At 70.2% G+C, this 111,412-nt stretch carries 94 protein-coding genes, 1 pseudogene and 1 riboswitch (1 of these 96 running past the window's edge); of the genes and pseudogenes, 49 read left to right on the forward strand and 46 right to left on the reverse strand.

Annotated elements, in window-relative coordinates:
- Positions 1 to 274, reverse strand: the start of a protein-coding gene (locus ACZ5IK_RS26815; RefSeq protein ID WP_465490192.1) for a carotenoid oxygenase family protein. It extends 1,193 nt beyond the left edge of the window; 274 of the gene's 1,467 nt are visible here — the first part of the coding sequence; it begins with the start codon at positions 272 to 274; its stop codon lies off the left edge, out of view.
- Positions 275 to 358: 84 nt separating this feature from the next.
- Here ACZ5IK_RS26815 and ACZ5IK_RS26820 point away from each other — a divergent pair, with 84 nt between their 5' ends.
- The gene (locus ACZ5IK_RS26820) at positions 359 to 1,078 is read left to right on the forward strand and encodes a TetR/AcrR family transcriptional regulator (RefSeq protein ID WP_465490193.1); all 720 of its coding nucleotides are present in this window, start codon (positions 359 to 361) and stop codon (positions 1,076 to 1,078) included.
- On the opposite strand, the gene ACZ5IK_RS26825 is transcribed toward ACZ5IK_RS26820, so the two are convergent.
- The gene (locus ACZ5IK_RS26825; RefSeq protein WP_465490194.1) at positions 1,068 to 1,667 is read right to left on the reverse strand and encodes a TetR/AcrR family transcriptional regulator; all 600 of its coding nucleotides are present in this window, start codon (positions 1,665 to 1,667) and stop codon (positions 1,068 to 1,070) included. The two genes, ACZ5IK_RS26820 and ACZ5IK_RS26825, sit on opposite strands and share 11 nt — an antisense overlap.
- 90 nt (positions 1,668 to 1,757) lie before the next feature.
- Here ACZ5IK_RS26825 and ACZ5IK_RS26830 point away from each other — a divergent pair, with 90 nt between their 5' ends.
- The gene (locus tag ACZ5IK_RS26830) at positions 1,758 to 2,630 is read left to right on the forward strand and encodes an alpha/beta fold hydrolase (RefSeq protein WP_465490195.1); all 873 of its coding nucleotides are present in this window, start codon (positions 1,758 to 1,760) and stop codon (positions 2,628 to 2,630) included.
- Here the strand turns inward: ACZ5IK_RS26830 and ACZ5IK_RS26835 are convergent.
- The gene (locus tag ACZ5IK_RS26835; RefSeq protein ID WP_465490196.1) at positions 2,614 to 3,222 is read right to left on the reverse strand and encodes a TIGR03086 family metal-binding protein; all 609 of its coding nucleotides are present in this window, start codon (positions 3,220 to 3,222) and stop codon (positions 2,614 to 2,616) included. The genes ACZ5IK_RS26830 and ACZ5IK_RS26835 overlap by 17 nt on opposite strands.
- A gap of 70 nt (positions 3,223 to 3,292) precedes the next feature.
- Here ACZ5IK_RS26835 and ACZ5IK_RS26840 point away from each other — a divergent pair, with 70 nt between their 5' ends.
- A complete protein-coding gene (locus ACZ5IK_RS26840; protein ID WP_465490197.1) occupies positions 3,293 to 3,721 on the forward strand; it encodes a MarR family winged helix-turn-helix transcriptional regulator in 429 nt (142 codons plus the stop codon).
- 9 nt (positions 3,722 to 3,730) lie between these two features.
- On the opposite strand, the gene ACZ5IK_RS26845 is transcribed toward ACZ5IK_RS26840, so the two are convergent.
- Together ACZ5IK_RS26845 and ACZ5IK_RS26850 are read right to left on the reverse strand one after the other, a co-directional pair.
- Positions 3,731 to 4,351, reverse strand: a complete 621-nt coding sequence (locus ACZ5IK_RS26845; protein ID WP_465490198.1) for a YaaA family protein — start codon at positions 4,349 to 4,351, stop codon at positions 3,731 to 3,733.
- A gap of 13 nt (positions 4,352 to 4,364) precedes the next feature.
- Positions 4,365 to 5,480: a DICT sensory domain-containing protein gene (locus ACZ5IK_RS26850; RefSeq protein ID WP_465490199.1), complete on the reverse strand. Its 1,116-nt coding sequence runs from the start codon at positions 5,478 to 5,480 to the stop codon at positions 4,365 to 4,367.
- 148 nt (positions 5,481 to 5,628) lie between these two features.
- Between ACZ5IK_RS26850 and ACZ5IK_RS26855 the strand changes: the two genes are divergently transcribed.
- Both ACZ5IK_RS26855 and ACZ5IK_RS26860 read left to right on the forward strand, forming a co-directional pair.
- Positions 5,629 to 8,640, forward strand: coding sequence for a DEAD/DEAH box helicase (locus ACZ5IK_RS26855; RefSeq protein ID WP_465490200.1), 3,012 nt, complete (start codon positions 5,629 to 5,631; stop codon positions 8,638 to 8,640).
- Positions 8,633 to 9,334, forward strand: coding sequence for an SWIM zinc finger family protein (locus ACZ5IK_RS26860; RefSeq protein WP_465490201.1), 702 nt, complete (start codon positions 8,633 to 8,635; stop codon positions 9,332 to 9,334). The genes ACZ5IK_RS26855 and ACZ5IK_RS26860 overlap by 8 nt, the downstream gene beginning before the upstream one ends.
- On the opposite strand, the gene ACZ5IK_RS26865 is transcribed toward ACZ5IK_RS26860, so the two are convergent.
- The 6 genes from ACZ5IK_RS26865 to ACZ5IK_RS26890 all read right to left on the reverse strand — a co-directional run bounded on the left by ACZ5IK_RS26865 (position 9,325) and on the right by ACZ5IK_RS26890 (position 16,496).
- On the reverse strand, positions 9,325 to 10,104 hold the full coding sequence (locus ACZ5IK_RS26865) for an enoyl-CoA hydratase (RefSeq protein ID WP_465490202.1): 780 nt from the start codon (positions 10,102 to 10,104) through the stop codon (positions 9,325 to 9,327). The genes ACZ5IK_RS26860 and ACZ5IK_RS26865 overlap by 10 nt on opposite strands.
- A complete protein-coding gene (mmsB, locus tag ACZ5IK_RS26870; protein WP_465490203.1) occupies positions 10,101 to 10,988 on the reverse strand; it encodes a 3-hydroxyisobutyrate dehydrogenase in 888 nt (295 codons plus the stop codon). The genes ACZ5IK_RS26865 and mmsB overlap by 4 nt, the downstream gene beginning before the upstream one ends.
- A complete protein-coding gene (locus tag ACZ5IK_RS26875; protein ID WP_465490204.1) occupies positions 10,985 to 12,019 on the reverse strand; it encodes an enoyl-CoA hydratase/isomerase family protein in 1,035 nt (344 codons plus the stop codon). The genes mmsB and ACZ5IK_RS26875 overlap by 4 nt, the downstream gene beginning before the upstream one ends.
- A complete protein-coding gene (locus ACZ5IK_RS26880) occupies positions 12,016 to 13,155 on the reverse strand; it encodes an acyl-CoA dehydrogenase family protein (RefSeq protein ID WP_465490205.1) in 1,140 nt (379 codons plus the stop codon). The genes ACZ5IK_RS26875 and ACZ5IK_RS26880 overlap by 4 nt, the downstream gene beginning before the upstream one ends.
- Positions 13,156 to 13,162: 7 nt before the next feature.
- On the reverse strand, positions 13,163 to 14,662 hold the full coding sequence (locus ACZ5IK_RS26885; protein WP_101608331.1) for a CoA-acylating methylmalonate-semialdehyde dehydrogenase: 1,500 nt from the start codon (positions 14,660 to 14,662) through the stop codon (positions 13,163 to 13,165).
- A gap of 160 nt (positions 14,663 to 14,822) precedes the next feature.
- Positions 14,823 to 15,008, reverse strand: a riboswitch (cobalamin riboswitch).
- 87 nt (positions 15,009 to 15,095) lie between these two features.
- Positions 15,096 to 16,496, reverse strand: a complete 1,401-nt coding sequence (locus ACZ5IK_RS26890) for a short-chain fatty acyl-CoA regulator family protein (protein WP_465490206.1) — start codon at positions 16,494 to 16,496, stop codon at positions 15,096 to 15,098.
- Between the two features lie 133 nt (positions 16,497 to 16,629).
- Between ACZ5IK_RS26890 and ACZ5IK_RS26895 the strand changes: the two genes are divergently transcribed.
- The 5 genes from ACZ5IK_RS26895 to ACZ5IK_RS26915 all read left to right on the forward strand — a co-directional run bounded on the left by ACZ5IK_RS26895 (position 16,630) and on the right by ACZ5IK_RS26915 (position 22,712).
- Entirely contained in the window at positions 16,630 to 17,499 is an 870-nt protein-coding gene (locus ACZ5IK_RS26895) for a 3-hydroxybutyryl-CoA dehydrogenase (protein WP_465490207.1), read from the forward strand.
- Positions 17,499 to 18,980, forward strand: coding sequence for an MmgE/PrpD family protein (locus tag ACZ5IK_RS26900; protein WP_465490208.1), 1,482 nt, complete (start codon positions 17,499 to 17,501; stop codon positions 18,978 to 18,980). The genes ACZ5IK_RS26895 and ACZ5IK_RS26900 overlap by 1 nt, the downstream gene beginning before the upstream one ends.
- On the forward strand, positions 18,980 to 19,873 hold the full coding sequence (gene prpB, locus ACZ5IK_RS26905) for a methylisocitrate lyase (RefSeq protein ID WP_465490209.1): 894 nt from the start codon (positions 18,980 to 18,982) through the stop codon (positions 19,871 to 19,873). Before ACZ5IK_RS26900 ends, prpB begins: the two co-directional genes overlap by 1 nt.
- Before the next feature lie 10 nt (positions 19,874 to 19,883).
- On the forward strand, positions 19,884 to 21,005 hold the full coding sequence (locus ACZ5IK_RS26910; protein ID WP_465490210.1) for a bifunctional 2-methylcitrate synthase/citrate synthase: 1,122 nt from the start codon (positions 19,884 to 19,886) through the stop codon (positions 21,003 to 21,005).
- 69 nt (positions 21,006 to 21,074) lie between these two features.
- Positions 21,075 to 22,712 (forward strand): DUF885 domain-containing protein, encoded by a 1,638-nt coding sequence (locus ACZ5IK_RS26915; protein WP_465490211.1) that lies wholly within the window; start codon positions 21,075 to 21,077, stop codon positions 22,710 to 22,712.
- 45 nt (positions 22,713 to 22,757) lie between these two features.
- Here ACZ5IK_RS26915 and ACZ5IK_RS26920 read toward each other — a convergent pair whose 3' ends face one another.
- Positions 22,758 to 25,211, reverse strand: a complete 2,454-nt coding sequence (locus tag ACZ5IK_RS26920) for a LamG-like jellyroll fold domain-containing protein (RefSeq protein ID WP_465490212.1) — start codon at positions 25,209 to 25,211, stop codon at positions 22,758 to 22,760.
- Positions 25,212 to 25,633: 422 nt separating this feature from the next.
- On the opposite strand from ACZ5IK_RS26920, the gene ACZ5IK_RS26925 reads away from it, so the two are divergent.
- On the forward strand, positions 25,634 to 27,217 hold the full coding sequence (locus ACZ5IK_RS26925; protein ID WP_465490213.1) for an FAD-binding oxidoreductase: 1,584 nt from the start codon (positions 25,634 to 25,636) through the stop codon (positions 27,215 to 27,217).
- Here the strand turns inward: ACZ5IK_RS26925 and ACZ5IK_RS26930 are convergent.
- Complete coding sequence (locus ACZ5IK_RS26930) at positions 27,192 to 28,115, reverse strand: LysR family transcriptional regulator (RefSeq protein WP_465490214.1); 924 nt, start codon at positions 28,113 to 28,115, stop codon at positions 27,192 to 27,194. The genes ACZ5IK_RS26925 and ACZ5IK_RS26930 overlap by 26 nt on opposite strands.
- 112 nt (positions 28,116 to 28,227) lie before the next feature.
- On the opposite strand from ACZ5IK_RS26930, the gene ACZ5IK_RS26935 reads away from it, so the two are divergent.
- The gene (locus tag ACZ5IK_RS26935) at positions 28,228 to 29,661 is read left to right on the forward strand and encodes a M20 family metallopeptidase (RefSeq protein ID WP_465490215.1); all 1,434 of its coding nucleotides are present in this window, start codon (positions 28,228 to 28,230) and stop codon (positions 29,659 to 29,661) included.
- On the opposite strand, the gene ACZ5IK_RS26940 is transcribed toward ACZ5IK_RS26935, so the two are convergent.
- Together ACZ5IK_RS26940 and ACZ5IK_RS26945 are read right to left on the reverse strand one after the other, a co-directional pair.
- Positions 29,597 to 31,180, reverse strand: a complete 1,584-nt coding sequence (locus ACZ5IK_RS26940; protein ID WP_465490216.1) for an AMP-binding protein — start codon at positions 31,178 to 31,180, stop codon at positions 29,597 to 29,599. The two genes, ACZ5IK_RS26935 and ACZ5IK_RS26940, sit on opposite strands and share 65 nt — an antisense overlap.
- A gap of 193 nt (positions 31,181 to 31,373) precedes the next feature.
- The gene (locus ACZ5IK_RS26945; RefSeq protein ID WP_465490217.1) at positions 31,374 to 31,934 is read right to left on the reverse strand and encodes a TetR/AcrR family transcriptional regulator; all 561 of its coding nucleotides are present in this window, start codon (positions 31,932 to 31,934) and stop codon (positions 31,374 to 31,376) included.
- A 126-nt stretch (positions 31,935 to 32,060) separates the two neighbouring features.
- Here ACZ5IK_RS26945 and ACZ5IK_RS26950 point away from each other — a divergent pair, with 126 nt between their 5' ends.
- From ACZ5IK_RS26950 to ACZ5IK_RS26960, 3 genes are all read left to right on the forward strand, one after another.
- Positions 32,061 to 32,765: an alpha/beta fold hydrolase gene (locus tag ACZ5IK_RS26950; RefSeq protein ID WP_465490218.1), complete on the forward strand. Its 705-nt coding sequence runs from the start codon at positions 32,061 to 32,063 to the stop codon at positions 32,763 to 32,765.
- A 77-nt stretch (positions 32,766 to 32,842) separates the two neighbouring features.
- Positions 32,843 to 33,487, forward strand: coding sequence for a flavodoxin family protein (locus ACZ5IK_RS26955; protein WP_465490219.1), 645 nt, complete (start codon positions 32,843 to 32,845; stop codon positions 33,485 to 33,487).
- Positions 33,488 to 34,510, forward strand: a complete 1,023-nt coding sequence (locus ACZ5IK_RS26960; protein WP_465490220.1) for a LacI family DNA-binding transcriptional regulator — start codon at positions 33,488 to 33,490, stop codon at positions 34,508 to 34,510.
- Between the two features lie 75 nt (positions 34,511 to 34,585).
- On the opposite strand, the gene ACZ5IK_RS26965 is transcribed toward ACZ5IK_RS26960, so the two are convergent.
- The 9 genes from ACZ5IK_RS26965 to ACZ5IK_RS27005 form a co-directional block, all read right to left on the reverse strand.
- Entirely contained in the window at positions 34,586 to 35,893 is a 1,308-nt protein-coding gene (locus ACZ5IK_RS26965) for a protein kinase domain-containing protein (RefSeq protein ID WP_465490221.1), read from the reverse strand.
- A gap of 140 nt (positions 35,894 to 36,033) precedes the next feature.
- A complete protein-coding gene (locus tag ACZ5IK_RS26970; RefSeq protein WP_465490222.1) occupies positions 36,034 to 36,666 on the reverse strand; it encodes an SGNH/GDSL hydrolase family protein in 633 nt (210 codons plus the stop codon).
- Positions 36,663 to 37,424, reverse strand: a complete 762-nt coding sequence (locus ACZ5IK_RS26975) for a sugar phosphate isomerase/epimerase family protein (RefSeq protein WP_465490223.1) — start codon at positions 37,422 to 37,424, stop codon at positions 36,663 to 36,665. The genes ACZ5IK_RS26970 and ACZ5IK_RS26975 overlap by 4 nt, the downstream gene beginning before the upstream one ends.
- Complete coding sequence (locus ACZ5IK_RS26980; protein ID WP_410662238.1) at positions 37,421 to 38,458, reverse strand: LacI family DNA-binding transcriptional regulator; 1,038 nt, start codon at positions 38,456 to 38,458, stop codon at positions 37,421 to 37,423. The genes ACZ5IK_RS26975 and ACZ5IK_RS26980 overlap by 4 nt, the downstream gene beginning before the upstream one ends.
- Before the next feature lie 64 nt (positions 38,459 to 38,522).
- Positions 38,523 to 39,965 carry a chondroitinase-B domain-containing protein gene (locus ACZ5IK_RS26985; protein WP_465490224.1) on the reverse strand — a complete coding sequence of 481 codons (1,443 nt, stop codon included), beginning with the start codon at positions 39,963 to 39,965 and terminating at the stop codon, positions 38,523 to 38,525.
- Between the two features lie 13 nt (positions 39,966 to 39,978).
- A complete protein-coding gene (locus ACZ5IK_RS26990) occupies positions 39,979 to 41,280 on the reverse strand; it encodes an alpha-L-fucosidase (RefSeq protein ID WP_465490225.1) in 1,302 nt (433 codons plus the stop codon).
- A 25-nt stretch (positions 41,281 to 41,305) separates the two neighbouring features.
- A complete protein-coding gene (locus ACZ5IK_RS26995; RefSeq protein ID WP_465490226.1) occupies positions 41,306 to 42,172 on the reverse strand; it encodes a carbohydrate ABC transporter permease in 867 nt (288 codons plus the stop codon).
- Positions 42,169 to 43,125, reverse strand: coding sequence for a carbohydrate ABC transporter permease (locus tag ACZ5IK_RS27000; protein ID WP_465490227.1), 957 nt, complete (start codon positions 43,123 to 43,125; stop codon positions 42,169 to 42,171). Before ACZ5IK_RS27000 ends, ACZ5IK_RS26995 begins: the two co-directional genes overlap by 4 nt.
- On the reverse strand, positions 43,122 to 44,450 hold the full coding sequence (locus ACZ5IK_RS27005; RefSeq protein ID WP_465490228.1) for a sugar ABC transporter substrate-binding protein: 1,329 nt from the start codon (positions 44,448 to 44,450) through the stop codon (positions 43,122 to 43,124). The genes ACZ5IK_RS27000 and ACZ5IK_RS27005 overlap by 4 nt, the downstream gene beginning before the upstream one ends.
- A gap of 182 nt (positions 44,451 to 44,632) precedes the next feature.
- Between ACZ5IK_RS27005 and ACZ5IK_RS27010 the strand changes: the two genes are divergently transcribed.
- The 4 genes from ACZ5IK_RS27010 (at position 44,633) to ACZ5IK_RS27025 (ending at position 48,142) form a co-directional block, all read left to right on the forward strand.
- The gene (locus tag ACZ5IK_RS27010) at positions 44,633 to 45,640 is read left to right on the forward strand and encodes a hydroxyacid dehydrogenase (RefSeq protein WP_465490229.1); all 1,008 of its coding nucleotides are present in this window, start codon (positions 44,633 to 44,635) and stop codon (positions 45,638 to 45,640) included.
- A gap of 9 nt (positions 45,641 to 45,649) precedes the next feature.
- Positions 45,650 to 46,300: an alpha/beta fold hydrolase gene (locus ACZ5IK_RS27015; protein WP_465490230.1), complete on the forward strand. Its 651-nt coding sequence runs from the start codon at positions 45,650 to 45,652 to the stop codon at positions 46,298 to 46,300.
- Positions 46,297 to 47,319, forward strand: coding sequence for a hypothetical protein (locus ACZ5IK_RS27020; protein WP_465490231.1), 1,023 nt, complete (start codon positions 46,297 to 46,299; stop codon positions 47,317 to 47,319). Before ACZ5IK_RS27015 ends, ACZ5IK_RS27020 begins: the two co-directional genes overlap by 4 nt.
- Positions 47,320 to 47,893: 574 nt before the next feature.
- Positions 47,894 to 48,142: a hypothetical protein gene (locus ACZ5IK_RS27025; RefSeq protein ID WP_465490232.1), complete on the forward strand. Its 249-nt coding sequence runs from the start codon at positions 47,894 to 47,896 to the stop codon at positions 48,140 to 48,142.
- A 160-nt stretch (positions 48,143 to 48,302) separates the two neighbouring features.
- Here ACZ5IK_RS27025 and ACZ5IK_RS27030 read toward each other — a convergent pair whose 3' ends face one another.
- The 4 genes from ACZ5IK_RS27030 to ACZ5IK_RS27045 form a co-directional block, all read right to left on the reverse strand.
- On the reverse strand, positions 48,303 to 49,304 hold the full coding sequence (locus ACZ5IK_RS27030) for a LysR family transcriptional regulator (protein ID WP_465490233.1): 1,002 nt from the start codon (positions 49,302 to 49,304) through the stop codon (positions 48,303 to 48,305).
- A complete protein-coding gene (locus tag ACZ5IK_RS27035; protein ID WP_465490234.1) occupies positions 49,301 to 49,942 on the reverse strand; it encodes a sigma-70 family RNA polymerase sigma factor in 642 nt (213 codons plus the stop codon). The genes ACZ5IK_RS27030 and ACZ5IK_RS27035 overlap by 4 nt, the downstream gene beginning before the upstream one ends.
- On the reverse strand, positions 49,927 to 51,270 hold the full coding sequence (locus ACZ5IK_RS27040; RefSeq protein WP_465490235.1) for an alpha-lytic protease prodomain-containing protein: 1,344 nt from the start codon (positions 51,268 to 51,270) through the stop codon (positions 49,927 to 49,929). Before ACZ5IK_RS27040 ends, ACZ5IK_RS27035 begins: the two co-directional genes overlap by 16 nt.
- A gap of 352 nt (positions 51,271 to 51,622) precedes the next feature.
- The gene (locus ACZ5IK_RS27045; RefSeq protein WP_465490277.1) at positions 51,623 to 53,158 is read right to left on the reverse strand and encodes a tannase/feruloyl esterase family alpha/beta hydrolase; all 1,536 of its coding nucleotides are present in this window, start codon (positions 53,156 to 53,158) and stop codon (positions 51,623 to 51,625) included.
- 135 nt (positions 53,159 to 53,293) lie between these two features.
- Between ACZ5IK_RS27045 and ACZ5IK_RS27050 the strand changes: the two genes are divergently transcribed.
- The gene (locus ACZ5IK_RS27050; protein ID WP_465490236.1) at positions 53,294 to 56,005 is read left to right on the forward strand and encodes a helix-turn-helix transcriptional regulator; all 2,712 of its coding nucleotides are present in this window, start codon (positions 53,294 to 53,296) and stop codon (positions 56,003 to 56,005) included.
- Positions 56,006 to 56,058: 53 nt separating this feature from the next.
- On the opposite strand, the gene ACZ5IK_RS27055 is transcribed toward ACZ5IK_RS27050, so the two are convergent.
- On the reverse strand, positions 56,059 to 56,490 hold the full coding sequence (locus ACZ5IK_RS27055) for an organic hydroperoxide resistance protein (RefSeq protein WP_465490237.1): 432 nt from the start codon (positions 56,488 to 56,490) through the stop codon (positions 56,059 to 56,061).
- A 139-nt stretch (positions 56,491 to 56,629) separates the two neighbouring features.
- Here ACZ5IK_RS27055 and ACZ5IK_RS27060 point away from each other — a divergent pair, with 139 nt between their 5' ends.
- Positions 56,630 to 58,204 (forward strand): AfsR/SARP family transcriptional regulator, encoded by a 1,575-nt coding sequence (locus tag ACZ5IK_RS27060; RefSeq protein ID WP_465490238.1) that lies wholly within the window; start codon positions 56,630 to 56,632, stop codon positions 58,202 to 58,204.
- Here the strand turns inward: ACZ5IK_RS27060 and ACZ5IK_RS27065 are convergent, their stop codons facing one another.
- The 6 genes from ACZ5IK_RS27065 to ACZ5IK_RS27090 form a co-directional block, all read right to left on the reverse strand.
- A complete protein-coding gene (locus ACZ5IK_RS27065) occupies positions 58,205 to 59,803 on the reverse strand; it encodes a glycoside hydrolase family 13 protein (protein ID WP_465490239.1) in 1,599 nt (532 codons plus the stop codon).
- Between the two features lie 48 nt (positions 59,804 to 59,851).
- A complete protein-coding gene (locus ACZ5IK_RS27070) occupies positions 59,852 to 60,721 on the reverse strand; it encodes a carbohydrate ABC transporter permease (RefSeq protein WP_465490240.1) in 870 nt (289 codons plus the stop codon).
- Positions 60,718 to 61,611 carry a carbohydrate ABC transporter permease gene (locus ACZ5IK_RS27075; RefSeq protein WP_465490241.1) on the reverse strand — a complete coding sequence of 298 codons (894 nt, stop codon included), beginning with the start codon at positions 61,609 to 61,611 and terminating at the stop codon, positions 60,718 to 60,720. Before ACZ5IK_RS27075 ends, ACZ5IK_RS27070 begins: the two co-directional genes overlap by 4 nt.
- The gene (locus ACZ5IK_RS27080; RefSeq protein WP_465490242.1) at positions 61,589 to 62,968 is read right to left on the reverse strand and encodes an ABC transporter substrate-binding protein; all 1,380 of its coding nucleotides are present in this window, start codon (positions 62,966 to 62,968) and stop codon (positions 61,589 to 61,591) included. Before ACZ5IK_RS27080 ends, ACZ5IK_RS27075 begins: the two co-directional genes overlap by 23 nt.
- Positions 62,969 to 63,168: 200 nt before the next feature.
- Complete coding sequence (locus ACZ5IK_RS27085; RefSeq protein ID WP_465490243.1) at positions 63,169 to 64,170, reverse strand: LacI family DNA-binding transcriptional regulator; 1,002 nt, start codon at positions 64,168 to 64,170, stop codon at positions 63,169 to 63,171.
- A gap of 32 nt (positions 64,171 to 64,202) precedes the next feature.
- On the reverse strand, positions 64,203 to 65,411 hold the full coding sequence (locus ACZ5IK_RS27090) for an MFS transporter (protein ID WP_465490278.1): 1,209 nt from the start codon (positions 65,409 to 65,411) through the stop codon (positions 64,203 to 64,205).
- A gap of 114 nt (positions 65,412 to 65,525) precedes the next feature.
- Between ACZ5IK_RS27090 and ACZ5IK_RS27095 the strand changes: the two genes are divergently transcribed.
- The 5 genes from ACZ5IK_RS27095 to ACZ5IK_RS27115 all read left to right on the forward strand — a co-directional run bounded on the left by ACZ5IK_RS27095 (position 65,526) and on the right by ACZ5IK_RS27115 (position 70,529).
- Complete coding sequence (locus ACZ5IK_RS27095; RefSeq protein ID WP_465490244.1) at positions 65,526 to 66,518, forward strand: ABC transporter substrate-binding protein; 993 nt, start codon at positions 65,526 to 65,528, stop codon at positions 66,516 to 66,518.
- On the forward strand, positions 66,511 to 67,593 hold the full coding sequence (locus ACZ5IK_RS27100; RefSeq protein WP_465490245.1) for a FecCD family ABC transporter permease: 1,083 nt from the start codon (positions 66,511 to 66,513) through the stop codon (positions 67,591 to 67,593). Before ACZ5IK_RS27095 ends, ACZ5IK_RS27100 begins: the two co-directional genes overlap by 8 nt.
- Positions 67,590 to 68,381: an ABC transporter ATP-binding protein gene (locus ACZ5IK_RS27105; RefSeq protein ID WP_465490246.1), complete on the forward strand. Its 792-nt coding sequence runs from the start codon at positions 67,590 to 67,592 to the stop codon at positions 68,379 to 68,381. The genes ACZ5IK_RS27100 and ACZ5IK_RS27105 overlap by 4 nt, the downstream gene beginning before the upstream one ends.
- A 97-nt stretch (positions 68,382 to 68,478) precedes the next feature.
- Complete coding sequence (locus tag ACZ5IK_RS27110; RefSeq protein ID WP_465490279.1) at positions 68,479 to 69,018, forward strand: hypothetical protein; 540 nt, start codon at positions 68,479 to 68,481, stop codon at positions 69,016 to 69,018.
- A gap of 113 nt (positions 69,019 to 69,131) precedes the next feature.
- Complete coding sequence (locus tag ACZ5IK_RS27115; RefSeq protein WP_465490247.1) at positions 69,132 to 70,529, forward strand: PepSY-associated TM helix domain-containing protein; 1,398 nt, start codon at positions 69,132 to 69,134, stop codon at positions 70,527 to 70,529.
- Here ACZ5IK_RS27115 and ACZ5IK_RS27120 read toward each other — a convergent pair.
- The gene (locus ACZ5IK_RS27120) at positions 70,519 to 71,430 is read right to left on the reverse strand and encodes an SDR family NAD(P)-dependent oxidoreductase (protein ID WP_465490248.1); all 912 of its coding nucleotides are present in this window, start codon (positions 71,428 to 71,430) and stop codon (positions 70,519 to 70,521) included. The two genes, ACZ5IK_RS27115 and ACZ5IK_RS27120, sit on opposite strands and share 11 nt — an antisense overlap.
- An 82-nt stretch (positions 71,431 to 71,512) precedes the next feature.
- On the opposite strand from ACZ5IK_RS27120, the gene ACZ5IK_RS27125 reads away from it, so the two are divergent.
- Positions 71,513 to 72,088, forward strand: coding sequence for a TetR/AcrR family transcriptional regulator (locus tag ACZ5IK_RS27125; protein WP_465490249.1), 576 nt, complete (start codon positions 71,513 to 71,515; stop codon positions 72,086 to 72,088).
- Here ACZ5IK_RS27125 and ACZ5IK_RS27130 read toward each other — a convergent pair.
- The gene (locus ACZ5IK_RS27130) at positions 71,986 to 73,344 is read right to left on the reverse strand and encodes an MFS transporter (RefSeq protein WP_465490280.1); all 1,359 of its coding nucleotides are present in this window, start codon (positions 73,342 to 73,344) and stop codon (positions 71,986 to 71,988) included. The genes ACZ5IK_RS27125 and ACZ5IK_RS27130 overlap by 103 nt on opposite strands.
- 112 nt (positions 73,345 to 73,456) lie before the next feature.
- Positions 73,457 to 74,098, reverse strand: a complete 642-nt coding sequence (locus tag ACZ5IK_RS27135; protein ID WP_101608279.1) for a TetR/AcrR family transcriptional regulator — start codon at positions 74,096 to 74,098, stop codon at positions 73,457 to 73,459.
- A 111-nt stretch (positions 74,099 to 74,209) separates the two neighbouring features.
- On the opposite strand from ACZ5IK_RS27135, the gene ACZ5IK_RS27140 reads away from it, so the two are divergent.
- The 3 genes from ACZ5IK_RS27140 to ACZ5IK_RS27150 all read left to right on the forward strand — a co-directional run bounded on the left by ACZ5IK_RS27140 (position 74,210) and on the right by ACZ5IK_RS27150 (position 78,054).
- A complete protein-coding gene (locus tag ACZ5IK_RS27140) occupies positions 74,210 to 75,058 on the forward strand; it encodes a shikimate dehydrogenase (RefSeq protein WP_465490250.1) in 849 nt (282 codons plus the stop codon).
- Complete coding sequence (locus ACZ5IK_RS27145) at positions 75,048 to 76,784, forward strand: bifunctional sugar phosphate isomerase/epimerase/4-hydroxyphenylpyruvate dioxygenase family protein (RefSeq protein WP_465490251.1); 1,737 nt, start codon at positions 75,048 to 75,050, stop codon at positions 76,782 to 76,784. Before ACZ5IK_RS27140 ends, ACZ5IK_RS27145 begins: the two co-directional genes overlap by 11 nt.
- A 73-nt stretch (positions 76,785 to 76,857) precedes the next feature.
- Complete coding sequence (locus tag ACZ5IK_RS27150; protein ID WP_465490281.1) at positions 76,858 to 78,054, forward strand: HNH endonuclease signature motif containing protein; 1,197 nt, start codon at positions 76,858 to 76,860, stop codon at positions 78,052 to 78,054.
- A 254-nt stretch (positions 78,055 to 78,308) separates the two neighbouring features.
- Here ACZ5IK_RS27150 and ACZ5IK_RS27155 read toward each other — a convergent pair whose 3' ends face one another.
- From ACZ5IK_RS27155 to ACZ5IK_RS27165, 3 genes are read right to left on the reverse strand one after another with little or no spacing between them, the layout of a single operon-like run.
- The gene (locus ACZ5IK_RS27155) at positions 78,309 to 79,484 is read right to left on the reverse strand and encodes a 4-hydroxybenzoate 3-monooxygenase (protein ID WP_465490252.1); all 1,176 of its coding nucleotides are present in this window, start codon (positions 79,482 to 79,484) and stop codon (positions 78,309 to 78,311) included.
- 32 nt (positions 79,485 to 79,516) lie between these two features.
- Positions 79,517 to 80,290, reverse strand: coding sequence for an IclR family transcriptional regulator (locus ACZ5IK_RS27160; protein WP_465490253.1), 774 nt, complete (start codon positions 80,288 to 80,290; stop codon positions 79,517 to 79,519).
- Between the two features lie 25 nt (positions 80,291 to 80,315).
- Entirely contained in the window at positions 80,316 to 81,548 is a 1,233-nt protein-coding gene (locus tag ACZ5IK_RS27165) for an SLC13 family permease (protein WP_101608273.1), read from the reverse strand.
- 71 nt (positions 81,549 to 81,619) lie between these two features.
- Between ACZ5IK_RS27165 and ACZ5IK_RS27170 the strand changes: the two genes are divergently transcribed.
- Positions 81,620 to 82,843, forward strand: coding sequence for an FAD-binding protein (locus ACZ5IK_RS27170; protein ID WP_465490254.1), 1,224 nt, complete (start codon positions 81,620 to 81,622; stop codon positions 82,841 to 82,843).
- Here the strand turns inward: ACZ5IK_RS27170 and ACZ5IK_RS27175 are convergent.
- Complete coding sequence (locus ACZ5IK_RS27175) at positions 82,840 to 83,190, reverse strand: hypothetical protein (protein ID WP_465490255.1); 351 nt, start codon at positions 83,188 to 83,190, stop codon at positions 82,840 to 82,842. The two genes, ACZ5IK_RS27170 and ACZ5IK_RS27175, sit on opposite strands and share 4 nt — an antisense overlap.
- A 19-nt stretch (positions 83,191 to 83,209) precedes the next feature.
- Positions 83,210 to 83,323 (reverse strand): annotated as a pseudogene (locus ACZ5IK_RS27180) (GntR family transcriptional regulator); the annotation flags it as partial.
- A gap of 20 nt (positions 83,324 to 83,343) precedes the next feature.
- Here ACZ5IK_RS27180 and ACZ5IK_RS27185 point away from each other — a divergent pair.
- Entirely contained in the window at positions 83,344 to 83,523 is a 180-nt protein-coding gene (locus tag ACZ5IK_RS27185) for a hypothetical protein (RefSeq protein WP_465490256.1), read from the forward strand.
- Here the strand turns inward: ACZ5IK_RS27185 and ACZ5IK_RS27190 are convergent.
- A complete protein-coding gene (locus ACZ5IK_RS27190; protein ID WP_465490257.1) occupies positions 83,504 to 84,463 on the reverse strand; it encodes a helix-turn-helix domain-containing protein in 960 nt (319 codons plus the stop codon). The two genes, ACZ5IK_RS27185 and ACZ5IK_RS27190, sit on opposite strands and share 20 nt — an antisense overlap.
- Positions 84,464 to 84,563: 100 nt before the next feature.
- Between ACZ5IK_RS27190 and ACZ5IK_RS27195 the strand changes: the two genes are divergently transcribed.
- Entirely contained in the window at positions 84,564 to 85,568 is a 1,005-nt protein-coding gene (locus ACZ5IK_RS27195) for a saccharopine dehydrogenase family protein (RefSeq protein ID WP_465490258.1), read from the forward strand.
- Here ACZ5IK_RS27195 and ACZ5IK_RS27200 read toward each other — a convergent pair.
- A complete protein-coding gene (locus ACZ5IK_RS27200; protein WP_465490259.1) occupies positions 85,558 to 86,064 on the reverse strand; it encodes a M15 family metallopeptidase domain-containing protein in 507 nt (168 codons plus the stop codon). The genes ACZ5IK_RS27195 and ACZ5IK_RS27200 overlap by 11 nt on opposite strands.
- Positions 86,065 to 86,218: 154 nt before the next feature.
- Here ACZ5IK_RS27200 and ACZ5IK_RS27205 point away from each other — a divergent pair, with 154 nt between their 5' ends.
- The 16 genes from ACZ5IK_RS27205 to ACZ5IK_RS27280 all read left to right on the forward strand — a co-directional run bounded on the left by ACZ5IK_RS27205 (position 86,219) and on the right by ACZ5IK_RS27280 (position 110,561).
- A complete protein-coding gene (locus ACZ5IK_RS27205) occupies positions 86,219 to 86,953 on the forward strand; it encodes a response regulator (RefSeq protein ID WP_465490260.1) in 735 nt (244 codons plus the stop codon).
- Positions 86,950 to 88,356 carry an ATP-binding protein gene (locus tag ACZ5IK_RS27210; protein ID WP_465490261.1) on the forward strand — a complete coding sequence of 469 codons (1,407 nt, stop codon included), beginning with the start codon at positions 86,950 to 86,952 and terminating at the stop codon, positions 88,354 to 88,356. The genes ACZ5IK_RS27205 and ACZ5IK_RS27210 overlap by 4 nt, the downstream gene beginning before the upstream one ends.
- Positions 88,353 to 88,814: a GerMN domain-containing protein gene (locus tag ACZ5IK_RS27215; protein ID WP_465490262.1), complete on the forward strand. Its 462-nt coding sequence runs from the start codon at positions 88,353 to 88,355 to the stop codon at positions 88,812 to 88,814. The genes ACZ5IK_RS27210 and ACZ5IK_RS27215 overlap by 4 nt, the downstream gene beginning before the upstream one ends.
- 96 nt (positions 88,815 to 88,910) lie before the next feature.
- Positions 88,911 to 89,660, forward strand: a complete 750-nt coding sequence (gene dhbA, locus ACZ5IK_RS27220) for a 2,3-dihydro-2,3-dihydroxybenzoate dehydrogenase (RefSeq protein ID WP_465490263.1) — start codon at positions 88,911 to 88,913, stop codon at positions 89,658 to 89,660.
- Positions 89,661 to 89,760: 100 nt separating this feature from the next.
- Positions 89,761 to 90,957, forward strand: coding sequence for an isochorismate synthase (locus ACZ5IK_RS27225; protein WP_465490264.1), 1,197 nt, complete (start codon positions 89,761 to 89,763; stop codon positions 90,955 to 90,957).
- Positions 90,954 to 92,576 (forward strand): (2,3-dihydroxybenzoyl)adenylate synthase, encoded by a 1,623-nt coding sequence (locus ACZ5IK_RS27230; RefSeq protein ID WP_465490265.1) that lies wholly within the window; start codon positions 90,954 to 90,956, stop codon positions 92,574 to 92,576. The genes ACZ5IK_RS27225 and ACZ5IK_RS27230 overlap by 4 nt, the downstream gene beginning before the upstream one ends.
- The gene (locus ACZ5IK_RS27235; RefSeq protein WP_465490266.1) at positions 92,573 to 93,247 is read left to right on the forward strand and encodes an isochorismatase family protein; all 675 of its coding nucleotides are present in this window, start codon (positions 92,573 to 92,575) and stop codon (positions 93,245 to 93,247) included. Before ACZ5IK_RS27230 ends, ACZ5IK_RS27235 begins: the two co-directional genes overlap by 4 nt.
- A complete protein-coding gene (locus ACZ5IK_RS27240; RefSeq protein WP_465490267.1) occupies positions 93,244 to 93,477 on the forward strand; it encodes a phosphopantetheine-binding protein in 234 nt (77 codons plus the stop codon). Before ACZ5IK_RS27235 ends, ACZ5IK_RS27240 begins: the two co-directional genes overlap by 4 nt.
- A complete protein-coding gene (locus tag ACZ5IK_RS27245; RefSeq protein WP_465490268.1) occupies positions 93,474 to 94,328 on the forward strand; it encodes a siderophore-interacting protein in 855 nt (284 codons plus the stop codon). The genes ACZ5IK_RS27240 and ACZ5IK_RS27245 overlap by 4 nt, the downstream gene beginning before the upstream one ends.
- A 28-nt stretch (positions 94,329 to 94,356) precedes the next feature.
- A complete protein-coding gene (locus ACZ5IK_RS27250; RefSeq protein ID WP_465490269.1) occupies positions 94,357 to 95,361 on the forward strand; it encodes an ABC transporter substrate-binding protein in 1,005 nt (334 codons plus the stop codon).
- Complete coding sequence (locus tag ACZ5IK_RS27255) at positions 95,358 to 96,341, forward strand: FecCD family ABC transporter permease (RefSeq protein ID WP_410598652.1); 984 nt, start codon at positions 95,358 to 95,360, stop codon at positions 96,339 to 96,341. Before ACZ5IK_RS27250 ends, ACZ5IK_RS27255 begins: the two co-directional genes overlap by 4 nt.
- Before the next feature lie 56 nt (positions 96,342 to 96,397).
- Positions 96,398 to 97,378, forward strand: coding sequence for a FecCD family ABC transporter permease (locus tag ACZ5IK_RS27260; RefSeq protein ID WP_465490282.1), 981 nt, complete (start codon positions 96,398 to 96,400; stop codon positions 97,376 to 97,378).
- Positions 97,375 to 98,151, forward strand: coding sequence for an ABC transporter ATP-binding protein (locus ACZ5IK_RS27265; RefSeq protein WP_101608253.1), 777 nt, complete (start codon positions 97,375 to 97,377; stop codon positions 98,149 to 98,151). The genes ACZ5IK_RS27260 and ACZ5IK_RS27265 overlap by 4 nt, the downstream gene beginning before the upstream one ends.
- The gene (locus ACZ5IK_RS27270) at positions 98,145 to 108,116 is read left to right on the forward strand and encodes an amino acid adenylation domain-containing protein (RefSeq protein WP_465490270.1); all 9,972 of its coding nucleotides are present in this window, start codon (positions 98,145 to 98,147) and stop codon (positions 108,114 to 108,116) included. Before ACZ5IK_RS27265 ends, ACZ5IK_RS27270 begins: the two co-directional genes overlap by 7 nt.
- On the forward strand, positions 108,113 to 109,519 hold the full coding sequence (locus ACZ5IK_RS27275; RefSeq protein WP_465490271.1) for a DHA2 family efflux MFS transporter permease subunit: 1,407 nt from the start codon (positions 108,113 to 108,115) through the stop codon (positions 109,517 to 109,519). The genes ACZ5IK_RS27270 and ACZ5IK_RS27275 overlap by 4 nt, the downstream gene beginning before the upstream one ends.
- Positions 109,512 to 110,561, forward strand: coding sequence for a 3-deoxy-7-phosphoheptulonate synthase (locus ACZ5IK_RS27280; RefSeq protein WP_465490272.1), 1,050 nt, complete (start codon positions 109,512 to 109,514; stop codon positions 110,559 to 110,561). The genes ACZ5IK_RS27275 and ACZ5IK_RS27280 overlap by 8 nt, the downstream gene beginning before the upstream one ends.
- A gap of 89 nt (positions 110,562 to 110,650) precedes the next feature.
- Here ACZ5IK_RS27280 and ACZ5IK_RS27285 read toward each other — a convergent pair whose 3' ends face one another.
- Positions 110,651 to 111,082: an SRPBCC family protein gene (locus tag ACZ5IK_RS27285; RefSeq protein WP_465490273.1), complete on the reverse strand. Its 432-nt coding sequence runs from the start codon at positions 111,080 to 111,082 to the stop codon at positions 110,651 to 110,653.
- Between the last annotated feature and the right edge of the window lie 330 nt (positions 111,083 to 111,412).

The raw sequence follows: 111,412 nt of genomic DNA on the forward strand, positions 1-111,412 counted from the left end.
GGTGAGCGCGCGGATCTTCGAGCCCGAGGACGTTCGGACCGGTGCGCAGGTACCGCCCGCAAAGGTCCTTCGGGACGCGCCCGGTGACTGGCAGGCCGAACGCGGTCACCTCCTCTTTGACCGGTGCGAAGGCCCCCTCGACGAACGGGTAGCTAGCCTTCGCCGGACTTTGCGCGGCGAAGGCGGATCCGCTGCTCCCGTAGGTCGCGGCCATCCCGCCGATCGCCAGTGCCGCCGCTCCCCGGAGCACGTTCCGCCTGTTCGGTTCGTTCATGGTCGATCCCCCACAATCGGAAGTTAACTGTGTATGCCATGAACAGTGTATGCCTTTACCGGTTGTGGGTGCAACAATGCCCCGATGGACGACGACAAGATCGAGTTGCTGCCGCCGGGTACCGCGCCGGCGTGGGGGTGCACCCCGGCGCCCCGGCGCGGGCCGAAACCGGGCTACAGCCTCGAACAGATCGTCGACGCGGCCATCGCGCAGGCCGACGCGGAGGGCTACGCGGCCCTGTCCATGCCGTCGATCGCCAAGCGCCTCGGCATCACCGCGAACGCGCTCTACCGGTACCTGAGCTCCAAGGAAGAGCTGCTCGTCCTCGTCGCCGAATCGGCGTGGGGGCCGCCGCCGGAGTCGTCGGACGACGACTGGCGGGGCGCGGTCACCGCCTGGGCCCGCGCGCTCCTCGAACGCTGCCGTCGTCACCCGTGGCTGATCGACCTCCCGGTGCGCAACGCGCCGACCACGCCGAACCTGCTGGGCTGGCTGGAGAACTTCCTGGAAGCGATGGCGGACACGGGCCTGAGCACCCGTGACGTGATGGGCTGCGTGGTGCTCGTCGACGGCTGGGTGCGCAGCACCGCGGCGCTGGTGCGTGACGTCAACGCGAGCGCGCCCGAGCGGACCTCGGCGCTGACCGAGTTCCTCGCGCCGCGCCTGCGGGAGCGGGGCTACCCGCGCGTCGCCGCGGTGATCTCCGGTGAGGCCTACGGCGAAGACGGCATCGACGACGGCGACGTCGAATTCGGCCTCGGCCGCATCTTGGACGGCATCGAGGCACTGATCGTCAGCCGGTGAACAACCGGTCGAGCCGGTAGTCGACGAGTTCCGCGGCCTGTGCCGTGTCGTAGGCGCCGACCAGGATGCCGGTGACGAGCCCGGCGGACATCGTCGCGAGGGTGGAGGCCTCCAGGCGGGGGTCGGCGTCGGCCGGGATGGCACCCTTCGCCTGCGCCTTCCCGAGCAGATCCGCGAGCGCGCGGATCAAGTGGGGCAGCAGCGGTTCCTGGTCGGGATCCTGACTTCCGCGGGTGACGTCGACGGCGAAGTAGGCGATCTGCACGGCGGCCAGCATGCGGCCGCGTTCGCCTTCGGGGAGGACTCCGGTCAGGTAGGCGCGCACGATGGCGCGTTCGTCGCCGGTCTCCATGGCCTTGCCGATCGTCTTCCCGGCGATCTCGCCGGTCAGTTCGACGATCCGCCGCCAGGCGAACGACAGCATCTCCTCCTTGGTCGGGAAGTAGTACTGGACCAGGTTCATCGAGATGCCCGCCTCCGCGGCGACCGCACGCAACGTGACCGCCTGCAGGCCTTGGGCGGCGGCGATCCGGAAGAGCGCCTCCGCGATCTCACGCCTGCGCTCTTGGTGGTCGACACGTTTCGGCACGCGGTCACTCTGCCATGTCGTCGGGAGGTGGCCGGAGCGGCCACGGAATGTTATGGTGCAAGTGCACCATGAAAACTTCGAGGAGGCACGATGCTGGGGGAGTTCACCGACAAGAAGGCCGAAGAGCGCTTCTTCGCCACCTATGACGCGATCCTGCGGAAGTGGCCGGTTCCCGCCGAGGAACTGGACGTCAAGACGAGATTCGGCCCGACCCGCGTCCGGTCTTGCGGTCCTGAAGACGGCCCGCCGGTCGTGCTGCTTCCCGGCGGGATGGGAACGTCGTTGTCCTGGTATCCGCATATCGCGGAGCTCGCCGTGCGGCACCGGATCCACGCCGTCGACACGATGGGCGAGCCGGGGCGGTCGATCCAGACCGCGCCCATCGAGTCCACACAGGACTGCGCGGACTGGCTCGCCGAGGTGGTCGACGGGGTGCTCGCGGGAACCGGCCACGAAAAGGTCTATCTCGCCGGAGTATCGCGAGGTGGCTGGCTCGCCTTGAACCTCGTTTCCCGGACGGCCGAGCGGATCGCCGGTGTCGTCACCTTCGAAGCCTCGGGGTTCGGGGTGATCGGCCGGAGCTTCATCTGGTGGAGTTTGCGTGAGATCTTCCGCTGGTTCCTGCCGAAATGGCTGCTCCGGCTGGTGTCGTCCGGGGATCCGGACGTGCGGCACACTGTCCGGCCCTTGCTTTTCGGTGCCCTCAAGTACAAGCAGCGCCTCCCCGAGATGCACCTGTTCAACGACGACGAGCTGTACGCCATCGACGTACCCACCCGGATCGTCGTCGCCGAACGCAGTGTCATCCACAACGCCCGTGAGGTGGAGGCCCGGCTCGAATCACTGAGCCCGCACCTGCGCGTCGAGGTCGTGCCGAAGACCACTCACGGGCTTTCCCTGGAGAAACCGGACCTGGTCACGGCCCGGATCCTCGAGGCCGTACCGGTCAGGCCCCGGGCTTAGCGTCCGGCCAGGAGGGGGAGCGGCCGAGCAGGGCGACGATCGTGTCCAAATCGGACGGTCCCTTCTCGTCGACGGCCGGGCCGAACGCGGCGCCCGGTGCCTTGCGGTTCTGCCCGTTCGGGATCGACTCGGCGAATTTCAGTCCGGCGTCGAGCACCTCCTGCTGGAACTCGATCGGGAGGCCGAGGGTCTTGGCCACGTCCCAGGAGTGCACCAGGTAGTCCACGAAATGGAAGCCCAGTGCCTGCTCCGCGGTGAAGGTGATTTCGGTGGAGAACTCGGGGAGCGCGAACTTGCGGGCGTCGAGGTCGTGGGGCACGAAGGCGTTCAGGACTCGCTTGACCGAGTCGCGGTAGGTGGCGATGGGGTCTTCGCCCAGCGGGACCAGGCGCCAGTGGTCGAGGTGGCTCTCGCCGTCGGCCGAGGCGGCGAAGCCGTAGTGCTGGGTGGCCATGTGCGCGAGGAGGCCGTGCAGGGTCCAGGCGGTGCAGGGGGTCGGTCTTTCCAGGTCGCTGGGGGTGATCTGGGAGACGAGGCCGAGGCTCGCCCGGACCACGATGGCGTCGAGGATGCGGAGTTCATCGATAGGCATACGCACATCATCTACATGTGCGTACGAGTTCGTCAACCGGTTTCGAGAGTCCGGTCGGTATGGTCTGCGCATGGCGGAGCAGAGGAGGCCGGATCTCGCGGCGATGCTCGGCGGGCTGATGCGACGGCTGATGACCGCCGAGTCGCCGGTGCTGGCCGAGCACGGGTTGACGATGTGGGGCTACGTGGTGCTCAGCGCCCTCGACGACGGGCCCGTCCGCACGCAGGCCGCGCTCGCCAAGGCGATCGGCGCGGACAAGACCCGGATCATCGGCACCCTCGACACCCTCCAGGAAGGCGGCCTGATCACCCGCGAGCCCGACCCGAAGGATCGCCGGGTCCGGCTGCTGGGGATCACCGAAGACGGCCGCGCCGCGCGAAGGTCGGCCCAGTCGCGGATCCAGGAGCAGGAGGAGCGGCTCCTCGACCAGCTCCCCGCCGCCGACCGCAAGGCGTTCCTCCGCGCCGCGCTCGCGCTTTCCGAAGTGCGATGGCCGTGACCCCGGGGCCTACGCCAGGACCTCGGTGACCATCCCCGCCGGGTAACCGGACGGCGTCCGGTGCCACCACGCACCGAAAGCCTGGGCGAGGCGCCGCGGCACCTCGATCTGCGCCCCGCCGTCGTGGAAGTCGATCGTCACCAGCACGGCTCCGATTTCCGTGTCACCCCAGGGGATTCGCCGGATCAGCTTGGCGTAGTCGGCGCTGGCGGAGACGAACGTGACCACCTTGGTCGCCCCGATCCGGCGCGCTTCCCTGATGACGGCGTCTTCGAGCACACCGGACGGCCAGTCGCCGAGCTTCAGCTTCCGGTCGTAGTAGGAGATCGGCTCGTCGGCGCGCAGGATTCCGTAGCCGCCGCTGAGGATCAGCGTCCGCCCGTGTTCGACGGCCTCGCCCAGCGCGCCGCCGACGTTCCGGTAGAAGTGCCCGTTGTAGCGGAGCCACGCGGGCCGCAGTCCGCCACTGTCGACCTTGGACTTCGCCAGGACCCCAGCTCGCGCGCGAAGCATCTCTTCCGGCCAGACGGTGCCGGTCTCGGGCGTAGTACCCCCGCGGGTCTTGCCCTTCGAGCAGCCGAGGATCGTCAATGCTTCGCGCGGATCAATCGTGTCCAGGACGGTTTTCACCGGGGAGACGGTATCAGCGGAACCAGGTCGAACCGCCGCCGTTCGGCGACGGGAGCATGCCTTGACTGGGCGGCCACAAGGCCGCCGTCGGCACCTGTTTCAGCTGCGCGCGCAGGGAATGCACCGGCAGCGGCCGTTTCCTCGTGAGCATGGTCGTCGTCCGCGGGTGCAGATCCACGAACGGGTACGTGGCGTGGAGCGCGCCGAGCCGCCGTTCGAGGCGCAGGCTGCGTTCGGTGAGGTCGGCCGACCCCAGCGCGGGCTGGACGAGCAGGAACTCGCCGGTGCCGAGCCGGACGGCCTGGTCGAGCGGGCGCAGGTCCTCGCGGATCAGATCCGCGATGTTCTGCTCGGTGTGCATCCTGACCCGGTCGCCGTGGCGCCGCCCGACCTCGGTGAGGTCGTCGACGGTGATGAGGATCAGGCCGAGCGGGACGGTGTCGGTCGACGCGCCCAGCCAGCCGGCGATCCCGGCCATGGTCGCCAGGCCGGTGTCGGGATCGATCGCGAGGGCCGGTTCGTCGGGTTTCGGCGACGGCCGTCGCTCCAGCCGGGCGGCGAGGTGACGCAGAGCCGCTTCCGCGCGGTTTTCCACCGGCGCCGCCGCCGGGGTCGTCACGCTGTTCAGGACCTCGTCGATCTTGATCCGCGCGGTGGGCGGCAGCCGATCGCCGAGCGCGTCGCGCAGCCGGACGACTTCGGCGTAGGCCTCGTCGCGGCGGAAACCCCAGCGGCCTTGGAAACGGCGGGCCGCTTCGACGGACGTCGCCGAGGGGTCGACGTCGTCGAGATCCTGGGCGACGACCGAGCCGCCGAAGGTCGGCGTGAGCACCGCGACCGACCATTCACGGGCGAGGTTCTCGTCGGCGCGCAGCAGTACCGGCGTCACGCCGTGCGGCAGGTCCGGGCGGCCGGAATCGACCATGCCGACAACGGTCACCGCCGCGCGACGGGCGATCCTGGCGTAGACCTCGCGTTCCCGCTCGAAGTACGGCAAGCGCTGGAAAAGCGCGAGAACGACCATGTTCTCGTCGGTGCCTTCGGCGAGCGCGGCCCGTTCGACGGCGTGGGAGGCGATCACCAGCGCGCGTTTCGACAGCACGCCCGCGCGCGCCTCTCCGTCGGTCATCGAATGCATCGCTTCCGTGTGGGGACGAGCACATCAGGCTAGAAGAGCGGGCGACGTCCGCCTAGCTACACGATGGTGTGACCCTCGCTGACCGGACGCTGATCGGCCCCGGGCATGCTGGAGGGAACCAGACCGCGGAAGGGAGACCATGTCGCCACTCGTCGTGCACGGCCTGTGGTCCCGTGGCCGCGGAATCGTGCTGTGGGGTGAACACGGAGACCGTCCGGCGACGACGTCGATGCGGCCGTCGAGCGTCGCCCGGCCGCATCCCTTCGCCGCGTCGGTCGCGGATCTGACCGAGCTGCACCCCGGGAAACCGGCGTCGGCCGTCCTGCTGCTGCCGTCAAGGCGTGGCGGCCCGGTCGCCTCGCCCGAGCTGGGCACCCGCGGCCGTCCGCCGCAAGAACTGTCGCTCGAGCCGTGGTCGGTCCCGGCGCTCCTGATCGACCCCTCCGAGCTGGGAGACCTGGCGGACACGGTCAGCTATGGCACCTCGGTCCGCCACCTGCGCGCCGTCGTCCGGCTGGCCGACGACCTGGTGCGCCGCGGCCGCGTGCTGCCCACGCTCGAGCGGAACGAGATCGTGGCGCGAGCCCGGTGGCGGCCGGTGGCCCGGGGCGGCGACGCCGTCACACTCCGGTCGTTGATCGCGGCCACCCCGCCGGTCGGCCGGGCCGAACACACCCGGCCCGGTCCGGCGGCGCTGGTCACCGACGCGCTCCACACCCTGGTCGACGCCGCCGTCCGCGATCGCCTGGCCGCCGCGGGCCACGCTTCGGAGAGCGACGGACGCGAAGGACCGTTCGGGTCGTGGCTGCACGCGCTGAAGAGCGCCGACGACCGGATCAGCCAGGCGCCGGGACGGATGGGGATCGTCGCCGAGGGCATCGCGGCCTGGGACGCCGTCGGTGACACCGATCTCACCGAGGGCACTGTCTGTCTCCGGCTCGACGAGGTCCCCACGCTGCATGGTCCGGCGGACGATCCGGACGACCAGACCGGTGACGGAACCAAGTGGCAGTTGCATTTCCTCCTGCGCTCCGCCGCCGATCCCAGCCTCCTGCTCCCGGCCGAGGACGTCTGGTCCGGCAGCGCGGGCGCGAAGTTCACCGACCCCGAAGGTCTTTTCGCCGCCGAACTGGAACGAGCGGCGGGAGTGCTGCCGCTGCTCGATCCGGCTGTCCGGGTGGAGAAGCCGGGCATCTACGACCTCACCGTCGCCGAAACCGTGGAGTTCCTCGACGGTGGCGCGGAACAGCTGGTCGCGGCCGGTTTCGACGTCCAGCTCCCGGCGAGCTGGGGCGGCAGGCGAAAGCTCGCGCTCAAACTGTCCGTTCGCGGGGCGCCCGTCGATCAGGCCGCCGTGCACCGGCTCGGCCGCCACCAGCTCGCCTCCTACCGCTGGGCGCTCGCCGTCGGGGAAGACGCGCTGACCGACGAGGAACTGGCCGGGCTCGCTGCGGCGAAGTCGTCACTGGTGCGGCTGCGCGGCCGCTGGGTGAGCGTGGACCCCGAACTGCTGCGCGACGGTCTCGAGTACCTGCGCCGCGACCCGGACCGCGAGAAACCGCCGCTGCCCACCCCGGCGGACCTGCTGGCCCTGCTCCGAGGAGGCTTCGAAGCACCGCTGCCGGTCACCGAGGTCACGACCGACGGCTGGATCGACGACTTCCTCAGCGGGCGTGTCCAGCGCACCATCGAGCCGGTCGAGCCGCCGCCGACGTTCCTGGCGACCCTGCGGCCGTACCAGAGCCGGGGCGTCGCCTGGCTTTCGTTCATGACGTCGATCGGGCTCGGTGCCTGCCTCGCCGACGACATGGGGCTCGGCAAGACGGTCCAGCTCCTCGCGCTCGAAGCGATCGAGCGGGCACAGGACGACCGGAGGCCGACGCTGCTCGTCTGCCCGATGTCGTTGCTCGGGACATGGCAACGCGAAGCGGCCAGATTCGCGCCGGAACTGCGCGTCCACCTTCATCATGGCGCCGATCGTGAGCACGGGGCGCGGCTGGCCGCGCGGACCGAGGGCGCGGACCTCGTCGTCACCACCTACTCGACCGCCGCCCGTGACGCCGACGAACTCGCGGGCATCCGGTGGCACCGGCTCGTCCTCGACGAGGCGCAGGCGGTCAAGAACCAGAACACCGGCCCGGCTCAGGCCTTGCGCCGGATCCCCGCCGGCCACCGGATCGCGCTGACCGGGACGCCGGTCGAGAACCGGCTCGCCGATCTGTGGTCGCTCTCGGACCTGCTCAACCCCGGCGTCCTCGGTGGCAGGCAAGAGTTCCGCGAGCGGTTCGAAGTGGCGATCGAGCGCCGGGGCGATCTCGCCGCGGCCACCGAGCTGCGCCGCCTGACCCGGCCGTTCCTGTTGCGGCGCCTCAAAACCGACCCCACCGTGCTCGCCGACCTGCCCGAGAAGATCGAGATCCTCCAGGAGTACCGCCTCACCCGCGAACAGGTGACGCTGTATCGCGCGACCGTGGACGAGATGATGACCAAGATCGCCGACAGCGCCGGGGTCAAACGGCGTGGCAACATCCTCGCGGCGATCACGAAACTCAAGCAGATCTGCAACCACCCCGCGCATCTGCTGCACGACGGTTCACCGATCGGAAGCCGGTCCGGCAAGGTCAACCGGCTCGAAGAACTCCTCGCGGAGATCCTGGAGTCGGGTGACCGCGCGCTGTGCTTCACGCAGTTCGCCGAGTTCGGTCACCTGCTCGTGCCGCATCTTTCGCACCGGCTGAACGCGAAGATCGCCTTTCTGCACGGCGGGTTGTCGCAGCGCCGCCGTGACTCGATCGTCGAGCATTTCCAGTCGGGCGAAGGACCGCCGATCCTGCTCGCGTCGCTGAAGACCGGGGGAGCGGGGCTGACGCTCACCGCCGCCACCCACGTCCTGCATCTCGACCGGTGGTGGAATCCGGCGGTCGAGGAACAGGCCACCGACCGGGCCTTCCGCATCGGCCAGCGGCGGAGCGTCCAGGTCCGGAAGTTCGTCTGCCCCGGCACCATCGAGGAACGGATCGACGCCGTCATCACGAAGAAGGAAGCGCTGGCGGGTCTCGTCGTCACCGACGGAGAGGACTGGCTCACGGAGCTGTCCACCGCTTCGCTGCGCGAGGTCTTCGCGCTGGGACGGGAGGCGGCCGATGACTGAAGGATTCCGCCGGGCGCTCGGCGAACTCGGCGTCCACAAAGGACTCGTGCCGCCTTGCCGGGTCGACACGCTGACGATCGGCCCCGGCGCTGCCGTCGCCCAGGTCCGGGTGACACGGCAACGGTTCTACGAGGTCCGCGTCGGCCTGCCGACGTTCGGCAAGCAGGTGTGGACGGCGGTCGTCGCCGCCGTGGTCGCGGACGAGGCCACGACCACGGCCCTGCTCGACGGGCGGGTCCCGGACGACATCGACCGCTTCTTCGCCGCGGAGCAGGTACCGCTGTTCCCTGAGGCGGCGTGGGAACTTTCGCTGGACTGCACGTGCCCTGGCACCCGCGTCCCGTGCGACCACCTCGTCGCCGGACTGATCGCGCTCGCGGACGAAGCGGACCCGTTCGCGATCTTCGCGCTCCGCGGACGGGACCGCACGGCGCTGCTCGAAGAGATCGGACGGCAGGCGGGCGCCCGGGTCACGGCGCCGTCGGCGGAAACCGAGACGCCCGCCCTCGACGAGGTGATGGACGACTTCTTCGGCTGGGGCCCGGCCGGGGACGTCACGAACACGCGACGACCCCAGGCCGGGGACCCGTTGGGGCTGCTCGACGAGGTCCCACCGCTCAAGGCCACGGTGGACGGAACCTCGGTCACCGCCCTGCTGCGACCGCTCTACCGGGTGCTCACCGGTCAGGAGTGAAGGAACTTCGGCTCGCGCTTCTCGGTGAACGCGGCCATGCCCTCCTTCTGGTCCTGGGTGGCGAAGGTGCCGTGGAACAGGCGCCGTTCGAACCGGAGCCCGTCGGCGAGACCGGTCTCGAAGGCCTGGTTGACGGCCTCCTTGACCATCATGGCCGCGGGACGGGACATGCTCGCGATCTTCGCCGCGACCGCGAGGGCCTCGTCGCGCAGGTTCTCCGCCGGGACGACTCGGGAGACGAGCCCCGACCGCTCCGCTTCGGCCGCGTCGATCATGCGGCCGGTGAGGCACAGGTCCATCGCCTTGGCCTTGCCGATCGCCCGGGTGAGCCGCTGCGAGCCGCCCATGCCGGGGATGACGCCGAGGGTGATCTCCGGCTGGCCGAACTTGGCGTTGTCGGCGGCGATCAGGACGTCGCACATCATGGCGAGTTCGCAACCGCCGCCGAGCGCGTAGCCGGAGACCGCGGCGATCAGCGGGACGCGCACGCGGGACAGCGCGTCCCAGCCGGCGAACCAGTCGGCCGCGTAGACGTCGCTGAACGACTGCGGCTGCATCTCCTTGATGTCCGCGCCCGCCGCGAAGGCCTTGGCGGAACCGGTGAGGACGATGGCGCCGACGTCGGGATCCTGGCCGAGCTCGCCCGCCGCCCCGGTGATCTCCCGCATCGCTTGCAGGTTCAGCGCGTTGAGGGCCTTGGGACGGTTGAGGGTGATCAGGGCGACGCGGTCGCCCGCCCGCTCGACGGTGATGGTCTCGTACTCGCTCATGCGGTGGTTTCCTTGCCGAGAAGGCCGTCGCGGACGGCGGTGATGATGGCGGAGAAGTCCCGGCCGGGACCGTCCCGCTCGACGAACGCCGCGTAGAGTTCCGCGGCCCTCGTGCCGAGCAGGGTGGCGACGTCGTTGTCCCGGGCGGCGGATTCGGCCAGCCGCAGGTCTTTCAGCATCAGGCCGCTGGCGAATCCGCCGGTGTAGTCGCGATTGGCGGGGCTGGCCGGGACCGGGCCGGGCACCGGGCAGTTGGTGGTCAGCGCCCAGCACTGGCCGGACGCGGTCGAGGCGACGTCGAACAGCGCCTGGTGGGTGAGGCCGAGTTCCTCGCCGAGCGCGAACGCCTCGGAGACGGCGATCATCGAGACGCCGAGGATCATGTTGTTGCAGATCTTCGCCGCCTGACCGGCGCCCGACGGTCCACAGTGGATCGCCCTGGCGCCCATGACACCGAGCAGGGGCCCGGCCGCGGCGAACGCCTCCGGATCGCCGCCGACCATGAACGTCAGCGTCCCGGCTTCGGCGCCGACCACGCCGCCCGAAACGGGCGCGTCGACCGCCCGGTGACCGGCCGCGGTGACCAGCTCGGCCGCTTGGCGGGCGTCGGCGACGTCGATGGTGGAGCAGTCGACGAACAGCGTGCCGGGGCGCGCGGACGGCAGGATCTCCCGATAGCAGTCGAGGACGTGCTTGCCACTCGGCAACATCGTGAGGACGACGTCGGCCCGCGCGACGGCCGCGCTCGCGGTGTCGAACCTGGCCACGCCCTCGGAGCGGGCGGCGGGAGCTGGGTCGTAGCCGTGGACGGTCTCACCGGACTTGACCAGGTTGGCGGCCATCGGGCCGCCCATGTTGCCGAGGCCGAGGAAGGCGATCGTCATCGGGCCACCCCGTTCCACTCCGCGTCACCGAGATCGGCGAAGTAGGCATCGACGAGCTTGTCCTCCACCTCGGGCAGGGTGGCGGGCGACCACTTCGGCGAGCGGTCCTTGTCGATGATCTGCGCCCGGATGCCCTCGACGAACTCGGCGGAGGAGAGCGCGTGGGTCGAGATCCGGAACTCCTGCGCCAGCACGGTTTCCAGATCGGGCAGCGTCGCGGCCGTGCGGAGCGCCCGCAGCGTCACCTTCAACGCGGTGGGGGACTTCGCCTCGATCTCCTTGGCGGCGGTGGCCGCCGCGTCACCTCCGGAGTGAAGCCGGGTGAGGATCTCTTCGACGGTGTCGGCCGCGTAGCACTGGTCGATCCAGTCCGCGTCCTTGGCCAGCACACTCGGCGGCGCGGGCTCGGCGAACAGTTCCAGCGCGTTGTCCGGAGTGCGCGACGCGAGCGCGTCGAGCAGGTCCGGAACCCGTTCGCTCGGCAGGAAGTGGTCGGCGAGTCCACAGTGGATCGCGTCGGGGCCGGAGATCGACCCGGCGGTGAGCGCGACGTGCGTGCCGAGTTCACCGGGGGCGCGGGACAGCAGGTACGTGCCACCGACGTCCGGGACGAAGCCGATGCCGGTTTCGGGCATGCCGATCCGGGATCGTTCGGTGACGATCCGGTGGCTGCCGTGCGCGGAGACCCCGACCCCGCCGCCCATGACGAGACCGTCCATGAGCGCCAGATACGGCTTCGGGTACCGCGAGATGAGGGCGTTGAGCCGGTACTCGTCGGCCCAGAAGCGCAGGGACGCGGTGCCGCCGGTGCGGGCGTCGTCGTAGATCGCGCGGATGTCGCCGCCCGCGCAGAGCCCGCGGTCACCGGCGCCGTCGATCAGCACCGCGCGGACCGCCGGATCCGAACGCCACGCTTCGAGGCGTTCGAGCATGGCGAGGACCATGTCGTGGTTCAGCGAGTTCAGCGCACGCGGCCGGTTCAGCGTGATCCGGCCGATTCCACTGTGGACGAGAAAGTGGACGTCGTTCACGAAGCCTCCTGCAGCATCCGGCGCGAGATGATCACGCGCATGATTTCGTTGGTCCCTTCGAGGATCTGGTGCACCCGCAGGTCGCGGACGATCTTCTCCAGCCCGTACTCGGCGAGGTAGCCGTAGCCGCCGTGCAGCTGCAGCGCCTGGTTGGCCACCTCGAACCCGGTGTCGGTGCAGAACCGCTTGGCCATCGCCGAAAGCTGGGTGGCGGTGTCCTCGCCCTGGTCGAGTGCGTCCGCGGCCCGCCACAGCAAGGTCCTCGCGGCCTCGAGATCGGTGCGCATGTCGGCCAGCCGGAACTGCAACGCCTGCTTCTCGGACAGCTTCTCGCCGAACGCCGAGCGCTCCGACAGATGCCGGACGGCCATGCCGAGCGCGGCTTCGGCGCCGCCGAGGGAACAGGCCGAGATGTTGAGCCTGCCACCGTCCAAAGCGGACATGGCGACCCGGAACCCGTTGCCCTCGCCGCCGAGCAGCGCGGACGCCGGGACGCGGGCGTCCTCGAAGACGACCTGCCTGGTGGGCTGGGCGTTCCAGCCCATCTTGATCTCGTTGGGGCCGAAGGAGACCCCGGGCGTGTCCCGGTCGACGATGAACGCCGAGATGCCCCGGGCGCCGGGACCGCCGGTGCGGGCGAGCACGACGTAGACGTCCGAAGTGCCCGCGCCGGAGATGAACTGCTTGACGCCGTCGAGCACGTAGTGGTCGCCGTCGCGGCGGGCGCGGGTGGAGAGTGCCGCCGCGTCGGAACCCGCGTCCGGTTCGGTGAGGCAGTAGCTGCCGAACGCGTCCATCGTGGACATCCGGGGCAGGTACCGGTGCCGCTGGGCGTCGTCGCCGAACTTGTCGATCATGGTCGCGACCATGTTGTGGATCGAGATGTAGGCGGCCAGCGACGGGCAGCCGCCGGCGAGCGCCTCGAACACGAGGACGCCGTCGAGCCGTCCGAGCGCGGAGCCGCCGAGGTCCTCGGGCAGGTAGATGCCGCCCATGCCCAGCTGGGCGGCCTTGCGGAGGACGTCGACCGGGAAATGCTTGGCCTGGTCCCATTCGATCGCGTGCGGGGCGAGGTGTTCCGCCGCGAACTCCGCGGCGGTCTCACGCAGGGCCCGCTGTTCGTCGGTCAGTCTCATCGCGGCCTCAGCTCATCGTCGGGATGACGAAGCTGGCGCCTTCCTTGGTGCCCGAAGGCCAGCGCGAGGTGACCGTCTTGGTCTTGGTGTAGAACCGGATCGAGTCCGGTCCGTGCTGGTTGAGGTCGCCGAAACCGGAGCGCTTCCAGCCGCCGAAGGTGTGGTAGGCGATCGGGACCGGGATGGGCACGTTGACCCCGACCATGCCGGTGTTCACCCGCGAGGTGAAGTCGCGGGCGGTGTCGCCGTCGCGGGTGAAGATCGCGACGCCGTTGCCGTACTCGTGTTCGCTGGGCAGCCGCAGCGCTTCCTCGTAGTCGGCCGCGCGCACGATCGACAGCACCGGGCCGAAGATCTCCTCGCGGTAGATCCGCATGTCGCTGGTGACGTGGTCGAACAGGCAGCCGCCGAGGAAGAAGCCGTTCTCGTGACCGTCCACAGTGGTCTCACGGCCGTCGACCAGCAGTTTCGCGCCCTCGGCGAGGCCGACGTCGATGTAGTCGCGGACGCGCTGGACGGCCTCGGCGGTGACCAGCGGCCCGAAGTCGGCCGTCTCGTCCAGGGAAGCACCGATCTTCAGCGTCTTGACGCGTTCGGTCAGCCGGGCGGCCAGCGCGTCGGCGGTGGCTTCACCGACCGGGACGGCCACGGAGATCGCCATGCAGCGTTCACCCGCGGAGCCGTACCCGGCGCCGATCAGCGCGTCGACGACCTGGTCGAGGTCGGCGTCCGGCATCACGATCATGTGGTTCTTGGCGCCGCCGAAGCACTGCGCGCGCTTCCCGTGCGCGGCGGCGGTCGTGTAGATGTACTCGGCGATCGACGACGAGCCGACGAAGCCGACGGCCTCGACGCGGGGGTCGGTGAGCAGCGCGTCGACGGCTTCCTTGTCGCCGTTGACCACGTTGAACACGCCCGGCGGCAGACCTGCTTCGAGGAAGAGTTCGGCCAGCCGCAGCGGCACCGACGGGTCGCGTTCGGACGGCTTGAGCACGAAGGAGTTGCCGCAGGCGATCGCCGGGGCGGCCTTCCACAACGGGATCATCGCGGGGAAGTTGAACGGCGTGATGCCGGCGACCACGCCGAGCGGCTGCCGCATCGAGTAGACGTCGATGCCGGTGCCCGCGCTGTCGCTGTACTCGCCCTTGAGCAGGTGCGGGATACCGATGGCGAACTCGACCACTTCGAGGCCACGCTGGATGTCGCCGCGCGCGTCGGGAACGGTCTTGCCGTGTTCGGACGAGAGCAGGCGGGCGAGGGAGTCCTCTTCCGCGCGGACGAGGTCGACGAACTTCATCAGCACGCGGGCCCGCTTCTGCGGGTTCCAGCGGGCCCATTCGAGCTGGGCCTGCGCCGCGTCGGCGACGACGGCGGCGACCTCGGTGGCCGAGGCGAGCGGGACGCGGGCCTGGACGGCGCCGGTGCTGGGGTCGAAGACGTCGGCGAACCGGCCGGATGTCCCCGACACCGGCTTGCCGCCGACGAAGTGGCTGAGTTCGGTGCTCATGGATGCCCTTTCCGAAAGTACGCAGGACGAAGCCGCCCGAAGACCACGATCGGTGGCCGGGCAGGGGAGTACGGACGACTTACCGCCGGGGTGGTGGCGGGTCGGCGACTTTCGCGCAGGCAGGAAGAATCCGCATGCGTTCAGCTCCATCCTCGTGGACGAACACGACACGTCTGCGGCCGGTATCCTGGCTCCCGGATCCGCGGCGGCTCCGGCCTTCCCGGCTCGCGCCAGTGGCCTTCTCTGCGGGAGCGCCGCTCCCCGGTCACAGTGGCGGGACCGCACCGGATTTTCACCGGCTTCCCTGCACCGCAGACCTGTGGACACCATAAAGTAGGAAGTCCGACTATGTCGAGGACAAGGGTGTGGCGTACGCCTCAGGTACGTGCTGGGTCTCGTGAGTGGTAAGGGCGGTTAGAACCGTCCTTACCACTCACGAGAGTGGCGGGTAGGGCAGCAGGCTGGACGAATGCTCGTCGACCCGCATCGGTTTCCCGATCGCGGGGAAGGCGCGCTGCGGGCACGCGGGCCGTTCGCAGACCTTGCACCCCATCCCGATCGGGGTGACGGCCGCGCCGGTGCCGAGGGCCAGCCCGTCGGAGTACACGAGCCGCCGCGCGTGCCGGAGTTCGCAGCCGAGCCCGATCGCGAACGTCTTGCCGGGATCGCCGTGCCCGCCCGCCGCGCGGGAAACGGTGCGGGCCAGCCAGAAGTACTTCTTGCCGTCCGGGAGTTCGGCGACCTGGGTGAGGATCCGGCCCGGCGAGCTGAACGCCTCGTAGACGATCCACAGTGGACACGAGCCGCCGACGCGGGAGAAGTGGAACCCGGTGGCGGACTGACGTTTCGAGATGTTGCCCGCGCGGTCGACCCGCACGAAGGAGAACGGCACGCCGCGGGTGCCCGGTCGCTGCAAAGTGGACAGTCGATGGCAGATCGTCTCGAAGCCGACGCCGAAGTGGTCGGAAAGGCGCGTGATGTCGTAGCGGTAGCGTTCCGCCGCGCCGAGGAAAACGCGATACGGCAGTACAAGTGCGCCCGCGTAGTAGTTGGCCAGGCCGATCCGCGCGAGCCGCCGGGCGGTGTCGCCGCTGAACTTCCCGTCGTCGACGAGCCGGTCGATCACGTCGCCTGCCTCCAGCAGCGCCAGCTCGGACGCTAGCCGGAACGCGGCCTGACCGGGGCGCAGCGCGGGGGAGAGGCGCAGCGTCTTCCCGCGCGTGTCGAAGTGGTGCTGATCGGCGCCGAGGGATTCGGAGACCACCTTGACGCCGTGACGGTCCAGCAACCCGGCGGCCAGTCCACTGCGGACTTCGCCGGGGTGGAGGCGTAACTCTGCGGCCAGCTTCTCCGCGGGGGCGTCCAGTTCCGCGACATGGTTGCGGCGCAGATAGAACCAGTCCCGGATCTCCTCGTGCGGCTGGTGCGCGGTCGACCGGTCGAGTCCCTGCTCGGTCACCAGCGTGGCGATGTTCTCCACGGCTTCGCGGTAGCGACGGTGCAGCGCGACGAGCGTCCGCGCCACCTCGGGCAGCGTGGTGGTCAGCGCGTCGACCTCGCCCGCGGAGATCTCGCCGCTGACAGTGTTGTCGCCGAACACCTCGCGGACGTCGGCGACCAGCCGGGCGGTGTCGCGGGCCGCGAAAAACTCCGTGTCCACGCCGAAGGTCTCGGTGAGCTTCAGCAGGACCGGCATGGTCAGTGGCCTGCCGTTGTGTTCGAGCTGGTTGACGTAACTCGGCGAGATCTCCAGCAGTCTGGCCAGTTCGGACTGCGTCATGGACCGGCCTTCGCGCAGCTGGCGGAGCCGGGCACCCGCGTACATCTTCTCCACAAGCCGACTGTAACAACTTTTACAAGCGGTTCGCGAACGTTCACAACTCTTCACAGCGCTGCGGGCTAGCGACGATCCCGAGGTCGGTGCCACGCTCGTGACAGAGCACCACAAGGTTCACAAGGGAGTGCGGATGAGCGCGGAGATCGCCCGAGCAGGCGTCGTCGGGGCCGGTCAGATGGGTGCCGGAATCGCCGAGGTGTGCGCCCGGTCCGGCCTGGACGTCGTTGTGTGCGAACAGGACGCGCCGTCCGCCGACGCGGGCCGCGCGCGGATTCTGGCCTCGCTCGATCGGGCGGTCCGGGCGGGCAAGCTCGGCCGCGCGGAGGCCGAACGCGCCGCCTGGCGGCTGCGGTTCACCACCGACGTCGGCGAACTGGCCGACCGCCAGCTGGTGATCGAAGCCGTCGCCGAGGACGAGCAGGTCAAACTGGAGCTGTTCGCGACACTCGACAAGGTCGTGACCGATCCCGACGCGATCCTCGCGTCGAACACCTCCTCCCTCCCGATCATGCGGCTGGCGATGGCCACCGGGCGGGCCGAGCAGGTCGTCGGCCTGCACTTCTTCAATCCGGTCCCGGTGCTGCCGCTGGTCGAGGTGGTCGGCTCGCTGCTGACCAGCGCGTCCACAGTGGACCGCGCCGAACGGTTCGCCCGCGACGTCCTCGGCAAGCAGACCGTACGGGCACGCGACCGGGCCGGGTTCGTGGTCAACGCGCTGCTCGTGCCGTATCTCCTGTCGGCGATCCGGATGGTGGAGTCGGGCTTCGCCGCCGCGTCCGATGTGGACCGAGGGATGGAACTCGGTACCGCGCATCCGATGGGACCCCTGCGCCTGACCGACCTGATCGGCCTCGACACCGTGGCCGCGATCGCGGACTCGCTCTACGCCGAGTTCAAGGAAGCGCTCTACGCGCCACCGCCCCTGCTGCTGCGCATGGTCGACGCCGGGCTGCTCGGCAAGAAGACCGGCCGCGGATTCCACGTCTACGAGGGAAAGTGATGATCGACCACACCGTCCGCACCTACCGCTCCGCCGAATCGCTGCCCCGCGAGGAGCAGCTCGCGTGGAAGCTCGCCTCGGTCGCCACCGACGACGTCCCGGTCACCCCCGAGGTCGCGGCCATGGTGATCAACCGCGTGATCGACAACGCCGCCGTGGCGGCCGCGTCGCTGGCGAGGCGCCCCGTCCGCTCGGCCCGCGACCAGGCCCTGGCGCATCCGGGAAAGCCGGGCGCGGCGGTCTTCGGCGTCGAAGGCCGGTACTCCCCGGAATGGGCCGCCTGGGCCAACGGCGTCGCCGTGCGTGAACTCGACTACCACGACACCTTCCTCGCCGCGGACTACTCGCACCCCGGCGACAACATCCCGCCGATCCTCGCCGTCGCCCAGCACACCGGGCGCACCGGCGCGGACCTGCTCCGCGGGATCGCCGCCGGATACGAACTGCAGGTGAACCTCGTGCGCGGGATCTGCCTGCACGAACACAAGATCGACCACATCGCCCACCTCGGCCCGTCGGTCGCGGGTGGTCTCGGCGCGTTGCTGGGCCTGGAGACCGAGACCGTCTACCAGGCGATCGGGCAGGCGTTGCACACCACGACGACGACCCGCCAGTCCCGCAAAGGCGAGATCTCCTCGTGGAAGGCTTACGCGCCCGCGTTCGCCGGGAAGACCGCGATCGAGGCCGTCGACCGGGTGATGCGCGGCGAAGGCGCGCCGAGCCCGATCTACGAGGGCGAGGACGGTTTCATCGCGTGGCTGCTGAGCGGCCCGGACGCCGAATACACGGTAGCGCTGCCGGCGCCGGGCGGGGCGAAACAGTCCATTCTGGACACTTACACCAAGGAGCACTCGGCGGAGTACCAGAGCCAGGCGTTGATCGACCTCGCGCGGCGGCTCGGCCCGAGGATCGGCGAGCTCGGCAAGGTCGAGCGGATCCTCATCCACACCAGCCACCACACGCACTACGTGATCGGCTCCGGCGCGGGCGATCCGCAGAAGTACGATCCCCACGCCAGCCGCGAAACGCTGGACCACTCGATCCCGTACATCTTCGCGGTCGCCCTGCAGGACGGTGCCTGGCACCACGAGCGGTCCTACGACCGGGCTCGCGCGACACGGCCGGACACGGTCGAACTCTGGCAGAAGGTCGCCACCGTCGAGGATCCCGAATGGACTCGTCGCTATCACGCGCCCGAACCGGCGTTCGGCGGCCGCGTCGAGATCACCCTCGCCGACGGCACGGTGCTGAGCGACGAGATCGCCGTCGCCGACGCTCACCCGGCCGGGGCACGGCCCTTCGCCCGGGAGCAGTACGTCGCCAAGTTCCGTACGCTGGCCGACGGGGTGATCGCCACCGCCGATCAGGACCGGTTCCTCGAAACGGTCACCCGGCTCGGGGAACTGGACGCGGCCGAGGTCGCCGGGATCGTGCTCCCGGCCGGAATCGACGCCGCGCCGACGAGCAAGGGGATCTTCTGATGCTGCACGCCGCTCCCTCCGCCGCGCAGAAGCGGGCCGCCTTCCGCACCGGGCTGAACTCCGGGACGCTGCAACGCCTTCCCGGCGCGTTCAACCCGTTGTCGGCCAAGCTGATCGAGCGACGCGGCTTCGAGGGCGTCTACATCTCCGGCGCGGTCCTTTCGGCGGATCTCGGCCTTCCGGACATCGGGCTGACCACGCTCACCGAGGTCGCCGGGCGGTCGCAGCAGATCGCCCGGGTCACCGCGCTGCCCGCGCTGGTCGACGCCGACACCGGCTTCGGCGAACCGATGAACGCCGCCCGCACCACACAGGTACTCGAGGACGCCGGCGTCGCCGGGATGCACCTCGAGGACCAGGTGAACCCCAAACGATGTGGTCACCTCGACGGCAAGGACGTCGTCGAGCGGAACGTCGCTGTCCGGCGGATCACCGCCGCCGTCGCCGCTCGCCGCGATCCGGACTTCGTCATCGCCGCCCGCACCGACGCCGCGGCCGTGCACGGCATCGACGACGCCATCGACCGCGCCAAGGCCTACGCCGACGCCGGAGCCGACCTGATCTTCCCCGAGGCGATGCGGGACGCGGGCGACTTCGAACGGCTGCGAGCCGCCGTCGACGTCCCGATCCTGGCGAACATGACCGAGTTCGGGAAAAGCGAACTGCTGGACGTGAAAACGCTGGAATCGCTCGGCGTGAACGTCGTGATCTACCCGGTCACCCTGTTGCGCCTGGCCATGCACGCCGCGGAAGCCGGGCTCGACGCCATCACCGCGCAGGGCACCCAAGCGGATCTGCTCGACCGGATGCAGCACCGGCGCGATCTCTACGACCTGCTCGATTACGAGTCCTACAGCACTTTCGACGAGAACGTCTTCACTTTCCGCGTCTGAGAGGACGACCATGCCCGCACCCAGTATCCACAAAGGACTCGCCGGAGTCGTCGTCGACACCACCGAGGTGTCGATGGTCAACCCCGACACCAACTCCCTGACCTACCGCGGTTATCCCGTCCAGGATCTGGCCGGGAAATGCCGTTTCGAGGAGGTCGCCTACCTGCTTTGGCACGGCGAGCTGCCGACACCGGAGCAACTGGCCGCCCAGAACGAGGCCGAGCGCGCCCACCGGACCCTGCCGAGGGACCTCGTGCTGACCCTGCTCTCGCTGCCGGAAACCGCGCATCCGATGGACACCCTGCGCACCGCGGTGAGCATCCTGGGCGCGCACGACCCGCACGAGGACGACAACGGCCTGGAAGCCAACCGTGCCAAGGCACTCCGGTTGTTCGCCGCGCTGCCCGCCGTCGTCGCGCTGACCCAACGGCGCAGGCACGGCCTCCTCCCGCTCGCGCCGCGCGACGACCTCGGCTACGCGGAGAACTTCCTGTACCTGACGCTCGGCGAGGTCCCCGAACCCGTGATCGTCCGGGCCTTCGAGACTTCGCTGATCCTCTACGCCGAGCACAGCTTCAACGCCTCGACGTTCACCTCACGTGTCGTCACGTCCACGCTGTCGGATCTCTACAGCGCCGTCACCGCGGCCATCGGCGCGCTCAAAGGCCCGCTGCACGGCGGCGCCAACGAAGCCGTCATGACGACGTTCGAGGAGATCGGCACCGCCGCCAACGCGGAAGCCTGGCTCACCGCGGCGTTGGCGGACAAGCGCAAGATCATGGGCTTCGGGCACCGTGTCTACAAGACGGGCGACTCCCGCGTGCCCACCATGCGCCGTGCCCTGCAGGAGATCGCGGAACTCCGCGACGGACACCACCTGCTCGATCTCTACGAAGCCTTGGCCCGTGCGATGTCCGACGCGAAGGGCCTGCACCCCAACCTGGACTATCCCGCGGGCCCGGCGTACCACCTGATCGGCTTCGACACCACCGTTTTCACCCCGATCTTCGTCGCCGCCCGGATCACCGGCTGGACCGCGCACATCGCCGAGCAACTGGCCGACAACAGCCTGATCCGGCCGTCGAGCGCGTACACCGGGCCGACCGAACGGGTGCTCGGCACCGTGGGCTGACAGGGGAAGTGGTCCGCTATCTCGAGAAAGCGCCAGTGGAAATCGTGCGCGGTCTGGTAGTTGTCGGATATGAGCGATCAGCCGACGGCGGCGGAACTGGCGAACGAAATCCTCGACGCCCTGGCCGCCGAGATCCCCTTGATGGCGACCTTCGACGACATCCCCGGCCACGATCACGAGTTGCGGGACGTCTCCGAGGCGGGTGACGCCCGGTTGCGGGAGATCGCCGTCCGGGTCGGCGAACAGGCCGCGCGGTCCACCGACCCGGACCGGGTCACCCTCGGCGTGGTCACCCACCACGCGGAAGGGCTCCTGGCCAGGCTGGACTCCCGGAAGATCGAGTTCATCCTCGCCGAACCCATGGCGGCGGAGGGCGCGGGGTTGCTGTCCTGGCTTCCGCAGCTGGCGCCGTCGGGGGAGCGGGCCGAGGAGGACTACCTGGCCAGGATGGCCGCGATCCCCGGGTTCCTCGCGGGCCTCGGTGACCGGTATCGCGCCGGGCGGACACCGGTGGAACGCGCCGTCGGCAACGCCATCGCCCACGTCGATCGGTTCCTGGCCATCGAGCCCAACGGCCTGCTGGCCCCGCCGCTGACCGGTGACCGCGAGGCGAGGCGAGCCCGGCTGTTCACCGAGGAGGTCCGGCCCGCACTCGTCGCCTATCGCGACATGCTCGCCCGCGACGTCGCCGGGCACGGACGCCCCGACGAGCAGCCGGGCCTCTGCTGGCTGGACGGTGGCAAGGAGAGCTACGCGCGGCTGGCCCGCACGCACACCACCACCGGGGTCTCGCCGGAGGAACTGCACGAGACCGGCCTCGAAATCGGCCGGGCGCTGGACGAGGAGTACCGACGGCTCGGCGCCGCCGTGTTCGGCGAGGACGACCCCGACGAAGTCCGGCGCCGGTTGCGCACCGATCCGTCGCTGTGCTGGCGGAACGGGGACGAGATGGTCACGACCGCGGCGGAGGCGATCGCGCGGGCCACGGCCGCCGCTCCCGGCTGGTTCCGCCGCACGCCGTCCGCCGAATGCGTCGTGCGCGCCGTACCGGAATCGGACGGGCCCTCCGCCACGCAGGCGTACTACATGGCACCGTCGGGCGACGGCAGCCGTCCGGGCATCTACTACACCAACACCTATCGGGTGGAGGAGCGGTTCCGGTTCATCGCCGAGTCCGTCGCCTTCCACGAGGGCGTTCCAGGACATCACTTCCAGGCCGGCATAGCCCACGAGCTCGACGGGGTGGCGCCGCTGCGCAAACTCGTCCCGCTCTCGGCCTTCGACGAGGGCTGGGCGCTCTACACCGAACGGCTCGCCGACGAGATGGGCCTGTACTCCGACGACCTGATGCGGCTGGGGATGGTCGCCGAGGACTCCCTGCGCGCGGCGCGGCTCGTCGTCGACACCGGGCTGCACGCCTTGGGCTGGACCAGGCAACAAGGAATGGAGTATCTCGCCGAACACTGCGTGCTCAGCGACATCGAGGCACAGTCCGAGATCGACCGGTACATCGAATGGCCCGGCCAGGCGCTGTCGTACATGACGGGCAGGCTGGAGATCCAGTGGTTGCGCGCTTTCGCCGAGGAACGGCTGGGCGGGGCCTTCGACATCCGCGACTTCCACGACGTCGTGTTGAGGCACGGGCAGGTTCCGTTGCCCGTGCTCGGCGACATCGTGCGGGAGTGGGTCGAGTCAGAGCTTCGGTAGTGCCGGGTACGCGGCGCCGGGAGTTGTTCCCGGCGCCGCGTGTCCTCAGTCGCGCGTCGCGAGTGTCGCGACCTCGGTGTCGGACAGCGGCCGGTCGTAGAGCCGGACGTCGTCCACCGCACCGCGCAGGAAGTCGACCTGCTGGCCGCCGTACTGGCCGCGGCCGATCACCGTGTGGCCGGTGCTCGCCGGAGCGGAGCAGGCGTTCTGCGCGGCGACCTTCTTGCCGTCGACGTACAGTGACAACGTGCCCGCCTTGGCGTCGCGGACCCCGGTCAGGTGGTACCACTTGCCGACTTCCGGCTTCTCCGGCGACAGGGCGCGGAGACCGACGAAGCTCATCGCCCAGCGCTGGTCCTGCCCGGAGTACTGCAGGAAGAACGCGCTGTCGCGGCCGGTGTCCTGGCTGACGACGGTCTGGAACGCGCCGCCGGCCTCGTCCAGCTTCGCCCACGCAGAGACCGAGTAGCTGCCTGCGGTGTTGACGAGGTTCGCCCCGGTGTCGGCCTGCCCGTTGCCCGTGAAGGCCAGCGCGCCGCCCTGGACACCGCCTGCCCACTGTCCGTTGGTCAGCGTGGCGTGCGCCGTGCCGACCGAGTCCGCGGCGCTGGAACCGGTGCCTTCGTCGAACTTGTAAGCGTGCACTCCGGTGAGTCCCGGCGTTCCGGGGCCAGGGTCGGGCGCGCCGGAACCGCTGCCGTCGGCGTTGCGGATGATCGCCTGGTTGACCGCGCGCGCCTGCGCGAAGTCCATCTTCTTCACCTGCCTGTCGTAGGTGAAGAAGCCGTTGACCTCGTGCTCGACGTCGGTGATCTGGGTGTAGATCGAACCGCTGATGGCGCAGCTCTGCGCCGACGCGAGCACGTCACGCTGGTTCTGGACGTAGCGGCTGTTCAGGGTCGCCTGGTCCTTCACCATCTCGTAGGCGTGGCCTTCGCCGAACCACATGTGGTCCTTGACCTCGAGGCCGTAGCCGCCGTGCTCGCCGTCGATCGAGATCCGCTTGCCGTCGGGCATCGGCTTCGCGGGACCCGGATAGGCGTGCCAGTCGATGACGTCACCCTTGCCGGAGTCACCGAGGGAGTCGCAGCAGTTGACCCCGCTGTGCGCGTTGACCAGCCGGGTCGGGTCCTGGGCCTTGACGTCGTCGGCGATCTTCCCGGTGGTCTCGCGCGACCACTCGCCCCAACCCTCGTTGAACGGCACATAGCCGACGATCGAGGTCCAGTTCTTCTTCTGCTCCACCAGTTCCTTCAGCTCCACCTGGAACTGCTGCTGGGCGTCGGCGGGCGGGCGGCCGCCGGTGCGCATCGACGGCATGTCCTGCCAGACGAGCAACCCGAGCTTGTCGGCGTGGTGGTACCAGCGGTCCGGTTCGGTCTTGATGTGCTTGCGGACCGTGTTGAAACCGAGGACCTTGTGCTGCTCGAGGTCGAAGCGGAGTGCCTTGTCGGTCGGCGCGGTGTAGATGCCGTCCGGCCAGTAGCCCTGGTCCAAAGTGGACTGCAGGAAGAGGATCTTGCCGTTGAGGGTGAACCGGAGTTTGCCGTCGGCACCCTTCGCGGTACCGAATTCGCGCATGCCGAAGTAGGACGACACCTTGTCGACGGTGCGGCGGCCGTCCTTCAGCTCGACGTCGAGGTCGTAGAGGAAGGGGGAGTCCGGCGACCAGAGCTTGGCCTTGGGGACCGGCAGGGAGATGGTCCCGGCGGCGGAGGACTTGCTGCGGCTGACCACCTTGTGGCCGTCGCGGACCACGGCTTCGACGGTCAGCCCGGAAGCGCCGCCGGTGTCGACGGTGAGCTTGAGCGTGGAGGACTTGAGGTCGGGAACCATGCCGAGCGTGCCGACGTGCTTGGCCGCGACCGGTTCCATCCAGACGGTCTGCCAGATGCCCGAGGCGCCTTCGTAGAAGATCCCGCGGTCGGGGACGAGGCGCTGCTTGCCGACAGGCTGCCAGGTGGCGTCGGCGCGGTCCTCGACGCCTACGATGATCTCCTGCTCTCCCTTGGGCTTCAGCGCCGAGGTCACGTCCGCGGAGAACGCGCCGTAGCCGCCCTGGTGCGCGGCCACCTCCTTGCCGTTGACGTAGACCTTCGCCTTGTAGTCGACGGCGCCGAAGTTGATGCGCAGGGTGTTGTCCTTGCCCACGCCCCAGTTCTTGGGCACGGTGAACGTGCGCCGGTACCACATGTGGTCTTCGTGCCGCTGGATACCGGAAAGCGCCGATTCCGTCGGGTAGGGGACCAGGATCTTTTCGGCGAGCCGCTCGCCGAACGGCGGGACCTCACCGGGCGCGGCGCCGGCGAACTCCCAGAGCCCGTTGAGGTTCTGCCAGTCCTGTCGCACCAGCTGCGGCCGGGGGTACTCCGGCAACGCGTTGGAAGGCGACACCTGGTTCGTCCACGGGGTGGTCAGGCGTGGCTTGCCCATCTTCCAGCCGCTCTCCGCGGCCATCGCGGCCCCCGGTGTCATCGACAGGGCGGTCAGGGCGGCCACCGCGACGGTCAGGGTCTTCCGGAAGCGTCCGGTACTTCGGCCTCTGGGGCGATGAGGTGACAACGTTGGCAACATCTGCTCGACACCCTTCTCCGGGAGCGGCCGCCTCGGCGGAGGAAGCGCCTCCCACTGGACTTGTGCAGGCGTGAAACCACGACCTCGTGGCCGAGGGGAACCGGTGTGAGCCGGGCCACGACTGGCCGTCAGGACTTTTTTACATCGTTGATACAACGTTGTAAAGCGTCGAAGGGCTCGTATCGGTCGGTGCAGGGGACCGCCGGAGAGCGCGATCCCGGGCCCCGGGCGACGCGAAGGCCACCCTTGAGACGGTCAACGTCTCAAGGGTGGCCTTCAGGACTTCTTTGACACAGCAACTGACCGATAAGTAACTTACTGGGGAGTCAGATCGAACGGAGGCGACGATGCCGACCGGAGAACGGTCCTGGTGGGGCTGGGGGAACACCGCCGAAGCCTTGACCCGGGAAGAGTCCGACGCGCTGGTCGCCCGCACGTCGGGTGTCCTGCCCGGGCACGATTTCACCGAGCACGCCCCGCCGGAACCCGCGGAGCTCGGCGTCCCGGCCTCGCGGATCCGCCCGCCTGCGGCGCTCGCCGCGTTGTGCAGCGACGTGCCCGTCGACAGGTTGTCCCACGCCCGCGGCAAGGCCTTCCGCGACGTCGTCCGGAATCTGCTCGGCCGGCTCGACCACGTCCCGGATCTGGTCGCCCGGCCGCGCACGGAACAGGACGTCGTCGACCTTCTCGACTGGTGCACGGCTTCCGGAACTCCGCTGATTCCTTACGGTGGCGGCAGTTCCGTGGTCGGCGGGGTCGAACCGCGCTTCGACGGTCCGGCGATCTCGATGGATCTGGCCGGTCTCGACAGCGTGCTCGAAGTGGACACGGTCAGCCGCGCGGCCCGGATCCAGGCCGGGATCTTCGGGCCGGCGCTGGAAGACCGCCTTCGCCCGCTGGGCCTGACCCTGCGGCACTTCCCGCAGTCGTTCGCCCACTCCACGCTCGGCGGTTGGCTCGCCACCCGCGCGGGCGGGCATTTCGCCACGCTCGCCACGCATATCGACGATCTCACCGAGTCGTTGCGCGTCGTCACCCCGGCCGGGATCAGCGAATCGCGGCGCCTGCCGGGTTCGGGTGCCGGTCCCTCGCCGGACCGGATGTTCCTCGGCTCCGAGGGCACGCTCGGGGTGATCACCGAGGCATGGATGCGCCTGCAGGACCGCCCGGTCTGGCAGGTCACCGCGTCGGTCGCCTTCGAACGGCAGGAGGACGCGGTCGCCGCCACGCGGGCGATCGCGCAGTCCGGGCTGTATCCGTCGAATTGCCGTCTGCTCGACCCGGCCGAGGCCTTCATCAACGCGGGCGCGAGCGTCGGCGGGGGTCTGCTCCTGGTCGCGTTCGAATCCGCCGATCATCCGGTCGACACCTGGCTGGATCGCGCGCTCGAACTGGCCACCGGGCACGGGGGAGTCGTGAAAACCAGGCGTGGCAAGGATTCCTCCCGCCAGGACAGTGCCTCGACGTGGCGCTCGTCGTTTCTGCGGATGCCGTACCAGCGTGACGCGCTGGCCCGCAGATCGCTGATCGTGGAGACCTTCGAGACCGCCTGCACGTGGGACGGCTTCGAGGAATTCCACGCCGCGATCACTTCGGCGGCCCGCACCGCGATCGACGAGGTGTGCGGCGGCGCCGGTGTCGTCACGTGCCGCTTCACCCACGTCTACCCCGACGGCCCCGCGCCCTATTACGGGATCTACGCCGCCGGGCGCTGGGGGAGCACGGTCGCGCAGTGGGACGAGATCAAGGCCGCCGTCTCCGAGGCGATCGCGGGCCACGGCGGCACGATCACCCATCACCACGCCGTCGGCCGCGACCACCGGCCCTGGTACGACCGGCAGCGTCCCGATCCGTTCGCGGCCGCGCTCACCGCTGCCAAGTCCGCGCTCGATCCGGCCGGAATCCTCAATCCCGGGGTGCTGATCCGCTGACCGGCGGGCGGACGAACGAGGTCAGCAGCGTGGTGAACCGCAAGGCGGCCAAGGACAACGTCCGGCCCGCCATGGTCTGCACCTGGGCTTCGCGTTTGCGGAACACGGCGTTGTCGAGGAGGACGTAGGCCACTCCCTCGGTGGCCGCGTCCTGCTCGATGTCGCCGAGTCCGCCGACGAGTGCGATCCCGCCGCCGCAACGGACGAACTCGTACTTCGAGCTCAGTTCGTCGCACACCAGCACCGGACGCGCCGCGAGGTTCTCGATCCGGGTGGCGATGTCGAACAGGTCGCGCAGGCTTTGGCCCTGCGACGGCAGGGCGAGGGGATGCTCGCACAGTTCGGCGAGCCCGAGGGAGTCGCGGCCGGTCAGCGGATGGCCGAGCGGGACGATCGCGTACACCGGGACGACGACGGCGCTTTCGACCCGCACGCCGTGCTGGGGCCCGGTCGTGAAGGTGACGGCGACGTCTGCCGCGCCGTCGAGCACGCGCCGGGTGGCTTCTTCCCGGTTGACGACGTCGATGTGGAAGGTGACGTCGTGTTCGCGGCGGAAGGCGGCGATCGCCTGGGGCACGACCCGGCGGGCGAACCCCTCCGAGCAGGCGACGGTGAGCGAACGGGCGTGAAACCCCCGCCCGGTGCGAAGTTCGCCGACGAGGACGGCCGATTCGGCTTCGCTGCGGCGGACGTGGTCGAGCAGCCGGTTCCCGGCGTCGGTCGGCTCCATGCCCCGCGGATGCCGGACGAACAGCGGTACCCCGATCCCGGCCTCGAGCTTCGCGATCTGGCGGCTGATCGCCGAGGGCGCGACCGTCAGTTCGGCCGCCGCTTCGGACACCGAGCCGGTGCGGGCGACTTCGAGGAAGTACGTCAGCGCGATCGGCAGCAAGCGCATGGGACTTCCTTTGCCTCGATCAGAACGCAGGGCACCGTAAACGGCAATGGTCAGTGTAGGGCGAACCGGCTTAGGCTCTCCTCGACACTCGGCGAACGAATTGGGAGAGAACGTGCCCACCCCTGCGGAACTGGTTTCGAAGGCCCAAGAACACGTGGATTCGGGCGCCTTCTTCGCCGAACTCGCCGAACTGGTCCGGTACCCGACCGTGAGCGACCATCCGGACGGTCGCGTTGCCATCAAGGCATACCTGGACGAGGTGCTGACCCCGGCCTTGACGGCGCTCGGCTGCTCGGTGCGGCGGTATCCCAATCCCGATCCGGCCGGTGGTCCCTTCCTGGTCGGTACCCGGATCGAGGCGCCGGAACTTCCGACCGTCCTGTGCTACGGCCACGCCGACGTCGTCGCGGGCCACGAAGGGCGGTGGAGCGAGGGCCGTGACCCGTGGACGCTGACCGCCGACGGCGAGCGCTGGTACGGCCGCGGCTCGGCGGACAACAAGGGGCAGCATCTGATCAACCTGACCGCGCTCAGGCTGCTCCTCGCCGAAACGGGCTCGCTGGGGTTCAACCTCAAGTTCCTGTTCGAGACCGGAGAGGAGATCGGCTCACCCGGTCTCGGCGAGTTCGTCGCGGCGCAGTCGCAGGCACTCGGCGCCGATGTCCTCATCGCCTCGGACGGGCCGCGGCTCGACGCGGCGACGCCGACGGTGTTCCTCGGCGCGCGCGGCGCCGTCCGGATCTCGCTCGACGTCGACCTGCGCCCCGACGCCTATCACTCGGGGAATTGGGGCGGCGTGCTGCGCAACCCCGCCACCACCCTCACCGGGGCGATCGCCTGCCTCGTCGACGGGCACGGCCGCATCCGAGTGCCCGGTCTCCTGCCGCCCGAACTCCCTGACAGCGTCCGCGAGGCGCTCGCGGAGATCCGGATCGCCGGAAGGCCAGGAGATCCGGCGCTGGAGGAAAGCTGGGGCGACACCGGGCTTTCACCCGCCGAGCGGCTCTACGGCTGGAACACCCTCGAAGTCCTTTCGCTGGGAGCCGGCGACATCGACAGGCCTGTCAACGCCATCCCCGGCATGGCCCGCGCGGTACTGCAACTGCGCTACGTCGCCGGGACCGAGGTCTCGGACGTCGCGGACACGATCAGGAAACACCTGGCCTCGCACGGGTTTTCGATGGTCGAGGTCACCGTCGAAGCGAGTTTCCAGGCCAGCCGCACCCCGGTCGGGAACCCGTGGGTGGGCTGGGCGAAGGGCGTCCTCGACGAGGTTTCCGACCGGCCGGTTGCGATCCTGCCGAGTTTCGGCGGTGGCCTGCCGAACCACGTGTTCACCGACATCCTCGGCATCGCGACCCTGTGGCTGCCGCATTCCTACCCGGGCTGCCTGCAACACGCGCCCGACGAGCATCTGCTCGCGCCGATCGTCAGGGAAGGCCTCGTGCTCGCCACCACCTTGTTCCACGCGCTCGGCCGGTTCACAGCTCCCGCAACAGGTAGCGCTGAAGTTTCCCGCTCGCGTTCCGGGGCAGCGCCTCGATGAACCGGACCCGCCGCGGGTACTTGTACGGCGCCGCTGTCGCCTTCGCGTGGTCCTGCAACGCCTGCGCGAGGCGCGATCCCCGCTCCGCACCGGGCTGAAGCACGACGAACGCCGTCACGACCGATCCGCGATCCGGGTCCGGCGTCCCGATCACCGCGCATTCCGCGACATCGGGATGCGTGAGCAGGACTTCTTCGACCTCGGGGGCGGCGATGTTGTACCCCGACGAGATGATCATGTCGTCGCTCCGCGCGACGAAGGTGAAGTAGCCGTCGGAGTCGCGGACGTAGGTGTCGCCGGTGATGTTCCAGCCGTCGCGGACATAGTCACGCTGACGAGGGTCTTCGAGGTAGCGACAGCCTGTCGGGCCTCGGACGGCGAGGAACCCGGGAGTGCCGTCCGGGACGGGAGATCCGTCGATGTCGAGGATCATGGCCTGGTAGCCGGGTACCACCTTCCCGGTCGCGCCGGGACGCGCGTCGTCGTCGGCGGCGGAGATGAAGACGTGCAGCATCTCGGTGCTGCCGAGTCCGTCGATGAGCGGGCGGCCGACGACTTCGCGGTACTGCTCGGCCACGGGGGCGGGGAGCGATTCGCCCGCCGACACCGCCCGGCGGACACCGGCCAGGAGCCGTCCGTCACCGGAGTTGAGGATCGCCCGGTACGCGGTCGGAGCGGTGAAGAGGACGGTGACGCCCTTCTCGGCGACGAGGGCGGCGAGCTCCGCCGGAGTGGTGCGTTCCACCAGGAGCGTGGCCGCCCCCGCTCGCAACGGGAAGATCAGCAGCCCGCCGAGGCCGAAGGTGAAGGCCAGCGGTGGTGTGCCGCAGAACAGATCGTCGGACGCCGGGCGCACGATGTGCCGGGAGAAGGTGTCGGCGATCGCGAGCAGATCGCGGTGGAAGTGCATCGTCGCCTTCGGGGAACCCGTCGTACCGGAGGTGAAGGCGAGCAGAGCGACGTCGTCGGCCGCGGTCGGGACGTCGGCGAAGGTCGCCGGATACCGGTCCGCGCGGGCGGCGAGGTCCGTCCCGTAGGACACGACGGGCAGATCGGGCGGGAGTTCGTCCAGCAGGCGTTCGTCGCAGACGGCGATCGCGGGCCGCGCACGGCCGACGATCTTGTCGAGTTCGGCGCGCCGCAGCATCGGCATGGTCGTGACCGCCACCGCGCCCGCCTTGAGCACGGCCAGCCAGGCCGCCGCGAGCCACGGCGTGTTGGCGCCCCGCAGGAGCACACGGTTTCCCGGCACCACGCCGAAGTCGGTGACGAGTACGTGCGCGATCCGGTTGGCGCGGGCCAGGACGTCGCCGTACGTCCACGTTTCGGCGGGGGACAGGAGGCAGGGGCGATCCGGGCCGAAACGCGCGACGGTGTCGTCGAGCAACGCGGTCGCGGCGTTCAGCCTGGCGGGATAGCGCAGTTCGGGGAGGTCGAACTCCAGCCGGGGCCACTGGTCCGCGGGCGGCAGCCGGTCACGGCAGAACGGGTCGACGTGCGCGCTGGGAGAAAGCCTCATCGTCGCCGCTCCTCGGTCCGGCCGTGCCCCCTTCCGCGAAGGTAGCACTTGTTACGACCGTCGAGAAGGCGCGATGTCCTGTCCGTGACGAAGGCGCCGGACAAGACAGGGGACACGAACCGGCAGAATGTCCCCTGTGGACGACGAACCCTCCGAACCACGGAGTGGCTGCGACGCAAGGTTTCCGAGGAGGTCAGCTCACGACGTCGGTGACCGCGCGGCGCAAGGTCGCGCGCACGGTTTCGGCGTCGTCGAGGCTTCCGCCGTGCAGTGCGCCGTCGCGAAGGAGGACGAGCGCGCGGGCGGCGTGCTCGGGGTCGGCATGACCCGCGTCGCGCGCCAGGTCGCGAAGCACGCAGAAGAACCAGTCCCGGTGATCGTCGATGACCTGGCGTACCTGGTGTGCGGGATCGGGGTACTCGGCGGCCGCGTTGAGGAACTGGCAGCCGCGGAAGTCGTCGTCGAGCGTCCGGTCGCCGATGATGCCCAGCGCGGCGAGCAGCGCCTCGCGGGCGGGTTTGCCGCGCGTCACCGCGCCGACGCCCGCGCGGATCTGCTCGCTCGTGGCGCTCAGGTACGCGGCGACGAGGTCGTCCTTGGTGGGGTAGTGGCGATAGAAGGTCGCCCGGGTGACGGCCGCCTCGGAGACCAGGCGCTCCACCCCGACGGCGTGGATGCCCTCGGCGTAGAACAGGCGTGAAGCGGTCTCGAGCAGCCTGACCTTCGGGTGTACGTCCCGGTCGACAGTCGGCATGGCCCCACCGTAGAGAAAGAACGGTCATTCCACTAGGTCGCCTTCGTCACGTTGCGGAAGGCATCCGTGACGAGCATTGTTCAGGGAGAAAGACCGATCGTTCTCCCTAGCTCTGAAGGAGCCATCATGAGCAACCAGAAGCCGACCGTCGTCCTGGTTCACGGTGCTTTCGCCGACTCGTCCAGCTGGAACGGCGTCGTCCCGAAGCTGCGTGAGCAGGGCTATCGGGTGCTGGCGGCGTCGAACCCGCTGCGCGGGATCGAGTCCGACGCGGACTATGTCGCCGACGTCGTCAACGGCGTGGACGGTCCCGTCGTGCTGGCCGGGCACTCCTATGGCGGCGTCGTGATCAGCCGTGCGGCGGCGACCGCGCCGAACGTGAAGGCGCTCGTCTACGTCGCAGCCTTCCAGCCGGACGCGGGGGAGAGCGTGTTCGAGCTGTCCGGTCGTTTCGAGGGAAGCAAGCTCGGCCCGGACACCACGAACGTCCTCGCCTCGCAGGGTGAGCTGTCGATCAAGCCCGAGAACTTCTCGGACGTGTTCGCGGCCGACGTTGCCGCGGAGACCGCCGACGTCATGGCGGTCACCCAGCGGCCGGTCACCGAGCGTGCGCTCGCCACGCCGTTCGACGGCGAGCCGGCGTGGAAGAACGTGCCGTCCTGGGCGCTGATCGCCGAGCAGGACCACGCGATCCCCGCCGCCGCGCAGGCGTTCATGTCCGAGCGCGCCGGTTCGGAGGTCACCAGGGTCGAGGCCTCGCACGCCGTCTCGGTGTCGCGGCCGGACGTCGTCGCGGAGGTCATCCTCGCGGCGGCCGCCAAGGTCGCCTGACCTCGGTCGCTTGACAGGTGAATCCTCCCCCGGAGAGACTGCAAAAGCGTTTTTGCAGTCTCTCCGGGGAGAACCACGTGAAGGTCTTGGTGCTCGATTCGAGCCCGCGTCGTGAAGGCAATTCCTGGGCACTCGCCCGGTCGCTGGCCAAGGGGGCGGAAGAAGCCGGGCACACGGTCGGCTTCGTCCACCTCTCCGATTTCGTCGAGTCGCCGCTGGGGGACTGCCGTGGTTGCCGTTTGAGCGACCGGTCCTGCGGGATCGCCGACGGCTACGAGCGCCTGCTGTTCGAGCACGTGCTCCCGGCGGACGCGATCGTGTACGCGACGCCGCTGCACTGGTACGGCATGACCGGGCGGCTCAAGTCCTTCTTCGACCGGCTTTTCTGTTACACGTCCGGCAGTTCGCCGCATACCGCCGAGGTCGTGCCGGGGCTGACGGGCAAACGCGCCGCGGTGCTGATCTCCTGCGAGGAGAGCTACCGAGGCGCGACGCTCGGCCTCGAAGCCCAGTTCCAGGAGCTCACCCGGTACCTGCGTCAGGACCTCGCCGGGATCGTGGTCGGCGTCGGCAACAGCCGGGGCGAGGTCGAGCGCGATCCCGCGCGGCCGCTGGAGGCGGCGGCCGACCTCGGACGTAGGCTGGGCGACGCCCACGTCACCGACTATCGGCTGGACACCGACCGGCCGAACCGCGTTTGGGGACCGCCCGTGGAGGCCTGAGTGTCGCCGACCATCCGTGACGTCGCCGCCGCGGCGGGGGTCTCGATCACCACCGTGTCCCACGTGCTCAGCGGGCAGGGCCGGATCTCCGAGGACACCCGGCGGCGAGTCGCGCGGGCGGCGGCGGAACTCGGCTACCAGGCCAGCGTCCACGCGCAGCAGCTGGTCACCCGGCGCAGCCGGACCCTGGCGATCCAGCTCGCGAACTCGGTCGACGCGAGCAGTGCTTGCGCGCTCGTGCCGAACTCGGACTACTTCCTCGAAGTCCTCAACGGGGCGGCCGAAGCCGCGTCGAAACGGTCGTACGCCTTGCTGCTTACACCGCCGGACGCAGACCTCGACCGGCTGAACGCCTTCGCCGTCGACGGCGCCATCCTCGTCGACCCCCGTGGCGACGAGCCGTTCTTCGCCACGGGCTGGTGCCGCGATCGGCCGCTGGTGACCACCGGCCGCCCGCTGGCGGCGCCGTGCCCGGTGCCGGTCGTCGTCGACAACGACCTGGTCGCGGCCGCCCGGCTGATGCTGGATCACCTGGCGGGCAACGGTTACGAGCGTCCCGCGATGATCACCACCGACACCAGCCGCTCCTACGCGGCCGACCTCGTCGCGGGGTACACCGGCTGGGCGGAAGACCGGGGACTGGAGCCGGTGGTGGCCGAGATCGACGAACCGCCGACCACCGAAGGCACGGCCGAGACCTTGGGCAGGCTGCTCGACCGGCGAGTGTGCCCGGACGCCGTTTTCACGACGTCGGAGAACCTCGCCCTCGGCGTCCTCCACGAAGCTCGCCGCCGGCGGCTCGCGGTCCCGGTCGAACTCGGGATCTGCAGCGCGGTGGACAGCGGTTCGCTCCGGCTCACTTCGCCGCAGGTGACCGGGATGTTCGTCCACCCGCGTGAGGTGGGCGGCCGTGCGGCGACGGCGTTGATGGACCTCATCGAGGGCGGCACGCCGGATGGTGGGCCGCGCCGGATCGAGGTGCCCGTGCGGCTGAACGCGAGGGAATCCACCCACCGCAAGTAGTCCTCTAGTTGCGGTAGTTGCGCTTGCACTTACCGCAACTAGAGGACTACTTGCGATAGGTACCGAGACCTTGGTTCAGGAACTCCGGCACACCGCGACCGGCGCGTCCCCGCCGTCGTCGCCGGTGGTCGAGATGAAGCCGAAGGTGGTCGTCCCGCCGGCGGGCAGGACGGCGTTCCAGTCGAGTTCGGACACGCGGACGCGGTCGCCCTCCTGTGCCAGGGAACCGTTCCACAGATTGGCGATCCGGGTCCCGGGCGGCAAGGTCCAGCTCACCTCCCAGCCGGTGAGCCGGGTCTCCTGGGAGTTCCGCACGGACACCCGGATCTCTGAGCCGCCGGGCCAGCGATTGGTCACCTCGTAGCTCGCTTCGCACACCGGTTTCTCCGCCACGGTGCTCGCGGGTGGAGCAGCCGCTGCCGGGGCGTCGGGGGTGTCGCCGTCGAACAGGAGGATCCCCGCCAGGACACCACCCGCGACCACCACGCCGCCCGCGATGGCGAACGGCAACCGTGAGCGGCGGGTGGGCGCGGGAAGCCGTTTAGTGCCGGACAGGATCGCCGGACGGCCGTCGGCGACCGCGGTGAGCATCCGCTCGGCTTCGGCCATGTCCGGCCGTTCCGCCGGATCGCGCCGGAGCAGCCGCAGCACGACGTCCGTGAGCGGGCCGGTGGTCCGCGGCGTGGTGATCTCGCCGCGGGCGACCCGTTTGAGGAGCGCGATCTGGTTGCCGTCGGTGCCGAACGGCGGCGCGCCTTCCAGCACGGTGTAGAGCGTGGCACCGAGAGAGAAGACGTCCGACGGATAGCCGGGCTCCTCGCCGTCGGCGACCTCGGGGGAGAGGAACGCCGGAGTGCCGACGACGAGCCCGCCGCCGGTCATGGTCCCTTCGCCGGTGGCGTGGGACAGGCCGAAGTCGGCGATCTTCGCCCGGCCATCGTCGGTGATCAGGACGTTGTTGGGCGTGACGTCCCGGTGCAGGATCCCGTCTTCGTGGGCCGCGGCCAGCGCCGAGGCGATCTGCGCGCCGAGTTCCGCGACCCGGCCGGCCGGGAGCGGACCGTCGCCGGAGAGGAGGTCCGTCAGCGGCCGGGACGGCAGGAACTCCATGACCAGGAACGGGGTTCCGTCCTGCTCGGCGACGTCGTACACGGTGACGGCGTGCGGATGCTTGAGCCTCGCGGCGACCCTGGCTTCGCGCATCGCGCGCACGATCGAGCGGAACGGGGCGTCGTCCGGCGAGTTGTCCGGCAGCAGTTGCTTGACCGCGACCGTCCGGCCGAGCCGCTCGTCCCGCGCCCGCCACACGACGCCCATCGCGCCCCGGCCGACCTTGCGCTCCAGCCGGTAGCGCCCGGCGACGAGCTCACCTTCTCGCGTCACGTCGCCCCCTTTGCGCCGAACACGGATCCGATGGCGGTCCGGTTCACGGGGGCGACTTTATCGGCTAGGGCGTGTTTTATAAGTCTGTTCGATGGGCCGCCTGGGCGCGGAGACCGCGAACATGGCTTATGAAACACGCCCTAGCGCCGAGGAGCCTCCTCGACCGGCGCGCCTGCCGCCGCGAGCCAGGCCTCGGCGAGGAGCCGATGGCCGAGCGGGCTGGGGTGGACGCCGTCCGGGGCCAGTGTCGCGGCGCCGTGCTCCTCGGCCGCCCGCGGCATGAACAGATCCGCGCGGACCAGGCGCGCGCCGAACTCGGTCGCCACTTCCAGCGCGACCTCGATACGAGGAGCCAGATCGGCCACCCAGTCGTGCTGTTCCGGCTCCACCGGCAGCAGGAACGGGGTGATCACGTACAACTCGGCCGGAAGGTGCTGCCGCGCGCCGGACAGCAGCCTGCGGTAGGCGCCCCGGAACTTCCCGATCGGGCTCGGCAGACCGCGGTCGAAGGTCCGCCAGGTGTCGTTGATGCCGATCTTCACGGTCAGCACCGTCGGGCGCAGCGCGAGGACGTCGGTGGTCCAGCGGGCTTCGAGATCGTAGATCCGGTTGCCGTTGAGTCCCTTGTTGAGCACTTCCGGACCGTCGGGCAGGAGATCGGCGATCTGCCGGACGTAACCCTTGCCCAGGGACGCGGGATCGGCGCGGTCGCGGCTGGAGTCGGTGATCGAGTCGCCCGCGAACAGCAGCCGGTCGGCTTCGGTGAACCTCACGCGCCCGCCTCGATCAGCTTGCGCAGGGAGTCGGCCTCGCCGGGGATCAGGTCCGGATCGTTGTCCGGGACGAACTCCAGCAGCGCGTCGAGCGGCCGTCCCGCCTTCGCGAGCAGCCCGAACGCGCGCGTCCACAGCTCCGTCCTGGCGGTCAGCGGGTGCCGCTCGTTGCTGGGCCACCACGAGAACACGTGCACCGCGCGAACCCGGTCGAGGACCAGTTCCAGCCCCGCCAGCGCCTGCTCGTCCGGAAGATCCTGCGGCGGCTGCCAGTAGGTGCCGAGGTTGTCGCGGCCGACCTCCTCCAGCAGTTGGACCGTCGATTCGGCGGTGTCGGTCAGTGTCCCGCCGTGGAACTCCAGCGCGACTTCCAGGCCGTGTTCGTTCGCGACGTCGGCGGCCTCGCGGAGACCGGCGACGACCTGCTCACGCTCTTCGGGGTCGACGTCCGCGGAGCCCGCTTTGCCCGCCCACACCCGGATTCGCGAGGCGCCGAGCCGGGCCGCGGTGGCGGCGATGTCGACGAACTTCCCGGCTTCCATCGGCGTGGCGCGGAAGTAGGATCCGTAGGAATCGCAGGTCAGCCCGTGCCGTGTCATGGCCTCGAACGCGCGGTCGGCCGCCCAGTCGTCGCCGGGGCGGACATGGACGTCGGCACCCCACTCGATCACCTGCAACCCCGCCTCCTCGGCGCGGCGGGCGACCTCGTCGGCGTCCAGCCGCCGCAGCGTCACCGAACACAGTCCCGGGCGGATCATTTTCCCTCCAACAGTCGAGTACTTTCCCGCAGCACGACCTCGCCGGTGATCGGCAGGACGCGAGGGTTGTCGGCGCGAGTGTCGAGGATGAAGTCGAGCGCCCGCTCGCCCATCCGCTCGATCGGGACGCGCACGGTGGACAGCGAAGGCCTGATGTCGCGCAAAGTGATGATGTCGTCGAATCCCGCGATCGCGACATGTGCGGGGACGAGCACGCCGTGGTCGCGACAGGCGGCCATCGCGCCGACGGCCATCACGTCGTTGACCGCGAAGACGCAGCCGCGGAAGTCGTTCTCGATCGCCCTCACCATCGCCGCGTAACCGCCGTCGCGAGTGAACTCCGCGCGCAGTACCTGGTTCTCGGGCAACGGGATGCCTTGCCGGGCGAGGCCGTCACGGAAGCCGAGGACCCGGTCTCGCGAGGTCATCAGGCCAGGTGGCCCAGCGAGGACGAGGAACTCGCGATGCCCGAGCGCGGCGAGTTGTCCGGCCAGGTCCGCCGCCCCGGCCCGGTTCTCCAGCATGACGGTGTCGAACGGCAGTTTTCGCTGGCCGATCACCACGACCTGCCCGTCGGCGGCTTCGAAAGCCTTGAGTTCCTTGGTCAGATTCCGTTGCAGGGCACTGTCCTCGTTGCGCGACCCGGCGAGGATGACCGCTCGCGCCCGTTGCCCGCGCAGCGTTGTGACGTACTCGAGTTCCTTCTCAGGACGGTTTTCCGTGCTCGCGATGGTGACCGTCAGCCCGTGCCGGGCGGCCACGCGCATGACACCGGACGCGATCGAGGAGAAGTACGGGTCGACGATGTCGTGCACCAGCAGCCCGACGACGTTGCCGCGGCCGCGGGCCATCGCCTGCGCGGGCACGTTCGCCGTGTACTGCAACCGTTCCGCGGCCCGCAGCACCGATTCCCGCAGGTCCCCGCTGACCTGTCTGGTCCCGCCGTTGAGCGCTCTCGACGCCGTCGCGAGCGACACTCCCGCCTCACGGGCGACGTCGGCAAGGGTGACCGAACCCGCGGCACGCTGCGGCATGGTTCCTCCTCGGGTGGTACGGGCTCACGCCGGCGAGGACGGCCGCCGGCGTGAGCCCGGGTCGCTACGGAGCGGCGGGGCCGACGTCCGCGGTGGTGAGCGGCCGGTTGGCGATGGCCGCCGTCGAGTACTCGTCGGCACCGACGTCACGCTTGCTGCCGCGGGCCTGGCCGTCGATGTCCAAAGTGACCGGTGCCGTGGCGAGTGTCGCCGTGTCGATCGCGGGGCTGCCCGAGGCGAGCCGTGAGACGCCGTCCGTGCCCTGCACGAGCTTCGGGTCGATCCGGCGGAAGGTGCCCGCCGGGATGTTGCCGTCCCCGCCCGAACCCCACAGGATGTTGCCGGACCAGGTGAAGTTGCCCGTGGTGCTCATCGCGACCAGATCGCCGTTGCTGCCGACGAAAAGGTTGTCCGAGATCGTGCAGTCGCGCGGTTCGATCGTCCGTTTGGTCTCGCCGGAGAGCGTGCCGCTGTTGTTCAGCAGCGTGTTGTGCGCGATGAGCACGCGGTCCGCCGCGTCGTTGCCGCGCCGGGATTCCTTCGACTCACCCGGGAAGTGGTCCCGGACGGAGCCGCTGCCGACGACCAGCGCGCTGCTGGACAGTCCGGCGATGTAGTTGTTGACGATCTTGTGGTCGTTGCCGTAGATCCGGATGCCTTCCTTGCCGCCGAGGATGAAGTTGGATTCGACGACGGACTTGTTCCCGTGGCGCAGCACGATGCCGCCCAGGCTGTTCCGAATGGTGTTGTTGCGGATAAAGTTGCCCGACGACTTGACCGAAATCGCCTCCGGGTCGCCGTTCGCGCGTTCGAACAGGTTGAACTCGATCTTGGCGCCGGCGGTGCTGAGCGCACGCGGGCTGACACCGAGCCGGATCGGCTCGCCGCCGTTGTCGCCGGGGAAGGTGTGGTCGGAGAAGTAGTTCCGGAAGACCTCGACACCCGCCGCCATCTTGTCTTCGTCCGCGCCCTCGATGCAGAGCATGACGCCGAGCGTGGTCTTGTGGTGGAAGTGGTTGCGGTCGATCTTGCTCTTGTCGGCGCGGACCATCACCCAGTGCAGGCCTTCGATGTCGGCCAGCTGGAAGTCGTTGCGGGTCAGGCGGATCACCGAACAGTTCGGCGGGATCTCGATCGTGGTGCTCTGACGGAACTTGAACCCGCTGATCGTGACGCCGGTGGAGTCGTCGAAGACGAAGCTCTGCTCACCGTTGAGCGTCACGCCGCCGCGCGACTGGGCGACGATGGTGATCGGGTTGTCCTTCGTGCCGCGCCTGCCCTTGATGCTGATCGGCTTGCCCGTGGGCACGGTGTACGTGCCGTTGTTCAGGGTGATGACGGCACCGGCGGCGGCCGAGTTGATGGCGTTCTGCAGTTCGGTCAGCGAGCTGACGTTCAGCGCGCACAGTCCCTGCGGTTCGGCCGACGCCGTTCCCGCGGTGACCCAGGGGACGGTGATCAGCGCGGCGCCGAGGGTGGCGCCGCTGAGGAACCTTCTGCGATCCATGATGCCTCCGTGCTCAATCGGTGGGGAGGGTGGCGGCGGCGGGGCTCTCTGTGTTCAGGAACAACTCGATCACCGGGACCGGGGTGTCCGGTTTCCGGATGGGGAGCTTGAGGGTGAGCGTGCCTTCCGGCTGCCCGCCCATCTGGGTGTTCTGTGCGGTCTGCCCGGGATCCGTGTGCACCTGCCGGATTTCCGAGGCGTCGTCGAGCAACTGGGCGTAGCGCACCCGCCCGGCCATCCCCGGCAGGTGGACGTGGTTCATGGGCCAGCTGAAGAGGTGCAGGTACAGCCGGTCCCCGCGCTGGGTGTAGCGGCCGTCCGCGGGGGCGGTGAACTCGGCGGGACCACAACCGCGGATGGAGCGTTCGTGCCGGTCCATCCAGCGGCCGAGTTCGGCGAGGACCGCGTGCGCTCGCGGATCGATCTCGCCCCGGCCGTTCGGCCCGACGTTGAGCAGCAGGTTGCCGTCCTTGGACACGCCGTCGACCAGCATCCTGATGAGCAGCTCGGGGCTCTTGTAGTCGAGATTGTCGCGGTCGTAACCCCAGCTGCCGTTGAGGGTCTGGCACGCCTCCCACACCACCGGGACGCCGTCGCGGGTCATCGGCCCGGACGGCTGGTACTGCTCCGGGGTGATGAAGTCGCCGGGGATGCCGGTGCGGTCGTTGACCAGGATGCCGGGCTGCAGTTCGCGGACCAGGTCGAGCAGGCCGGGGGAGTCCCAGTCGTCCGGTCCCTTGCCGCCCCACCATTCCTTGCGGCCCTGGTACGAGAAGTCGAAGAACAGGTAGTCGACCGTGCCGAAGCGGGTGAGCAGTTCGCGGACCTGGCCGTGCAGATAGAGCCGGTACTCGGCGATGTCGGCGTACTGGTGCGCGGCGATGTACTCCGCGTCGTCACGGCGGGGATGGGTGCCGTCGACGGGGAACGCGGGATGGTGCCAGTCGATCAGCGAGTGGTAGAAGCCGACCTTGACTCCTTCTTCGCGGCAGGCGTCGACGAACGGGCCGAGCAGATCCTTGCCGTAGGGCGTGTTCGTCACCTTGAAATCGGTGAGATCGCTGTCCCACAGGCAGAAACCGTCGTGGTGCTTGGTGGTGAGCACGACGTAGGTCATACCCGCGTCCTTCGCGGTCCGAGCCCAGGAACGCGGGTCGTACTTGTCCGGCTCGAAGTGATCGAAGTAGACGCGGTACTGCTCGTCGGTCAGCTCTTCGCGGTTCTGCACCCATTCGTGCCGCGCGGCCAGCGAATACAGGCCCCAGTGGACGAACATCCCGAACCGGTCGTGCGTGAACCAGGCGGTGGAACTCACTTCAGGATCGCTCCTTGATTTTGGGTCAGCCCTTGAGCGCGCCCGAGGCGAGCCCGCGGACGAACGAACGCTGGAAGAACAGGAACGCGGCGACCGAGGGCAGCAGCGCCAGCAGCGACGCCGCCATGATCACGCCGGGCGTCACGTCCGCGTCGATGCGCAGAGTGCGCAGGGCCAGCGGCAGCGTGTAGGTCGAGGCGTCGGACGAAACGAGCATCGGCAGCAGGTACTGGTCCCAGATCATCGTGAAGCCGAAGACACCGATCACGCCGAGCGCGGGCTTGCACATCGGCAGGATGATCTGCGCGAAGATCCGCAGGTCCCCGGCGCCGTCGATCCGCGCCGCCTCTTCGAGTTCGCGGGGGACGTCCTTCATGAACTCGGTCATCACCAGGATCGAGAACGCCCACGCGCCGAGCGGCACGATCATCCCGGCGAGGCTGCCGATCAGGTTGATGTGCACCAGCGGCAGATCCGACAGGATCAGCGACAGCGGGATCGCGAGGATCTCCTCCGGCAGCATCAGCGTCGCCAGGATCGCGACCAGCACGAAGGTCATGAAGCGGAACTTCTTGCGTGCCAGCGCGTATCCGGCCAGCACCGAGATGACGACCTGCAGCAGCAGGCCGAAGCCGACCACCAGGAACGAGTTGAGCAGGTACATCCCGACGCCGTGGTCGAACGCGATGCCGAAGTTGTCCAGGGTGGGGCTCGACGGGATGACGCTCAGCGCCGTCGGGTCGGACACGTCGCTGAACGCGCTGACCAGCAGCGCCAGCAGCGGGCCGGCGAACACCACCAGCAGCAGGGCGTACACGGTGTACTTCAGGATCCGCCCGCCCGGCGACTTGACGGCGTCGAGGCCGAGTGCTGAATCGTTGGCCGCGGTCATGCGTCTCGCCTCCGTCGGAGCACCTGGACGAACAGGGTCAGCACGAGCGTCGCGAGGAACAGCAGGACCGCTCCCGCCGCGCCGACGCCCAGCCGGTTCTGTTCCAGTCCGAGTTTGTAGATCAGGGTCATCGCCACTTCGGTCGAGCCGTTCGGCCCGCCGTTGGTCAGCAGGAACACCTCGGTGAACACCCGCAGGCCGCGGATCGCCGCGAGCACGAACAGGATCGAGAACACCGACCGCAGACCCGGCAGCGTCACGTGGAGGATCTTGCGCCAGCGGGAGGCACCGTCCACAGTGGCCGCTTCGTAGAGCCCCCGGTCGATGCCCGCCAGACCCGCGAGGAAGATCATCATGTCGTACGGGGCGCCGCGCCAGATCCCGGTGATGATGACCGAGATCATCGAGGTGTCGGGATCGTTGATGAAGCCCGACGGGCCCAGCCCGACCATGCCGAGGATGGAGTTGAGCATCCCGTCCTCGGTCGGGTGGTACATGATCCGCCAGAGTTCGGCGACCACCGCGATCGGCACGACCACCGGCAGGAACGCCGCCGACCGCAGGAACTTCAACCGCTTGCTCTGGCCCTCCATCAGCAGGGCGAGCGCGAGGCCGATGACCATCGACCCCACGGTCTGCCCGATCGCGATCACGACGGTGTGCCAGATCGCGGAGTGGAACGCCTCGTCACCGAGGACGGTGCTGTAGTTCTCCCCGCCGACCCACTGGTTGCCCAGGTACGGCTGGACGTCCTGGAAGGACATCGTCACCGCGGTGATCATCGGGATGAACTTGAAGTACACGAACAGGATCAGGGCGGGGGCCAGGAACAGCCACGGCGTCCACCACTTCCCGTCGCGGTCGCTGCGCCTGCGGGCCTTCGGCGCGGGCGTCCGCTTGAGCGCGGGACGGTCCGCGCCGACGGCCGCCGGCTTGGCGTGATCTACGGTCATGACGCGCTGATCCCCTGTTGCTGCAAGGTCGCGGTGAGCTTGGTGTCGAGTTTGGACAGTTCCGCCTTGGTGTCGAGCTTGCAGTCGGCGACGAGCGCGCTGACCGTGTCGGCGGTGTCCTGGCGGACCGGTGTCCAGTTCGGGATGGACGGCGCGTAGTGACCGGACTTGGCGTAGATCTCGGCGTAGGTCTTCCAGCGCGGGTCCGAGCGGACCTGGGTGATGTCGACGTTCTTGTTCACCGGGAGCTGCACGATGAAGGCGGATTCACCCTCCATGCCGATCTTCTGGCCATCGGCCGAGATCGCGAAGTCACCGAAGGCGTCCTGCCCGGCCTGGTTCGGCGAGCCCGCCATCATGTAGATCGAGAGTCCCTCGGCGAGGACGTCGGCGTTCTTGGCGCCCGCCGGCATCGGGACGACCTCGTACTTGTCCTTGCCGAGCGACTTGTCGAACCGCGGCAACAGGTACGGGCCGACGACGTACATCCCGGCCTTGCCCGCTTCGAAGGTCTCGTTGGTCGCCGGGGTCGGCATGGTGACCGAACCGGGCTGGATCACGTTGTCCTTGCAGCCGAGGTCGCGGAACCACTGCACCGCGGCCACGGATTCGGGCGTGCTCATCGACGGCTTGTACTTGCCACCACCGGTTTCGGTGATGAAGTCGCCGCCGCCCGCCCACAGGAAGTTGGAGAAGTACCAGGAGGCGTAGCCCCGCTTGGTCGACAGCGTCGCGGTCAGCCCGGCGGTGTCGTTCTTGCCGTTGCCGTCGGGATCGCCGGTGGTGAAGGCCTTGGCGAGATCCGCCAGTTCGGCCCAGCTCTGCGGCACGCCCTTGCCGAGCTTCTCCCGCCAGTCCTTGCGGATCAGCAGCGCCGAAGCCTGCGCGCTGTAAGGCAGGCCGTAGAGCTTGCCGTCCGCGGTCTGGTTCGACTTCAGCGCCTGCTCGGTGAGCTCCGAGGCGTGCTTGATCTTGCCCTGTTCGACCTCGCGGACGAGTCCCTGGCTCTTCAGCGTGCCCAGCTGCGTGACGTCGTTCATCACGATGTCCGGCAGGTCGCGCTGGGCGGCGCGCTGGGCCAGCTTCGTTTCGAAGTCATCGAAGATCGCGGTGACCTGCACCTTGAAACCGGTTGCCTTCTCGAAGGCTTCCGCGAGCCGCTTGGTGGCCTGCTCGCCGGCGCCGCCGGGGGTCGTCCGGGTCCACAGTTCCAAGGGTGTCTTGGTGTCCTGCGCGACGTTCGTTCCGGCGGGGCCTGCCGAGCAGCCCGAAAGGACCAGCGCTGAGACAGTGAGTCCCACGCCGATCCACCGCGATTTCCGCATCGCATCTCCTGTTCACTGTGGACCACGCTGTCTACTCCGGTGGGGACGGTAAGCGCTTTCCCGGCGTCCGGTCAATGGTCCGATGATTACGAATTTCAATCGGCCGGGTTCGCCTCTGCGTGGCACTCGCCGCGCGTGGACCGGCTTAAGCATCCGATGTATGGTCGCCGACGGAGGTAGGGATGACCGAGCTGCAACACCGCCCGACGGCGCTTCTCGTGATGGAGGAACGCCGCCGCGACGACGTTTACCCCGAGGCGGTGCGCAAGAAGATCGGGACGCTGGTGGACCTGCGTGAGCCGCTCACCCGCGAGCGCCTGGCGGAGGATCCGGCGGCCATGGAAGGCGTCGAAATCCTGCTCTCGGGCTGGGGAGCGCCGGTACTGGACTCGGTCCTGTTGGGACACGCGCCGGACCTGCGCGCCGTCCTCGTCGCCGCCGGATCGGTCCGGCCGCTGACGACGCCCGAGTTCTGGGCTCGCGAGCTCCCGATCGTGTCCGCCGCGGCCGCGAACGCCGTCCCGGTCGCCGAGTTCACCCTGGCCCAGGTCCTCTTAGGACTCAAGCAGGTGCACCGGATCTCCCGCGAGATCCGGGAACGGAAGGCTTACCCGCCGGATCCGAGGGTCGCCGGGGCGTACCGCTCCCGGGTCGGCCTCCTCGGTCTCGGTGAGATCGGCGCTCTCGTCGCGTCCCATTTGCGGAGTTTCGACGTGGAAGTGCTCGCGAGTGACCCCGTCGTCGACGCCGCGGCCGCCACCGAACTCGGCGTGCGGCTGGTGGAGCTGGACGAGCTGTTCGTCACGAGCGCCGTGGTCAGCCTGCACGCGCCGCTGCTGCCGGAGACCGAGGGGCTGGTGAACGGGGAGCTGGTGGCCAGGATGGGCATCGGTGCGACCCTGATCAACACCGCCCGCGGAGCCGTGGTCGACGAGCCGTCGGTCGTCCCCGTGCTGAGCGAACGGCCGGACCTCACGGCGATCCTCGACGTCACCTGGCCCGAACCGCCCGCGCCGGACTCGCCGCTGTACACGCTGCCGAACGTCGTCCTCACCCCGCATCTGGCGGGCGCGCTGGGCGCCGAACGCGCGCGGATGGGCGAGCTCGTCGCGCGGGAGCTGCGGCGGTTCGTGCTCGGACAGCCGCTTCAGCACGCGGTCGCGCCGGACCGGGCTCACCTGCGGGCCTAGTCTGGCGAGGTGACACTCGCCTTCCGGGACACCGGTCCACGAACCGGTGTCCCCGTGGTCCTGCTGCACGCCTTGGGCAGTAAATCCGGCACTTGGGACGATTTCGCCTCGCGTCTGGGGCGCCGTGTCCTGGCTGTCGATCTGCCGGGACACGGCGACAGCCCGTGGGCGGAGAAGTACTCGCTCGAAGCCATGGCCGACGACGTGGCCGATCTTCTCGGGGACCAGGCGGACCTGGTGGGACACTCGATGGGCGGGCGGGTCGCCGTACTGCTCGCCCATCGTCTTCCCGGACGCGTGCGGCGGCTGGTCGTCGAGGACGCCCCGCCGCCTCCGACCTCGGTGAAGGAGCCACTACCCCCGACGCCGGAGCCGCCCGAACCGCTGCCGTTCGACTGGCGGCTGATCGACCCGATCATGACCGAGCTCCGCACGCCCGACCCCCGCTGGTGGGAGCGCCTCGCCGCGATCACCGCGCCGACCCTGCTGGTCAGCGGTGGGCCCACCAGCCACGTCACGCGCGAGTCGCTGGAGCGGATGAGCGGGCTGATCGCCGACTGCCGCCTGGTGACCATCGGGGACGCCGGGCATCGGGTGCACTCGGCCAAGCCGGAGGAGTTCGCGGCGGTCGTGGGGGACTTCCTGGGGGCAGGCCGGTGACCGTGTTCGCGTGCGCGCGGTGCGCCGCCGAGCTGAGCGTCCCGGTCTCGCGGGTGGCGCTCCCGGTCCTCGCCCACAACCGCTATGGGGACATGCTGCTTCCGCCGCTCATGCCGTCGGGAACCTACGCCGTCGATCCCGAGCCGTTCGGCGCGCCGAAGCGGCCGTGGAACGAGACCGAAGCCAAAGCCCGCGGGATCTTCGCTCCGAACGGCTTGCTTTCGGACGGGCCCGCCGGATCGATCGTGCTGGCGCCGGGCGACACCCGCGGAACCGAGCTGATCCCGGAGCGCTGCGGCGGCTACTGCTACGGAGTGGACGGCCGAGACGGCCCCAACCTCGCCTGTGCCCGATGCGGTCTGGAGGTGGGGACCCGCATCGACGACTGCTCGTACTGGCAGGTGGTGCGCTTCGTCCCGGACGCCGTGAGGTGCGAGCCTGCCGGAGAGCCTCCGGAAACGCTCGACTGGACGTTCGAGGGTGTGCCGCCGGTCGAGCCCGGGGGAGCGTGGAGCCCGTATTGGGAAGCGGCCGTCGGGGACGCGCTGGCGCATCTGGTCGCGGTGTCCGGCGGCAGGGCGATCGGCGTCCCCGGTGGCCTCGTCGCCGCGATCTTCGAACCGACGCTCGGCCTGCTCACGTCCGGTCCGGCGCGCCGGACACTGGCTCTCGCTGGACCGGGCCTGCCGGACGCCGAAGACATCGCGCTCGTACCGCGGCATCCGGTGACCGGGCGGCCGTGGCCACATTCCGTCGCCGCCGACGTGGTGCCGGTGGCGGCCGAAGTGTGGACGTGGCTCGCTTTCGGCCACGACCCGGTGACCGCTCCCGTCAGCGGGGCCATGCCGGACGGCGTCCTGCGGGACGACCCGCTGCCGAAGCACCCGGTTGGATTCCTCAGTCCTTCGACGGACGTCTTCCTGCACACCTTGGCTCGGCTTCCGGCTGTCCGGCAGCCTTGGCTGCGCGCGATCCATGACCGGGTGAGCGCGGCTCCTGGCGGCTGGTCTCGGGGTTAGGTGTCGTATAACGCCCTATACTGCGGGGCCTTGGCGAGTCGGGTGACCTGTTGCCGCGAAACGGCGACGGTGCGTCCTGACCTGGAACCTCGAAGAGGGCGCGAGGACGGGCAATCCGTGAAGGCCTCCTTCCCTACCCTCACAGTAGGCAAGGAGGCCTTCACTCCCCACCTGATCAAGCGCTGACGTACCTGGGTCACCGCCGTCGGTTCGTCGCCGCGAAACGGCGACGGTCAGTGGTGTCCACTGTGGACCGGAATGACGAAGTTCACGGTCTTCTCGTCGAGGATCACCGCGGGTGCCGGCTGCGACGGCAGCGGCACCACGGGAGTGGGCGACCGGTCGACGGCGGGAGGGGAGCACCGCAGGCGGCGGTGAGCAGAACGGCGGCTAGGGCGAACTTCCCAGGAGCGTGCATGAAACCACGCTAGGACGGCGACGGGATCGCGGAGCCCGTCGGACGTCGTCATCGGTGTATGTCACCGTGACACGTTCCGGTGATGTCCAGGTGAACCGGCGGGATCCGGGGAATACCAGAGACATCGAGCAGGGGGCGGAAGTAAAGGAGAGCACGATGAAGTCTCGTATCGCCGCCGTGGCGGCCACCTTCACGCTCTTGGTCTCCGCGGGTGCCATCACCGCGTCACCGGCCATGGCGGAGCAAGTCCCCGGGAAGCCGAATCAGTTCTACGCCACATGCGCTGTCGATCTGCTCGGTACGCCCGTCTACTGCGCGGAGACGGGGGCCGCGTACGCGACTCATATCTGCCAGTACGTCCTGACTCCCTTCGGTCTTGTCGGACTCGATTGCATCCAACAGTGAAGAAGAACGCGGCCCGCTGTCCGAAGACGCCGTCCGTGTGCTGTGGGAAGAACTCGTCCGCGCACAGCACGCCGTCATGGAAACCCCGGATCCGTACCGTTCCTGGCTCGCCGGAAATCCACAGTGGACGACCACTGTGGACTCGTTCGGGGGAGCGCGGTCAGGTGCCGAGCCAGCCGGGGTTGGCGGCCGCCCACTCGGGGAGCCGATGCCGGATCGCGGCCAGCTCGGTGATCGCGCGCACCAGTCCACTCCGGACGGCCGGGACGTCGATCGCTGAGCCGTCGCGCCACAGCAGGAGATGCCGTGTCCTCAGCGGCACACCTCGCAGGGCCACCACCGAACCGGGCATCGTGGAACCGGAATCGAGGGACTGGGCGAGCGCCACCGCGCGCGGATCGCGTTGCACGGCCTGCCGCAGCACCATCGGTTCCAGTTCCTGCACGGTGATCGTGCCGAGCCCGGCGCGGGCGCACTGGTCCGTCAGATGGTCGTGGAACTCGTAGTCACCGCCCGCCACCGCCAGCCAGGCCGACCCGGCGAGCTCCACCAGGGACACCTCGCCTTGACCGGCGACGGGATGTTCCGGGGACACGATCACGAAGACCGGCTCCGTCCCGACCGGGAGCACGTGGACGCCGTCCGGCGGAACGAGTTCCTGGCCGGGGTGATCCACGTACAGCGCCAGTTCCACCGTGCCGTCGAGCAACGCGGAGAACAACGCCGTTCTGCTGGTCAGCGCGAGCAGTTCGACCGGGCGGCCGGGGGTGGCCGCGGCGACCACGCCGCTCAACGTCTCTGCGAAGACCGTCGGGAGCGCGCCGATCCGGAGCAGACCGTCGGCCGGGGCGCTGTGGAACCGGCGGATCGCCAGGTCGAGGTCGTCCGCCGCGGCCAGGACCCGCCGCGCGTGGTTCAGCAGCACCTCGCCCAGCGCGGTGGGCCGCACGCCGTTGCGGTCCCGTTCGAACACCGTCCGTTCCAGTGCTCGCTCGACCCGGTGGAGCTGTGCGCTCAGGGCGGGCTGGGAGAGTCCGAGCGAGCTCGCGGCCTTCGCGATGCTGCCCGCCGACGCGATCGCGTCGAGGAGGCGCAAATGCCGGACGTCGATTTCCACCGGCCAAGTATGGCCGTCTCCAGGGCCGATCAGGGGACTGATCACCGGTCGTCCTCGCTGATGATCGTGCGGAGTTTGTGCAGTGCGCGGTGCTGGGCGACCCGGACCAGGCCGGGGCTCACCCGCAGGACCGCGCCCGTCTCGGGCGCCGACATGCCGACCGTGATGCGCAGCCGGAGGATCTCCCGCTGGATGTCGGGCAGGGCGCTCATCAACCGGTTCAGGTGTTCGTGACCGTCGGCGGCGAGGGCCTGCCACTCGGGCTCGTCGGCCTCGGGTGTCGCACGGTCGGGCGGATCGGGCGTGGGTTCGGATCTGTCCCGCGCTCGCCCCCGGAAGGCGGCGGCGACCTTCCGGGCGGCGATCCCGAGGACGGCGGCGAGGAAGGAGCCGCCGGTGACCCGGGCGGTGGGCAGCGCGGTGAGCACGGCGAGACAGGTCTCCTGCGCGACGTCCTCGGCGGCGATCATGCGCACGTCGGATCCGCCCATCCGGCTCCGGCAGTAGCTCGCGACGACCGGCTGGACGATGTTCATCAACTCGTTCGTCGCGGCGGGGTCGCCGCGACGGGCGCGGGGGACGAGGGATTCGAGATCCGCCGTCAGCGCGCCTTTGTCACGGGGAGGAGCCGCCCCCGGCGAGGTGAGTTCGCCGGGGGCGGTCCAGGTCAGGCGAGTTCCCAAAGCGCGGGCACGTTCGGCGGTTCCCAGCCGGGCATGGAGGTGTGCGGCTGGATCACGCGGTAGGTGCTACCGCCGTAGGTGGTGGTCGCGCCGGAGCCGTAGTAGGTGTACGGCGCCCAGGTGCCGCCCGGCGGGTTCGACGTCGTCGGGCTGGTCGGCGTGGTGGGCGTGGTCGGCGTGGTGGTGCTGGTGGGCGGGGCGCCGGTGACCATCAGCCGCAGGTTGTAGACGCTCAGGATCTCCGAGATCGGCTGGAAGTAGATGGTGCCGCCGGAGGTGCAGTTGCCGGAGCCACCGGAGGTGACGCCCTGCGCCTGGTCGCCGCTGATCCACGAACCGCCGGAGTCACCGGGCTCGGCGCAGACGTTGGTCCTGGTCAGGCCGGTGATGGTGCCCTCGGGGTAGGTGACCGAGGTGTTCTTCTGCAGGATGGTGCCGCAGTGCCAGCCCGTGGTGGAGCCGGAGCGGCACACCGAGGAGTTGACCGCGGATTCGGTCGAACCGGCGACCGGCACGGTGCCGGGGTAGCGGTTGACCAGTGCGCGCGGGGTGTTGCCCGCGTCGGCGCGGACCCAGGCGTAGTCGTTGCCGGGGAAGCTGGATCCGGCGACGGTCCCGCTCGGGTTCGAGGTACGGGTTCCGGTGGTTCCACAGTGGCCCGCGGTCACGAAGCCGCCCTCGACCGGGAATCCGATGGAACAGCGGCCCGAACCGAAGGTGTAAGCGTTGCCGCCGATGATGTCGATCAGCGCACGCGGCTTCTCGGTGCTGGCTTCGACCCGGATCAGGTCGGCCTGGACGCCGGACTCGGCGGCCCACGACTTCGCGGCGGCCTCGCCACCGGCGTTGGCGAGCACGACGATCGAGTTGGTGATGACGTCGGTGTACCAGCCGGGCACGGTCTTCGGTGCCTTGGTGGACTTGGCGTCCAGCCGCAGCTTCGCCGTGTCGAGGTCGGCGGCGCTGCGGGCGAAGGTCTTCGGGGTCGCGCCCGCGGCGCGGACCAGGTCGGCCTGTGCGGCGTCGGTGACCGCCACGGTGAGCGTGGTTCCGGTGGCGTCGAGCCAGGATCCGGCGTATGACGTGCCGAGCTGCTTCTTCAGTGTGTTGTCGGTGACCGCGGCGCGCTGTTCGCTGGCGAGCCGGAGCTTGGCCTGCTCCGGGCTGATCTTCAGGTCGCGCGACAGGGCGGCGAGCATTTCGGACTGTGCCTGGTCGGCCGGGGTGGCTTGCTGACCGGCACTCGCGCTGGGGGTGAGCGCGATGGCGGTCAGCAAGCCTGCCCCGGTTATGGCCGCGGCTGTGGCGGCGAGGATCTTTCTATTCATGTCAACGCTTTCCTCGAAACTGGCGGGGGAGGGAGATTCGTTCCCGACCGTACGAGGCGCATCACGTGACTGGTACATACCATTTGGGTCATACCCCCCGGCTTGAGCGTGGGGTGATATGACGGTCCGGCATGGTGATCCTGCCGGTAATTCCGTTGCCGCGCAAAGGTTTCATCCGCTGGGAAAATCGGGATGTCCGTCGTGTCCGATTCGGTTCGCCGCGGTGCCCCAGACGTCAATACCGTACTTTTGAGGGGTAGGGCAAAGGGTGCGCCGGAACTTCTCACAGGGTGAGGAAGTGTCCGTCGTGCCGGAGGGGGCGCCGGCACGACGGACACGGGTGTGGTGGACCTCAGCGAGCGGTGCAGCGGTAGCTCGAGGCGACCGCGGGATCACCGTGGCCCCGGTACCGCGAGACCTGCGGATACGGGCAGAGATCGCGGGTGAGGGTCTTGTCGCCGTTCGCCGCGGGCAGGGTCGACGGCGCCTTGCCATGTTCGACCCAGTCGACGAGCGCGCCCAGCGCGTTCGTCGGCGCGGCACCCGCGCCGCCGGCACAATGCGTGACACCCGGGGCGAGGAACAGCCGGTAGAACTCGTTGACCTGCTTCGGGCCGCCCAGTTCGCGCTCCACCTCGTGGCGGTACCGCAGCGTGCCGCCCGGCGGGATCAACTGGTCGTCCGTGCCCACGAAGGTGATCAGCTTGCCGCCCGCCCGGCGGAAGTCCGACAGATCGGGGTCCGAGGTCCCGATGACGTCGTCGTACTCCCGCACCGACTGGCGGAACAGCTCGGCGAACTGGCGATAGGTGATCTTCGAGGCGTCGAACCCAGGCTGCTTCTTCAGGAAGGTCTGAACCCAGCCCAAGGCCACTGGGAAACCCGGGGCGTTCGTCACCGGGCCGAACTCCGCGCTCTTGGGGAGACCCGGCCAGAGCCGCCGTCCGTGTTCGTCGGTCGGGCCTGCCCAGATCTTGCGCACCACCTCGGCGTCCGCCGCGGTGACGACGACCTCTTTGTCGCCGCAGTGCACCTTGGTGCCGACGAGCGAGCGGGGGTCGTAACCGCATTCGTCCGGCCGGTCCACGATGCCGTTGGTGACCCCGTCCCGGCCGTCACAGGCCTTGATCGCGGCCTGCCGGAAGGCGGAGAAGACACAGTCCGAGGGGAAGGTCTTGTCCTGGTTCATCACGACCTGCGGCCACAGGGTCGCGACCGCGAACTCCGCCCAGTGCACGGCGGGCGCGTTCGCCAGGACCCCGTCGAAGTCCCCGGGATACCGCTGCGCTTCGGAGTAGCCCTGACGACCGCCGGTCGAGCAGCCGTTCCAGTACGAGTAGGAGACGGCTCGCTGGTAGAACTTCTGAGTCACGTCCTTCCCGATGACGGCGGCCTCGTGCACGGAACGGGTCGAGAAGTTCGTCACCAGCGGCTTGTTGATCTCGCCCTTGTCGGTGAGCGCCCACGAGGTGTCGAGGAAGGTCAGGGGGACACCGGCGTCGGTCGTCACGCCGCTGTAGCCGTCCTTGACCGCCTGGACGAGCGGCGCGCCGAAGTCACCGGCGGTGTAGGCGCTGCCGCCGACCGCCTGGAGCCTGCCGGTCCACCCGGTCAGGGGCAGCGCGACGGCGACCTTGACGTGGTCGCCCGCCGACCCGTGGGTCAGCGTGACGGTGATTTCGCAGTAGGCGGGCACATCGGCTTGGGCGGGTTTCGCCGCCGCCTGGACCGACTCGATCCGCGCGCCCGCGGGTGCCGGAACGGGGACGGCCGCACACGATGACGACGTCGCCGCCTCGGCGGGCGCCGTCTGGGTGACCGAGGTCAGCACCAGCGGCAGCAGGGCGGCCAAGGGGGCCGCCGCGAGGAACATCTTCTTGCGTCTCATCACGTTCCCGAAGCTAGGCCGATCGTGTTGACAGGACGTCTACATCCTGTGGACGCCGCTTGAGAGTCCTAAGCGGACGGTTTGGGTATCGTCGGACGGGCGGCCAGCCGTGGCCGAGGGGAGGAATGCCGCACCATGCCGCTTTTCGGACGGGAAGCCGAGCTGAAGGACCTGGGCGAGCTCGTCGACGGGCCCGCCGCGGGCTGCGGTGGGGTCCTCGTCCAGGGCGAACCCGGCGTCGGCAAGTCCGCCGTCGTCGCGGAGGCCGTCGCGGCGGCGACGCTCGCGGGCCTGCGGGTGCTGCGCACGACCGGGGGCGAGGCCGAACGGAACTTCGCCTACGCGGCCCTGCACCAGTTGCTCTTTCCGCTCCGGGCCGGTGCCGACACCCTGCCCGCGCCGCAGCGGTCCGCGCTCTGGACGGCGCTGGGGCTCGCCGAGGCCGCGGAGCCCAGCGCGTACCTGGTCGGCCTCGCCGCGCTGACGTTGCTCTCGGAGGAGGCGGCGGCCAAGCCGTTGCTGATCGTCGCCGAGGACGTGCACTGGCTGGACCGCGAGAGCGCCGACGTCCTCGCGTTCGTCGCCAGGCGGATCGAGACGGAACCGATCGTCCTGATCGCGACCCTCCGGGAGGGCGAGCCGTCGCCGCTGCGTGACGCGGGACTGTCCTCAATGGACCTCGAACGCCTGCCCGGTGAGGTCGCGGCCGAACTGCTCGACTCTGTCGCCCCCGGGCTCCCGTCCGCGGTCCGGTCCCGGCTGCTCGCCGAGGCCGCCGGGAATCCGCTCGCCCTGACCGAACTGCCGTCGGCCGTGACCGGGCAGGCCGACTCCGTGCTGCCGCTGACCGAGCGGCTCGAGCGAACCTTCGGCGCCCGGTTCACCGCCCTGCCGGAACCCACCCGCACGACCTTGCTGGTCGCCGCGCTCAACGAGACCGGTTCGCTCACCGAGACGCTCGCGGCGGCCGGGGCGCTGCTGGGCGAAGACGTCGAGCCGTCGGCCCTGGCATCCGCCGCCGAGGCCAGGCTCGTCGACCTCGAACCCCGGACGGTCTCGTTCCGGCACCCGCTGATGCGTTCGGCCATCCCCGCGTCGGCGCCGCCCGAGGAACGGCGACGCGCTCACCTGAGCCTCGCCGAGATCCTGCGCGAGCAGCCGGACCGCCGAGCCTGGCATCAGGCCGCCGCGGCGACCGGTGCCGACGAAGACGTGGCGGGCGCGCTGGAGAGCGCGGCCGGCCGGGCCCGGCATCGGGGCGGAGCGACGGCCGCGGTCGCCGCGCTGGAGCAGGCGGCCCTTTTGAGCGCCGATCCGGAACGCCGCGCCGACCGGTTGCTGCGCGCGGCCGAGCTCGCCGTCGAGTCCGGTGGCCGCGAGACGGCGGAACGGCTCGTGCGGGATGCCCGCGCGGGAGAGCTCACACCGCGGCAACGATCGATGGCGAGCTGGTTGCTCAGCGGTTTCGAGGACGGCGTCCGCGAGGACCCTTCCCGGGTCACGGAGCTGGCGCGGCTGGCCGAGTCGGTCGCGGAGGAGGGACGCCCGGATCCGGCGATGCGCGTCCTGTGGGGTGCCGCCATGCGCTGCTTCTGGGCCGAACCCGGCCCGGAGACGCGGCGGACGCTGCTCGCCGTCGCGGACGGCCTCCCGATCGAGAACTCGGATCCGCGCCTGGTCGCCGTCGCCGCGTACGTGGCGCCGTTCGAACGGGCCGAGTCCGTACTCGGGGCGCTGCGCGAACTCGCCGCTACCACGGGATCCGACCCCGAGGTCGACCGCTTTCTCGGCAGCGCGTCGCTGCAGGTCGGCGCGGTCGACCTGGCCGCCCGGTTCTCCGCGGCCGCGGCACCGGGACTGCGTGCGCAGGGCAGGCTGGGGCTGTTGCCCCGAGCCCTGGCGGTCCAGGCGTGGAGCCAGGTCCGGCTCGGCGACCTCGCCGCGGCCGTACCGGTCGCGGCGGAAGCGGCCAAATTCGCCAAGGAGACCGGGCAGCCGTTCATGTACGGCCTCGCCGCCGCGGTCCAGGCCGAGATCGCCGCGCTGCGGGGCGAGCACAAACAGGCCAAGGCACTGGCCGACGAGGCCGAACGGGCCGGGCTCGCCGCCGGTGCCCGGCCGGTACTGGCGACCGTGCAGCTCGCGAGGGGCATCACGGCGTCGAGCGAAGGCCGCTTCGACGACGCGTTCGTCGACCTGCGGCGGCTGTTCGATCCCGCAGACCCCGCCTTTCAGCTGGCCCTGCGCGTCTACTTCGTCGCGGACCTCACCGAGGTCGCGATCCGGGCGGGCCAGGTCGAGGCCCTGCGCGAGATCGTCGAGGAGATGGAAGAGCTGGCGCTGTCGACCCCGGCACCCGCCTTGCACATCGGACTGCGCTACGCCCGTGCCGTGCTCGACCCGAGCGACGAGCTGTTCGAGACCGCCTTGCGGGCCGAGTTGGACGGATGGCCCGCCGAACGGGGGCGGCTGCGGCTGGCGTACGGCGAATGGCTGCGGCGGCAGCGACGCGTCGTGGACTCGCGGGCACATCTGCGCGCCGCGCGGGAGACGTTCGACGCGCTCGGCATGACCGCGTGGGCCGAACGCGCGCGTCGGGAACTGCGGAGCGCGGGGGAGTCCAGCCCGAACCGCGGCCCGGACGCGCGCGAGAAGCTGACCCCGCACGAGCTGAGCATCGTCCAACTGGCCGCGGAGGGCCTGACGAACCGGGAGATCGGGCAGCGGCTCTATCTGTCGCACCGGACGGTCGGCACGCATCTGCACCGGATCTTCCCGAAACTGGGCGTCAAGTCCCGGGCCGAGCTGAAAGACGTCGTGAGTGCCCTGCCGCAAGTCGTCCTCTAGTTGCGGTAGTTGCATGCGCAAGGACCGCAACTAGAGGACTACTTGCCGACGTTTCAGGCGACGGTGGCGTCGAGCGTGACCTCGACGTTCCCCCGCGTCGCCTTCGAGTACGGGCACACCTGGTGCGCGCCCTGGACCAGTTCGTCGGCGGTGGCCTGGTCGATGCCGGTCGCTTCCAGGTGCAGCGCGGCGCTCAGGTGGAACTCGCCCGCTTCGGTGTCGTGGTGCAGCGTCACCTCGGCGACGACCGCGAGGTCGTTCAGCGGCACCTTCTTCACGCCCGCGACTCGGCGAACGGCGCCGACGAAGCAGGACGCCCAGCCCGCGGCGAACAGCTGCTCGGGGTTCGTGCCGTCGCCGGAGCCGCCGAAGGCCTTCGGCACGGCGAGGCCGACGTCGAGCGCGCCGTCGTCGGAGGTCGCCCGGCCGCCGTTGCGGCCTTCCGCGGTCGACGTGGCGACGGCGGTGTACGTGGTTTCAGACATGCCGCAACGGTAGGAATCCGGCCGGGATCGCGGCGACCGTCGGACGACGTCAGTTCTGTACGTCATCGGGGGACGACGTACGTCGACGACGTCGTCCGACGGTCGCGAGGGCCGCTCGGGCGCGCCTACCTTTCCGCTCATGTCCCACCTGCCGCAGGAAGTCCGGTATCGCTTCACCGTCCTCGGCCCGCCGGGCTTCACCAGCGGCGGCACCCGGCTCGACCTCGGCTCGCCGCAGCAGCAGGCCGTGTTGATGCTGTTGCTGGCCAACCCGGGCAGTTTCGTCCGGACCGGCGAGTTGATCGACGGGCTCTGGGGCGAGCGGGCACCCGCGACCGGCGAGGCCGTCATCCGGACCTACATCTCCCGCCTGCGACGGCTTCTTTCCTTGCAGGGATTGGGATCCGCGATCGTCTCCCAATCCGGTGGCTACAAGCTGGACCAGGATTCGTTCGAGGTGGACGCCACCGAATTCGCCCGGCTGGTCGAGTGCGCCCGTCAGGCGCACAACGTGGAGACGGCGGCGAACCTGCTGGAGCGCGCGCTCGGGCTCTGGACCGGAACGGCGCTGGCCGGCGTCCCCGGCGAAGCGGCCGAACACGAGCGTTCGCGGCTGGAACGGCTGAAGCTGACCGCCACCCAGGAGCTGCTCCGCCTGCGGCTGGAACTCGGGGACCACGCCGAGGTGATGGCCGAAGTACCCGCGCTGATCGAGCGCCACCGCCTCGAGGAGCCGCTGTACGAGATCTACCTCCTCGCCCTCCATCGCGGCGGGCGCCGGGCCGAGGCGCTCGAGCTCTACCGGGCGGTCCACGGACTGTTCGACGAAGAACTCGGGGTCCGTCCGGGGCCGAAACTGCGGGCGCTCCACGAGAAGGTGCTTCGCGCCGAGGACGAACAGGTGCCCGGTCTCCGCGAGCCGGATGCGCTGTTCGTCGGCCGCGAGCGTGAACGCGCCGAGTTCCGGCGGTTGCTCGCGAGGGATCCGGCCAAGGGCGTCGAAGTGCTTTTCTTCACCGGCGCCCCCGGCATCGGGAAGTCGACGCTGCTGCGGAGGCTCGCCGACGACGCGGCCGCCCTGGGTAAACCCGTCCGGGTGGTCGACGGATTCGAGAACGTCGAAGATCCAGCCGCCTTCTTCCGCCGCCTGCCCGGAAACGCCACCGTCGTGATCGCGGGACGGACCGCTCCGGACGCCACGGTGCTGGTCGATCCGGCCTGGTCGAGGCGGATCAGGCCGCGCAAACTCGAAGCCTTGAGCGAAACCGAGTCCGCGGCGCTGCTCGAAGCCCGCGACGTCGACCCGGACCTCCGGAAGTCCATTGTGGACTTCGCGGCGGGCAACCCGTTCGCGCTTTCCCTCGCCGCCGAGGTGAGCAGGTCACCGCGAGCGGACGCGGCGCGCTACGTGATCGACACCGTTTACGCCCATCTGGCCGGCGATCCGCCGACGGAGGCACACCGGTGGGCGCTGTACGTGTGCGCGCAAGCGGAGCACACCACCGAAGACCTCCTCCGGTCCGTGCTGCCGGGAGGACGGTCGTCGGAGCTGTTCGACTGGCTCCGTGACCACCCCTGCGTCGAGGCCGCCACCCACGGCCTCGTCCTCGGCGGCGTGCTCCGCGAGGCGCTCGACAGGCACCTCCGGTGGCGTGACCCGGCGGGCCGCGCGCGGATGCGCGGCCGGATCAGCCGGGTCACGGCCGCCCGTTGATCAGGTGCGCAACCACACCGCCGTATCGGTCGGGAGTTCACCGTCGACCGGGCCGCTGGCCAGGAGGACGTCGAGATGCGGCGGAAGCGGCACCGGCGCGTCGGAGAAGTTCAGCACGAAGGTGAACCCCGGCTCCCGGGTGAACGCGAGTACCCCGTCGCCCAGCGACAGCCACTCCAGATCTCCAGGGCCGAGCGCGGGAAGTTCGGCCCTCAGACGCAGACCTGTGCGGTAGAGCCGGAGCATCGACGCCGGATCGGCTGCTTGGGCTTCCGCGGTACCGGAGCGCCACTCCTCCGGCTGGGGCAGCCACGTTCCGCCGGTGCCGAAGCCAAACGGAGGAGCGTCGCCGGACCAGGGGAGCGGGACGCGGCAACCGTCACGGCCGGGGTCGGCGCCGTTCGTCCGGGCCCACACCGGATCCTGACGGAGCTCGTCCGGGATGTCCTCGATCTCCCACAGGCCGAGCTCTTCCCCTTGGTAGACATACAGACCGCCGGGCAGCGCCAGGGTGAGCAGCGCCGCCGCCCGCGCCCGCCGCGTCCCGAGTTCCCGGTCCACCGGAGTGCCGTGAAGCCGGTCCGCGAAGGCGAAACCGGTATCACCGTCGCGCCCGTACCGGGTCACGTGCCGGGTGACGTCGTGGTTCGACAGGACCCAGGCCGCGGGCGCGTCGACCTCCTCGTGCGCTGTCAGCGTCCGCTCGATGACGTCCCGGAACCGTGCGGAATCCCAGGGGCACACCAGGAAGTCGAAGTTGAACGCCGCGTGCAGTTCGTCGCGGCGGAGGTACCGCGCGGCACGCGACATGTCCGGCAGCCACATCTCGCCGACCAGCACGCGGTCACCCGGATAGCTGCCGGCGATCTTGCGCCACGACCGGTAGATCTCGTGCAGCCCCTCCTGATCGGAGAACGGCGTCTCGTCGCCGGGATCGACGTCGGGCAGCCGGGGGTCCTTCACCAGGCCGTCGGCGACGTCGATGCGGAAGCCGTCGACCCCGCGGTCGAACCAGAACCGCAGGATGTCCTCGAAGTCCGCGCGGATGTCCTGGTTCTCCCAGTTGAAGTCCGGCTGGCGCGAGCTGTACAGATGCAGGTACCACTCGCCGTCGGGCACCCGCGTCCAGGCGGAGCCGCCGAAGCGCGACTTCCAGTTGTTCGGGGGCTCGGAGCCGTCCGGACCGCGGCCGGGGCGGAACCAGAACCGTTGCCGCTCAGGCGATCCCGGCTCCGAGGCGAGCGCGTCGGCGAACCAGCGATGCTCGTCGGAACAGTGATTGGGCACGATGTCGATGATCACGCGGATACCCCTGGCGTGGGCCGCGGCGATCAGCTCCTCCGCCTCGGCGAGGGTGCCGAAGAGCGGGTCGATCTCCCGGAAATCGGCGACGTCGTAGCCGCCGTCGTCCATCGGCGACGGATACCACGGGGTGAACCAGATCGCGTCGATCCCGAGCTCGGCCAGGTAGTCCAGCCGCGAGCGGACCCCGGCGAGATCGCCGACGCCGTCGCCGTTCCCGTCGGCGAAACTGCGGATGTAGACCTGGTAGATCGCCGCGCTCCGCCACCATCCGGCGGACTGCCCCAATGCGGTCACGGAAATGCCCTCCTCGATCGTTGTGGAAACCCCGAATGCGCCGAGAAATCAGCCTTTGACGCTGCCGGCGGTGAGCCCGGCGAGGATGTGGCGCTGGAAGGCGAGGAACAGCGCCACCATCGGCAGGCTGGCCAGCACCATGCCCGCGACCAGCACGTTCATCGGCATGTCGATGGCCACCCGCTGCAACATCACCGACAGCGTCTGCTTTTCGGTGTCCGGGAACACCAGCAGCGGCCAGATGAAGTCCTTCCACGCGGCCACCACCGCGAGGATCGAGACCACGGCCAGGATCGGCCGTGAGATCGGCAGGATGATGCGCCACAGCGTGCGCACCGGTCCGGCGCCGTCGAGCCGCGCGGCCTCGATCAGCTCGTCCGGGATCTGGTCGAAGAACCGTTTCAGCAGATAGATGTTGAACGCGTTGGCGGCGGCGGGCAGCCAGACCGCGGCAGGCGAGTTGATCAGGTTGACGTGCAGCAGCGGCAGATCGGTGATCGTCACGTAGGTCGGCACCAGCAGCGCCGCCGCCGGCAGCATCAGCGTCGCCAGCATGAGCCCCAGGACGACGTTGCCGAATTTCGGCCGCAGCTTCGACAACGCGAACGCCGCGGGGACGTCGATGGCGAGCTGGGCCAGCCAGGCGCCTCCGGCGACGATGATCGTGTTGAGGAAGTACTTCCCGAGACTGAGCTGGTCCCACGCGTCGCCGAAGGTCTCCGGATGCCATTCGTCCGGAATGAACGTCGCCGGTGTCCGCGCGAGTTCCTGTGGCGACTTCATCGCGCCGGTCACCGCCCAGTACAGCGGGAACAGGAACGCGATGACGAACAGGAGCAAGGTGCAGCCGAAGATGACGGCGTACCCGATCTTGCCGCCGGGGCTGCGGAGCGTACTGGGGGAGACGAGCGTCCTCACGACTGATCCGCCTTCCTGGTCAGGCGCACGTACAGCGCGGAGAACACCCCGAGCGCGACGAACAGCAACAGACTCAACGCGCTGGCCGAGCCGAAGTCGTTGTAGACGAAGGCGTAGCGGTACAGCAGCAGGAGCACGGTGACGGTGGAGTCGTCCGGTCCGCCGCCGGTCATCACGTACGGCTCGGTGAACACCTGCATGGTCGCGACGACCTGCAGCAACAGGAGCACCAGCAGGACGAACCGGGTTTGCGGCAGGGTGACGTGGAGCAGGCGTTTCCACAGTCCGGCGCCGTCGAGTTCCGCGGCCTCGTAGAGCTCGCCGGGGATCGTGCCGAGCGCGGCGAGGTAGATCAGCGTGGTGCTGCCCATGTTCGCCCACGTGGAGACGAACACGAGCGACAACATCGAGGTGTCGCTCGAGTCGAGCCATTGACCGCCGGGCAGGCCGACGGCGCCGAGCGCGGAGTTGAACAGACCGGAACCCGGGTCGTAGAACCACTTCCACATCAGGGCGGTGACGACCGGCGGCAACATCACCGGCAGGTAGACCGCGAGCCGGAAGAACGCCTTGGCGTGACGCAGTTCGTTGAGCAGCACCGCGGTCAGGAACGGCACCACGAACCCGAAGACCAGGGCGAGCACCGTGAACAGCAGGGTGTTGCGCCAGGCGACCCCGAACAGCGGATCTTCGAACAGGCGGGTGAAGTTGTCGAACCCGACCCACGACGGCGGGTTGACGAAGTCGACCTGCTGAAAGCTCAGCAGGACCCCGCGCACGATGGGGTACCAGGAGAACAGCGCGAACACCACGAGCGCGGCGCACAGCAGGCCGTACGCCGTGAGGTTCTCCTTGAGCTTGCGGACGCTACTTGACCTGGGCGAGGACACTGTTGACCTTCGACTCGGCCGACGCAAGCTGCTGGTCGATGTTCGCGTTCCGGTCGGTGAGCACCGCCTGCATCACGCTGTCGAGGATCGCGTAGACCTGCTGCGCGTTCGGCGGTTCGATGCTGCCCTTGATCCGCGAACTGGCGTCCACATAGGACTGGAAGTTCTCGTCGGGGACGTTGGCGTGCTTGGCCTTGAGCGCGAGCTGCTGATCGCGGACGGCGCCCTGCCAGATGTCCGGCGTCGGCTCGGCGGGCAGCCCGACCGGCTGCTTGCCGTCGACGTACTGCTGGACGTGCTTCTCGAAGCGCTCCGGGTTGAGGTACTTCCAGCGGACCCATTCCAGGCCGGCCTTGATCTTCTCCGGCGAGGCCTTGGGGTTGACCATGTAGCCCTCGCCGCCCAGCAGCGTGCCCTGCCCGCCCGGCATCCCGGCGACGCCGTAGTCCTCGTACTTGCCGTTGAACTGCTTGACCAGCACCAGGACGTTGTCCGGGGCGGCCATGTACATGCCGAGCCGGCCCGCGCCCATCATGCGCTGGACGTCCTGGGCTTCGAGCAACTGCTTGCCGCCCATGGTGTCGTCGTCCCAGCGCATGGCGCGCAGCTGGCCGAGGGCGGCCTTGGCCTTGTCGTTGTTGAAGGCGGCGACCCATTCGTCGCCGTCCTTGCGCGCGACCTCGCTGCCCATGGAGTAGAGCCAGCCGGTCAGGTGCCAGCCGCCCTGGTTGTTCTTGCTGTAGTCGGCGTACCCGACGGTGCCGTTGCCCAGCGCTGCGATCTTCTTCGCGGCCTCGCGGACCTCGTCCCAGGTCCGCGGCGGTTTGGTGGGGTCGAGCCCGGCCTTCTGGAACAGCGGACGGCTGTAGAGCAGGCCCATGCTGTAGTTCATCGTCGGCAGGCCGTAGAGCTTGCCGTCGGCACCGCGGAAGTTGTCCAGTAGTTCGGGCTTGATGTCGCCGAAGTGCTTCAGGCCCTTGGCCGCTTCGGTGATGTCGGCGGCCTGGCGGCGCGCGATGATCTGCGCCGGATCGGTGAAGTAGACGTAGTAGACGTCTTCGAGCTGACCGCCGGCGAGCTTGGCGGAGAACGTCTTCGGGTCCATGAACCCTTCGTGCGGCTCGAGGTCGATGTCCGGATGGGTCTCCTCGAACTCCTTGACGTCGGCGTCGAACACGCTGCGCTCGAACGGCTGACTGGTCGGGGGCTGGCCGGTGACGGTGATCTTGACCTTGCCCCCGGCCCCGGTGCTTTCGCCGGAACCGGAACCGCAGGCGGCGACCCCCAGGGTGAGTCCGCCCGCAAGGAGCAGGCAGAACATCCGGCGGCGCACGGCAGGGGACCAAGTGCTGCTCATCTTCAAGCCTCATCTCGGGATCGCGACGGTTGTCACGTGATTGCGGTCACTCTAAAGTGAAGGCCCAGATTTACGCAATAACTCGATGAGAACTTGCAACTTGCCGACAATGACTCTTGTTGGACGACCGCAAGCGCGTGAAGGCCCCCTTCCCTCGGGCTCAGCCGAGGGAAGGGGGCCTTCACGCGCGAACGGTGTGCCTACCGGCGGGCGGTGGACCCTCGCACCACGAGCTCGGGCGCGAACAGTAGTTCCTCGGCCGCCACCTCGCCCCCGTTTATACGCTTGACCAGCAGTTCCACCACGGCGCGGCCCATCGCCTCGATCGGCTGGCGGGTGGTGGTCAGCGGCGGATCGGTGCAGTTCATCAGGGCCGAATCGTCGTAGCCGACCACCGAGATGTCGTCGGGTACCGACAGCCCTTGCCGCCGGGCCGCACGGATCGCGCCCAGTGCCAGCAGGTCGCTCGCGCACAAAACGGCCGTCGCGCCGCGCGGGTACAGCCGGGCCGCGGCCGCGTGGCCGCCTTCGATGGAGAACATGCCGTGCTCGATGAGTTCGTCCAGGACCGGGAGCCCGAGTTTCCCGGCGTAGGCGCGGAACGCCTCGAGTTTGCGCTGGGACGGCACGTGATCGGTCGGGCCGAGGACGAGGCCGATCTTCTCGTGCCCGAGCGAGCTCAGATGCCCGACGGCCTGCTCGACGGCGACAGCGTCGTCGCACGAGATCTGCGGCAGCCCGAGGTGGTCGACGGCGGCGTTGATCAGCACCGTTGGCAGGCGGCGCTCGGCGAGATGGTGGTAGTGGGAGTGCACCGCGTCGGCCTGGGCGTACAGCCCGCCGGCGAACACGACGCCGGAAACCTGTTGCTGCAGCAGCAGTTCGACGTACTCCGCTTCGGAGACCCCGCCTGCCGTCCGCGTGCACAGCACCGGGGTGAAACCCTGCTGGGCGAGGGCGTTGCCCATGATCTCGGCCAGCGCGGGGAAGATGGGATTCTGCAGTTCGGGCAGGACCAGCCCGACCAGGCGCGCGCGGTCGCCGCGCAGCTGGGTCGGCCGTTCGTAACCCATCACGTCCAGTGCGGTGAGGACGGCGGCCCGGGTGCCGGCGGAGACCCCGGACCGGCCGTTGAGCACCCGGCTGACCGTGGCTTCGCTGACCCCGACCTTGAGGGCTACTTCGGCAAGACGACGCGTCATGAGTGAAACTTTACCGCAAGCGAGCGCAAGACCTAGACATCTTTGATCGGTGCAGTGGGCGCCCCCGCGACCCGGAAATCGCGGGAAGAAGGAACGAGCGCGGCGGCGGCAGGAGCGGCGAAACAGACCACGGCGCACACCGCCAGCACGGGCGCCGCTCCGAACTGGCTGATCGCGGGCGCGATGAACGCCAGCCCGGCGGGCGCCAGGCCGTAGGAGAACAGGAAGTCCAAAGAGGACACTCGCGCGAGCTTCCCCGGCTCGACCTCTCGCTGGGTCGCGGTGAACCACGGGACGTTGAACAGTTCGATGCCCAGCCCGGCGACGGCGTAGGCGGCGATGACGAAGGCCGGGTGCACGGGGAACAGCAGGCTCAGTGGCGCGAAACCGTAACAGCCGAGTCCGATCAGGGCCGCCCAGCCTTGCCGCTTCGGGCGCCAGCGCGCGATGACGGCGGCGCCCGCGAGCGCGCCGAGCGTGTACGCGGTGAGTCCGGCGGCCAGGACGGCTTCGGTGTCGTAGCGGTCGCGGCTGACCAGCGGCAAGACGACGCCGGTCGCGGAGTAACCGGTCGCGATCACGGCGGTCAGCGCGCCGAGTCCGGCGAGGAACCAGGGGTGACGGCGGGCTTCGCGGAGTCCGTCGGCGAACTCGCCGAAGAAGCGGGTCTTGGTCGCGGACGGGGGCGGGGTGAAGGTGCCTCGTGGCGGGATCAGTGCCGCGCCCAGCCAGAGCACCCCGGTCCCGATCACCAGGACCGGCGTCGAGGCGAAGGCGGCGAGCAGGGCGGTGAGGCCAGGGGCGACCAGCGTCGTGACCCGGACGGCCAGCGTCATCGCGGCGTTGGCCTGCTGGCGTTGGTCCTCGGCGATCACTTCGGCGGTCAACGCCTGGAACGCCGGGCGGCACGCGCCCTGGCCGACGCCGACGACGGCGGCCGCGGCGGCCATCAGCACAACGGACCGGCCCATGCCCACTGCGATCAGGGGAGTGGCGAGACCCGCGATGAGGCCTGCCCAGAGCACGACCTGACGGCGGGAGTGCCGGTCCGCGAGTACCCCCGCCACCGGTACGGCCACGAGGAATCCCGCGGTGCGCGCGGCCAGCACGATGCCGAGGTCGACGGCCGAAAGCGACCGTTCGAGCACCGCCAGTCCGAGGATGAACGGCAGCGCCCAGGTCGCCAGCCCGGAGGCGGTGTTCCCGGTCCAGAGCCGTACGAACGACAGGCTGCGGAACACCGGGGTCCGGGTCTGCACGGTGTCGTCGGTCACGCGGATCGCACCTCAACTCACTTGAAATCGGTAATCGTTGTCGGTAAGCCTATCGGGTGACACTCGAAGGCTGGAGGAACCATGGCATTTCCCGTACGGCTGGCGACCGCGTCCGTCGTCATGGCGCTGGTCGCGGGCTGCGCCACCGGCACATCTGATCAGGGCGCGCCCGGCGCCGCCGCACCGGGCGCGATCGAAAGCTGCGGCAAACGCTCGACGTTCGCCGCCGCGCCGAACCGCGTCGTCGCCTTGGACCAGTCCTCGACAGAGACCCTTCTGGCCCTGGGCGCGGGCGCCAAGATGGCCGGGACGGCCAACTTGAAGACCAAGGTTTCGCCGGAGCACGCCGCGGAGTACGCGAAGATCCCGGTACTCTCGCCGAAGGTCCTCACCGCCGAACCGTTGCGCGCGGCGAATCCCGACTTCGTGACGGCTTCCTTCAAGGAGCTCTTCACCGCCGACCGCGCGGGCACCCGTGACGAACTGGAGGCCCTCGGCGTTCCCACCTACGTCAGCGCGGTCAACTGCCCCGACGGCACCACCGGCGCGTTCGAGCGGTTGTTCCGCGACTACGAGAACCTCGGCAGGGCCCTGGGCGTCGCCGATCGCGCCGGTGAGCTGGCCACCGCTCAGCGCGCACTGCTCGCCGAAGCCCGGGGGAAGGCCGCGAAACGACCGCAGGGCCTCAAAGTCGTGTGGGTCTACTCGGTGTTCAAGGAAGTTCCGTACGTCGCCGGGCGCACCGGGATGCCGAGCGAGATGAGCCGGATTTCCGGCGTCACCAACGTTTTCGACGACATCGACCAGGAATGGCCGGAGGTCTCGTGGGAGGCGATCGCCGACCGCGCCCCCGATGTCGTCGTGATCGGCGATCTGTCCGAACGGGGCAACCCCGGCGACACCGCCGACGAAAAGCTCGCCATGATGCGTGCGCATCCGGTCCTCTCGAACCTGCCCGCGGTGCGCGACGGAAAGATCATCAAACTGCCGGGTATCGAACTCGACGCGTCCGTGCGGACGGTCAACGCCTTGGGCGCCTTCGGTTCCGGGCTCGACGCCCTCGGTCATGGCTGACCCGGCGCTGCTCGACCCCGCCGTCGATCCGGTCGTCGAGGATCGCCCCGCCCCACCGGTGAAGGCCCGGCGTCACGGACTGCTTTTCGCGGCCTGGTTGGTCTTGCTGATCGTGTCGCTGGTCGTCGCGACGCGCGCCGGGCTGGGGAGCGGCATCGGCTGGGCGGAACTCGGCCGGGCCGCCGGCGTGCGGCTCGGCCTTCCCGTGTCGCCACTGCCACGGCTGGCCGATTCGCTGATCTGGGATCTCCGGGTGCCGAGGGTGCTGCTGGCGGCGTTGGTCGGAGCGGTGCTGGCGGTGTGCGGCGCGGCCCTGCAGAGCGTCACCCGCAACGCGCTCGCGGATCCGTACCTGCTGGGCGTCTCCTCGGGCGCGTCCACCGGAGCGGTCGTCGTGGTCGTGCTCGGGTTCGCCGGTTCCCGGCTGGGCGTCACCGGCGGCGCGTTCGCCGGGGCGCTGCTCTCGTTCGGGCTGCTCATGCTCCTGTTGCGCCGCAGGGGCGTCGACTCGATGCGGATCGTGCTGACCGGGGTCGTGATCGCCGAACTGTTCGCCGCGCTGACGTCGCTGGTGATCATGTCCTCCGGCGACGCGGACAGCACGCGGGCGCTGGCCCACTGGCTCCTCGGTTCGCTGGCGCCCGCGCGGTGGCAGTCGGTCGTCGTCTGCGCGGTCGCCGCCGCGATCGGCCTGCTGGTGATCTGGTCGTGCTCGGCGGCGCTCGACGGCTTCGCGTTCGGCTCGGACACGGCCGCGTCGCTGGGCATCGACGTCCGCACGACCCGGACCGTGCTGCTGGTCACGACGTCCCTGCTGACCGCGGTCGCCGTGGCGGCGGTGGGCGCCATCGGGTTCGTCGGGCTGATCGTCCCGCACGGGGTCCGGTTCCTGGTGGGGCCGTCGCACCGGTCGCTGCTGCCGCTTTCGGCGATGGCCGGGGCGGTGTTCCTGGTGTGGACGGACGCGGTGGCGCGGGTCCTGTTCACGCCGCTGGAAGTGCCGGTCGGGGTGTTCACCGCGCTGGTCGGCGTTCCGTTGTTCCTGCTCGTGCTGCGGAGACGGGGAGAACTGTGAGGATCGAAGCCCGCGGGGTCGGCTGGGGAGTGCCCGGCAAGGCGATCGTGCGCGACGTGGATCTCGTCGTCGAGGCGGGGGAGACCGTCGGTGTGATCGGGCCGAACGGCTGCGGCAAGTCGTCACTGCTGCGCTGCCTCGCGGGACTGCGGGCCCCGACGACGGGTGTGGTCCGCTACGACGGTGCCGACATCTCCACCTGGCAGCCGCGGACGAGGGCGCGGCACACGGCGTTCGTCGAGCAGAGCGCCGAGACCGACAACGACCTGTGCGTCGCCGAGGTCGTGATGCTCGGCCGGACGGCCTTCCGCTCCCGGTGGCGGGCGCCGGACGCGACGGACCGGGCGATCGTCACGGCGGCATTGGAGCGGCTCGACCTCGGAGCGCTGGCCGACCGGCCGTGGAAACAGCTCTCCGGCGGGGAGCGCCAGCGCGCCCACCTGGCGCGGGCGCTCGCGCAACGCCCCTGGGCGCTGCTGCTCGACGAGCCGACCAACCATCTCGACGTCCGGCATCAGCTGGAGCTGATGGACCTCGTCGCCGGGACCGGGCAGACCGTCGTGATCGTCCTGCACGACCTCACACTGGCCGCGCGATACTGCGATCGTCTGGTCTTGATGAGGGACGGAACGATCGTCGCGGACGGCCCGGCCGAGGACGTCCTCACCGCGTCTTCGCTGCGTGAAGTGTTCGAAGTGGACGCCGAAATCGGCCCTGACCAGGACGGCCGTCTCTCCGTCCGCTACCGGGGAGCGAGCAGAAAGGATAACGAACAGGTAACGCGGTGATCCGGGGGAGATCCCAGTCCGTAGTACCGGATATGCCCGGGGCGTCATCGATGCGCGACAGAGGGCCCGGTCGCGCTCTACTCTGCCTCCCGTGCGCATGCTGACCCCGGCCCGAGGCCCGGTCCGGCGCCTCCGGGGCGGGGCCGTGGGGGTGCTGACCGGCATCTTGGCGACCGGTGCCCACTTCGGCACCAGCGGCCGCGTCCCCGACCTGGGCGTGATCGTGCTGCTCGTCGCCCTGCTGAGCTGGGTGGCGTACGCGTTCGCGGGACGGCAGCGCGGTCCGCTCGCCATCCTGTGCCTGGTGGCGGGCGGGCAGGCGGCGATGCACGTCTCTCTCGCCTTCCTGACCTGGGAATCGCACTCCCATCACGCCGAAACCCCGGACAACGGCCTGCTCATGACGGCCGGGCACGCCGCCGCGACCCTCGTGGTGGTCACGGTGCTGGCCGGCGCCGAGCGCATGCTGTTCGCCTTGACGACGCTGATCGCGTCGGTCCTCCCGCGCCGCCTGACGCCGCGGCCCGCGACAGCGCCGTTGCGGATCCACGTCCCGCTCGCGGTGAAGTACCCCGCGACCGAGGCGCTCCTGCGAGACGTGCTTTCGCGGCGCGGCCCGCCGGTGTCGTTCGCCTGATCCCCGAAACCCTGCCGAGGCCCCCGTCCGGCAGGGCTCAGCACGCGTGCCGTGACGACTCCGGCGCGCGGCGCAGGCGCACGCCTCCCCACCGACGCCTCAGGAGTTCCCCCATGGCAACACAAACCGAACCGACCACGAGCCCACCGCGCGCGTCAGCCTGGCGCGGACTGTTCCTCCGGCTCCACTTCTACGCCGGCGTTCTCGTCGGCCCGTTCGTCCTCATCGCCGCACTCACCGGTGTGCTGTACGCGGCCACCCCTCAGATGGAGTCCTGGGTCTACTCGGACCAGCTACGGGCACCCGTCGGGCTGAACCAGGTCTCGCTCGCCGATCAGGTCAAAGCGGCACAAGCGGCCAACCCCGGCGGTGATCTGGTCGCGGTCCGCCCCGCCCCCGAACCGGGCGACACGACCCGCGTGCTGTTCGCCGAGGAAGGACTCGGCGAGTCCGAGCGGCGCGCGGTCTTCGTCGATCCCGCCACCGCGCAGGTGCGCGGCGACCTCGTCGCGTACGGCTCGAGCGGCGCCTTGCCGCTCCGGACCACGCTCGACCAGCTGCACCGCAACCTGCTGCTCGGCGAACCGGGACGGCTCTACAGCGAACTCGCCGCGTCCTGGCTGTGGGTGGTCGCGTTGGGCGGCCTCGTGCTGTGGGTGAGCCGCCGTCGGACCCGCCGCGCCGAAAAGGCCGCGAAAGCGGAGTCGCCGCGCGGGAAATCCGTGCGCCGTCACGGATCCGTCGGCCTGTGGGTGCTGCTCGGCGCGTTGTTCCTGTCCGCGACGGGATTGACGTGGTCGACGTACGCGGGCGAGAACGTCTCCTCGCTGCGTGAATCCCTCGGCTGGTCCACGCCCGCGTTGAAGGTGACGGGCACCGATGAGCACGCTGGCCACTCGGGGCACGGGGAAGCGCCCTCCGCGCCCGCCCCGGCGCGGCCCGAGAGCGTGGACGCGATGCTGGCCTCCGCTCGCGCCGCCGGGATCGACGCGGCCTCGGTCGAGATCGGGCTGCCCACGAAACCCGGCTCTCCTTGGCAGGTGGCGGAAGTCGAACGCGGCTGGCCGACCCAAGTCGACGCCGTCGCGGTCGACGGCACCACCGGCCAGATCCTGGGCGAGGTGCGGTTCGACGACTACCCGCTGATGGCGAAGCTCGCCCGCTGGGGGATCGACGCGCACATGGGCGTGCTCTTCGGCTGGCCCAACCAGATCGCGCTGCTCCTGCTCGGCGGCGGTCTGGTCACGCTCGTCGTCCTCGGCTACCGGATGTGGTGGCAGCGCAGGCCGACCCGGGCGACCGGGCTGACTTTCGGGCGGCCCATCCCGCGCGGGCAATGGCGGAAGGCGCCGCCCGCCCTGGTGGTGGCACTCGTCGCCCTCGCCGCCGCGATCGGCTGGTTCGTGCCGCTGTTCGGCATCAGCCTGCTGGCGTTCCTGGTGATCGACCTGCTGCTGGGCCTGCGGTCCGGCCGCCGGTCCAAACCGGACACCACCGACGTCACCGTGTGACCTCGACGCCGGTGAGACCGACGCTCGCCGCCCACAACCGGGCGGCGAGCGCGGTGTCGGCCAGCTTCCCGCGAACCGGTTCCAGCCGGGGTTCGCCGCGCAGCCCGAAGACGCGGGGCCCGAACATCTCCCCGCCGCGCACGGCCGGGTCGAGTGCGGCCCTGACGGCGGGCCACGCCCCGGCTTCCTTGCCCTGCAACAGAAGCCCGGCCGGGAACTTCCGCCCGCCCGGCGCTGGGTGCACCGGCCTCGACGGGGTCAGGGAGTCGAGCGCGCCGCCGGGATGGTCGACGAGGCTCAGCACCGTGCTCCCGGCCGCGCGCAGCCGCCGGTCGAGCTCGAAGGCGAACAGCATCTGCGCCAGCTTCGAGCGCGCGTAGGTGCGTTTGGGCTGGTAGTCCCGCTTGCACTGGAGGTCGTCCAGGTCGAGTTCCGCGGACTTGCCCACGAAACTGCCCGTGGTGACGACACGGCCCGCCTCCGCCGCTTCGAGCAACGGCATCAGATGGTGCACCAGGACGAAATGCCCGAGGTGGTTGGTGGCGAACGTCAGTTCGTGGCCCTCGGCGGTCTCGCGCCTCGGCTGCTCCTCCAGGAGAACGCCCGCGTTGCAGACGACGGCGTCGAGCCGGCCGGTGGTCAGAGTATCCACAGAGGACTTGATGGACGAGAGATCCGAAAGGTCGAGCCGCAGGTGCCCGAGCTTCGCGTCCGGCACCTGAGAACGGATCGACGCCATCGCGGCGTCGGCCTTGGCGGCGTTCCGGGTGCCCAGGAGCACGGTGGCACCGGTTCCGGCGAGCTGTTCGGCGGCGAAGTAGCCGATACCCGCGTTGCCGCCGGTGACCAGGAAGGTCTTGCCGTCGGCGCGAGGCAGGTGGTGGACGTCCCAGTGCGTCATGATGGCCCCTGTTCAAAGTCGAAGTCATTCCGAATATACACACGCTCCGAGTTCGGAGTGGGTTCGATGTATTGTGGGTCGCATGGGACAGACCGAGCCGGGCAGGCGCGAACGCAAGAAGGCGGCGACCCGTCAGGCCCTCACAGGCGCGGCGCGAGAACTCTTCCTGGAACGAGGCTTCGACAATGTCACCGTCGCGGAGATCGCCGACGCCGCCGACACCGCGGTGTCCACGCTGTTCGCGCACTTCCCGGGTGGCAAGGAGGCACTGATCCTCGGTCATGGGCAGGAACGGGAGGCGGCGCTGGCCGCGGCGGTGCGAGACCGCGCCGAGGGGGTCTCGATCCTGCAGGCGTTGCGGGACTTTCTCGCGACTCGCGGCCCGTTCGACCCGGCTCCCGACCCGCTGTCGCGCCGGGTCGCGGATCTGGTGATCGCCACGCCGGCCTTGCGCGCCTACGCCAGGACACTGTGGACTGGCTGCGAGGACGCGCTCGCGAAGGTCATCGCCGAGGAGGCGGGCCAGGACGACTTCTCCGTGCGGCTGCTGGCCCGCTATGTCTTGGAGATCCCGGACCTGGCGGGCACGGAGCCCGCTCCGGCCGCCGCGCTGGACGCCGCCTTCGTCTTTCTGCGGCGGGGCTGGCCGGGTTTCTGACTTCCCAGCTCCTCGGTCGGGACGTCGTGCGTCTCGCGCGCGGTGACCGCGGCGGCCGCGCTGAGCAGGCAGACCGCGGCGGTGAAGACGGCGACGCCGAGCCAGTCGCCCTTCCCCGAGCCGATCGCGGCCACCACACTCGGGGCGAACCCGGCGATGGCGAACCCGATCTGGGTGCCGATCGCCATTCCCGAGAGGCGGACCTTGGCGCTGAACATCTCGCCGTAGAACGACGGCCACACCCCGTTGACGGCGCTGTAGGCCACCCCGAACAGCAGGATGCCGACGGTGAAGATCAGCGGGTACGCACCGTCCGAAATCGACCACAGGTACGGGAAGATCAGCACCGCGCAGGCGAGACAGCCGGCGATGAACACCGGTTTGCGCCCGATGCGGTCGGAAAGTCCCGCCAGGAAAGGGATCGCGAGCAACGCGGCGACGTTGGCCAGTACGCCGACCCACAGGATCGGCCCGCGTTCCAGTCCGATCGTGTTGACCGCGTAGCTCAGCGCGTAGACGGTGAAGATGGTGCTGACGGAGGCGATCGTGGCCGCGGCGACGACGCGGAGCACGTCCCTCCAGTGTGTCCGGAAGAGCACGGCGACCGGCAGCTTGGCGACGTCGGACCTGTTCTGTTCGAACACCGGGGTCTCGTCGATCTTGCGGCGGATCACGAACCCGACCACCACCACGACCGCGCTGCACCAGAACGGGATCCGCCAGCCCCAGGTGAGCAACTGCTCCTGGGGGAGCGCGGCGATCGGCAGGAAGACGGCGGTGGCGAGGATCTGGCCCGCCTGCGTGCCGCTGAGGGTGAAACTCGTGTAGTAGCCGCGGCGGTGGGGCGGCGCGTGCTCCATCGACATCGAGTTGGCACCCGCCTGCTCGCCCGCGGCCGAAAGCCCTTGCAGTAAGCGGAGAACCACCAGCAGGACCGGAGCGAGGACACCGATCGAGGCGTACGTCGGCAGACAGCCGACGAGGAACGTCGTGGCGCCCATCAGCAGCAGCGTGAACACCAGGACCTTCTTGCGGCCGAGCCGGTCGCCGACGTGCCCGAGCACGAACGCGCCGACCGGGCGGGCGAGATACCCGACGCCGAAGGTCGCCAGCGCGAGCAGTGTTCCGGTGGCAGGGGAGGAGGTCGGGAAGAAGACCTTGTTGAACACCAGTGCGGCGGCGGTTCCGTAGATGAAGAAGTCGTAATACTCCAGCGCACTGCCGATCCAGGCGGCGAGTGCGGCCTTGCGGGGCATGCCTTGCGTGACAGGGGAGGGAGGGACCACGTCGGCGCTCCTGGGTTTATGTACGATCTAGTTAGTTAATACAGCGTGCGAGACGGTGCCCCGGTTGTCAAGAGCCGGGGCTTCAGGCCGTCAGGTACTCGATCACCAGGTCGCCCAGCATCAGGCGATAGTGATCGCGGCGCGCGGGGTCGAGCATGTCGCGGCCGAAGATCGCGGAGAAGGTGTGCCGGTTCGCGAGGCGGAACACGCAGAACGAGCTGATCACCATGTGCACGTCGAGCGCGTCGACGTCGTCGCGGAACCGGCCGGCTTCACGGCCGCGGCCGAGGATGCGGGCGAGGACGTCGAGTGCGGGATTCGCCATGCCGGACAAGGCTTCCGAGCGTGCGATGTGCTCGCCGTGGTGGATGTTCTCGATGCTGACGAGGCGGATGAAGTCCGGATTCGCCTCGTGGTGATCGAAGGTGAGCTCGGCCAGCTGGCGGATCGCGTCCTCGGGTTCGAGGTGATCGACGTCCAGGTCCTGTTCGAGGGCGCGGATGGTGGCGTACGCCCGCTCGAGCGCGGCGACGTAAAGCTGTTCCTTGCCGCCGAAGTAGTAGTAGATCATCCGCTTCGTGGTGCTCGTGCGCGCGGCGATCTCGTCGACCCTCGCGCCGGCGTAACCCTTGTCGGCGAACTCCCTGGTGGCCACCGCGAGGATTTCGGCGCGGGTGCGTTCCTTGTCGCGCTGGCGCTCGACCTCGGACGACGGTGCGGCCACCTGACTCCCTTCGAACCGCTGGTGGAGGCCTCACTCTAGCGCAGCCCTTCTCGCGTCGGCCCGTTCGAGCTACAGTGAACTCACTAGTTCGTACATTAAGGGAGGATCTTGGTGACCAGTCATCTCATCGGCCTGGTCGGCACCGGCATCGGGCCGTCACTGAGCCCCGCGCTGCACGAACGGGAAGCCGATGAACTCGGGCTGCGCTATCTCTACCGGCGGCTCGACCTCGACGTGCTGAGGATGCCGATCGGCGAGGTGCTGGCCGCCGCCCGGACCACGGGTTTCGACGGGCTCAACATCACGCATCCGGTGAAGCAGCGGGTGCTGCCGTACCTCGACGAGATCGCGCCCGACGCCGCGGCGCTCGGCGCGGTGAACACGGTGGTGTTCCGCGAAGGGCTGGCGACCGGGCACAACACCGACGCGACCGGCTTCGCCCGCAACCTCACCCGAGGCCTGCCCGACGCCGACATGGACACGGTCGTCCTCCTCGGCGCGGGTGGCGCGGGCGCGGCCGTGGCCCACGCCCTGCTCTCGCTGGGGACCGGGCGGCTGATCGTCCACGACGTCGACTCCCCGCGCGCCGGGACCCTGGTGGCCGGACTGCGGAAGCGTTTCGGCGACGACAGGGCACTTTCCGGCTCCCTGGACGACGTCCGGGCCGCCGACGGTCTCGTCCACGCCACCCCGACCGGGATGGCCGCGTATCCGGGATCGCCGGTTCCCGCCGAGTCGCTTCGCCCGGGGATGTGGGTCGCCGACATCGTGTACCGGCCGCTGGAGACCACCTTGCTGAAACAGGCGCGGGAGCGCGGATGCCGGACGTTGCACGGCGGCGGGATGGTGGTCTTCCAGGCGGCGGACTCGTTCCGCCTGTTCACCGGCGCGGAGCCGGACGCGGACCGGATGCTCCGGCATTTCGAAGCGCTGGAAGGGAAAACCGCCCATGTCCGGTGACACCGCCATCGCGACCGTCTGCCTGTCCGGCACCCTCGAAGACAAACTCGCCGCGGCCGCCGCGGCAGGGTTCGGCGGTGTCGAGATCTTCGAAAACGACCTGATCGCGTCACGGCGGTCGCCGTCGGTGATCCGGCGGCTCTGCGCCGATCTCGGACTCAGGATCGATCTCTACCAGCCTTTCCGTGATTTCGAGGCGGTGCCGCCGGACGTGCTCCGGTCGAATCTCCGCCGGGCGCGCCGCAAGTTCGACCTCATGGCCGAACTCGGGGCGGACACCGTCCTGGTCTGTTCGTCGGTCTCGCCCGACGCCGTCGATGACGACGACCTCGCCGCCTCGCAGTTGCACGAGCTGGCCGAAGCGGCGGGGGAGCGCGGAATCCGGGTCGCCTACGAAGCGCTGGCGTGGGGCCGGTTCGTGAACACCTACGAGCACGCGTGGCGCATCGTCCGGCGTGCCGATCACGCGGCCCTGGGGGTCTGCCTCGACAGTTTCCACATCCTTTCGCGACGCAGCGATCCCCGCGCGATCCGGACGATCCCGGGGGAGAAGATCTTCTTCCTCCAGCTCGCCGACGCGCCTTTGCTGGACATGGACGTGCTGCACTGGAGCAGGCATCACCGGCTCTTCCCGGGGCAGGGCGCGTTCGACCTGGCCGCGTTCACCGGTCACGTACTGGCAGCCGGCTATCAGGGGCCGCTTTCGCTGGAGGTCTTCAACGACGTCTTCCGGCAGGCGGATCCGCGCCCGGCGGCCGTCGATGCCATGCGTTCCCTGATCGCTTTGCGGGAATCCGTTGGCACGCTTAAGGTTCCCGCGGCACCTCGCTTGGACGGGCACGCGTTCGCGGAACTTTCCGTTCCGGGAACGGTGCTCGCGGCCCTCGGTTTCGCGCACGCCGGAACGCACCGCACGAAACCGGTTCAGCTGTGGCAGCAGGGATCGGCGCGGGTGCTGGTGAACGAGACCGCCGCGGGCGGCGCCATAGACGCTCTTGGTCTGGTGAGTGCGGACCCTGCCGGATCCGCGCGGCGCGCGGAGACGTTGCTCGCGCCCGTGTCGCCCCGGCCCGCCGTCGCCGCGCCGGACGGAACCGAAATCGTCTTTTGCGACAACGATGAATGGCTTCGTGACTTCGTTCCTGTCGAGACGGCTTCGGTGGGCATGGGAATCACCGGCATCGACCACGTCGCCCTGACACAACCCTTCGATCACTTCGACGAGGCGACGCTGTTCTACCGTTCGGTACTGGGACTGAAGCCTGACGTGGTCTCGGAGTTCGCGGCGCCGTTCGGGCTCGTGCGCAGCCGGGCGGTCGGCGATCAGGACGTCCGTCTGACGTTGGACAGTGCCCTGGTGCGGAGAGGGGAGTGGGCGCCGGGAGTGCCTTCGCCGCAACACATCGCTTTCGCTTGCGAAGACGCTCTCGCCGCCGCGCGCGCCATGAGAGAGTCCGGTGCGCCTTTGCTGGAGATTCCCGGGAACTACTACGACGATCTCGATGCCCGGTTCGACCTGCCTTTCGCCGCCGAATTGCGGGAGAACTCGGTGCTGTACGACCGTGACTCGTCGGGCGAGTTCTTGCATTTCTGTACCGAGCTGGTCGGGTCGCGGGTGTTTTTCGAGGTGGTGCAAAGGATCGGCGGGTATCGCGGATACGGCGTCGTGAACACGCCCGTCTACATGACCGCGCATCGGGAGCGACGGCTGAGTCTGGCACGCTAGTTTTGTCGGTGGCCGGTTGTAGGTTCCTTTCGTGGCTACTTCCAGTGCCGAACTTTCGGCCGTACTCGAGGAAATGACCGATCCGGACCGGTTGGAGGAGATCAATGCTTTAGTGGGTTCCTTGGATGACAAGGATTCCGTGCGGGTCGCGAAGGAGGTCAGTGTCGCTCTCGCGCGTCTTGAGGCCGTCCGGTTCCGGGCTTTGTCGCGGTTGAGCGAGCTGCGTGGCGGGGTGCGGAGTGTGGTGCAGGAAGTGGCGATGAACCTGTTCCTCGTGGACGGTTTCGCCGGCTCCCTGGTGGCGACGGGAGTCGCGCTGACGTCACGGTTGCCGCGGACGTTGTCGCTGATGGACCAGGGAAAGGTAGGCGGATTCGCCGCGCAGAAGGTGGCTGAGGCGACCGCGTGGCTGTCCGATGAGGACTCACTGCTGGCGGACGCGACGCTGGAGTCGAGGCTGCCGGAAAAGAACAGCGAGCAGATCCGCAAGGCGGCGAGCTACGCGGCGATGACGGCCAATCGGTCCGGTGCCGACAGGCAAGCGACCGAACGCCGGAAGGGCCGCAGGCTGTCCGTGGCGCAGGGCGAGGCCGGAGTCGCGTCGATCGAGGTGGTGGACGGCCCGGTCGAGAAGGTCACCGCCGCCCACAAGCGAATCCACCGAAAGGCCCGCGCGCTGCGGAATCAGGGTGACACAAGGACCATGGACCAGCTCCGGGCCGACATCGCCCTGGACTTGCTCCTGGGTGGTCAAGGCGGGGTCTCCGAGCGCACCGAGGTGTTCCTGTACATGGACCTCGCCACGTACCTGGGCCTGAACGACGATCCGGTGCAGATGGCCGGGCACGGCTACCTCCCGGCGGAGCTGGGCCGTCACATCGCCAATGGATCGAACACCGTGCTGCGGCGCATCATCACCGACCCGCTCAGCGGCCAGGTCCAAGACCTGGGCAGAACGCGGTATCGCCCCGACGCGGCGACGGCCGAATTCGTCCGCGTGCGGGATCGCGAATGCCGAAGACCCGGCTGCGACCGGGCCGCTCACTCCTGCGAACTCGACCACTCGATCCCCTGGCAGTCCCAGGGCGAGACGAACGTCGCCGACCTGGTCAGCTACTGCACCCGTGACCATCGGCTGAAGGACGAACCCGGCTGGATCTACCGCCTCGACCCCGATGGCGGCCTCACCGTCACCACCCCGACCGGACACACCCACACCAGCACACCCCCGCCGCTGCACGAACCACGGACGGAACCGCCCTCGTTCTGAGCCGTTGCCGCTGAGCGGCGAATCGAGGGTTGATTGTTGCTTTGCTGCTGGCTGTTGAGCTGTTGCCGCGGAACGGCGACGTTGAAGGCGGGTTTCCGCGTTTCGAACGCGCTAGAGTTCCTCTGCCGCACGGGTGATTCATGCCCGCAGCCAATTTGGGTCGGCTTCGGTTCGTCTGGTCGTTGCCGCGGAACGGCAACATCAGGCAGCACGCTGCGCGGCCGGGCACAGCCGCGCACCCAGGCCCGCCAGGTTCAGAACCCGATGGGCAGTCCCGCGTAGTTCTCCGCCAGCCCCGCCCGGCCCGCTTCGCTCCGCGCCAGCCAGCGCAGTTGCGACAGCTGCAACTGCCGATCGAACGGGTCGTCCGATCGGTGCAGCATCGTCGTCATCCACCAGGAGAAGTGCGTACACCGCCAAACCCGGCGCAATGCGGTGTCGGAGTAGGCGTCGGCGAGAGCGGAGTCCTTGTCCCGCACCAAAGCCGCCAGCGCTGGGGCGAGGAGGGCGACGTCGGCGACGGCGAGGTTGAGGCCCTTGGCCCCGGTGGGCGGCACGATGTGCGCGGCGTCCCCGGCGAGGAACAGGCGGCCGTGGCGGAGGGGTTGCTGCACGAAACTGCGCATGGGCAGCACACTCTTGTCGGTGATCGGCCCGGGCGTGAGGGTCCAGCCGTCCTGGCCGTGGCCGAGCCGGGTCGCGAGCGCCTCCCAGATCCGTTCGTCGGACCAGGTGGCGATGTCGGTGCCGTTGGGCACCTGCAGATACAGCCTGCTGACGGTGGCCGAGCGCATCGAATGCATGGCGAAACCGTCGGGATGCCAGGCGTAGATCAGCTCGTCGGTCGACGGGGCGACCTCCGCGAGGACGCCGAGCCACGAGTACGGGTAGGTGCGCTCCCAAGTCTGCTTCGCGGCGTCGGGAATCGCGGTGCGACAGGGCCCGAAGGAGCCGTCGCAGCCGACGACGACGTCGGCGTCCAGCCTCTCTTGTGTGCCGTCCGGGCCGGTGAAGGTGACGTAGGGCTTGTCGGTTTCGAGGTCGTGCACGGCGGTGTCGATGACCTCGTAGTAAATCTGCTGCCCGGCGGCCGCGCGTGCCTTGCCGAGGTCCTTGGTCACCTCGGTCTGGCCGTACACGGTGACACTCCGCCCGACCAGGTCCACGAAGTCGAGATGGTGCCGTTCCTCCGGCCACTGCAGGTAGATGCCGCGGTGTTCGTCGCCCTCGCGGTCGAGCCGGTCGGCGAGCCCGGCCTCATGGAGGAGGTCCACTGTGGACTGTTCGAGGATGCCCGCCCGGATCCGCGCCTCGACGTACTCGCGCGAGCGGGTCTCGACGATCACCGACTCGACTCCCGCCAGATCGAGCAGATGCGACAGGAGCAGGCCGGCGGGGCCGGCGCCGACGATGGCGACTGGGGTTCGCATGACCGGAGTCTGGTCGCGTGGCCGACGAACTCCTAGCTTTCGCTTCCACTCAGTGAAACTCGCAGGCTTCGCCCGATGCCCGCGGCCGCCACCTGGAGTGCGGAGACCAGCCGCGCCCGGCCCCGGCTCAGATCCGGGATGACCAGGCCGAGTGCCGCGACGACGTCGCCGCCGGTGGACGGCCGGATCGGGACGGCGACCGAGCAGGCGCCCTGGCTCATCTCCTCGACGGTCTGCGCGTAGCCCTCGCGGCGGATGCGCCGCAACTGCTCGCGCAGCCGCCCGGGCTGCGTGATGGTGTACGGCGTGATGCGGGTCAGCGAGGCGAGCACCTGCCGCTGGACGTCCTCCGGGGCCCAGGCCAGCAGGACCTTCCCGACCCCGGTGGCGTGCAGCGGCAGCCGTCCGCCGATCCGGCTGACCACCGGCACCGACGCGTTCCCGGACAGCCGGTCGAGGTAGAGCACCTGGCCGCCGTCCCGCTCGCCGAGATGCACGGTGGCACCGGTCGCGCCGTAGAGATCCTGGAGGAAGGGGGCCGCGACCTGCCGCAGTTCGAACTGGACCGGGGCGAGCAGGCCGAGGTCCCACAGCCGCCTGCCGATGGCGTAGCGATCCTCGCGCCGCTCCAGCGCATCCAGGCCCACGAGTTCGCGGGCGAGCCGGTGCGCGGTGGGCAGCGGCAGACCGGCGCGGTTCGCGAGTTCGGTCAGGGACAGCTCGCGATGGTCGACATCGAAGGCGCCGAGCAGCGCGAACGCCCGCGAGGTGACACTGGCTCCCGGCGTGGAGAGGTTCCCGGACATCCGGTCATTCTCTCACTGAGTGGAATCACGGCAGGAGGGCCAGTCCGACCCACAGTCCGGCGACGGCGAGCACGATGGACGCCGGGACGGTGAGCAGCCCGAGCCGGGTGAACTCGCCCAGGTCGGCCCGGGTGTCGTGCCGGTGCAGGATCCGCCGCCACAACAGCGTGGCCAGCGAGCCGACGTAGGTGAGGTTCGGCCCGAGGTTGACCCCGATCAGCACGGCCAGCACCACCGGCGTCCCGCCCACGGCGGCGAGCGGCAGCAGCACGAGCACCGCGGGCAGGTTGTTGATCAGGTTGGCGAGCACGGCCGCCACCGCCGCGGCGCCGAGCAGCCCGAGGAAGGTGCTGGAGGTCGGCACGAGGTGGCTGAGCGCCTCGTCCAGTCCATTGTCGACGACGGCGCGGACCACGATCGCCAGTGCGAGCACGAACGCGAGGAAGGGGATGCTCGCCGAGCGCACGATCGCGGCGGGGGAGGTCCGCCGTTGCGCGAGGGCGCGGCAGGCCAGGACGGCGGCACCGGCGAACGCGGCCCAAGCGGGGCTGAGATCCAGCAGCGACGTGACCACGAACCCGGCCAGCGTGAGGCCGAGGACGACCAGGACGAACGTGGGGACCTTCCCGGCCGGGACCTCTTTTCCTCCGCGAGGCTTCGCCGCGAGGTCGGCGGCGAAGAACCGGCGGAACACCAGGTACTCGGTGAGCACCGCCGCGAGCCAGGGCAACGTCATCAGCGCGGTGAACCGGAGGAACGAGATACCGGTCGCGGCGACGGCGAGCAGATTGGTCAGATTCGACACCGGCAGCAGCAACGAGGCCGAGTTCGCCAGATGCGTGCAGGCGTAGGCGTGCGGCTTGGCCCGCGCGCCCATCCGCGCGGCGGTGGCGAACACTACCGGGGTCAGCAGGACGACGGTGGCGTCGAGACTGAGCACGACGGTGACGGCCGCGGCCACGACGAACACCGCGGGCAGCAGCCGCCGCGGCTTCCCCCGGCTGAACCGGGCCATGAGCGTCCCGGCCGCTTGGAACAGCCCTTCGTCGTCGCACAAGCGGGCCAGCACGAGGACCGCGGCGAGGAAACCGACGACCGGGGCGAGTCTGGCCACCTCGTCGAGGGCGTCGGGAACCGAGATCGCCCCGACCGCCAGCACGATCACGGCGGCGGGGACGGCGGCGACGGCCTCCGGCAGACCGCGTGGCCGGATCACCGCGAAGGCCAGGACGACCAGCAGGAGCGCGATGGACACCATCTCGCCGGGAATGCCTGTCAGTGCGAACCTCCTCGGTGTGAAGCCGACTTCGGCAATCTAGGCTGGGCAGGGTGCGCGAGACGAACTGGGCGGGAAATCTGACCTTCACCGCGGAACGGATCCTTCGCCCGCGCACGGTCGAACAGGTCCAGGACGCCGTCGCCGGAGCGACAGCGGTCAAGGCGCTCGGCAGCAGGCATTGCTTCAACGACATCGCGGACTGTCCGGGCGGTGTCCAGCTCGGCCTGTCGGCGCTCGAGGTCGAAGCGGTGGTCGACGCGGAGAACGCGACGGTCACCGTGCCGGCCGCGGCGCGCTATGGCGACGTCGCGGTGCAGGTGCAAGCGGCCGGTTTCGCGCTCGCCAATCTCGCTTCGCTGCCTCATTGCACGGTGGCGGGCACCGTCGCGACGGCGACCCATGGATCCGGACGGCGTAACCAGAGCCTCGCGTCGGCAGTGTCCGGTTTGGAGCTGGTCACCGCGAACGGCGACTTGCGGACCTACGAAGGGCACGACGGCGTTGTCGTCGGGCTCGGCGCGCTGGGTGTGGTGACCCGGCTGACCCTCGACTTGGTGCCGTCCTTCGACCTCCGCCAGGACGTCTTCGACGGTTTGCCCTGGGAGTCGGCCTACGAGCATTTCGAAGAGATCCAGGACGCGGGATACAGCGTCAGCCTGTTCACGAACTGGGCCCGCGGCGAGATCGACCAGGTCTGGGTCAAGGGTCCGGGACGGCCGGGCGCTGACTTCTTCGGTGCGAAGGCGGCGGACGGGCCGCGGCATCCGGCGCACGCGGCGGGGATCCCGGCGGACAACTGCACCCGGCAACTCGGGGTGGCAGGGCCGTGGCACGAACGGATCCCGCATTTCCGCCTGGACTTCACGCCCAGCGTCGGCAACGAGCTGCAGACCGAGTACTTCGTGCCCGTCCGGCACGCCGTCGCCGCGATGGAGGCGATGCGCGGGATCGGGCACCGGCTGGCGCCCGTCCTGCTCACCTCGGAGATCCGCACGGTCGCGGGGGACGACCTGTGGCTCAGCCCGTTCCACGGCGGCGACCGGGTGGCACTGCACTTCACCTGGCTGCCGGACGAGGACGCGGTTCGCGCCCTGCTCCCGGTGATGGAGGAACGCTTGGCGCCCTTCGAGGTCCGGCCGCACTGGGGGAAGCTCTTCCATCAGGCGGCGGACTACCCGAAGCTGGCCGATTTCCGGGCGCTGGCCGTCGAACTCGACCCGGACGGCAAGTTCCGGAACCCGTTCGTCCGGCGGAACGTGTTCGGGGAGCGCTAGTCCGACTGGGACCAGGCGGCGACGGGCAGGGAGAGGTACACGCCGACGTCGTCGATCCCGGTCGCGGCTTCGATGCTCGTGCGGAGCAGGTCCACCCGTTCCTGGCGGTTGTCCGCCCGGCTGGGAAACCACTTGGACCGGACCTCGACCAGGAGGTCGAGCCCGAAGCGGTCGAACGGTCCCGGTCGACGGAAGCGCAGTTCGACGTCGCCCGGCTGCAGATCGCCGTCGTAGGGCTCCTCGGGGCACTCCACCGCGAGGGACACGAGATGCGGCAGAACCGAACCCAGCTCACGCAGCTTGGCTTCGGGAAGTTGGGGCGAGTAGGTGATTTCCACGAGAGGCACGAGAACGAGCCTAGGGGAGCTAATCGCTCTGCGGGTCCCAGGACAGCAGCCGGACCCTGCTGACCGTCTGGACGTGCCGGCGCATCGCGCTCGCGGCCGCCTTCGGATCGCCGTCGCGGATGGCGTCGGCGATCCCCTTCCGCCTGCGACGGAGTGCCTCTCACCCCGGCGCAACTGGCCTTCGAACGCGAGGCCGCGAGCACGCACCACGACGGCTGCGCCGCGATTCCCTGGAGGGAGCGGTACGCGACGTCGCCGGGACGCGTTCCCTACCACCCGAACGAGGCCGGGATGGCGGCCGTCGCGGACCTGATCACCGCACGGCTCCGCTAGCCACCTGAGCCCGGAAGGTGCGGCGGTAGCTGTCCGGCGGTACTCCGACGGTCCGGTTGAAATGCCGTCGGAGTGTCGTGGCGGTGCCCATCCCGGTGGCCTCCGCGATGAGGTCGACGCTGTCGTCGGTCCGCTCCAGGAGTTCCTGCGCGCGGCGGATGCGCTGGATCAGCAGCCAGCGCAACGGCGTAGTCCCGGTCGCCGACCGGAAGTGCCGCGCGAGATTGCGGGAACTCATGTTGGCGTGCCGGGCGAGGTCTTCGACGGTCAGCGGCCGGTCCAGCCGTTCGGTCACCCAGGGCAGCAGGCCGCCGAGCGGATGGTCGTCCTGCTCGGGCACCGGCGAGGTGACGAACTGGGCCTGCCCGCCCGCGCGGTGCGGCGGGACGACCAGGCGGCGGGCGACGGTGTTCGCGACCGCCGAGCCGTGGTCGGAGCGGACCAGATGCAGGCACAGGTCCATCGCCGCGGCCTTGCCCGCCGAGGTGAGCACGCTGCCGTTGTCGACGTAGAGGACGTCCGGATCGACCTCCACCAGCGGATGGCGGGTGGCGAGGTCGTCGGTGTGCGCCCAGTGCGTCGTCGCGCGGCGGCCGTCGAGAAGACCGGCGGCCGCCAGGACGAACGCGCCGGTGCAGAGGGACGCCACCCGTGCGCCCGCTTCGTGGGCGGCTCGGACGGCGTCGACGAGGTCGGCGGGCGGGTCGACGTCGATGTCGGCCCACCCGGGAACGATGACGGTGTCGGCGCGCACGAGCCTTTCGAGGCCGTGATCCGGCTCGAGGAGGAATCGGCCGACCTTCACCGGGGCCGGGCCACAGACGATGAGCTCGTACCAGGAGCCCTCGAAGCCCGGCAGGCCCGAACCGAAGACCTCCTGTGCGATGGCGAGCTCGAACTGCAGCATGCCGTCGGTGGCGGCGAGGGCGACCGTACTCATGTCCGAAAGTGTACGCATGATGGCGTTCCGGACACTGTCGGCAGGCGATTCCCGTCGGCAGGATGGTCCACAGTGGATCAGCCGAGGGCAGGAGAAACCCATGGGTACGGGGTATGACGTCGCGGTGTTCGGGGCTTACGGGCACACCGGCCGGTTCGTGGTGGAGGAGCTGCGCGAGCGGGGCTTCGGAGTGCTGGCGGTCGGCCGCGACGAAGCGAAACTGCGCGGCCTTCCTTGGCCGGACCTGGAAATCCGGCAGGCTTCGGTGTACGACCCAGCCTCGCTCGACAGTGCCTTCGAGGGTGTGGACGCGGTGATCAACGCCGCCGGGCCGTTCGCCGACACCGCCGCTCCGGTGATCGAGGCGGCGCTGCGGGCGGGCGTCCCGTACCTGGACGTGGCCGCGGAGATCGAAGCGAACATCGACACCTTCGCGAAGTTCGGCGACCGAGCCGAGGGGGCGACGGTGATCCCGGCGATGGCGTTCTTCGGCGGGCTCGGCGACCTTCTGGTCACCGCCGCGATGGGCGACTGGACGTCGGCCGACGAAGCGCACATCGCCTACGCGCTGAGCAGCTGGCATCCGACGGAGGGGACCCGCGCGGCGAGCAAGGTCTCGCGGGAGCGCCGCAACGGCCGGCGGCTCCGCTTCTCCGGCGGACGGATCGAGCACCGTGACGACGCTCCGTCCGCCCTGGACTGGGATTTCCCCGCGCCGCTCGGGACCCGTGCCGTGCTCGGCGAGTTCACGATGGCCGACGTGGTCACCGTCCCGAGTCACCTCGCCATTCCCGAAGTGACCACGTACATGACGGTGAACGCCGCCAGTGAGGTGGTGACGCCCGGGACCCCGGCGCCCGCCGCGGACGGCCCGTCCGCGCAGACGTTCGTGGTCGACGTCGTCGTGCGGTCCGGTGGTGCGGAACGGCGGATCTCCGCCCAGGGTCAGGACATCTACGCGATCACCGCGCCGCTGGTGGTGGAGGCGGTGCAGCGGGTGCTCGACGGGCGGGTCAAGGCGACCGGCGTCGTGTCGGCGGGGGAGGTCTTCGACGCGGCCGACTTCCTGGCGGCGCTGGCTCCCCGGGTGACCGTCACCGCGTGACCCCCACCTCCCAGCCGGGGTAGGGCAGCCGCGCGGGCCGGGCTTCCCCGGGCCGGTGCTCGAAATGCCACCACTCGTTGTCATAGATCCGGTAGAGCGCGAAGCGGGCGCCGTGGTCTTCCAGCCACTGCGCTCCCTCGCGCGGCCGGACGTCCAGCGCGGTACCCCGGACGTGCGCCGAATCCTTCGGGGGCAGGACGCGTTTCCCGTCCCGCCCGGCCTCGTCGAGGAACAGTCGATGCTGCTCGGCGGCATCGCGGTGTCCCGAAGTGAGGCCGAGCAGCGTCCGGTGCCGCCAGAAGGCTTCGGTCCTGGCGGCGGTGAACGCGGCGAGGGTTCCGCCGGTGAGCCCGGCCAGGTCTTCGGCGGGGAACCGCAGCGACAGCGCCCATCCGCAGGCGAGCCGCTTGGCGTGGCCGGGGGAGCGCAGCCACGCCGGGATCAGCAGCAGGACCGCGAGGACGCGGGTGATCACCGCGAGAACGAATTCCTTCATACCGTCCACAGTCGACGGCGCTTGTCCGAGGCCGATCGCGATGGCGTGCGCGGACGCCGACGAAAAGGTCACCGTTCCGCACGGACCACGCTGTGACAGAACGAAGACATTCCGCGGACGCTCCGTGGATGCCGGGCGGGCACCATGGCGTGTCATGGACGAGCGGATTCCGTCCGGCGCTGCGATAGTCGTCGGCATGCCCAGGGTGCTGCTCATCGAGGACGACCAAGCCGTGCGTGAGGGGCTGAGCATGGCGTTGGGCGGACGGGGCCACGCGGTCGACGCGGTGGCCACCGGAGAGGAAGGTCTCGCCCGGCTCGCGTCGAGGCCGCCGGACATCGTCGTGCTGGACCTGATGCTGCCGGGACTGGACGGCTTCGAGGTCTGCCGCCGCATCCGGGCCACGGGTGATCTGCCGATCATCATGCTCACCGCGCGCAACGAGGACATCGACGTGGTGGCCGGGCTCGCCGCCGGCGCGGACGACTACGTGGTCAAACCCGCCAGGGCGCAGGTACTCGAGGCGCGGATCCGCGCGGTGCTGCGCCGCAGCGGGCAGACACCGCCCTCGGTGCCGGCGCAGCCGGAGATCGAACAGTACGGTGACCTCGGCGTCGACCGTGCCGCGCTGACGGTGACCAAGGACGGCAAACCCGTCCCCCTCGCCCCGACGGAACTGCGGCTGCTGCTGGAACTCACCCAGGTGCCCGGCCGGGTGCTCAGCCGCCAATACCTGCTGGAAAACGTGTGGGAGCACGGGTATTTCGGTGACTCCCGGGTCGTCGACGCCTGCGTGCAACGGCTGCGCGCGAAGATCGAGGACGACTCGTCCGCGCCGGTGTACGTGCAGACGGTCCGCGGGTTCGGCTACCGGTTCGGGCCACTGTGAAGCTTTGGGGTCTGCGAACCCGCCTGCTGCTGGCGTTCAGCCTGCTGGTCGTGATCACCGCGGCGACGGTCGCCGGTGGTGGCTATGTCCAGTCCCGCACGGTGATCCTCCAGCAGGCGCAGGACGCCACCGCGCGCGTCCTGATCGACAAGGCCACCGCGCTGTACCCGCTCGGCCCGCTGCCGCCGGTGGGCGGGACGCTGGACCGGATCAGCGGCGACCTGTCCGACCGTGACCTGAGCTCCTTGGTCCTGTACGAGGACCAGTCGAGCGGGAACGAGCAGCTCCGATCGCTGATCTCGCCCGAGCTTCGCGAGGAGGTCCGGTCGGGAAACGTCGCGTGGCAACGAGTCGAGTCCGGGGGCAGGCCGATGTTGGTGGTGGGCACCAGGTTCACCGTGCAGCTTCCAGGCGGGCAGGAGCGGGCTTCGGGCATCGAGGCCTACGTCGCCCGCAGCATGGAGCCGGAGGAAGAGAGCATCGCCGAACTCGCCACCCGTGCCTGGCTGATCGGCGGGGCGGCGCTCGTCTTTGCCATCGGTCTGGCGCTGCTGGCCGCTCGCGGCGTCCTGCGGCCGGTGCGGGAACTGGGCGAAGCGGCCCGCCGGCTGGGTTCGGGTGACCTGCGGGCGCGGATCAGCGTCCGCGGCTCGGACGAACTGGCCGGAGTCGCGCGCACGTTCAACGAGACGGCCGAAGTACTGGAACGTCACGTCGGTGAGCTGGAACGGATGGAGGCCGACGCGCGGCGGTTCGTCGCCGACGTCTCGCACGAACTGCGCACTCCGCTGGCCGCGATGACCGCGGTCGCGGACGTGCTGGAGCAGGAAGCGTCGAAGCTGCCGGGCGACGCCGGCCGCGCGGCGCGGCTGAGCATCGACGAGACGCACCACTTGACCCGGCTGGTGAACGACCTCATCGAGGTGTCCCGGTTCGACGCCAAGGCCGCGGCCCTCGCGCCCGAGGAGGTCGACGTCGCCGAAGTGATCGCGGCGAGCCTGCGCATCCGCGGCTGGACCGCCGAGGTGGAGGGTGACCTGCCCGTCGGGATCTTCGCCGGGCTGGATCCGCGGCGGGTGGACGTGATCGTGGCGAATCTGGTCGGGAACGCGTTGCGGCACGGGGAAAAGCCCGTTTCGCTCCGGCTCTCCGAAGCGGGGGAGTGGATCACGCTGGAGGTCGCGGACCGCGGGCCGGGGCTGGCGCCGGAGGTGCTGCCGCACGTGTTCGACCGGTTCTACAAGGCGGATTCGGCCAGGGCGCGCTCGGGCGGGAGCGGGCTCGGTCTCGCGATCGCGCGGGAGAACGCCCGCCTGCACGGCGGCGACCTGACCGCCGCGAACGGCGTGGACGGTGGCGCGGTGTTCACGATGCGCTTGCCTCGTCGGGAGGTGACGGTATGAAGAAGACCTGGCTCGCGCTGATCTTGATGGTTTCGGTGGTCACCGGCTGCGGTGTGCGGCCCAGCGGTGTCATCCCCGGCGCGCCCGCTCCGGTGGGCCCGGCCGAAGGCACGGTGCTCTACTTCCTGTCCGGCGGTCAGCCGGTCCGGGTGCTGCGCCCGCTCCCCGGCGGGCTGGCTCCGGTGAACCCCATCGACCTGCTGGCCGCGGGGCCGGACGAGAACGAGCGAGAACGGAGCTATAGCAGCGAAGTTCCCTTCGGAGCCACGGTTCTCGGCCAGACGGCCGCGCTGAACGGTGTCAAGGTGACGCTTTCGGTCGACGTCGCCGGGCTGTCGGCGAGGGCCGTCGACCAGATCATCTGCACCGCCAGGGACTCGCTCGGCGGAACTACGCAGATCACCCTGCGGGGCGGAGGAACCGAACGCGGGCCGCTGTCCTGCCCCCTGCCCGGTTAGGAGTGGTCCGAATCACCGGTGTCGTTCCCTCGCTTTGTCCGGATTAGCCAGCTAGCTTAGGCAAGGCTAAGCAATGGGACGTAGGGTGGTTGTGGCGTGGAAGGTATCGAGGGCAAGGTCGCGCTCGTCACCGGAGGCGCGCGCGGAATCGGGGCGGCCGTCGTGGACGGGCTCGCCGAAGCGGGTGCGATCGTGGCGGCGGTGGACCTGGCTGAAGGGCCGTCCCGGGACGGCGTGACCTCGTTCGTCGCGGACGTCGGGGACCCCGCGGCCGTGGCGCGGGTGGTCGGCGAGGTCGAACGCGAACTCGGGCCGATCGGGATCGGCGCGTCCGTCGCGGGCGTGCTGAAGCCGGGATCCGTCTGCGAGACGAGCGACGAGGACTGGGCCGCGACCTTCGCGGTCAACTCCACCGGCGTCTTCACGGTGCTCCGCGAGATCTCCCGCCGGATGCTGCCCCGCCGGAGCGGGGTGCTGGTGACGGTCGGGTCGAACGCCGCGGGTGTCCCGAGGACCGGGATGGCCGCCTACGCCGCTTCGAAGGCCGCCGCGACGATGCTGACCCGCTGTCTCGGCCTCGAACTCGCCGGTTCCGGCATCCGCTGCAACATCGTCTCGCCCGGTTCGACCGACACCGAAATGCAGCGTCTACTGTGGACGGACGAAAACGGCGCGGACCGTGTCATCGCGGGAAATCCGGAACAGTACCGTGTCGGCATACCGCTGGGCCGGATAGCCGAACCCGCCGACATCGCCGACGCCGTCCTGTTTTTGGCCTCGGATCGGGCACGGCACATCACGATGCAGAACCTCTACGTCGACGGTGGCGCCACGCTCCGGGCGTGATCTCGATGACGCAACGAAAGCTTCTTGGAGTGGCGTGATTAGGTTAGGCTAACCGAAATTACCTGCCTGATCAGTGGTATTTGCGAAAGGGAATCCTGTCGTGTCCTCACCTGCACCGGCCCGACCAAGGCCGGTCCACCAGGCGGCCGATCTGCTGGCGGCGTACCTGCCCGGATCGTTCTACTTCTCGTCCGCTCGAGGATCGCTGCTCGCCGACGGGGTGTACTCCCCGGTCCACGCGGCACCGGGCAGGCGTGCCCGCGCCGCCGCCGAAGTCCTCGACGCCGCCCTCGTGGCGGGCGTGACCGAGCCCGTGGTGGCGGGAGCGATCGGCTTCCGGCCGGACGCCCCGAGCAGCCTGGTGGTGCCCGCGGTGGTGCGCCGGGCGGGCGCGCCGGGGGCGGGCAGGCCGGTGGCCCCGCTCGGTGGCGGGAGCTGGTCGGTGTCGCCCCGGCCCGCGCCTGAGGTCTACACCACTGCCGTGGCGAAGGCGCTGGACGAGATCCGCGACGGTGACCTGCGCAAGATCGTGCTGGCCCGCTGCCTCGACGTCACCGGTGGCGACCCCATCGCCGTGCCGCGGCTGCTGGCCCGGCTCGTCCACGCCGACCCCGCGGCCCACGCCTTCGCCGTCGACGTCAGCGCGCCCGGGGATCCCGCGCCGCGCACCCTGATCGGCGCGAGCCCGGAACTGCTGGTCTCCCGCCGCGGGCGGATCGTGACGGCCAACCCGCTGGCCGGATCGCGGCCGCGCGTCGCCGACGAGGCCGAGAACGCCCGCCGGATCGCCGATCTGCTGGCGTCGGAAAAGGATCGTGCCGAACACGCCCACGTCGCGGCGCAGGTGGCCGGGGTGCTGAGCCGGTTCTGCGTCGACCTCGACGTCCCCGCCGAACCCGAGGTGATCGGTACCCCCACGATGTGGCACCTCTCGACCAGGATCAGCGGACGGCTCGCCGACGCGGGCGACGCCGGTTCGTCCGCGCTCGCGCTGGCCGAAGCCCTGCATCCGACGCCCGCCGTCTGCGGCGTCCCGACCGGGCTCGCCCGCGACACCATCGCCGCGCTCGAACCCGAGGATCGCGGCTACTACGCGGGTCTCGTCGGCTGGACCGACCAAGACGGTGACGGCGAATGGGTCGTCACCATCCGCTGTGCCGAGGTCCGTGACCGGACCGTGCGGCTGTTCGCCGGAGCGGGTGTGGTGGCGGGCTCGGACCCGGAGGCCGAACTCGCCGAGACCGGCGCGAAGTTCGGCACCATGCTGCGGGCGCTCGGCCTGGAGGGAGCGGCGTGAACCCCGACCACGTGCCCTGGCCACCCGAGACCGCCGCGCGCTACCGGGCCTCGGGCCACTGGCGCGGCCAGACCTTCGGCAAGCTGCTCACCGGCCTCGCCGAGGCGTACGCCGAACGTCTCGCCGTGATCGGCGAGACCGCCCGCTGGACCTTCGCCGAACTCGACGAACGGGCACACCGTCTCGCGGCGGGGTTCGCCGGTGCCGGGATCCAGGCGGGCGACCGGGTCGTCGTGCAGCTGCCGAACGTGCCGGAGTTCGCGTCCGTCGTCTTCGGGCTGTGGCGGGCGGGAGCGTTGCCGGTGTTCGCGCTGCCCGCGCACCGGGCCAGCGAACTGCGGCACTTCGCCGAACAGAGCGAAGCCGCGGCGATCCTGACCGTCGGCGAGCACGAACGGTTCGACCACGCCGCCATGGCGCGTACGGTCGCGGCAGAAATCCCTTCGGTGCGGGAGGTCTTCGTCGTCGGCACCGAAGAGTTCACCGCGCTCGAAGCGACCACGCCGCGAGCGCTGCCGGACCCGGATCCCGCCGGGGTCGCGTTCCTGCAGTTGTCCGGCGGCAGCACCGGTTTGCCCAAGCTGATCCCGCGCACGCACGACGACTATCTCTACAGCGTCCGGGAAAGCGCCCGGATCTGCGGCCTGCGACCGGAAAGCGTGTACCTGGCCGCTTTGCCCGCCGCGCACAACTTCCCGCTCAGCTCACCCGGCCTGCTCGGGGCGCTGCACGCGGGCGCGGCCACGGTGTTCGCGCCGCGTCCGGACGCCGACACCGCCTTCCGGCTGATCGAGGCCGAAGGGGTGACGATCACCGGGCTCGTGCCGCCGCTGGCCGCCGCGTGGGCACAAGCGGCCGCGAGGACCACCCGCGATCTGTCCTCTTTGGACGTACTGCTCGTCGGCGGCGCCAAATGCGCCCGCGAACTGGCCGAGAAGATCGGGCCCGCGCTGGGCTGCCGCCTCCAGCAGGTGTTCGGCATGGCCGAGGGACTGGTCTGCTACACCCGGCTCGACGATCCGGACGAGTACGTCCTCGCCACGCAGGGACGGCCGATCTCGGCGGACGACGAGATCCGGGTGGTGAACCCGGACGACCCACTGTCCACTTCGGACGATGTCGTCGCGCCGGGCGAGATCGGCGCGTTGCTGACCCGCGGGCCGTACACGATCCGCGGCTACTACCGCGCCACCGAGCACAACAAGACCGCCTTCACCGAGGACGGTTTCTACCGCACCGGCGACCTCGTGCGGCAGCACCCGTCGGGACACCTCGAAGTGGTCGGCCGGGCCAAGGAGCAGATCAACCGCGGCGGCGAAAAGGTGGCCGCGGAAGAGGTCGAGAACCACCTGATGGCCCACCCCGGGGTGCTCGACGCCGCCGTCGTCGCGGTGCCCGACCCGTATCTGGGCGAGCGCACCTGCGCCTACGTCGTCCCCGCGGCCGGTGCCGAGCCCGCCGCGGCGGAACTGCGGCGGTTCGTGCGCGAGCGCGGGGTGGCGGCGTTCAAGGTGCCCGATCTGGTCCAGGTCGTGCCGGAGTTCCCGGTGACCGGCGTCGGCAAGACCAGCAAACGTGAGCTCCGGGCGGCCCTGGCCGCCCTGGCGAAGGAGGGATGAAAGTCGTGTCACTACCCGAAATCCGGTCCTACTCGTTGCCGACGGAGGCCGAGTTGCCCGCCGGGCGGGTCGGCTGGAAACCCGACTCCGCCCGCGCCGCGCTGCTGGTGCACGACGCGCAGCGGTACTTCCTCGCGCCGTACGAGGGCTCCCCGGTGCCGGAGATGGTCGCGAACATCGCCGCGCTGACCGAAGCAGCCCGGGCGGCGGGCGTCCCGGTGTTCTACACCGCCCAGCCCGGCCACCAGGCCGCCGAGGACCGCGGCCTGCTCACCGAGTTCTGGGGCGACGGCATCGGCGCGGTCATCGACGAGGACCCCGCCGCCGCCGACGTCGTGGACGAACTCGCCCCGCGACCGGGGGACATCGTGCTGACGAAGTGGCGTTACAGCGCGTTCCAGCGCAGCACGTTCACCGAACAGCTCGCCGAAGCCGGCCGGGACCAGCTGCTGATCACCGGCGTCTACGCGCACATCGGCTGCCAGGCCACCGCCGTCGAGGCCTTCATGCGCGACATCCAGCCGTTCCTGGTCGGCGACGCGGTCGCGGACTTCTCCCGCGAACGCCACGACCAGGCCTGCGAGTACGTCGCCCAGCGCTGCGGCGCACTGACCACCACCGCCGCCGCGCTCGCCGCGATGGCCCCGATCCACGCCGGAGTACCCCGATGAGCCTCACGACCGGAAAGATCCACGCGGACGTCGCGGAACTGCTCGGCTGCGACGTGGCCGAGCTGAAGCCCGAAACCGATCTCACCGACCTCGGCCTCGACTCGATGCGGATCATGGGCCTGGTCGAGCAGTGGCGCTCCGAAGGCGCGGAGAACCTGGAGTTCGCCGATCTCGCCGAGCAGCCGAACCTCGGCCACTGGACGAAGCTCCTCACCGGGACCACCGCGTGAGCCGCGCCGACCACCGCCACCGGCACCTCGAACGCATCGCCGAGGTCCGCGCCGGTCAGCACGCGGAGAAGGTGCCGTACCCGATCCGCGTCCGGCAGGCCGAAGTCGTCCGCACCGAGATGATCGGCTCCGGACTGCTCCGCGTCACCCTCGGCGGGTCCGGCACGGCGGGGTTCGAGGCACATTCGCCCGACGAGCACGTGAAGCTGCTGTTCCCGGAGCTCGACGCCGAGCCGAAGCTGCCGGTGCAGGACGGCGACATGCTGCGCTGGCCGAAGCCGTCGCCGACGTCGCGCGAGTACACGGTCCGCCGCTACGATCCGGCTTCCGGCGAACTCGACCTCGACGTCGCGCTGCACGAAGGCGGCCTCGGGTCCGGATGGGCGGAGAGGGTGACTCCGGGAACCCCGGTGCACGTCGCCGGTCCGCCCGGCGGGCTGATCGTGCCGCACACCTACGACCGCTACCTGCTCGCCGGGGACATCACCGCGCTGCCCGCGATCGCGCGCTGGCTGGAAGAACTGCCCCGCACTGCGGCGGGCTGGGCGTTCATCGAGGTGACCGACGCGAGCGAGGAGATCGAGCTGTCCGCGCCCGAAGACGTCGAGGTGCACTGGCTGCATCGCGGCGACGTCGCGGCGGGCGACTCCGACGTCCTCGCCCGCGCGGTCCAGACGATCGAAGTCCCCGCCGGTGAACGGCTCTACGCGTGGGTCGCCGGGGAGGCCGGGCAGCTCAAGCCCTTGCGCCGCTGGCTCAAGAACGACCTCGGGCTCGGCAAGGACGACCACGACGTGACCGGCTACTGGAAGCGTGGCGTCGCGGACTTCGACGACGAGCACGACCACTGATCCCCACCAAGAAAACCGAGGAAAACCCATGAGCACCACCAGAACACGTCGTTTCGCCGGAGCGATCGCCCTCGCGTTGACGGTCGCGACCGCGGCCACCGCCTGCGGATCCGGAGACGACGCCGGGCAGGCCGGCGACGGCCAGACCCGGGTGTTCGCCGCCGACAACGGCCAGATCACCATCCCGGTCTCGCCGAAGCGGGTCATCGCCACCGGTTACGCCGTGCCCGCCCTGCTCGAAGCGGGCGCGCCGCTGGTCGGGGTGTCCAGCTGGAAGCGCGGTATCCCGCTGTTCAACGAGCAGGAGCGCAAGAAGTACGACGAACTGGCGAAGGTCGCCGGCGAGGCGGCCTCGGAGACGAACTACGAGGCGATCGCGCAGGCGGATCCGGATCTCATCGTCATCGGCGTGCCGAAGCCGGTGCTCGCCGACATCGACCTCAAGCGGCTCGAGGCGATCGCGCCGGTCGTGGCGATCGGCCCGTCGGTGCCGTCGATGTGGCGTGAGCTGTCCCGCAAGCAGGCCGACGCCGCCGGTGCGGCCGCCGGGTTCGACGCGATCAAGAACGCGTACGACACCAAGGCCAAGGGCCTGGCCGACAAGTACAAGGCCGTGCTGCCGCAGCTGAAGCTCGGCCACGTCGGTGCCTACGGCGAGGTCGCGAAGGGCAACTTCCAGCGCGAGTTCAACGGCTCCTGGGGTACCAACATCGCGCAGGACCTCGGCGCCACCTACTACGGCCAGGTCAAGGTCAAGGGCGGCGGCTCCAAGGACGTCAGCGAGTACCCGTCGATCGAAGAGCTCTCGACGGCGTTCGCCGAGGCCGACGCGATCACCTACTCGGTCGGCCCGGACGGTGCCGTGCCGGCGCCGGTCAAGTACGTCCTCGACTCGCCGCTGTGGAAGGAACTTCCCGCGGTGAAGGCGGGCAAGGTCTACCCGTTCCGCTACACCGAGGCCGCCACCTACCGGGCCGCGACGTCCACTTTGGACGCCATCGACCAGGCGTTCGCGCCGCTGCTCAAGAAGTGACCACCACCGGGCGGTCCGCGCTGCTCGGCGCCGCACTGCTCGGGCTCGTCGTGGTCGCCGTGCTGAGCGTCGGCATCGGCGCGCACGCCATCGCCCCCGGCGAGGTCGTGCGCGCCCTGCTGGGCGAAGGGAATCCGAGTGACCGGGCGGTCGTCCTGGACATCCGGATGCCGAGGGCGGTGCTCGCGGTCGGCGTCGGCGCGGCACTCGCCGTCGGCGGGGTACTCGTGCAGGCCTTGTCCCGCAACGCTTTGGCCGAACCCGGCGTGCTCGGCGTGACCGCGGGCGCCGGATTCGCCATCGCGGTGGGGTCGGCCTTCGGGCTCACCGCGTCGGCTCCCGCCGAAGTCGGCCTGGCGGTGGTGGGCGCGGTCGGCGCCGTGGCGCTGGTCTACGCGGTCGGCAGCCGGTCGCCGCTGCGGCTGGTGCTCGCCGGGACCGCGCTGAGCGCCGTGCTGCTGGGCCTCACCCTCGGCCTGCGACTGCTGTTCCCGGACACCTTCGACGTCTACCGGTTCTGGTCGGTGGGCTCGCTCGCCGGCCGCGAACAGGCACCGACCACGATCCCGCTGATCGTCATCGGCCTTTCGCTGCTGGGCGCGTTCGCGGTGAGCCGTCAGCTGAACGCCATCGCGCTCGGCGAGACGGTCGCGCACACGCTCGGCGCCAACGTCGCCCGTGTCCGGGCGTTCACCCTGCTGCTGATCACGCTGATGGCGGGCGCGGCCACCGCGCTGGCCGGGCCGATCCTGTTCGTCGGGCTGATCGTGCCGCATCTGGCGCGGCGGGTGGCGGGCGCGTCGATCCCGTGGCTGATCGCTTTCGCCACGTTGCTCGGCCCGGTCCTGATGCTGGCCGCGGACGTCGGATCCCGGGTCTTGCTGCCGACCGGTGAGGTACCGGTCGCCATCGTGACCGCGTTCCTCGGCGGCCCGGTGCTGATCTGGGCCGTCCGCAAATACGGGGCGGCGCCGCTGTGAACACAACAGATGTGAACACCGCATTCGTCCTGCGGCGCGGGCGGTTCTCCGCCCGGATGGAACGCCGCACCCTCTGGTTCCTCGCCGCGATGATCGTGGTCATCGCCGGGCTGACGCTGCTCGGGCTCTGCTACGGCGCGGCGTGGGCGAGTCCCGCCCGGGTGTTCGCCGCGCTCACCGGTTCCGGTGGCGGCCCGGGGGTGGTCATCCGCGAATGGCGCCTGCCCCGGGTCCTGGCCGGGCTGGTGTTCGGCGCCGCGCTCGGGCTGGCGGGCGCGATCTTCCAGAACATCACCCGCAATCCGCTCGGCAGCCCGGACGTGATCGGTCTCGACTCCGGCGCCTACACCGGCGCGCTGTTCGCGATCACCGTGCTGTCGGGGACTTCGACGCAGCTGACGATCGGTTCGGTGCTCGGCGGCGTGATCACGGCGGCCGTCGTCTACGCGCTGTCACTCGGCGGCGGGCTTTCCGGTCTGCGGCTGATCGTCATCGGCATCGCGGTGAACGCGATGCTGACCGCGCTCAACTCGTGGATCGTCCTGCGCGCCGAACTGGAGGTCGCGATCGCGGCCGTCGGCTGGCACGCCGGTTCGCTCAACGGGGTCGGCTGGGACGATGTCGCGATCCCCTTCGGCGTGCTCGCGGTGCTGTTCGTCGTGCTGTTCACCAGGGCGCCCGCGCTGCACCAGGCCGCGCTCGGCGGCGCGCTGGCGGTCACCACCGGTGTCCGCTGGGACCGCCTGCGGCTGCTGCTGGTGCTGATCGGGGTCGGTTGCACGGCCACGGTCACCGCCGTCGCCGGGCCGATCGCGTTCATCGCGCTGGCGGCGCCGCAGATCGGGAGGCGGCTGGCCCGCACCCCCGGTATCGGCCTGCTTCCCGCGGCCCTCACCGGCGCCGTGCTGCTGACGGGCGCCGACCTGGCCGCCCAGATGCTGCTGGCGCCCGTCTCGTTGCCTGTCGGCGTGGTCAGCACCGTGATCGGCGGCGGCTACCTGATCTGGCTGCTCACCAAGGAGGTGCGGCGCTCATGAGTGCTCGCTTGACCGCCCGGGACCTGACCCTGCGCTACGGCGACCGGGTCGTGTCGACCCGGCTGAACCTCGATGTGCCCGATGCCGCGTTCACCGCGGTCGTCGGACCGAACGCCTGTGGCAAGTCGACGTTGCTGCGCGCGTTCGTCCGGCTGATGCGCCCGGCCGAGGGCGAGGTCCTTCTGGACGGCAAGGACGTCGGCTCCTTCCCCGGCAAGGGTTTGGCGCGGGAGCTCGGCTTCCTGCCGCAGGATCCGGTCGCACCGGAGGACGTCCGGGTCCGGCAGCTGATCGCGCGTGGCCGGTTCCCGCACCAGTCGTTGTTCGCGTCGTGGTCCGAAGAGGACGAACGAGCGGTGCTGGACGCGATGACCGCGGCCGGGGTGGCCGGACTGGCCGACCGGCCGGTCCAGGAACTCTCCGGCGGGCAGCGTCAGCGTGTCTGGGTGGCGCTGGTGCTGGCGCAGAAGACGCCGTACCTGCTGCTCGACGAACCGACGTCGTTCCTCGACATCGCGCACCAGTACCAGCTGTTGGGGTTGCTGGCGCGCCTGCGGGACGAAGGGCGCACGGTGATCGCCGTCCTGCACGACATCAACCAGGCCTGCCGCTACGCCGACCATCTCGTCGCACTGCGAGACGGCCGGATCGTCGCCGAAGGCGCTCCCGCCGAGATCGTCGACGCCGAGCTCATCAAGGAGGTCTTCGATCTCCCTTGTGTCGTCGTGCCCGATCCGGTGACCGGTACCCCGATGGTGGTGCCGTCATGCTGAGCCTCACCGGCGCCCAGCTGGGCATCTGGACCGCGCAGCGCTTGGAACCCGACTCGCCCTACTACGTCGTCGGCGACGTGGTGGAGGTCCGGGGGGAGCGTCCGGTCGACGTCGTGGCGCTGGCCGAGGCGATCCGCGCAACCGTCGAGGAGGCCGACAGCCTGCGGCTGCGGGTCTTCGAGACGCCGGACGGTCCGCGCCAGTTGGTGTCGGCCGATCCCGTGCCGACGCCGGAGGTGCTGGACCTGCGCGGCGCGGCCGATCCGGTGGCCGCGGCGCACGAGCGGGTGGAGGCCGAACGCCGCCGGGTCGCCGAGGCGTGCCGCGGCATGGTCGGCAGGCCGCTGTTCGGTCATCTCGTGCTGCGGCTCTCGGACTCGGAGGTGTGGTTCACCCAGCTCGGGCACCACCTCGTGTTCGACGGGTACACCGCCGCGATGCTCGCGCGCCGCACCGCGGCCCGCTACACCGCCGCCGTGACGGGGAAGGACGTGCCGCCCTCGACGTTCGCCCGGTTCGCCGACCTGGTCGAGGCGGATCGCGCCTACCTCGCCAGTGAAAGGTTCGAGCGGGACCGGGAGTACTGGCGGGAGCGGTTCACGCCGTTGCCGGATGTCGACGACGGCAGCGGCTCCTCGGGGCCTCCGGAAAGCACGGTGACCGCCCGGTCGGTCCTGCCCGCCTCGGATCTGGCGCGGCTGCGCGAGCTGGGCAAACGCGCCGGGACGACCTGGGGCGACGCGCTGATCGCCTGCTACGCCGCCTTCCTGCACCGTGTGCTCGGCTGGACCGACGTCGTGTTCGCGCTGCCGTTGATGTGCCGTGAGGGAACGGCGCTGCGGACTCCGGCGATGGCGGTCAACGTGCTGCCGCTGCGGGTGACGGTGCTCCCGGAGGACTCGGGCGCCGAGCTGACCACGCGGGTCGCGGGCGCGCTGAAGGAGATGCGCGCGCATCAGCGTTACCGGGGCGAGGATCTGCCGCAGGATCTGGCGGTGCCGGGCGCCGGCGCGCTGCTGCACGGCCGTGGTATCAACCTCAAGGCGTTCGACCTGAAGCTCGACTTCGCGGGCTCGCACGGCACCATGCGCAACGTCGCGGGCGGACCGCCCGAGGACATGGGCCTGTCCGTGCTCCCGACCTCGGACGGCGGGCTGCTGCTCGGTTTCGAGGTCGACGCGCGCACCCACGACCAGCCCGCCGTCGATGCGAAGCTGACCGCGCTGCGCTGCCTGATCACCGCTCTGACCGACCCGGACGGCCCGGCCATCGGGGGCGCGGACCTGGTCCCGCCGGGGGAGCGGGACGCACTCCTGGACGCGTGGTCCACTCCCGCTCCCGCCGCTGAACTCCTTGGCGTACCGGAACTTCTCGCCGAACTCGATCCAGGGCAGACCGCTTTGGTGTCCGGTGACGAGCGGCTGACCGCCGGTGAACTCGTCGCGAAGGTCCACCGGCTCGCGCGGGCGCTGCGGGCACGCGGCGTCGGGCCCGACGACGTCGTCGCACTGGCCTTGCCGCGGTCGGCGGATCTCGTCGTCGCCTTGCTGGCGGTGCTGGACGCCGGGGCCGCTTTCCTGCCGCTGGATCTCGCCCATCCGGTCGAGCGGTTGCGAGAGCTGGCCGCCGAAGCCGGTGCTGTCCTCACCGTGACCCACGATGCGGAGATCGTGCCGGGACCGCAGCTGCTGCTCGGCGAAACCGATCTGTCCACACTGGACGGAACGCCGCTGTCGATTCCGCGTCACCCCGAACATCTCGCGTACGTCATCTTCACGTCCGGCTCGACCGGCCGCCCCAAGGGCGTGCTCGGCCGGGTCGGCGGGCTGGCGACGCTGCTGCGCCATCACCGCGCGACCACGGTCGCCGAAACCGAACGCGCCGCGGGCAGGCGGCTCCGGGTCGCGCACACCTACTCGTTCGCCTTCGACTCCGCGCTCGACCAGCTGATGTGGCTGCTGTTCGGCCACGAACTGCACGTCTACGGCACCGACGTCGCCCGGGACGCCGACGAACTGCTGGCCGCCTTCGCCCGCGACCGGATCGACGTCGTCGACACCACACCGTCGATGGCCGCGCCCCTGATCGAGGCCGGACTGCTCGGCGGATCGCACCCGCCCGCGCTGCTCGTCCTCGGCGGTGAGGCGACGCCGCCCGCGCTGTGGCGCCGCGTCGCGGAGTCGGGTGTCCGCGCCCGCAACATGTACGGCCCGACCGAGGCCACTGTGGACGGTGCCGGATCCTGGCTGGACGACGGGGAACCGACGATCGGGACCGCGGTGCCGGGTACGGCCGTCCGGGTGCTCGACGCCGCGCTGCGCCCGGCGCCCGCGGGAACGCCGGGGGAGCTGTACCTCGCCGGACCGCATCTGGCGCGCGGCTATCTCGGGCGTCCCGGCGCGACCGCCGAGCGGTTCGTCGCAGATCCCTACGGCGAGCCCGGCGACCGGATGTACCGCACCGGCGACCTCGCCCGCTGGGTGCCGGGTCGCGGGCTGGAGTACCTGGGCCGCCGTGACGGCCAGGTGAAGGTGCGCGGCCACCGCGTCGAACTGGGCGAGGTCGAGGCCGCGCTGGCCACCGTCCCCGGGGTGCGCGCGGCCGCCGCGGCGGTGCGGGGGCCGCGGCTCGTCGGCTACGTCGTCGGCGAGGTCGTCCCGGACGACGTCCGCGCGGAACTCGCCACGCGGGCGCCGGAGCATCTCGTACCCGCCGCGGTGGTCGTCCTCGACACGCTTCCGTTGACCTCCAACGGGAAGATCGACCGGGTGGCGCTGCCCGCCCCGCGCGCGGCGGCGGGCCGGACCGCGGCCACCGAACGCGAGCGGCTGCTGTGCGCGACCATCGCCGAGGTCATCGGCGTCGAAGAGGTCGCCGTCGACGACGACTTCTTCGCGCTGGGCGGCGACAGCATCACCGCGATCAGCGTCAGCAGCAGGCTGCGCGCGCACGGCCTCGACCTGCGGCCGCGCGATCTGCTGGCCCGGCGCAGTTTCGAGGCGCTGGCGGCGGCGAGCGCGGAGATCGGCGGCCCTGCCGATTCGCCCGACGAGCCCGACGAGGCCGTGGGTGAGGTGCCCGCCCCGCCGATCGTCCGCGCGCTGCTCGACTCGCATCCTGACGTCAGGGCGGTCGACGGCTACACGCAATGGACCGCGATCCGGCTCGACGAGGACCTGCCGCCCTACCTGCTGATCGAGGGCGTGCAAACGCTGCTGGACCACCACGACGCTCTCCGGCTGCATCTAGAGGACGAAATGCGGGTGCGCGAGCGCGGTTCCGTGCACGCCGCCGACATCGTCGTCGAAACGACGGGCGATCCGAAGGACGTCGCCCGGGATCTCGCGGACTCGCTCGATCTCCGGACCGGAGTGCTCAGGGTCGCGCTGCTGCCGGATCATCTCGTCATCGTGATCCACCACTTGGCGATCGACGGCGTTTCGTGGCGGATCCTCTTGCCGGACCTGCGCGCCGCCTGCGCGGGCGAGAAGCTCGAACCGGCCGGGACGTCGTGGCGGCGGCACGCACTTCGCCTCGCCGAACAGGGGACGTCCGGTGCCCGGCGCGGCGAACTCGGCCACTGGCGCGACGCGCTCGACGGCCCGCGCCTCGGCCACCGCCCGCTCGACCGGACCGCCGACACGGTCGCCACCGCGCGCCGCTCGGTCACCCTCGCCTCGCCGGAGCAGACCGACGCGGTGCTCACCGGTCTGCCCGCGGCCTACCGCGCCGGGCCGGACGACGTCCTGCTCGCCACGCTCGTGCTCGCCCTCCGGTCGTGGCGGGCCGCTCCGGTCACGGCCGAAACCGTGTCCCTCGAAGGACATGGCCGGGACCAGGACGGCCTGGACCTGTCGCGCACCGTCGGCTGGTTCACCGCCGAGCATCCGCTGCGCGTTCCCGCCACAGCGGTCGCCACGACCGCGGATTTCGAGAGTGCGCTCGCGGGCGGTGACGCGGCAGGAAAGCTGCTGCGGGCCGCCAAAGAGGCCAAACGGGCCGTGCCGGACAGCGGTGTCGGCTTCGGCGTCCTGCGCTATCTCGACCCGCTCACCCGGGACGAACTCGCCGCCGTCCCGCCGCCGGACGTCGTCCTGAACTACCTCGGCCGATTCGCGGCCCTGCCCGGCACCGGCTGGAAGCTGCCGGAGGAAGACCCGTTCGCGGTCATCGAGCCGGACGCCAAGTCACTGGAACAAGTGCTGGCGCTGAACTGCTTCGTCCGCGAGGACGGACGTCCGCGGCTGGCCGTCGAGTGGACCGCTGCGAGTGCGGTCCTGCCGTCTGACAGTGTCGAGGCGCTTCAGGAGGCGTGGTCGCGGGCGCTGGAAGCGATGGCCGCGCACGCCGCCCGGATCGGTCCGGACGGCGGCGGTCTCACGCCGTCGGATCTGCCGCTGGTCGGTCTCGGCCAGGCCGACATCGACGCGCTCGAACGCCGTGGCCGCATCGAGGACGTCCTGCCCGCGACGCCGCTGCAGACCGGGCTTTCGTTCCACACGCTGACGCGCGGCGCCGACGACACCGACGTCTACGTGGTGCAGGCCGTCACCCTGCTCAGCGGGGCGCTCGACGCCGGCCTGATGCGCGAGGCCGCGGCGGAAGTGCTGCGGCGGCATCCCGCGCTGCGCGTCCACCTGCACACCACCGACGCGGGCGAGGTCGTCCAGGTGGTGCCGGAAGCGGTTTCGCTGGACTGGCGGCACGCGAACGCAAAGCCCGAGGAGGTCGCGGCCGAATGCCGGGTCGAACTGGCCCGCCCGTTCGACCCGGCGACCCCGCCGCTGATCCGGTTCCTGCTGCTGACCCTCGGCCCGGACGAGCACCGCCTGGTGCTCACCAACCATCACGCGCTGCTCGACGGCTGGTCGATGCCGCTGGTCGGCCGGACGCTCTTGGCCACCTACGCCGAACTCGGCGGCGGCGCGGCGGCCCCGGTCGCCCCGCCGCTTTCGGAGTACCACCGGGTGCTCGGCGAACGCGACCCGGACGCCGCGCTGGAGGCATGGCGCGAGGCGCTGGCCGGACTCGACGAGGGCACCAGGCTCGCGCCCGCGAGCCTGGAGTCCACTGTGGAGCGTCCGGAGCGGGTCACCGTGGAACTGGGCGGGGAGTTCAGCGAACGGCTGCGCGCCTTCGCCCGCGAACGCGGGATCACGCCGACGACGGTGTTCCAGACCGCGTGGGGAGTGCTGCTCGCCAGGCTGACCGGCCGCCGCGACGTCGTCTTCGGCTGCCCGGTGTCCGGCCGCCCGGCCGACGTCCCCGGCGTCGAGCGGATGATCGGGCAACTCGGCAGCACGATCCCGGTGCGGGTGCGCTTCGACCCCGCCGACACCGCGGTCACCGTGCTGGAACGCGTGCACACCGAAAGCGTCCGGCTCACCGACCACCATCACGCCGGGCTGCCCGACATCCAGCGCGCGGCCGGCGTCGGAGACCTGTTCGACACGATGCTGGTGATGGAGAACTTCCCGCTCTCCAGCCGCGCCCGCACCACCCTGGCGCCCGGCCTCGACCTCGTCGGGGTCGACATCACCGACGCCACGCACTACCCGCTCACGGTGATCGTGCTGCCCGGCGACGAGTTCACCGTCGGGCTCGGCTACCAGCCGCAGGCCTTCACCCGCGACGAGGCCGAGTCCTACGGCCGCTGGCTGCGGGCCGTCCTGTACGAGATCGTCACCGATCCCGCGCGGCCGGTGGCCCGGCTGCGGGCACTCGGCGCCGACGAGGAACGCGCGATGCTGCGCCTCGGGGAAGGACCGGAACCGAAGCGGGAGCGTGGCGGCGCCCTGGCCGAATTCGCCCGCTGGGTCCGGGAAACCCCGGACGCCGAGGCCGTGGTCTGCCGCGACCGGAGCCTGACCTACGCCGAACTGGACCGGCGGGCCAACCGGCTCGCGCACAGCCTGATCGAAGCCGGGGTGAAACCGCAGGACCCGGTCGCGGTCCTGCTGCGCCGCGACGTCGACCTGGTGGTCGCGCTGTTCGGCGTGTTCAAGGCCGGGGCGGTCCACGTCCCGATGGATCCGGACTACCCGGCCGACCGGCTCGCCTACATGCTCGGCGACATCAGGCCCGCCGCCGCCGTGTCCACTTCGGACGTCGACGGGCTCCCGGTGATCGATCCCGGTCGACTGTCCACTGTGGACACCGACCCGTCCGTGCCGGTCACCGACGATTCGCTCGCGTACGTCATCTACACCTCCGGCACCACCGGCAAGCCCAAGGGTGTCGCGGTTCCCCATCGCGGGATCCCGAGCCTGATCGCGCTGCAGGAGGACATCGTCGGGATCGGGACCGCCGAGCGGTACCTGCACTTCGCCTCGACCAGTTTCGACGTCGCCTTCTGGCAGTTCATGCTGCCGCTGCTGTCGGGCGGCGCCTCGGTCATCGCCCCGGAGGAGGTGCGCGTCTCCGGCGACGACCTGCTCGCCTACGCCGCCGAACACCGCGTCACCGGGCTCAACCTGCTGCCCTCGTTCCTTTCGGCGATGCCCGACGACGCGACCGTCGATCCGGACGTGTTCTTCGTCGTCGGTGCCGAGCGGCTCGACCCGGAACTGGCCCGGCGCTGGGGGAACCGGCGGGCGCTGTTCAACGCCTACGGCCCGACCGAGGTCACCATCAACTCGGTCACCTGGCACTACGACCCGGACGACCCCGGTCCGCTGCCGATCGGCCGCCCGGACCCCGAAGTCCGCGCTTACGTCCTCGACGGCGGGCTGCTCCCGGTCGGGACGAACGTCACCGGCGAGCTCTACCTGGCCGGGCCGAAGCTCGCCCAGGGCTATGTCGGCAGGGCGGCGCTGACCGCCGAACGGTTCGTGGCCGACCCGTTCGGACGGGCGGGGGAGCGGATGTACCGCACCGGTGACCTGGTGCGCTGGCGGCCGGACGGGCAGATCGTCTTCCTCGGCCGCGCCGACCACCAGGTCAAACTGCGCGGGTTCCGGATCGAACTCGGCGAGATCGAGACCGCGCTGACCGCGCACGACGACGTGCGCGCCTCCGCGGTGATCGTCCGCGAAGACCGGCTGGTCGCCTACGTCGTTCCCGTGGACGGCACCGAACCCGACCCGGCCGCGCTGCGCGAATACCTCACCGCGGACCTGCCCGCGTACATGGTGCCCACGGCGTTCGTGCCGCTGGACCGTTTGCCGCTCGGCCCGAGCGGCAAACTCGACCGGGCGGCGTTGCCCGCACCGGAAGCCCGGACCGCGGAAGGGCGGGAGCCCGCCACGGCGGCGGAAGCCGTGCTGCTGCGGGTGGTCCGCGACCTCCTCGGTCCCGGTGTCGGCCTCGACGACGGCTTCCTGGAAGCGGGCGGGGACAGCATCGCGTCGCTGCGGGTGGTCTCCCGTGCCCGCCGTGAAGGACTGCACCTGACCGCGCGCGACGTCCTCGAAGGCGGCACGGTCGCCGGGATCGCGGCGCGTTGCGGCGAACCCGAGCGGGCCGAGGAAGCGCCCGCGGTCGGTGACGCACCGCTCACGCCGGTCATGCACGATCTGCTGCAGCGCGCGGAAAAGGCGGCCGACGGGTTCTGCCAGTGGGTCGAGATCTGCGTGCCCTCGGCAGGAGATGTCGCGCGGTGGCGCTCGGTGCTCGACGCCGTCCTCGCCCGCCATGACGTCCTGCGCGCGCACCTCGCCGAGGACGCGCTGCGCATCCCGGACGTCGGGGCCGTGACCGCCGACGCGGTGCTCACCACCATCCGGGTGTCCGGCGATCCTCGCGCCGTACTGGACGCGGAGGTCGAGCAGATCGTGTCCCGGATGGACCCGCGCACGGGGCCGCTGCTCCAGGCGGTGCTGATGGACGCGGGCGGGGAGCGGCCGGGACGGTTGCTGCTGGTGGCACACCATCTTGTCGCCGACGCGGTAACCTGGCGGGTGCTGCTCGACGACGTCGAACAGGCCTTCCACGGCAACACCCTGCACCGGCGTGGGCAGTCGTTCCTGGGCTGGGCGCGCTCGCTGCGTGCCGCCGCACCGCACCGGCGGGACGAACTGCCTTACTGGCAAGGGATCGCCGCCGCGCCGGTGACCAGGCTCGGCCGTGCCGGGCTCGATCCGGCGCGTGACACCGTGGCCACCGCGCGGCATCACCGGATCGACATCGGCGCGGACACCACCCACGCCGTGCTCACCGCACTGCCCGCGGCTTACCGCACCGGTCCGGACACCGTCCTGCTGACCGCGCTCGCCCGTGCTGTCGCCGCGTGGCGGGGGACCGGGGCCGATCTGCTCGTCGCCGTCGAAAGTCACGGGCGGCCGGGACACACGCCGGATTTCGAGGGCACCGTCGACCTGGCGCAGACCGCAGGCTGGTTCACCGCCGTGCATCCGGCCCGGATCGCCCCGCCCGCCGGATCGCTGCCGTCCGCGCTGCGGGCGGTGCGCGACCACTTGCGGGCGGCGGGAGACGGCCTCGGCCACGGAATCCTCGGCGTCGAAGGGCCGCGGCCCGAGGTCGCCTGGAACTATCTCGGCCGGTTCCCCGCGGCCCCGGTCACGGAAACCGCGTGGCAGCGCCCGCCGGACGCCGATCCGCTCGGTTCGGGCGGCGGCGCGGACCTGCCGCTGCCGTACGCGCTGACGGTGAACGCGATGGTCCCCGACGGCGGCACGCTCGGCGTCCGCTTCACCTGGCCGTCCGCGCTGTTCGGCGCCGACGAGATCACCGTGCTGGGCGAGCACTTCCACCGCGAGCTGGACGAACTCGCCGCCGACGTGCCGGGACCCGGCGAGGTCATGCCGCTGACGCCGTTGCAGGAGGTGATCCTGCGCGAGTCGCGAGCGGCGGGAGACGCGGATCCGTACCCGGTGCAGGCCGCGTTCACGCTGTCCGGTGACCTCGACGTCGAGGCGCTGCGGGCGGCGGCGACCGCACTGGTGCGGCGGCAGCCGAACCTGGGCGCCGTGTTCCCGCCGTCGCACGAGGTCCAGGTGATCCCGGCGGCTCCGGAGGCCGGGTTCCGGGTCCGTGACATAGCCGAAGTGTCCGAAGTGGACCCTGCGCTGGACGAAGAGCTCGCGGAACCTTTCGATCTGGCGAACGGGCCGCTGTGGCGGGTGACCGTGCTGCGGCAAGGACCCGGGCTTCAGACCCTGGTGCTGACCAGTCACCACCTGCTGTCGGACGGCTGGTCCGCGCCGCGCATCCTCGGCGAGCTGTTCGCGCTGTACGCGGGGAAGCCGTTGCCGGAGCCGGTCCCGCCGTCCCGGTACACCCGCCTGCTCACCGCGGCCGACCACTCGGCCGACGTCCGGGCCTGGCGGGCGGAACTCGACGGCCTTCCCGAAGGCGACCACCTGCCGCGTACCGAGGGACCGTCCGAGCCCGCACTGTTCACTGTGGACGGTCCGCTGGTCGCGGAGCTCACCCGGCTGGGCGCGGCACGCGGGCTCACGGTCAACACGCTGCTGCAGGGCGCGTGGGCGGCTGTGCTCGCGGCGAGCGTCGGGCGCCCGGACGTCAGTTTCGGGGTGATGACCTCCAACCGGACGTCCGAAGTGGACGGTGTCGAGGAGATCATCGGCCTGCTGGCGAACAGCGTGCCGGTCCGTGCCAGGTTCACCGGAACGGTTGCCGAGGCGTTGGCCGAGTTGCAGGCACGGCAGCAGGCGATGGCCGCGCATCACCGGATCGGCCTGCCCGAACTCGCGTCGCTCGCCGGACGCGAGCGGCTGTTCGACAGCTTGCTCGTCTTCGAGAACTACCCGGTGGATCCGGCGAAGCTACGGGAACCGGCGCCCGGCCTGACCATCACCGGCACCCGGTTCCGTGAACGGACCCACCATCCGGTGAGCGTCACCGTCGTTCCCGGCCAGGACGGCTGGGACGGCGTCCTGTACGCGCGGGACGCCCGGCCGCTGGCCGACGAGCTGGTCCGGTTCCTCCGGGAGCTGCCGTCCTGGCTGGACGGCGACGCCGCCGGATTCGTGGGGAAGCGATGACCGCGCGCCCGGTCGACGCCGCGCTGTGGCGGACAGCCGCCGTGCTGGTGCTCGGCACGTTCATGGCGACCCTCGACAGCACGATCGTCTCGGTCGGCGTCGACACCCTCGCCGAGGAGTTCGGCGCGCCGGTCACCGGCGTCCAGTGGGTGACGACGGCGTATCTGCTGGCCGTGGTCACCGCGGTGCCTGCGTCGGGCTGGCTCGCCGACCGGTTCGGTGGCCGTCGCGTCTGGCTCACCGCCGTCGTCGTGTTCCTGCTGGCGTCGCTGTTGTGCGCGCTGGCGCCGACCCTGCCCGCGCTCATCGCCTTCCGTGTCCTGCAAGGGCTCGCGGGCGGCCTGCTGCCGCCGACCGGGCAGGCGCTGTTGGCACGGGCCGCCGGACCGGACCGGATCGGCCGCGTGATCAGCGTCGTCGGCCTGGTGCCGCTGTTGTCACCGGTGCTCGGCCCGCTGGCGAGCGGCACGATCCTCGCTGTCGCGGACTGGCCGTGGCTGTTCTACGTCAACCTCCCGGTCGGCGTGGTCGCCGTGCTGCTGGCACGGCGCTGGGTCCCGGCGGGCGAACCGGGCGGCCGGGGTGACCGGTTCGACTTCCGGGGCGCGCTGCTGCTTTCGCCGGGCCTCGCGGTGCTGGTGTTCGGGCTCACCTGGTTCGAGCGGGGGAGCCCGGTGCTCGCCGGGCTCGCCGTCGCGGCAGGCGTCGTGATGCTCGCGGCGTTCGTCCGGCACGGACTACGGGCCGAAGCGCCGCTGCTCGACCCGCGGCTGTTCACCCAACCGCCGTTCGGGGTCGCCGCGCTGGCACTGGTCCTGCTCGGCGCGTCGGTGTTCGGCACGATGTTCCTGCTCCCGCTCTACCTCCAGCGCGGCGCCGGACTGTCCACTTGGGACACCGGGCTGCTGCTGGTGCCCCAGGGCATCGGCGCGGCGGCCGGGTCGGTTCTGGTGAACCGGCTCGTCGACCGGATCTCGCCGCGCACCCTGGTGCTGAGCGGGATCGCGCTGGTCGCGGCGGGCACCGCTCCCTTCACCCAGCTCGGCCCGGGTCTCCCGGACTGGGTGATCGTGGTTTCCCTGCTGCTGCGCGGTTTCGGCGCGGCGCTGATCGGCGCGCCGGTGATGACGATCGTCTACCGCCGGGTCGAACCCGCCCGGCTGCCCCGCGCGGCCGGGGCACTGAACCTGCTCAACACGCTCGGCGGCTCGATCGGCACCGCGGTGCTGGCCGTGGTGCTGCAGGCCCGCCTGGCCGCACGCGGCCAGGACGTCGCCGGAGCCTTCGCCGACGCCTTCTGGTGTGTTCTCGGCCTCGCCGTCGTGGCGGTCGCCGGTGCGACGCGGCTGCCCCGGGCCGGGGTGGCCGCCCCCGACAAGAAGAGAGGTCACGCGGATGCCTGACCAGGACACCCTGCCCAGCCCGGCCGAGGTGGCCATGAGCGGAGTCGTGCCGGACGACGTGGCGCGGCACCGCGAAACCGTCGCGGACGTCCTCGCCCGGCGGGACTCCCGGTTGCTCGTCGTCGTGGGCCCGTGTTCGGTGCACGACGCAGACGGGGCTCTCGAGTACGCGCACCGGCTCGCCGAGGCGGCCCGGCGCTTCGACGACGACCTCGTCGTGGTCCTGCGCGCCTACCTGGAGAAACCGCGGACGATCGCGGGCTGGACCGGCCTGGTGCCCGACCCCACCCTGGACGGCAAGGGCGATCTCGCGTCCGGGGTGCGGATCGGACGGCGGTTCCTGGTCGACGCCGCCGCGACCGGGTTGCCACTGGCGTACGAGTTCGTCGACCCGTTCCTGGCGCCCTATTTCGCGGACACCATCAGCTGGGGCGCGATCGGCGCGCGGACCGTGGCCAGCCAGCCGCACCGGCACCTGGCGTCGTGGCTGCCGATGCCGGTGGGCATGAAGAACTGCGTCTCCGGGCGGCTGGACACGGCCGTCGCCGCCGTGCGGGCGGCCGGGTTGCCGCACGTGTTCCCCGGCTCCGCGGCCGACGGGCACCCGCGGATCCTGCGCAGCACCGGGAACCCGGACGCCCACATCGTCCTGCGCGGCGGCCCGAAACCGAACCACCACGCCCACGCCGTCGCGGACGCCCTCGACGCGCTGACCGCCGCCGCCCTGCCGCACCGTCTCGTCGTCGACGCCTCGCACGGCAACAGCGGCAAGGACCACAACCGCCAGCCCGTGGTCGTCGCGGATCTGGCGGACCAGATCTCGGCGGGCAACGACGCCCTGGCGGGCGTGATGATCGAGTCGTACCTCTCCGACGGCAGACAGGACGTCGGGTCCGTGCCGCCCCGGCCCGACCTGAGCATCACGGACGCCTGCCTCGGCTGGGAACGGACGGTGCCGCTGCTGGAGTCGCTGGCCTGTGCGAACGCGGTGCGGCGGCTCAGCAACCCGCGGCGGCGGTCCCTCGAGTCGCCGCGCGTTTAGCGAACGGCCTCGCGCCACTCCTTCGCCGGATGTCATGAAAGGGGCTTTCAAGACGTTTTTCGTCTTGAAAGCCCCTTTCATGACACTCGTCAGAGAGCTTCCAGCGTCGCCTTCATGGTCGGCACCAGCTCGTCGCCCATCTTCTCGAATTCCCGCTTCAGCAAGGGGTCCGCGAGTTTCGCCAGCCCGTGGAACTTGATGGTGGCGTGGTAGCTGACGGTCGTCGTGCCGCCTTCTTCGGTCACCGTCAGATCGTCGGTGGACGTGGCGGTCTTGTTCGCGCCGACGAACACGATCCGTCCCGGTTCGAGCCGGTCGAGACGGTAGGTCAGCTCGGTCTTCTTGCCGCGGAACTCGGACACGTTGTGCCACTGCGCTCCGACGGCGATCGGGCCGTTGTCGGACCGGGTGCAGGACACGGTGCCGGGGTCCCAGGCCTCGGCGTGCGCGAAGTCCCTCAGATAGTCGACGACGGTCTGGATGGGGGTTCGGACGGTGATCGTCCGGTGCACGTGGACCATCCGACAACGGTACTCAGGGGCACCGAAACCCGCAGGGTGGTCGGAAGTACGTGAAGGCCCCCTTCACTGCGCTAGACGCCAGGGCTCCGGCAAAGTCGGCTATCCGCACGTGTCAGGTTTCGAGGGTTTCCAGCGGGCTGGTTGTCGCCTGGTGGGTTCACGCGGCCACCTGACCACCACGGGATCGCGACTCAGCGGGTGCCGAAGTTGACGATGTAGGAATTGGGACGTTGAGCCTGGATCCACCGGTGTTGATGTGGTGTTTGGGGTGTGTCCGGGGACGCAAATGCCCTCTGGCTTGGGATGATTGTTCTTGCGACGGAACAAAAA

Source organism: Amycolatopsis sp. NPDC031561, assembly GCF_055580625.1.

Bases quoted from the DNA above. Each gene is read 5' to 3' on its own strand.
- ACZ5IK_RS27110 (WP_465490279.1), top strand. From the start codon at position 68,479: ATGCTGACCCCGGCCCGAGGCCCGGTCCGGCGCCTCCGGGGCGGGGCC.
- ACZ5IK_RS27155 (WP_465490252.1), bottom strand. From the start codon at position 79,484: ATGCGAACCCCAGTCGCCATCGTCGGCGCCGGCCCCGCCGGCCTGCTC.
- ACZ5IK_RS27085 (WP_465490243.1), bottom strand. From the start codon at position 64,170: ATGACGCGTCGTCTTGCCGAAGTAGCCCTCAAGGTCGGGGTCAGCGAA.
- ACZ5IK_RS27200 (WP_465490259.1), bottom strand. From the start codon at position 86,064: ATGAAGGAATTCGTTCTCGCGGTGATCACCCGCGTCCTCGCGGTCCTG.
- ACZ5IK_RS27040 (WP_465490235.1), bottom strand. From the start codon at position 51,270: ATGAATAGAAAGATCCTCGCCGCCACAGCCGCGGCCATAACCGGGGCA.
- ACZ5IK_RS26830 (WP_465490195.1), top strand. From the start codon at position 1,758: ATGCTGGGGGAGTTCACCGACAAGAAGGCCGAAGAGCGCTTCTTCGCC.
- ACZ5IK_RS27080 (WP_465490242.1), bottom strand. From the start codon at position 62,968: ATGAGCAGCACTTGGTCCCCTGCCGTGCGCCGCCGGATGTTCTGCCTG.
- ACZ5IK_RS26910 (WP_465490210.1), top strand. From the start codon at position 19,884: ATGCCCGCACCCAGTATCCACAAAGGACTCGCCGGAGTCGTCGTCGAC.
- ACZ5IK_RS27165 (WP_101608273.1), bottom strand. From the start codon at position 81,548: ATGGTGTCCATCGCGCTCCTGCTGGTCGTCCTGGCCTTCGCGGTGATC.
- mmsB (WP_465490203.1), bottom strand. From the start codon at position 10,988: ATGACGATCGCCTTCCTCGGCCTCGGCAACATGGGCGGCCCGATGGCC.
- ACZ5IK_RS27270 (WP_465490270.1), top strand. From the start codon at position 98,145: ATGCTGAGCCTCACCGGCGCCCAGCTGGGCATCTGGACCGCGCAGCGC.
- ACZ5IK_RS26995 (WP_465490226.1), bottom strand. From the start codon at position 42,172: ATGACCGCGGCCAACGATTCAGCACTCGGCCTCGACGCCGTCAAGTCG.
- ACZ5IK_RS27125 (WP_465490249.1), top strand. From the start codon at position 71,513: ATGGGACAGACCGAGCCGGGCAGGCGCGAACGCAAGAAGGCGGCGACC.
- ACZ5IK_RS27050 (WP_465490236.1), top strand. From the start codon at position 53,294: ATGCCGCTTTTCGGACGGGAAGCCGAGCTGAAGGACCTGGGCGAGCTC.
- ACZ5IK_RS27190 (WP_465490257.1), bottom strand. From the start codon at position 84,463: ATGAGTACGGTCGCCCTCGCCGCCACCGACGGCATGCTGCAGTTCGAG.
- ACZ5IK_RS26865 (WP_465490202.1), bottom strand. From the start codon at position 10,104: ATGAGCGAGTACGAGACCATCACCGTCGAGCGGGCGGGCGACCGCGTC.
- ACZ5IK_RS27115 (WP_465490247.1), top strand. From the start codon at position 69,132: ATGGCAACACAAACCGAACCGACCACGAGCCCACCGCGCGCGTCAGCC.
- ACZ5IK_RS27010 (WP_465490229.1), top strand. From the start codon at position 44,633: ATGACCGAGCTGCAACACCGCCCGACGGCGCTTCTCGTGATGGAGGAA.
- ACZ5IK_RS27285 (WP_465490273.1), bottom strand. From the start codon at position 111,082: ATGGTCCACGTGCACCGGACGATCACCGTCCGAACCCCCATCCAGACC.
- ACZ5IK_RS26980 (WP_410662238.1), bottom strand. From the start codon at position 38,458: ATGCCGCAGCGTGCCGCGGGTTCGGTCACCCTTGCCGACGTCGCCCGT.
- ACZ5IK_RS27150 (WP_465490281.1), top strand. From the start codon at position 76,858: ATGACCGATCCGGACCGGTTGGAGGAGATCAATGCTTTAGTGGGTTCC.
- ACZ5IK_RS27095 (WP_465490244.1), top strand. From the start codon at position 65,526: ATGGCATTTCCCGTACGGCTGGCGACCGCGTCCGTCGTCATGGCGCTG.
- ACZ5IK_RS26850 (WP_465490199.1), bottom strand. From the start codon at position 5,480: ATGACCGACGGAGAGGCGCGCGCGGGCGTGCTGTCGAAACGCGCGCTG.
- ACZ5IK_RS27235 (WP_465490266.1), top strand. From the start codon at position 92,573: ATGAAAGTCGTGTCACTACCCGAAATCCGGTCCTACTCGTTGCCGACG.
- ACZ5IK_RS26985 (WP_465490224.1), bottom strand. From the start codon at position 39,965: ATGGATCGCAGAAGGTTCCTCAGCGGCGCCACCCTCGGCGCCGCGCTG.
- ACZ5IK_RS27280 (WP_465490272.1), top strand. From the start codon at position 109,512: ATGCCTGACCAGGACACCCTGCCCAGCCCGGCCGAGGTGGCCATGAGC.
- ACZ5IK_RS26860 (WP_465490201.1), top strand. From the start codon at position 8,633: ATGACTGAAGGATTCCGCCGGGCGCTCGGCGAACTCGGCGTCCACAAA.
- ACZ5IK_RS26820 (WP_465490193.1), top strand. From the start codon at position 359: ATGGACGACGACAAGATCGAGTTGCTGCCGCCGGGTACCGCGCCGGCG.
- ACZ5IK_RS27215 (WP_465490262.1), top strand. From the start codon at position 88,353: ATGAAGAAGACCTGGCTCGCGCTGATCTTGATGGTTTCGGTGGTCACC.
- ACZ5IK_RS26925 (WP_465490213.1), top strand. From the start codon at position 25,634: ATGCCGACCGGAGAACGGTCCTGGTGGGGCTGGGGGAACACCGCCGAA.
- ACZ5IK_RS27005 (WP_465490228.1), bottom strand. From the start codon at position 44,450: ATGCGGAAATCGCGGTGGATCGGCGTGGGACTCACTGTCTCAGCGCTG.
- ACZ5IK_RS26975 (WP_465490223.1), bottom strand. From the start codon at position 37,424: ATGATCCGCCCGGGACTGTGTTCGGTGACGCTGCGGCGGCTGGACGCC.
- ACZ5IK_RS27100 (WP_465490245.1), top strand. From the start codon at position 66,511: ATGGCTGACCCGGCGCTGCTCGACCCCGCCGTCGATCCGGTCGTCGAG.
- ACZ5IK_RS27275 (WP_465490271.1), top strand. From the start codon at position 108,113: ATGACCGCGCGCCCGGTCGACGCCGCGCTGTGGCGGACAGCCGCCGTG.
- ACZ5IK_RS26840 (WP_465490197.1), top strand. From the start codon at position 3,293: ATGGCGGAGCAGAGGAGGCCGGATCTCGCGGCGATGCTCGGCGGGCTG.
- ACZ5IK_RS27160 (WP_465490253.1), bottom strand. From the start codon at position 80,290: ATGTCCGGGAACCTCTCCACGCCGGGAGCCAGTGTCACCTCGCGGGCG.
- ACZ5IK_RS26945 (WP_465490217.1), bottom strand. From the start codon at position 31,934: ATGCCGACTGTCGACCGGGACGTACACCCGAAGGTCAGGCTGCTCGAG.
- ACZ5IK_RS27000 (WP_465490227.1), bottom strand. From the start codon at position 43,125: ATGACCGTAGATCACGCCAAGCCGGCGGCCGTCGGCGCGGACCGTCCC.
- ACZ5IK_RS27045 (WP_465490277.1), bottom strand. From the start codon at position 53,158: ATGAGACGCAAGAAGATGTTCCTCGCGGCGGCCCCCTTGGCCGCCCTG.
- prpB (WP_465490209.1), top strand. From the start codon at position 18,980: ATGCTGCACGCCGCTCCCTCCGCCGCGCAGAAGCGGGCCGCCTTCCGC.
- ACZ5IK_RS26885 (WP_101608331.1), bottom strand. From the start codon at position 14,662: ATGAGCACCGAACTCAGCCACTTCGTCGGCGGCAAGCCGGTGTCGGGG.
- ACZ5IK_RS27205 (WP_465490260.1), top strand. From the start codon at position 86,219: ATGGACGAGCGGATTCCGTCCGGCGCTGCGATAGTCGTCGGCATGCCC.
- ACZ5IK_RS26915 (WP_465490211.1), top strand. From the start codon at position 21,075: ATGAGCGATCAGCCGACGGCGGCGGAACTGGCGAACGAAATCCTCGAC.
- ACZ5IK_RS27195 (WP_465490258.1), top strand. From the start codon at position 84,564: ATGGGTACGGGGTATGACGTCGCGGTGTTCGGGGCTTACGGGCACACC.
- ACZ5IK_RS27240 (WP_465490267.1), top strand. From the start codon at position 93,244: ATGAGCCTCACGACCGGAAAGATCCACGCGGACGTCGCGGAACTGCTC.
- ACZ5IK_RS27145 (WP_465490251.1), top strand. From the start codon at position 75,048: ATGTCCGGTGACACCGCCATCGCGACCGTCTGCCTGTCCGGCACCCTC.
- ACZ5IK_RS26880 (WP_465490205.1), bottom strand. From the start codon at position 13,155: ATGAGACTGACCGACGAACAGCGGGCCCTGCGTGAGACCGCCGCGGAG.
- ACZ5IK_RS27260 (WP_465490282.1), top strand. From the start codon at position 96,398: ATGGAACGCCGCACCCTCTGGTTCCTCGCCGCGATGATCGTGGTCATC.
- ACZ5IK_RS26900 (WP_465490208.1), top strand. From the start codon at position 17,499: ATGATCGACCACACCGTCCGCACCTACCGCTCCGCCGAATCGCTGCCC.
- ACZ5IK_RS26940 (WP_465490216.1), bottom strand. From the start codon at position 31,180: ATGAGGCTTTCTCCCAGCGCGCACGTCGACCCGTTCTGCCGTGACCGG.
- ACZ5IK_RS26895 (WP_465490207.1), top strand. From the start codon at position 16,630: ATGAGCGCGGAGATCGCCCGAGCAGGCGTCGTCGGGGCCGGTCAGATG.
- ACZ5IK_RS26855 (WP_465490200.1), top strand. From the start codon at position 5,629: ATGTCGCCACTCGTCGTGCACGGCCTGTGGTCCCGTGGCCGCGGAATC.
- ACZ5IK_RS26835 (WP_465490196.1), bottom strand. From the start codon at position 3,222: ATGCCTATCGATGAACTCCGCATCCTCGACGCCATCGTGGTCCGGGCG.
- ACZ5IK_RS27265 (WP_101608253.1), top strand. From the start codon at position 97,375: ATGAGTGCTCGCTTGACCGCCCGGGACCTGACCCTGCGCTACGGCGAC.
- ACZ5IK_RS27130 (WP_465490280.1), bottom strand. From the start codon at position 73,344: ATGCCCCGCAAGGCCGCACTCGCCGCCTGGATCGGCAGTGCGCTGGAG.
- ACZ5IK_RS26930 (WP_465490214.1), bottom strand. From the start codon at position 28,115: ATGCGCTTGCTGCCGATCGCGCTGACGTACTTCCTCGAAGTCGCCCGC.
- ACZ5IK_RS27120 (WP_465490248.1), bottom strand. From the start codon at position 71,430: ATGACGCACTGGGACGTCCACCACCTGCCTCGCGCCGACGGCAAGACC.
- ACZ5IK_RS27060 (WP_465490238.1), top strand. From the start codon at position 56,630: ATGTCCCACCTGCCGCAGGAAGTCCGGTATCGCTTCACCGTCCTCGGC.
- ACZ5IK_RS27055 (WP_465490237.1), bottom strand. From the start codon at position 56,490: ATGTCTGAAACCACGTACACCGCCGTCGCCACGTCGACCGCGGAAGGC.
- ACZ5IK_RS26950 (WP_465490218.1), top strand. From the start codon at position 32,061: ATGAGCAACCAGAAGCCGACCGTCGTCCTGGTTCACGGTGCTTTCGCC.
- ACZ5IK_RS27250 (WP_465490269.1), top strand. From the start codon at position 94,357: ATGAGCACCACCAGAACACGTCGTTTCGCCGGAGCGATCGCCCTCGCG.
- ACZ5IK_RS27025 (WP_465490232.1), top strand. From the start codon at position 47,894: ATGAAGTCTCGTATCGCCGCCGTGGCGGCCACCTTCACGCTCTTGGTC.